The sequence below is a fragment of the Polaribacter sp. Z014 genome (assembly GCF_023555435.1).
In the GTDB taxonomy this organism is placed as follows: domain Bacteria; phylum Bacteroidota; class Bacteroidia; order Flavobacteriales; family Flavobacteriaceae; genus Polaribacter.
In genome coordinates this window covers 57,672-173,014 of record NZ_JALCZP010000002.1, presented here as the reverse complement: position 1 = coordinate 173,014, position 115,343 = coordinate 57,672, and the positions used below count along the sequence as shown (strand labels likewise).

Sequence of the window (115,343 nt, the reverse complement as noted above, 5' to 3'; positions counted from 1 at the left end):
AGGTTCCATATTGAGGAATATAAATAGACTCATTCATTTTTAAACGAACGTTTCTATAAATTCCGGCTCCTGAATACCAACGTGCGGCTAAATCTTCTGGAGCTAATTGTACAGCAATAACGTTTTCTTCTCCAAATTTAATATGATTACTTAAATCTAATTCAAAACCGATATAACCATAAGGCCTTTCCCCTACATATTCTCCATTTAACCAAACTTTTGCATTATTCATAGCACCATCAAATTCTATTGAAATTTGTTTGTGGCTAAATTTAGAATCTACCGTAAAATATTTTCTATACCAAGCAATTCCGTGCACAGGTAAACCACCTGTTCTTGCATTGTATTTATTACTAAAAGGTCCTTCAATAGCCCAATCATGTGGCAAGTTTAATGACCTCCAATCAGCATCATTAAAATCGATTCTATTTGCTGTATCTGGCGCTTCTTTTTTAAATAACCAATCTTTATTAAAATTTAAGTCTGGGATTGAATTTGTTACTTTTTTTGAACACGATGTCATCAAAAGAAAGAATAACAAGGAGATTACATTATTTATGTTTAAAAATTTCATTAAGTAAAGTTTAAATACAATGATTATAAAAAACAAAAGTATTCATACCTATCTAATTCTGTTTGTAAAAACAAACAGAATACTACCACATATGATTAATTTATAATCTAATTCTTAAAAATTTAAAACTATGAAACAAACCCTAACTCACAAAACCTACTTAACTGACTTACAGTTAATTAATTTCAAAACAAACTAAACAATAAGTACAGATAATCGTTTAGTATGTTTATTTTCTAATACTTAACACTTTTCAATAATAATAAACTCGGAAGAACTTACTAAGTTTTTAACATGGAAAAAAGTATTATATATAATTTTACTTAATTATTTTTTAGTGAATTATTTATTTAATTTTTCAACATTTAAAAGTACAGAACTAACTCTCCCTCCTACATCTGGAAAAGTGATTTCAACGTCATTAGCCCCTTCCTTTAAAATTTTAATATCAACAGGAATTGCGATTACTCCAAAGAATTGTTTTCTAGGTTTTTGATCATATCCCGCCCAATTAGTTGGAACTTCTACAATCTTTCCATTAATTAAAACCTTAGGTTGCTTACTTAAAATATGATCTCTTGCAATTCCCATATGTAGTGCAGCTCTACCTTTTTTACCTGCAATTACATGCTGAATAGTAAAATGAAGGGATTGGTTTGCAACTATTTTTTGTAAATATGTTGTTGAATAATAGTTGTTTTCTGTAATTGTATTTGAAAACTCATAATCTACTACATCACATTCAATAATTACAGTTTCACCAACCTTTAATTCTAAATTATTAAGTTGGGTATAATTTGTAAAAAACAACAACTTTGGAACTCCCTCCTCGTTTACATATAATCTTCTTAAAGTGGTGTTTTTTATAAAATTTTTACTCTTGTTTAAAAAATCTAAATTTATTTTTTGAATTTCATCTGCTAAACTATTGATTGCTATAAACACTTTTCCTTTTTTAGCAAATGCATTTACCTGAATATCAGGATTATTAGAAGCAATATCAATACGTTTTCCTTCAACATCTTTCCACAATTGATAAAATTTAATTAAATGCGTGTACTTATAATTTCCATTTGCCAATTTTCTTGAAATTACCCAAGGATATGGGTGTTGCTCTGGGTTTCTAGCATCTTTATAAAACCAACTTCCTTTTCCTGTTATAAAAGGTACAGCTTTTAAAACTCTGTCAGGCTTGTCCATTAACCCCATCATAATATTATTATAAGATATTAAACAGATACCATTTAATTTGGGAGAGTACGGTTTCCCTTGCAATCCTTTTGCTGTATACCCGTATTCAGAAATTAAATGTGGCTTTACAACCCCCCATTTTATATAGCTATATGCTTCAATTAATTGTAAAATTGCTTCAGAATTACTTCCTGATCTATAACTAAAATCTCCTTCAACATTTCTTCCATCATATAAATGTGTAGCAAAAAAATCCATACTTTCACCTGCCATATCCATAAAAACTTTCATTCGCGTATTCCAATGCCAAAAATCTTTTAATTCCATTTCAGGCCAAGCTGCACTATAACCACCTACTTTTATATTAGGTATTTCAGCATGAATTTTGTCTGCTACTACTTTGTGAAATTTAGACATTTCAACTATCACAGCTTCTGTTTCGTCCCAAGATTTCACATAATCTTTAGAGTGAACAAAAGGTTCATTCATGATTTCATAATAATTAGGCATCATAGGGTATGCTTTTTTAAAAAACATAGCATTATAAGCCGCAACCTTTTCATAATCTTTATCTAACTGAAAGGCTTCTTTAGGATGATCTGTAATTATAAGGTCGTGTGTACTAAACTCTTTAAACAAGGGAGCTTTTTTATATCTTGAAACACTATTTTTAGCTTGCGCTTTTACGTCCGATATTTTTGGCTCTACAGTTTTATCTTTTCTAAATGGTTTTGGACCTCCAAAAGTTCTTCCAAATTCAATTCCTAGTTGATTAAAAAGATAGTCACTATCCTCAGCTAAATCACCATCTGTATAAGAACTGTGCATAGAAAAATATTTTTCTCTACTCAACTCACTATTATCCCCAATATATTTTTGAGTAGTAAAATCTATAGTCACCTTATTTTGAGCAAAACAAATAATGGAGGTTAAAAAACTTAGTACTAATATTAATTGTTTTTTCATCTTTAAAATTTCACGAATTTATAGTAATTATTTTCGCTTGTTATTGCAAAATAAGCTCCTTTTGTTAAACTTGATATTTTGATAGAATTAGTATTTAAAGCTTCTAACAAAACTTGTCCATTCCTATCAATTATTTTTATAAACTTATATGCTATTTTCCCTGTTAAAGTTAAATTTTCAGACTCTTTATTTACTACTAACTGAATACTTTTAGCGTTGATTTCTTTTATCGTAAGTTTTTTTGCTGGCTTTTTTATGTGAATTCCACTTATCTCTTTGCTTTTAGTTTTTTTAGAATTAAATTCATCTCTAGTTCCAAAAGTCAACATAAATCTATAATCAATACCTTCTTCCATAAGAGAGGTAGTTTTAATTTCAACTTTTTGACTTCCACTACCCGGTTGGATAGCCACCTTTTTAGAAGAAGCTTGCCAATTATTACCATTCCAGATAGAAACTTGAATTAAATTTTCTGTGCCAATGCTATAATCAATATCAAAATTAAATGTATCTGAATTATCTAAACTATATGGTGTTAAAGGAGAAAAAGAAACATTATCTGATACACGTACAACTTTAGTAACAAACTCTATATTATTAATTACACTTGCAGCTTTTGTAGTTTTCCAATCACCATTTTTTTCTCTTAAAGAAAGTAATAGTCTGTAACCTACGCCTGCTTTAGGATGATTTATCGGAGAGAACTTTACAGAGATAACACCTTGCCCCTTTTTTACATTTATTTTCTTATTTACAAAATAACTGAACTCTTTATTAGTTAATTCAAAGTTGATATCTCTATCTTTATTGGCAATATAACCTACCATAAATGAGTACACTTTTTTACTTTGAATTTTAACAGGTATGGACTTTACAAACATCACTTTTTCTACATCCTGTGCATTTACACTAACGGTTATTAAAAGAATGTAAATCAATATAAATATCTTTGTAATTAAATTTTCAATTTTCATTTTATTACTTTTTTATTAAATATATTCTCATTAATTTTTTCAATTAATTTAGACAGATTAGATGGTGCTCAAGTTCTTTTAAATTCTCATTATTTTTTGATAAAGAATATTAAAGCAAAAATCTTTTTATAAAAAAACCACAAATTAAATTTGTGGTTTTACCTTTATAATTTAGTATAAATACCCGATAAATTTATAGGATCATCCATTTCAGTTTGAAGTTTAATTAAATCTTTAAACATTTTTTTTACTTTATCTTTATATTTAGCATTGGTTGCTAAATCATTCATTTCTTCTGGATCATTCTTTAAATCGAATAACAACACTTTTTCAATTTCAGGATAAACAATTAGTTTAAACCCATCTTTTCTAATCATTCGTTGCAGATTTAAATAGGCTCCATAAATAGCTTTATAATTGCTTTTTTCTGATTGCCCTTTTGCGATATCTAAAAAGCTATTAAATTCTACATATTCTGGTTTTTCAACACCTGCAAGGTCTAAGGCAGTTGCCATAATATCTTGTAAATATACATCTGCATCTGATCTTTTATCTTTTGGAATATCTGGCCCAATAATTACCAATGGTGGACGAATACTGTGATCAAATAAATTTTGTTTTCCTAATAATCCATGACGCCCCATTGCCAAACCATGATCAGCTGTATAAAAAATATAAGTATTATCCATTTTTCCTGACTTTTTTAATGCTTCAATTATTTTACCAATTTGAGCATCAACATGAGAAATACTAGCATAATATTCTTTAGTATGAACTTTTATAGCATATTCAGTTCTAGGAAATGGAGCTAAAGCTTCATCTCTTAAATCATCTCCGTCCCCAATATCATGTCTAAAAGGATATTCTGGTAAAAAACTTTTTGGTACCGAAATATTTTCTAAAGAATACATATCTTGATATTCTTGAGGAGCTTGCCTTGGATCATGAGGTGCATTGAATGCTAAATACATGAAAAATGGATTTTCTTTTGTTTTAGCTTCATCAATAAAGGTAATAGCATCGTCTTTTAAAACTTCGCTCCAATGTTTTCCTCCTTTCCAAAATCCTCCTTTAGAAGTATCAGTTGGAGACCAAGTAGTATCATTTTTATTTTGAGGTCTGTTATAACCATTAGGCATTATATCAGCAGAATTTGCTCCTTTAATTTTTGATATTGAATCAAACTTAGCAAGCATTTTAAAGTAACCCCAAGCATCTCCAGGCATTCCTGGACGAATATGTACTGTCTTTTGGAATAATTTATAAGCAGGAGCATCAACGTGCCACTTTCCAGTCATATAAGTATCATAACCTTTAGATTCCATTAATTTAGCCCAAGATTTCTTATAAGTTATAGTATCTTTTTTAACCCAATTTTGTCTAAACTTATTTGCTCTCCAAACAAAACGACCTGTATTTAACATTGCCCGAGATGCTGCACAAACTGCACCACTCCAAGACCCCATATTGTAAGCATGTGTAAATGTGGTTCCTTCTTTTACCATCTTATCCATAGTAGGTGTACTAATTTCTAAATTCCCTAAGGCATGAATTGATGAGTATGTCTGATCATCAGTAAAAATAAAAACAATATTTGGCTTTGCTTTCTTAACCACTACTTTCTTTTCTTTATTACAACTTGCAACAATTAAAAAAATCAATAAAAAATACATTTTTAATTTCATGTTTCTTTTTTTTAAATAAATAATGCTTGTTTTAAAAATTTAAACAAGCATTATAAATAACATTAATTCAAGTTTAAACTTAATCTATGTTGCAAAATTTGTAAATATTTAAAGAGACAACTACTTCAAATGTTTTTTAAACTGCTACAAATGATTAAATATAGCTAATACAAACATTCTACCCTTTACACGTTAATGGTTTGTTCTGTTACACTCTTTTTATTACATCTTCATTTTCTGCCCCCCCTTGTCTTATGTATTTACTTGGAATTACCCCAAACTGTTTTTTAAAACATTTAGAGAAATAAGATGCAGTATTAAAACCTGTCATGTACATAACTTCTTTTACTGACAAGTCACTTTTTTCTAATAATTGAACAGCCCGTTTTAAACGAATGTTTCTAATAAATTCACTTGAAGTTAAACCTGTCAATTCTTTAATTTTTAAATATAAATTAGTTCTACTTAAAGACATTTCTTGCACTAATAATTCTACACTAAAATCAGAGTTCATCATGTGTTTTTCAACAATTTCAAAAGCTTTATTTAAAAATGTTTCATCGGCAGATGTAACAGTAATTTCTTTTGGTTGTAAGGTTATTTCTCTATTAAATCGTTTTCTTAACTGTGCTCTTTGTTTTAAAATATTTTTTAACTTAAGTTCTAAAAGCTTCATGTCAAAAGGTTTTCTCATATAAGAATCGGCACCAATCTTCAGTCCTTCAACTTCCCATTCTTGAGATATTTTTGCGGTTAACATTATTACAGGAATATGACTTGTTTCTTGAGATGTTTTTAATTTATCACAAAACTCTATTCCATCCATAACAGGCATCATTAAATCTGTAATTATAATATTAGGAATAATTTTTAGCGCTAATTCTAGTCCTACTTCTCCATTTTTAGCTTCGTATATATAATAACTTTCCCCTAATCCCTTTTTTATAAACGACCTAATATCAGTATTATCATCTACCACTAACAATACGGGTAATTTTGAGCGCGATTTTGAAAATCCTTGGTCAACCATATCATCCATAACTTCAATAGCATGCGTACTCGCTTCTAATTGGCTTACGTATGAATCCGATTCAGAAGTATTCAAAAAACTAACCTCTTCAATATTTTTAAAAAACTCTTTATTTTTTGGCAACCATACATAAAATGAAGTTCCTAAAGAAGAGCTGCTTATCACATCAATACTTCCCTGATGCAACTCAACAAGGTTTTTAGTAAAAGAAAGCCCAATTCCTGTACTTTTCATTTTCAGCTTACTATTCCCTACTTCTGTATAAAACCTTTCAAAAATATGCTTAATTCTATGTTCTGGAATACCAGGACCTGAATCTTTAACTTTGATTATAATATACTCCGACTGATTTGATTTCCCTTCAATTCCTTCAGGACACTCAAAATGTTTTCCATCAAATACATTTAAACAAACCTCCCCGTTTTCAGGAGTAAATTTAAAAGCATTTGATAATAAATTATTTATAATTTTTTCTAATGCATCAGCATCAAACCAAGTAATAATTGACTCATTTGAATCTTTCAATTTAAAATTAATACTTTTCTTAAGACTAAGAAACTGAAATGGTTCACCAATTACTTTTAAGAATTCTACAATATCTCTTTCACCTAAAACCAGTTTCATTTTACCTTTATCCATTTTTCTAAAATCTAATAACTGATTTACCAACCTTAATAAATAATTGGTATTTTTAGTCATTAGTTGGTATTGTTCACCTACTTCTTTTCTAGAAAGATTAACTCCTTTTTTTTGTAGATATTCTAACGGTCCTTTAATAAGAGTTAATGGAGTTCTAAATTCATGAGAAATATTAGTAAAAAATTCTAATTTTAAACGGTGAATTTCTTCATATTTCTCTTTTTCTAAATGCTCTAGTTCTAAATCATGTTTTTTAGTAGTACTAATAACCGTAAACCTTCTAAAAGCAATTAGTATTAAAATAATTAATAAAACATAAATTCCTTTTACGAAATCTGTTCTCCAAAAAGGGGGAATTACATTTATTTTTAATTCTAATGGTGATTCATCCCAAACACCATCATTATTTGAGGCTTTCACTTTTAAATTATAAGAACCTGGCTCTAAATTAGTATAGGTTGCATTTCTATTATTAGATGAAGTATATAGCCAATCATTATTAAAACCTTCTAATTTATAGGCATATTCATTTTTTCTTGAGGCCGCATAGTGTAAAGCTGCAAATTCAAAAGAAAAACTATTTTCACTATACTTTAATTCTATTTTATCAATAGCGTTTATAGATTTATTTAGGATTACTCTCCCATTAATTTTTTCGCCTATTTGGATAGGTTTGTTAAAAATTGAAAAATTTGTAAATACAGTTTCTGCATTATAACTATTTTTCTTTATATCATTCGGAAAAAAAGCTGTAAAACCATTTACCCCCCCAAATAGTAATTGCCCATTACTTCTTTTTAAACTGGTTAACTCACTAAATTCATTATTCTGTAAACCATCATAAACATCATAATTCTTAAAGACTTCTTCTGAGGGGGTAAACCTTGAAAGGCCTTTATTTGTAGACAGCCATAAATTACCATTATCATCTTCAAGTATGCTTTTAATAACATTATTTGGCAATCCATCCTTAACATCATATGATTTAAACCTTATGGATTTTAGGTCTTTTGAAAAAACAACTTTATTTAATCCTCCTCCAAAAGTTCCAATCCAAATATCACCAGATTTACTTTCAAAAATGGTTAAAATATAATTATGACTAATTGTTGTTGTATCCGATAAGGAGTTTTTAAAAATTTCAAATTTTGGATTTTTTACATTTATTTGATCCGGAGATAATCTACAGAGTCCATTACCTGTAGCAAACCAAATATTCCCTTTAGAGTCTTGAAAAATATAGCGTATAATATTATTTGAAATACTTGACGCTACGTTTTTATTTTCAGACAATATATCTTTTTTATAATCATTTGTATCCTCATCTGGCAGCCATCGATAAACTCCTCCATTATAGGTACCAATCCAAATATTTTTATATGAATCTTGTAAAATAGAAAACACACTTTCCGTAATTCCTTTAAATGGTTTTATTTGAGCACTGGTTATATTCTTTGGGTTTGAAATGTCTATAGAAAACAAACTAGGGGTATTTTCGCCTCCAACAAAAAGTTTTTTTGAGTTTTTATATACTACTTCTTTAATTACAAAAGGATTATTAATCTCTGGTAAATGTTTAAATTTATTAAAGCGATTATCTATATCTTTTTTTGGTAACATATTCAGCCCTCCGCCAGCAGAACCCATCCACAAAAAACCATTACTATCTTCATACATAGATCGTAAATTATTATTACCTAAACTAGCAGGGTTTAATGTTTTTTTAATATGTAAAAACTGTTTTCTTTGTGGATCTAATTTATTAATACCACCTCCATTTACACCAACCCATACAATCCCGGTATGATCAATAAATAATGATTTTATTTTATTTTTACTTAAACTTTTACTAGGATTTTCGGGATCATATTTATAGGTACTAATTAATGTTGGAATTAAATCATTAGATACATTGCTAAAATCTAATAACCCATCGTTTGTTCCTGCCCAAATATGAGCTTTATTTATAGCTAAAACTAAAACTTCCTTCTTATCTATTAATTCTACTTTATTGTTTCCATTTTTAGAAATTAATCTATACAACCCATTACTAGAACCAATTATTAAATTTCCATAACTATCTTCTGCAATACTTCTGACAGGTGAATTTGGCAAATTTAATTGACTATTTACTAATTGAAAGTAAATATCACCATTTTGATCACGAGAAAGTACTGATAACCCTTTTAAACCACCAACCCAAAACTGGCCTCTACTATCTTCAAAAAAAGTAAAGGTGTTATTCTCTCCTTTGGCGTTAATAATTCCATTTTGATATAAATTAAAATGTTCAAATTTTAAAGAATCAATAGGTTTATTTAAATCTACTAAGTTAATTCCCGCAATAGTCCCCACCCATAAACGATTCTTTTTATCTTTATATAATGTGGTAATATGATTACTACTAATACTTTTTTCATCTTTTTCATTATGTTTAAAATGAGTAAATTTTTCGGTAGTTTTATCAAAAAAATTTAATCCTCCTCCTGTTGTTCCAATCCATAAATTATGTTTTTCATCACCTACAATATCCCAAATTAAATTACTACTTATACTTTTTGGATTTGCAGGATTAGGTCTATATACAGTAAAATTATAGCCATCATATCTATTTAATCCATCATGAGTACCAAACCACATAAATCCATCTTTATCTTGATAAATACAATTCACATCGCTTTGAGACAAACCATTTTCTGTTGTTAAATGATCAAACCCTATAGAGTTTTGAGCACCACAACTGGTTACAAAAGTGATTCCTATTAAAAGAAAATTTAAAAATAATTTGGGAAAATAATTCAATAAATAGTTACGCATATTTACAAACTTAAAAATTAAACTTTATTTTTATTTGATGAATCTCTAATTATTCATTCGGCATTAAAGATCGTTCTATTTAAGGAGGTTTCTTTCGTAGAATTACGGATTCTATTAAAAAAATAATTCCACTGCTTTTTTACCAATTTGTTCATTATATTGGTTAACTATAGATATTGTAGGGATGTGAAAAGATGTAAATTTAATAAAGTAAAAAACTATAATACCATTCACTTCCTTATGGAAGCAACCAATCTTTCGCCTTCAAGAATATAAGGTAATCAATGACTGCTAAAATATTAGAAATAAATTAGAACAAAGGAAATTTCAAGAAATAATTCTTCAATAAACTACAGACAGGAGTTTAGCGAAGAATCATTTTTTGAAACAGATTAATTAACTATTTTTTAAATTAGTGAACAATAGGTAAAATGGATAGCAAAACTTAAGAATTAGGTTCTATACATAAATGGAATTATTTAAAGTTAATAATTCCATTTAAGCGTTATAAAGGTACCTGAAACATGTAAGAGATAGAATTATCAATAAATTCTTAAATATATAAACCATATTAAATAATATTTCTACAGCCTAATGTCTACTACTGAATAATTAAGTCAATTCTAAACAACCGCTTTTATTGACAATAAATATATTATTTATTATAATTGAAAGACCTTTTCAAGTTCAATCCATTTTTCGCCATCTTTTGCCCATGGTAACTCTTGTTGATAATCCCACATTAAGTTTTCCCATTCTTGTACTTTAGGATTATTAGCATCCATTTCTGCCTTTTTAACAGGATCAAAAGTTTCATCAACTTCCATGATCATAAACATTCTGTTACCTGTTAAATAGATTTGCATATCTACAATACCAGCATCTTTAATACTTTTTGTAATTTCTGGCCATGCATTTCCTGCTGCATGATATGCCTTATATTCAGCAATTAATTTAGAATCGTCTTTTAAATCGCAAGAATAACAATATCTTTTTACACTCATTTTTTTTTAATTAAGCTTGTTTATTATACTTTGAATATACCAATCTTCCATAAACGCCAATAACAACAAAACAAACAAGTGTTATTAAAAATGAAAAACGCATTTCAGTTAGTCCTAAGTAGGAAACATCTTCATATCCAGAACCACCTAAATCTAGTAATCTTCCTTGAAGAGGTGTTAATAAAGCCCCACCTACAATTGCCATTACTAAAAAGGCCGCTCCAAATTTAGTATCTTGACCTTGGCCTTCTAAAGCAATCCCATAAATAGTAGGGAACATGATAGACATAAATACAGAAGTTGCAATTAGAGAATAAATACCGGATGTTCCTGGTAAGATAATTGCACCAACAGTAGTAACCGAAGCTCCAATAGCAAAATACATTAATAATTTACCAGAATCAATATCTTTCATTAATGCAGTACCAATCATTCTTCCTAATAAAAAGACTATATAACCAGCTAATCCAAACCAAACGGCAGATTTACTGTCTATTCCTAAAGTTTCTGCATATTGGTATACATAAGTCCAACACATAATTTGTGCTCCAACATAAAAAATTTGAGCAATTACACCAAAAGAAAATTTAGGTTGTTTCCATAATCTTTTAACAGAATCAAAAAAGTTAACAGTAACTTCTTGGTCTTTGTTTTCTGGCATCTTTAATATAGAAATCATAATAAAAAAAGCCAAAACAACAAATCCTAAAATTACATAAGGGTTACGTATTACTTCTAAATCAGAAGTTTTAATAACTGTTTTAGCAGATTCTGATAATGTATCAAAAATAGGAGTACCGTCTGCAGTAGTATCATCAGATTTTAATGCATTTAAAACAAAATTCTGAGCAATAAGTAATCCTCCAATAGATCCCATTGGATTAAACATTTGAGCAAAATTTAAACGTCTTGTAGCTGTTTCCTCTGCTCCCATTGATAAAATATATGGGTTTGAAGTAGTTTCTAAAAAAGCCAATCCAAAAGTTAAAATATAATATGAAGCTAAAAAGAATGCATAACTTTCATATTGCGCAGCAGGAAAAAATAATAGAGCACCTATAGAGTATAGTGCTAAACCTACCAAAATACCTTTTTTATATGAAAATCTATTGACAAATAAAGCAGCAGGAATAGCCATACAACCATATCCACCATAAAAAGCAAGTTGCACATAAGAAGCTTCAACATTAGAAAGCTCTAATACTTTTTGAAAAGCTCTAACCATTGGGTTTGTTATATCATTTGCAAATCCCCATAAAGCGAAAAGCGAAGTAATCAAAATAAATGGTACTATAACCGACTTGGCTACTACAGGTATATTTTTGTTATCCATAATAATGTAATAAAGTGTTTAGTTGTTAATTTATAGGTGCAAATTAAAAAAGACAATACAAACTCTAGGTCCATATTGTCTTATATTGTATAACAAATGTTCTATTCTGATAATAAAGATCGATCTAAGTTTACATAACCTCCATCAACAGCTATAAACTGACCTGTTGTATGTGATGATTTTTCTGAGATTGTAAACAAACATTGATCTGCAATTTCTGCGGGAGTTGTCATTCTATTTTCTAATGGAATTTTCTTTACAATAGATTTTAGTTTTTCTTCTCCGTTTTCTAAAGTTTTAATCCAAGCCTCATAAGCAGGCGTCCAACTTTCTGCTATAATAATTGCATTAGAACGAATTCTATACTTGATTAAATCTACAGCCCATTCTCTTGTTAAACCTAAAACTCCTCCTTTAGAAGCAGCATAACCAGAAGTTCCTCCCTGACCTGTTAATCCTACTTTAGAACCAATGTTTAAAATATTTCCTTTGGATGCTTTTAAAAATGGCAAAGCATGTTTTACTACTAAAAAGTAACTCACCATGTTCAATTTTAAAGACCACATAAAATCTTCGTAAGAAGCGTCTAAACCAACACCATCATTAACACCAACATTATTAATTACAGCATCAATTTTACCATATTTTTCTGTAATTGTTTTAATAGCGCTTTCTATCTGATCTGGGTTTGTTACATCCGTTTTACAAAAAATAGCATCAATTCCTTTTGCTTGTAATTCTTCTGCATATCCAAAACCTCTATCATTTCTATCTATAATGGCTGGTATTGCTCCTTCTGCAGCTAAATGTTGTAAAATTGTTTCTCCAATACTTCCTTTAATTCCTGCTGCTCCCGTGATAACAACAACTTTTCCTTTTAATCCTAAATCCATTTTGTGTTATTTTATGTTGTAAAAATCAATAGCATTTTCTCCCATAATAGCTTTTTGTTCAGCTTCAGAAAATTTGCTTATATAATTTGTTACTATATTTTTTACTTCTGTATAATTACCTGCCACCAAACAAACTGGCCAATCTGAACCAAACATGATTCTTTCAGTTCCGAAAGCATTAAATACCACCTCTAAATAAGGGTTTAATTGTGCCTCTGTCCATGTGTTGTAATCTGCCTCGGTAATCATTCCTGATACTTTGCACAGCACATTTTTATACGTTGCAATCTCTTTCATTTGTGAAGCCCATCCATCAAAAAAACCATCTTTTATATATGGTTTTGCAATATGATCTATCACAAATTTCTGATTTGGAAAACGTTGTACAAATTCTAAAACAGCTCCTAATTGATGTGGAAACACCAAAATATCGTACGTAAAATTGTATTTTTCTAAGGCTGCAATTCCTCTTAAAAAATTAGGTCTTAATAAAAAATTATGATCCGCTTCTCCTTGAACAACATGTCTAAAACCTTTTACAATAGTATTTTTACTGTATTTTTCTAGAACTTCTTCTATATTTTCTGCACGTAAATCTACCCAACCAACAATCCCTTTTATAAAGCTGTTTTCTGCTGCCAAGTCGATTAAAAAATCGGTTTCTTCTAATGTTTGATCTGCTTGAACAGCAACACAACCATCAATCCCGTTTTCTTTGTATACTTTAGATAAATCTGAAGGTAAAAAATCTCTTCGGATAACAGACATTTCATCGTCTATCCAACTGTGTTTTTCAGCTTCATATTTCCAAAAATGTTGATGTGAATCTATTGTCATACTGCTTAAAACTATTTTACAAAAGCATCTAAAGTTGCTTTCATTCCGTTAGTAATAATGCTTTCTAAATTCTTTGTTACAATCGCTTCTAAACCGTCAAACTGAGTTAAATCTGTTCCCCAGAAATCTGTATTTGCTAAAGTTGCTTTTACAATAGCTGCAGGATTTCCTGTTGCCCATTGTGTTGCAAAGAAATCTAAAGCAGATTGATCATCTTTTACTTCGTACGTTTCAGATCCTCTTTCTCCTTTATAAAAAGCAATTAATGCCGCTAAAGAGAATAATAAATGTTCTGGATTTTTATTTTTTCTTTTGATGTATTCTAAAACTGAAGGCAATACTCTTGTCTTATATTTAGAAGTTGAGTTTAAAGAAATACTCATTAAAGCATGCTCTAAATAAGGGTTTCTAAAACGGTCTAAAACATCGTTAGAAAATTGATCTAATTCTTCTTTTGATAAATCTAACGTCGGACAAATTTCTTCAAAAATAGCATCCTTTAAAAATTTACCAACCACTTTATCTTCTAAAGATTCGCGTACTTTATCTATTCCGTATAAATATCCAACAGGCACTAAACTGGTATGTGCACCGTTTAAGATTCTTACTTTACGTGTTCTGTATGGTTCTTGGTTATCTGTAAAAACAACATTTAATCCACATATTTCTGCAGGAATTTCTTCTTTTACAGCTGCTGGTGCTTCAATTACCCACAAGTGGAATTGCTCTCCTTCTACAACCAAATTATCTTTGTACCCTAATTCTGCAGTAATTGCATCCATTTTATCTCTAGGATATCCTGGTACAATTCTATCAACTAACGTATTACAGAAAATATTATCTTCATTTATCCACTCAACAAACTCAGCGCCTAAAGCCCAATCATCTGCATATTGTAAAATTATTTTTTTAAGATTTACTCCATTGTCATTAATCAATTCACAAGGAATTAAAATCAATCCTTTGTCTGATGCACCTCCAAAAGTTTGGAATCTCTTGTATAATAAGGCTGTTAATTTCCCTGGAAAACTACTTTGTGGAGCATCGTCTAATTTATCATCTGCATTATACGCAATACCAGCTTCTGTGGTATTTGAAATCATGAATCTTAAATCAGGATTTTCTGCAACTGCTAAATAATCTGCAGGATTTTCATACGGATTGATTCCTCTTTGAATACAATCGATAATTTGATGTTCACTAATTGCTTTTCCGTTTTTAATTCCGTTTAAATATAACGTGTACAATCCATCTTGATCGTTTAACATTTTAATTAAACCTTGATTAATTGGCTGAATCGCAACAACACCAGCATCAAAATTAGCTTGTTTATTCATTTCATGAATCATCCAGTTTGCAAAGGCTCTTAAAAAATTACCTTCTCCAAATTGTATTATTCGTTCTGTATAAGTATTTGCTTTTACGGTACTTCTGCTTAAATTATTCATTTGGTAATTGTGATTTTGCTAAGTAACCAACAAGGTTCTTGTGCTGAATTTATTTCAGTATATAACCTTGTTGGTCTAAATTTTTGTTTTTTTATGTTTTTTGCCAATGGCTAAAGGCCAATAGCAAAAAGCCATTTTATAATGAAACGCCTCTTTTCCAAGGAATAAAATCGTTATTTCCGTGTAAAACTGCTTTCGATGGTGTAATTCCACTTGCAACTCTAATAATATGATCTAGAATTTTTTCACCCATAGACTCAATAGAGTCTTCTCCGGTAATTACAGTTCCTGCGTTAATATCAATAATATCATTCATACGTTCGTATAAATTGGTATTACTAGACATTTTTAAAACCGGTGCAACTGGGTTTCCGGTTGGAGTTCCCAATCCTGTGGTAAAAACAACCACATTACAACCAGAACCAACTAAACCAGTAGTAGATTCTACGTCGTTTCCTGGTGTACATAATAAGTTTAAACCAGGTTTTGTAACTTGTTCTGTATAATCTAATACTTCTACAACTGGCGAGGTCCCTCCTTTTTTAGCGGCTCCTGCAGATTTCATTGCATCGGTAATTAAACCATCTTTAATGTTTCCTGGTGATGGATTATTTTCAAAACCAGATCCAACAGCGACAGCAGATGCTGAATACGCTCTCATTAAATCATAGAATTTTTTAGAATCCTTTTCCGTATTACATCTTGTAATCATTTCTTGCTCAACTCCATTCAATTCTGGAAATTCTGATAACACAGGACTTCCGCCCAATGCAACCAATAAATCAGAAGCATATCCTAAAGCAGGATTTGCAGAGATGCCTGAAAATCCGTCTGAACCACCACATTCTAAACCTAAAACAAGTTTGCTTAATGGAGCTGGTTTACGGACTAATTTATTCGCATCAACCAAACCTAAAAAAGTATGTTTAACCGCTTCTTCTATTAAATGTCTTTCACTAGCACTTTGTTGTTGTTCTAGATAATGAACAGGTTTTGTATTGTTTGGTGCAATTGCATCAATAGCATCTTGTAACATGCTAATTTGTGCATTTTGGCAACCCAAACTAAAAATAGTAGCACCTGCAACATTAGGGTTGGTAATATAACCGGCTAATAATTTACATAAAGTTTCAGAATCTTGACGAATTCCGCCACAACCACCATCGTGTTTTAAAAACTTAATTCCATCTACATTCGGAAACAATCTATTTTTAGACAATTCTTCTTTTGTAGTAATGATAGGTGTATTAAAAATTTCGTCATTAGAAGCTCCTGCTTTATATTGTTTGATTAAAGCATCTGTATCTACAGCAAAATCCTTCTTGGTTTCATACCCTAATTTCTCAGTAAGCGCACCTTCTAGTACATCAACATTTCTGTTTTCACAAAAAGTTAAAGGAATTACCAACCAATAATTAGCTGTTCCTACTTTTCCGTCTTCTCTATGAAATCCGTTAAAAGTTCTGTCCTTAAAGTTTGATGCATCTGGAGCAGTCCAAGTAAATTTTTCTTTTGCATCATTATATTCTGCTGATGCATGCTTTACATTCTCTATGGTAATGGCGCAGCCTTCTAAAATAGGTTTCATTGCTTTACCAATTAACACACCATACATATAAATTTCATCGTCAACATTAAAATCGTTTAATGCATATTTATGTTTCTGTTTGATGTTTTCTTTTAAAACAACTTTTTTTCCAGCAACATCTGTTACCATTCCTTTTTCTAAAGGAGTTATGGCAACTATAATATTATCCTTAGGATCTATTTGTACGTAATTCTTAGACATTTATTTTTCTGAATTAAAACTTACTGTTGCTTTTATAACTCCTGTTTTTGGATCTAACCAACTATCAAAATTCTGAATCATTTCTGTAAAAGGAACAGAATGCGTAATAAATGAATCCGTAGGAAATTGATCTAACACATTAATAACATGTTCAAAATCTTCTGTAGTTGCATTTCTACTGCACATTAAAGTCATTTCTTTTGCATGTATCTTTGGATGCGTATACGTTAATTCTCCTTTAGACAATCCTACCAAAACAAAACGTCCACCGTGAGACATATAATCCGGACATGCTTCTATAGCGTATTTATTTCCTGAAGCATCAAAAACTGCAGTACATAAATCTCCGTTTGTAATTTTAGAAATTTCTTCAACAGCATTTTCTCCTGCTTTTACAATATAATCTACACCAATTTTTTCTTTAGCATATTGCAAACGTTCTTCATTCATGTCTATAGCAATTACTTTTGCACCTGCTATTTGAGCTAATTTCATAATTCCAATTCCAATTGGTCCTGCTCCTACTACGGCAACAATTTCTCCTTTTTGAATGGCTGCTCTTCTAACTGCATGTGCACCAATTGCCAAAGGTTCTACAATAGCCATTTCATTATCTGAAAGGTGATTAGCTTTTATTAAAATATTGGCAGGAACCGTAATTTGCTCTTGCATTCCTCCATCTCCATGAACACCTAATACAGAAATATTGGTACAACAATTTGTTTTACCATTTCTACAGGCAATACAAGTTCCACAACTTATATAAGGCATTACAACTACTTTGTCTCCAGCTTTAATTCCGCTTTCATTTTCACCTATTTCTAAAACCACAGACGCCAATTCGTGTCCTAAAATTCTTGGATATGTAAAAAATGCTTGGTTACCTGCATATGCATGTAAATCCGTACCACAAATTCCTACTTTGTTAATCTGTAATAATGCTTCTCCTTCTTTTCTTATTGGAGCTTCTTTTTCTTTTAAAAGGAATTCTCCTGGCTTTTCACAAACGATGTATTTCATATCTATCAATAATTTTATTGTTCAATCGATTGAACAGTTCGTTAAAAAAAAAGTTTTATAACTTTCTTTCCTTTCATATCGATATATTTTTTAATTAAAACTATATTTGTTCAATCGATTGAACAAACTTATACATTTTTTTTGGATAAAAAAAAGAAAATAACATTAAAAGATATAGCTGAGGCATTAAATTTAACGCCATCCGGGGTTTCCAAAGCGCTAAATAATCATCCTAGAATTAGCGACGCCACTAAAAAAGCGGTAAAAGAAAAAGCGAGGGAACTAAACTACCAACCTAATTTATTAGCTAGTGCCTTACGAAAAGGCCGGAGTAATTTAATTGGAGTAATTATTCCAAGAGCTAAAAGTAACTTCTTCTCTTCTGTTGTAGAAAAACTAGAAGATGTTTTAAATAAAGAAGGGTACAATATAATAATGACTCAATCTAACGAATCTTTTGAAAAAGAATGCCGAAATATTGATGCTTTAATCGATACGCAAGTTTGCGGCATAATAGCTTCTATGGCTAGTGATACTGTAGATTTGACCTATTATAACAAAATAATTTCTACAGGAATCCCTTTAGTGATGTTTGATAGAAGTGATGAAAAATTAGAAGCCGATTATATTGGTATTGATGATTATCAAAGTAGTTTTAAAGTGATTGATCACCTTTATAAACAAGGTTGCCGCCGTATTGCACATATAGGTGGATATAAACACACGCGGATTTATAACCAACGATTAGAGGGGTATTTAGACGCCTTAAAAAAATACAATCTACCCATAGAAAATAATTTAATAATTGAAAGTACTTTAAAAATTGAAGATGGACGACAAGCTATGACTCAATTTCTAAAATTAGATAAAAAACCAGACGCAGTATATGCGGCAGGTGATTTTGCTGCTCTAGGAGCATTACAAGTATTAAAAGAAAATAACATCGCTATTCCACAAGATATTGCCTTAGTTGGCTTTAGTAATGAATTGTTTACATCTTTAGTTACGCCAACAATTTCTAGTATAGAACAGCACAGTAATACAATTGGACAACTTGCAGCTGAAATTTTATTAGACAAATTAAAAAATCCTAATAAAACAACAGAACCATCTAAAACGGTATTGGATATTGACTTGATTATTAGAGAAACTTCAAAAAAATAAAACTACAGACATTACTAATTTACAAGAACAACTTATTTTCTCTCAATAATTTAGAATAAAAAAAGAGTACACCTTAAAAAGGTGTACTCTTACAAAACAAATCAAATCAAATTTACTAATTATCTTTATAAACTAAGTTCTAAAACAAATGCATAGTCACAAGGTTTTTTCTTAGGCATTACTGCCTCTAAACCATTGTTATTTTGCGACCATTTTATCTTAGCATCTGTACCTAACATTTTTACAGATTTCACTTTATCACCATTCGTAATAGATTTTATAAGTACTTTTCCATTCTTTGGCCAAGCCATTAAAATTGCATAGACCTTTCCATCCTTTTGAGTAAAACGAATATCTTGACCAGTAAAAGCCTTGTTTTTCCCTTCTGAATGATGTCCTTTTTTAACTTCTGTAGGTCCTTCTCCAAAAGTTCTCCAATATTTGGTATCGTATATAGCGTCACCATTCATATCTAACCAAGCACCCATTTCTAATAAAATATCTTTTTGGTCATCCGGAATTGTTCCATCTGATTTTGGACCAACATTTAGAAGTAAATTTCCATTTTTAGAAACTATATCAATTAAATCATCTATCAAAGAATTTGTTGTTTTTGACTTCCAATTCGTTACATAAGACCAAGAATTTGTACCAATAGAAGTATCTGTTTGCCAAGGCAATTTTCTTATTCCTGGTAATTTACCTCTTTCTAAATCGTAAATTACAGTACCAGCAGGAAAAGCTTCTTCGTAAAAGTTTTTATCTTGTAAAACTACTTCTTTACCCCATTCTATTCCTTTATTATAGTAGTATGCCGCTAATTTTGGACGGTATTCTCTAAAATCTGGAGTATCTAACATAAAATCGAACCAAAGAATATCTGGTTGATAATTATCTATTAAATCTTTCGTTCTTTTCCACCACATTTCTTTAAATTCTGCAGAAACCGGTTCTCTTAAATTTTTTCCTTTTGGAGAGTATAAATCTGCATACGCAGGATCTGTAGTATCAAATTTATCTTTTTTATTATAGAAAGACCAGTTAAAAGCATAATGAGAAGAAGCTCCCATAATCATTCCTTTAGCACGACCTGCTTTCATCAATTCTCCTAAAACATCTCTTTTAGGCCCCATATTAACAGAATTCCAACGAGTGGTATTCGATTTATACATAGCAAAACCATCATGATGGTCTGCCACAGGAACCACATATTTAGCACCCGCTTTTTTAAATAAATCTATCCATTCTTCAGCATTAAATTTTTCGGCTTTAAACATTGGAATAAAGTCTTTATATCCAAATTTTTTCTGATCTCCAAAGTTCTTTTGATGATGTAAAAACTCTTTTGTAGGGCCATCTTTCTGATGTTTTAACTGCGCTGTAAACTGAGCTGAATCCATATACATATTTCTAGGATACCATTCAGAACCAAAAGCAGGAACAGAATAAGCTCCCCAATGAATAAAAATACCAAACTTTTTATTATTAAACCACGCTGGGTCTTTATAATGTTTTTTTATGGATTCCCAATTTGGCTCGAAAACTTTTACGCTTTCTTGTTTTTTTTCAACTACTTTTTTCTCTTCTTTCTTACAAGAAACAAGAGCCAAAATAGATAGTAAAATTAAAGTTGATACTCTTTTTTTCATCTGACTTTTTGTTGGTTATAAATAATTTTTAATTCTAATACAAATTAGGTGTATTTTTAATTAATTCCTTTGACCAAATGTTTTAATTTGTATAACAAATAGTTAAATGTTTATTTTTTTTGGTTATGTTAAAATAAATCTTACTTCTTAACATAAAACAAGCCTAATAGTTATACAACTATTAGACTTGTTTTAATATCATAAATATTTATTCTAAGTTATTTTTTCCTTAAGGCTTCTATTTCTTATAAGTTATTCCTTTTTATTTTAGGAACATCCTTATAATTAACAACATTCTTAAAATGCTAATCATACTCTTTTACGCCAGAGTATAAAAAATAAAACTTTAAGAAACCAAAGCGACTGTCCTCCATAAAACACTAATAATCATTAATGATTTGTCACTATGCTTATCTATTATTTTTAATGATTTTAATCATTCCAATGTGCATCAATCACTTTTTGAATGTGTGGAAATTTCTCTCCATCTTCTTCATTCAACTCTTTACGTTTTGCAATTAATTGCTCTTTTAAATTGGCAATAATTTCTTTGTTAGCAGGATCTGAATACGTATTATTCATCTCTTTAGGATCTTTTGTTAAATCATAAAATTCCCAAGCAGCTGGCGTATGCATCGTAAAACGATTTCCCCAACTTTTTTTATTCCATACGGCTCCTGGCTTGTCTGTATCTACCCAATATCTTCCATAGAAAAATATTAATTTGTATTGTTTTGTTCTAATACCAAAATGAGCAGGATTTGCATGTGCATGTGCCATGTGCATCCAATATCTGTAGTACGTAGATTGTTGCCAACCTTCTGGTTCTTGCCCTGTTTCTAAAATATGTTTAAAACTATGACCTTGCATTTTTTCTGGTGGAGTACCGCCTGCCATTTCAATTAAAGTAGGTGCAAAATCTGTGTTGTTGATAATTGCATCTGTTCTCATACCTGCTTTTATTTTCTCTGGATATCTAACAAAAAACGGCATTCTAAAAGACTCTTCATACATCCATCTTTTATCAATATAATCATGTTCCCCCAACATAAAACCCTGGTCTCCAGTATACACTATAATTGTATTATCATACAAACCTTCTTCTTTTAAGTATTCTATTAAACGAGCAACATTATCATCCACTCCTTTTACACATCTTAAATATCTTTTTATGTATTCTTGATACGTAGCACTTGTATAAGCATCTCCTGTTAGCTTATCAGCTTGATGAATATCAAAATCTGGGTTGTTATGTTTAGTATATTGTTTACTCCAAATTCTCATCCCCATATTTCTAATTGTATTTCTTTTAGAAACAGAAGAACCAATTACATGAATTAAAGAATCGTTTTTACCTCTTGTAGCAATAGAACCATTATTACCATTATCATACAGACTTGCTGGTTCAGGAATAAAAGTATCTGCTAAATAATCTTTATACCTAGGTGCATATTCAAAATCATCATGAGGTGCTTTGTATTGATGAAACAAAATAAATGGTTTGGTTTTATCTCTTTTGTTTTTTAACCAGTCTAAACTAATATTTGTAACAATATCAGAACTGTAACCTTTATATTGTTTACCTTCATACGCAGGATCCTTTTCTTCAGCAAAATGCATTCCTGTTTCGGTTAAATATGGATCGAAATAAGAACCTTGTTGACCGTGTTTTGTAAACACATTGTAATAATCAAAATTTGGTTCATCTTTTAAATGATATTTACCAATCATTGCTGTTTGGTACCCTAACTTTTTCATCTCTATTGGTAAATATTGATGGTCTTTAGGCAATGCTCCCTCCAAGTCTAAAACTCCATTTGCTTGACTGTGTTGTCCAGATAAAATGGCTGCTCTACTAGGTGTACAAATAGAATTGTTTACAAAACAGTTGTCGAAAATAATACCTTCATTCGCTATTTTATCTAAAGTTGGTGTAGGGTTTAATTTTGATAAGCGACTATTATAAATACCAAAAGCTTGCGATGTATGATCATCTGCCATGATATAAATAATATTCGGTCTTTGTTTTTCCGCTTCCGGTTGTTGACTTTTTACATTTTTACATGAAAAAAAACTTAAAACCAAAACGGCATAGGTTATTTTATTAAAGGACATATTATGATTTATTTATTTATTTCAAATTCTTTTTTAACTTTTATTCACGAAACTTAAAACCGCTATTAAAAGCATTAACAAAGTAATCGTTTTTAAAACGAATACAACCAAACATATGATTTAATCTGTAAAACAAATGTTCTAATATTTACTACCTAGTGCATAAACATTACGCTGTTTAAGATTCGTTATATAAAAAAATATCATTTTCAAACTCCAATAAAGATTGAATTTTAAAAATGATATTTAAATAGATGGTTCTAAAATGATATTATGCTGTTAATCTTTCTTATTTTTTTTAGAAGATTTTTTATTTTTATTCTTTCCAGATTTTGCTGCTTTCTTAGCTAATTTTTGAGCTGCTTTTCTAGCTATATCCTTAGCTATTTTCTTTTTATGAGCTTCAGAAAGTGGTCCATTTTGTGCTTCATCAAACTTGTTAAATCTTGGTAAAATTTCATTTAAATAATCGCGTTCTTTCACTAATTCTTTGTCAGCTTTTTCCCAGTCATTAATTTCAGGAAAACTGATTAAATCTGATGGATATTCTCTTACATCATACCATTTATCCATACCATCTTTTAAAACATTTGTTCCTCTTATTAATTGCATATTGTCTTTGTAACCATACACCCAGTCTCTATGCGTTTTCTTTTCTGTTGTTAAAAAAGGCATCATACTTACTCCATTAATTTCATAATCTTCCGGAATTTTAACACCGGCTATTTCTGCAATTGTTGGTAATATATCCGATAAATTCATTAAAACATCTTGTTCTCCTTTTTTGGTAAAATCAAATCCAGGACCGTACACCATAAATGGAACGTGTGTTCCTTTTTGAGAATCTGGACTGTTTTTACCGTATTTACTAGAGCCATTATCTGCACAAAAGATTATTAAAGTATTGTCATCAATATTTAACTCTTTTAACTTTTCTAAATACAAAGACATTTGATAATCTAAATAGTTTACATGTGAATGAATTCCACTTGCTGATAACGAATTATGCGTATCGTAGACTCCTTTTTCTCCTGTAATATTAGGCTCTTCTCTTGTGTATTTTCCGTCTTTATAGGTGATTTTTGGAGTTTCTATCCATTTATATTCATGTTGCTTTGGATTTAAATAATTCATAGAAGCATGACCTAAATGCGTAGTGTGATACACAAAAAAGGGTTTATCCTCTTTTACTTTCCTTTCCATAAAGTCGAAAATAAAATCTAACTCAACATCTGGTCCATAAGTATTTACTCCGTATTCTTTTTTAGATTCTTTGGTATTTGGCCACCATTCAAATTGTTGTTTAGAAGAAGGGTGATTCATTAACATTACACCTGGTTTCCAGTACCAACTAGAAGATGGATAATATGAAAAGTCTAATGGTTTTCCTGTATCTAGATTTATCAATTCCTTTTTACCATTTTCTTTCTTCTGTTCTAGCCTAAAGTTTGAATATGGATTTTCTCCAATTTCTGTAATTGCCGCTTCGCCTGGAGTAAACACCCCTTCATCAAAACCAAAATTTTGTAAATTTTTGTTTCTCATTTGAGTTTTACCAGACCACATGGTAGCATACCCTCCTTTTTTAGCAATTATACCAATAGTTAACGGAGAACTTGCAAATAAAGGATAGGCTCCTAAGTTTCCATCTTCATCTGTATATTGGCCTATTGTACTATTTCCCCACCATTTGTGTAAATGCGGATATCTACCCGTCATTAACATGGCTCTACTCGGAGAACAAACCACAGAAGCCCAAGCTGTTTTTACGTACATTCCTTCTTTTGCTAATTTATCTAAAACTGGCGTTTTTGCTCTTATTTTAGGGTCTTGAGAATCTTTATTTCCCTTTACAGAACTCCACGTGTCAGACTTATAAATAGGAAACTCTCGTGCGCTAATATCATCTGCTAATACTAATATAATATTAGGCTTCTTCGTTTTCTGAGCTAATACTGATAAAGTAGCTAGAAAAAATAATAAGGTTATTTTCTTCATGATTTTAATTTTATCTTCGGAAACGTTTCCGAGGGGTTTAAACTTAAAAAAATCTGCAATATTAATTACAGATTCTTTTTGATGATTTTATATATTTATTCGTTTTTATGTTTCTTTTTTCCTTTATTTTTTTTGCCTTTGTTCTTCGCTTTATTTTTTGCTTTTAACGCTTTTATCTGTGCTATTTTTTGTGCTTCCTGTTTTTCAACTTGTAGCTTTTACTTCTCTGTTAACGGTCCGTGTCTAGCAGTTTTAAATGTGTTGAATTGTGGTAATACTTTTTCTAACGCTGCTTTTTCATTCTTTAAATCCTTAGAAACAGCACTCCAATCTTTAATCACAGGATAGGAAATTAAATCTGATGGTGTACTACTTACATCATACCATTTATCAAATCCGTCCTTTAACACGTTTTTACTTCTAATAATTTGTTGTCCGTCTTTGTAACCATAAATCCATTCTCTATGTTCTTTTTTATTCGTTGTTAAAAAAGGTAGCAAACTAACTCCGTTAATTTCATAATCTTCAGGAATCGTAACACCTCCAATTTCAGCAATTGTAGGCAACACATCTGCTAAGTTAACCAACACATCTTGTTCTCCTTTTTTGGTTAAATTTAAACCCGGAGCATAAACTATAAATGGAACATGTGTTCCTTTTTGAGACTCGGCACTATTTTTACCATAACCACTTGTTCCGTTATCGGCACAAAAAATAACAATGGTATTTTTATCAATTTTCAAGTCTTTTAACTTCTGTAAATACAAAGACATTTGATAATCTAAGTAATTGATATGATTGTGAATTCCCGGTTCTGTTACCGTATTATGTGTATTGTAAACACCTTTATCTCCGGTTACATTTGGCTGAGTTCTTACATATTTACCGTTTTTCCATTCAATTTTTGGAGTTCCAGGCCATTTAGTTTTTGTTTTTGGGTGATAAAAATCAAATCCATCGTGACCTAAATGCGTGGTATGGTACACAAAAAACGGCTTCTTTTCTTTGGTTTTACGTTCCATAAAATCAAAAATAAACTCTAATTCTACATCTGGACCATACGTGTTTAAACCGTATTCTTTTTTAGATTCTTTAGTGTTTGGCCACCATTCAAATTCTTTTTTAGATGTTGGATAGTTCATTAACATTACGTGAGGTTTCCAATACCAACCAGATTGTGCATAGGTTGTAGATTCTTCTCCTGTATCATTATTGATTATCTTTTTCTTTCCATCTATTTTTTTCAATTCAATTTTAAAATCTGTGTAAGGATTTTCTCCTTCCATACTAGATTCTCCTGGAGTAAATACCCCTTCATCAAATCCATATTTGTCTAAATTAGGATTACGCATTTGCGTTTTCCCTGCCCAAATAGAAGTATAACCTCCTTTTTTGGCAATTACACCAATATTTAAGGGAGAACTTTCGTAAAAAGGATAAGTTCCTACTTTTCCGTTTTCATCACTATATTTTCCTGTGGTTTTATTCCCCCACCATTTGTGCAAATGTGCATAACGACCTGTCATCATCATTGCTCTACTTGGAGAACAAACGACAGCGGCCCAAGCAGTTTTTATGTATAAACCTTCTTCTGCAATTCTATCTAAAACAGGTGTGTTTGCTCTGTATTTTACATCTTGCGTGTCTCCTCCAGTCGGTGGACTCCATGTATCTGATTTGTAAATAGGCATTTCTCTTGCACTAATATCGTCAGCCAAAATAACAATAATGTTTGGCTTTTGTTTCTGTTGTGCAGCTGCTAATAAAGTAGCCGTAAAAAACAAACTTGTTACAATATTTTTCATTTCTAATGTTTTAAATTCTTTTTATTTTTATCACCAGAAATAGCCTTGTCTATAAAAGCTTGTCTTATTGCTTCTTCTCTGTCGCAATTAAATAAATGTGCATCTTCCCATAAAGGAGCAATATTGTCTTTAGACCAGATTTCATATTTAGCTTTCAATCTGTTTACAACATCTGGAAATTGACTTGCCAAATTATTATTTTCCAATTCGTCTTTTTCCATATCAAACAGAAAAATATCTTTTTTGTAATAAGAATAAATCAATTTATAATTTTTATCCCTAACAGCATATCCTTCGCCACCAGCATAACGCCAATACAAAGTTCTTTCTTTTAAAGACTTGTTCTTTTTTGTTAAAATTGGTAGTAAATCTACTCCGTCTAATTCTTTAGTTGCTGGTTTTTCAATTCCTGCTGCGGCTAAAATTGTAGGAAAAATATCCAAGGCAATAATTGGTTTGTCATACACTCTATTCCCTTTTATTTTTTTAGGCCAAGAGATTACAAACGGTTCACGAATTCCACCTTCAAACATCATTCCTTTATGTCCACGATAAGGAGCACTACTTGCTCCGTGAGAATGACCACCATTGTCACTATAGAAAAATATCAATGTGTTTTCGTATTCACCTGTTTCTTTTAATTTATCGATAACTTTACCAATACCAGCATCCATACCCACAACCATAGCAGCATAAGCAGCTCTATCTCCAAACTCTATATGTTTTACTTGATCTGTATATTCTTTGGTAGCCTGAATTGGAGCATGAGGTGCATTGTACGCCAAATACATAAAAAAAGGTTTCTCATTTTTAGAATATCCATCTATATATTTTACAGCCTCGTTAGAAAAATCGTCCGTTAAATAGGTCAATTCGTTTTCCGGAACTAGTTTTCCATCTCTCATTACGCCTAATTCTCTATTAGTAGGTTTTGTTTTTCCCCAGTAATTTAAACCACCTCCGCTAAATCCAAACCAATCGTCAAAACCTCTTTGGTTGGGTAAAAATTTCTTTGCATTTCCTAAATGCCATTTTCCGATAGCACAAGTTTCATAATTGTTTTTTTGAAGCAATTCTGAAATCATCAACTCATTAACAGGCAAACCAATTACGGTATCTTCTCCTTGTTTAGTGTTTTCAGGATTGTTTTCGTGTCCAAATCTTTGTTGATATCTTCCCGACATTAAACCCGCTCTACTCGGACTACAATATGGGTGTGACGAATAACCTTGACTAAAAATAACTCCCTCGTTAGCCAATTTATCTAAGTTTTTAGTTGGAATGTCTTTTCCTCCGTTAAAACCAACATCTCCCCAACCTTGATCATCGGAAAGTATGATTAAAATATTAGGTCGTTTGTCTTTTTGAGCAAAAACTGCGCTCGTGAAAATTGTAAAAAATAGTATTGATGTTATCGCTTTAAATTTCATATCTAATTATTTTTTTGGAATTATTTTATTTGGAATATCAATTCTTTTATCATCAGCTCCTTTAGCAAAATTGCTTATATTAAAGTCATTTCCTTTTGTCCAATCGCATTCTACTCTACCATCACCCAAAACAATATTCCCTAATTTTTTACGAAACCAATCTGCCAATGCAACATACTCTTTATCGTTGGCAACATTATTTCTTTCTTTGCTATCCACTCGTAAATCATACAAAGCCATTTGCACTTCTTCTCTAGGCGCATCTATTCCCCATTTGATATTTACATTTGGCGGATATTTTTTACTCGCTTTACCTCTATGAGGTCTGGTTTGCATAGAAAAAGTAAAATCTTTTGTTTTGATATAGGCTCTTGGCCCAACAACATGATTTATTTCACCAATAATATAATCTCGTTTTAATTTTTTATCACTTAAAACAGCTCCCATATCATAACCATCTAAAAAGTCGAATTTCTTTTCTGATAAATCTGCTCCACCTGCAGCAAGTATTGTAGGCATGATGTCTACATATTCTGTAAAACCATCATATACTTTGCCTGCCGGAAATGTTTTTTTATCAGAAGCAACCACAATTGCAGTTGTATGTGTTGATAAATCCCAAGGAGAAAACTTTCCTTCTACACCTTGTTCTCCTAATTGCCATCCATGGTCTCCGCAGACATAGACAATTACATATTCTTGTTTATGTTTTTTACTATATGCTTTAAATTCTTCAACCGCTTTTCCAATTAAATCATCGCCATAAGCACAAAACGCATAATAATCTCTAATGGCTTGTTGCTTTTCTTCGTATTTTAAACCGTCAATTTTGGTTTTCTTATAGTAGTCTTGTAATTGCTTCGGAAGTTTTTTTAGTTCCTTTTTATCGAATTCAGGAATTTCATACACCTTATCCTTAAAACGATCTCTAAATTCTTTTGGAGGCATTACTGGCGTATGCGGAAAATGGAAACTTAAATTTGCAAAAACTGGTTTACTAGAATCAACTCCTTGAAAATTTCTACCATTTAAAATTTTATAGCCTTTATTTTCATTCTTTAAATAACTTAAAAATTCGGTAAGGATATTACCGTCTAGCGTTTTACCTGCTGGCATAGAATTTACTCCACCAATAATCAAATCTGATGTACTTCTAGTATACGCATATAAAAGGTCTAATTCTTTTTCTACCTCAGCCTTTACTTTTTTCTCAGCATCAGAAATGCTTTCATTTCTAGAAAACGATTTATGTGTTCCATCAGGATAATAAAAATTGACTCTAGAATCTACTTTTTGTCCTTTTCCGTTAACTTTTCCCCAAACAGAAGTATTATCCCAATCTGTATTTCCTGTACGTCTTAAATCTTGTCCGTAATCTACATATTGTTGATAATAGCCCATTTCTTCCTTAGGCTTTTTAGACTTGTATCCTTTTAATCGAACACCTGTTTTACCAAACAAAGCTGTTTGATATCCTTGATCTACCATCGCATCTGGTAATAATTGAGAAAAGAAATCTGGATTGTTATGAAAATACTCAAAACCATAAACTCCTGATCTAAAAGAATATTTACCCATAATTATTCCTGCTCTAGATGGCGCACAACCAGGAGATTGACAATGCATATTTGGATAAACTACTCCTTCTTTAGCCAACTTATCTAAACTTGGCGATTCTACATACCCAAGTGGACTTTCTTTTGTACCAGTCGTTATTTCATTAAAATATGCATTCGAATCTTTTCGTTGGTCATCCGTCATAATCCAAAGAACATTTGGTTTCTTCTTTTGAGCATTTAAATTAAACACAAAAAGGAACAATACTAAAGCTTGTACTAATTTTCTCATAATTTTAATGTTTTTATAGTCATAAATTAGACAATGTAATTTAATAAAAGGTTTAAGCAGACAACGAAGAAACAACCACATAAATGATCCGAAAAGGATAACAAATGAACTTTATTAGTTAAAAATCACTCTTTCCCAGTCTTTTAGTATTTCTTCATTAGTAGCATCTTTAGGCAAACCCTTTTTCTTTAAACCTTTCACCAAAAAGGCATTCGTTAAAGGAATCGCACTATTTTAGTATTTAAAACCCTCATATTGTTACGATTAAAATGACTTTTTTCTAGTTAAAGAACTTAATTACCTCCCTTCTGGATTTTTACCAATGCTTCCCATTCCTTGTTTAAAATAAACTTCTGGATTGTGCCAAACACCTGTTTTCTTTAACAATGGTTCGTGGTAATCTAAACTTAAATCGCAATCAAAACGTGCCATAATTGAATATCCTTTTTTATTCTTGCCACGCTTTATAAACTTCTTTCAATTGATAATAAGCTTTCTTTTTATTTCGTCGCTCATCAACAATACCCCATTCTCTAAAACCTGATTCTGGAGTTCCTTTATAATTACTTCTATAATCGTTATAACTCCAAATTGACAATCCTGTTACGTAAGGTAAATCTTTAAGTCCTTTTATATATCCCACAAGTTCATCACTTAATTTGGCTTCTGGAGCAGGCCCAATTTGACCTTTTCCAATTTCTGAAATAAAAATAGGCTTCCCTGGAAATTTCTCATGTGTAGTTTGTGCATGCTCAACAGCATCACCATAACTATTTATGGATATAAAATCTATCTTATCAAATGGTTCGTTTTCAAGAGTACCTCCTCTGTATGCACTTAAAGATGCATATGTTTTTAATCTTGAAGTATCTAATTCGTCAATATAATCTAACATTGAATTGACATAACCATATTGTCCTTCTGATAAAACCTTTTCTTTCCAAGATGAATTTGTGTCGTGTAATTCGTTACCAACACTCCACCCTACAATACTTGGGTGATTATAATCTCTTTCAATCATTTCTTTTAACCATTGTTTTGTTTGTGGGTTATTAGGATAAGATTGTGGATCATTATCTCCCCAAACAGGAATTTCTTCAACCAATAAAAATCCAATACTATCACAAAACTTCAAGATGTTTTTTGAAAGCGGTGCATGCATCAATCTTGAAAAATTACAACCTAAAGATTTTATATCCAACAAATCACTTTTAACTAAATGGTCTGGCTCTGTATTTCCATAATCCGGATGATCGTGAACTCTATTTACACCATTCATTCTAACAGCTTTATTGTTTAAATAAAATTGCTCCCCACGAACTTCAAATTTGCGAACGCCAAATTTATCCTTAGCCAAATCAACCTCATTTCCAGCTATCTTTAGAGTGCTATTTAATTGATATAAATTAGGTGAATTAAAACCCCAAAGTTTTACTTTAGAAAGTTCCTTTTGAAATTTAACTTCGGAAATAGTTGCAGAATTTCCTTTTACACTAATAGCTAAAGAATCAGCATATATACCATCAATGCTAGCATATATCTTTGTTAAAATATCCTTTTTGCTATTATTTTCTAATTTATACTTAATGGTAAAATCTACTTTTTTTGTTTCAAAGTTTGGCACAGAAGTTATATGTTGATAAACAATTCTTACCTCTTCATTTGCATATAAAGTTACATCTCTACTAATTCCTCCCCAAGCCCACCAAGCACCTCGTTTATAGGTATTGTCTGCCATTACAACAATAGAATTGGATTTATTAAAATCTATTTTATCTGTAATATTAAAATCAAACGGAGTATAACCGCCAACATGCACTCCTAACAAATTGCCGTTTAACCAAACTTTAGCTGTTTCATAAACTGCATTAAATTTTAAGCGTATTTGCTTTCCGTTCCAATTTTTAGGTATTTCAAATTGCTTTTGGTAATATCCTTTACCTACATATTCTGAATAACGCTTACGAGTATCCCAATTCCCAGGAACCTTAATCGTATCCCACTGAATACTCTGTTCTTTAAACACATCACTTTCATTCACCTCGCTTGAAGCTAAGAACTGCCATGTTCCATTCAATGAAATCTTAGTTTCAGTATTTTTTTCTTGTGAATTTTGACAAGATGAAAGGATAAAAAATAGGATTAAAAGATAATAAAGCGTTTTCATATTATTTACGTTCTTCTTTTGTTACTTTTATAGGAATTTGTACGTTAAATGAGTGTAGAACTCCATTTTCATCTTTTATATCAGACGCACACACCAATGCTATAGGTTTACCGTTTTCAATATAAATCTGAGGTCGTTCTAGATGATCTACTTTTTGAACTGTTCCATCTTCCCATTTTATTTGTAATGTTGAAACCAGTGCGTTTTTAGACAAAGTCCAATCAAAACCATCTACTGATTCAAACAATACTAAAGCCTGACCAGCATCTGTAAATGCACCATGCATATCTTTTAAAATTGCTCTAAATTTTCCATCTTGATACCAAATAAAAGGGTCTTCTGCAGGAAAATCATACCCTTTTGCTAAAAACACAGGTTTATTATATTTCACAAACGGCCCCGTAGGACTTTTAGAGGTTGCAACACAATGCACAACAGGTCCTCCAAACTTTCCTGGTTTCTTTTTACCCACCGCTTTATAAACCATTAGGTAAGTGCCATCTGGTTTTTGAGTTATTGATGGATTACTTGTCATTAAGGCATCTAAAGCATTGTCATCATTAGTTACATCTATAATAGGTGTATCTAGTCTTTCCCATGGTCCACTTGGATTATCTGCAACGGCAACACCAATACGTTGACCATTTCTATGAGATACATTTAGCTTTATTTTTCCAGGTTCTCCTGTAACTACGCCATCTCCTGTATTCCCCATATAATACAGATAATATTTATTGTCATATTTGTGTATCGTGGGATTGTGCGTACACAAACCATCCCAGAACTCAGCACCTCTAATTGGTAATGCTACGTCTTTAAATTTGAAAGTCCCAAAAAGGCTTTCAGAAACAGAGTGCGCTATTTCGGAATGTGTTACCCAAGCCCAACCCAATTCTTTTTTCCATCGAGAATAATACATATGATACAATCCATCATCACCTTTAACAATAGAGCCTCCCCAAATACTCATGGTATCGCTCACAAATTTTGATTTTAAAGCAACTTCTCCCAATTCAATTTTAAAATCTGTAGATTCTTTTTGCCCCTTACAAGAAATTGTAAAATTTAGTAAACCACCAATAATTAACGTAAAAACGAAATGCTTCATAACTATTTATTATTCTTTAAAATTCTTTCTTTTTGCTTTCTAGATAATCCTTTTGAAAAATAAATTTCCGGTCTAAAATTATTTCTAGTATGTTTCATTTCTTTATCATTGATATCTCTACTCAAATCACAATCAAATCTTGCTAAAATTGAATGCGCAGTCTTTGAACTTCCACTAGCATTGATAAAATGACTTAATCCCCAAGTAATACCTCTACCATCTTTAGTATCTGTAAAAGCATCCGGAACATAAGAACCAGGTGCATATGGAAACAGCTCACTTACTGCAGCAATTTTAAAATTTACCCAATCTTCTGCATATTGAATCGTACTATGTTCATTTCCATCTTTAATTACAAAAGCTGCAACACCTTCCTTAAAGGGAAATAAAGCAACTTCATGTCCTGAATTTAAAACAGGGTTTAAAGGATGTTTTTTAAAAGGTCCCATAGGATTATCGGCAATAGCCAAGCCTCCTGCTACCCAAACATTTCCTGGTCTATTAAAAGCAGATTTGTAATAAATATATACTTTTCCATCATGAATTAATGGATAAGGATCGTGAATTGCATATTGATCCCATTCTCCTTCTGCCCCATTTTCAATTACAGCTCCTTTTACGGCAGTCCAAGGGCCGTTTGGACTATCTGAATAAGACATTGCAACCGGACAATGATCTCCACTTTTACCACTAGCTTCCATAAACCCTTGGTAATACAAATAATATTTACCTTTCCATTTTAAAATATCGGTAGTTGAAACTGAACGCCAACCAACTTCTGGTTTTGGAGGACGAGGAATCGCAACTCCTTTTTCTTCCCAAGTAAATCCGTCTTCACTTGTTGCATACCAAATTTCACACAAATCCCAATCTGTTGAGGGAATGGTTTCTGTACTTTCATCTGCTCTTTTTGAACCAATGGGAGGAACTATTGTATTTCTATATGTATACTAAACATAATATTTTCCATTTTCATAAATAATCTTTGAAGGGTCACGACGCGAAATCGTTCCATTGTGTCCGTTATAATTAAACCCTTTTAATTGTGTGTACTTAAACTGTGAATACAGTTCATTCTCTGCAGGATGAATACCTTCATAATTTTCAAAACTACGTTTCATAGCCTCGCTCATTTCCCTTTTTCCAGTTTCTTCGGAAACGGTGTATGGAAACGCAACTGTTGCAGTATTTTTTTTCTGACCACACACACTTATTACTACTAGTAAAAATGATGTAAATAAAACATGCTTAACATATTTTCTCATATTACTTCTTTATGTGGTAATAGTTTTTTTTATCTAAAAGACGAACTTCCCAATCTTTTAAAATTTCTTCATAACTAGCATCTGGACTTAACCCTGGTTTATTCTTTTTTAAAGAATTTTTATAATATTTTTTAGAACCTTCTTTAGCTCTGTTGATGGTAGCTGCATCCTCTGAAATCATGTTTTTTTCCCAAACAACCATGTTCGTTTTTAGGTTGTTAAATAATTCGTCTTTAATTTTTTGATATTTTTTAGTATCCGCCAAATTATTAAATTCCATCGGGTCTTTCTTTAAATCGTACAATTCAATGACAGGCTTGGTAATTCTCATAAATAAATTATAAGGATATTCTAACTTGCCTTGTCTGTCTAAAACTTGGTACAATGCAAAAGCAGGATATTCTAACTTTTTATAACTTGTTAATTGCATCCAAGGTCTATCTGGAGTTCTGTTCCATATTAATTTGAATTTACCATCAGTAATACTTCTCATGTTTTCTACAGCATCACCAGCTCTTTGTCTAAATCCATATACATATTTTCTTTTTACGGCATTTTTACCAACAATAACTTTTCCGTGCATGTATTCAGGCACTTCAATTCCTGCCATATCTAAAGACGATACCGTAACATCAATTAAACTTGCTAAATTTTTATTTACAGCATTGGCTTTTACCGATTTAGGGTAACGTACAATAATTGGTACTTTTAAACCACCTTCATATAAAAATTGCTTATCTCTTAAATGAGGTCTACCATTGTCTCCAAAAAAGAAAACAACAGTATTTTCTAATTCTCCTTCTGCTCTAAGTCTGTCCATAAATTGTCCAACTTGGTCATCAGCATGTTGTACACTTGCTAAATAAGCAGCCCAATCTGCACGCAGTATCGGATAATCAGGATAACATTCTGGTAAAGTAACTTTACTTGGGTCTACAATATTTTGGCTATTATCAACAAACTTTCTGTGTGGGTCCCTAATCTGAATTTGGGCAAAGAACGGCTGTCCTTTTTTACGACCAGACCAATCAAAACCATCATATTTAACTTTGGTTTTAAAGTTGTAATCTTCCTTTCCTCTTTTCTTTAAATTGTACTCAGAGCTACCATTAGTAACATAGTAACCTGCTTTTTTAAATATTTCTGTAACAGGAACAATTCCGTCAGGTAATTCAGTCATGTTAAGAGTTCTATGATCGTGAGAATTTACGGTTGGAGCATAAACCCCTGTAATCATAGACGAACGACTGATGGAACAAATAGGTGCGTTTGCATAAGAATTGATAAACATTGTTCCTTCTTCTGCCAAACGATCTATATGAGGTGTTTTTACATCCTTGTTTCCGTAGCATCCTAATTCTATACCTAAATCATCAGAATTAATCCAAACGATATTCGGTTTTTTTTGAGCGAAAACAATAGAAGTTAGCGCACAAAAAAGCAGTGTAGATATTTTATTTTTTAGCATTTTCTTTAGTTATTTTTAATGGGATTTGAATATTAAAAGAATTTCTCACTTTATTTACAATTGTATCTGCAGCACACGTTAAAGCTATCGCTTCTCCGTTTTCAACAATTACCTGAGGACGTTCTAGATGTTTAAATTGTTGTACTCTACCGTTTTCCCAAGTAACGATTCTTTCTGAAATTTCATGATATTTTGACGGTTTCCAATCCAATCCATCTTTAGAATCGTATTGTACCAAAGAAAACATTCTTAGCTCTTTACCATTCGCTTGCTTTTCATGTTTAATTCGTTTTACAATCGCTCTGTATTTTCCGTCTTGGTACCAGATATATGGATCTTCTGCAGGAAAACGTTCTCCCTTAATTTCAAAAGCCAATTTTTTTTGTTTTACAAAAGGTCCTGTTGGACTTTCTGCAATTGCAACCATGTGCACAACTGGACCACCATTTGGCATTGGGAATTTTTTACCCACAGCTTTATAAATCAATAATACTTTACCATCCGTCATTTGACAAACAGAAGGATTAGAGGTCATTAAAGCATCCGATGCATCATCATTATTATAAGTGATATCCAATACTGGTTTATCAAACCTTTTCCAAGGTCCGTTTGGACTATCTGCAACTGCAACACCAACACGTTGATTGTTACGATGCATCCAATTAATTTTAGCTTTTCCAGGAACACTTACAATTTTTTTATCACCAAAATTCCCCATATAATAGATGTAATATTTTCCATTCATTTTATGAACCGTTGGATTATGAGTAGCAGAACCATCCCAAAAACCTTCTCCTCGTTCTTTTAATGCTACATCTACATGTTTGTATGGCCCTAATGGATCTTTTGAAACGGCATGTGCAACTTCAGAATAATTAACCCACTCCCAACCGATATTTTTTGGCCAACGAGAATAAAACATATGATATAAATTATCTTCTCCTTTTACTACTGAACCTCCCCAAATACTTATTTCATCTCCTCCACTAAAAACTGATTTTTGAGCTACTTTTCCAAATTCAATTTTTAAATCTACTTCTTTTTGGGTTGTCTCTTTTTCTATCGTTTTTTTAGGTTTCTCTCCGCAAGAAACGAAGACTAATAATGCGATTGCTAACGTTGTTAAATATTTCATTCTGCTATTATTTAAATTATATATTATGATTATATACTTGGAACTTTGTATTTTTTACGAAGTTTTATTAATTCTTTTTTTAATTCTGATATTGCTTTTTTATATGTTGAATTAGAATATTCATTTTTCATTTCTGAAGGATCTTTCTTCAAATCGTAAAATTCATATTCATTAATTTCATAAAAATAAATCAATTTATATCTTTTTGTTACAACTCCCTGATGTTTTTGAATATCGTGTCCTCCAGGATAATCGAAATATTGATAGAACAAGCTTTTTCTCCAGTTTTTAGCTTTCTTATTTTTCAGAATAGGCAACAAACTCTCTCCTTGCATTTCCGAAGGAATTTCTACGCCTGCAAAATCTAAAATAGTTGGTGCATAATCAATATTCTGAACTAATTGCTTACTCACTATTCCCTTTTTTCTAATTGAAGGGCAATAGGCAATTAACGGTGTTCTAAAGGCTTCTTCGTACATCATACGCTTGTCATACCAACCGTGTTCACCTAAATACAACCCTTGATCGGACGCGTAAATAATTAAGGTATTACTCTCTAAACCAGAAGATTTAACGTAATCCATTAATCGACCCACATTATCATCTACAGATTTTACACACGCTAAATAATTTTTTAGTATTCGTTGATATTTCCAACGAATTAATTCCTTTCCTTTCAAATTAGCTTTTATAAAAGCTTCATTTCTAGGATTAAACACCTTATCAAAACTTGCTTTTTCCTCTTTACTTAATCTTCCGTAAGCTCTTTTCCATAAGGCGCCTCCTAAATCTTCATACCTGTTTGGTTTTCCTTTCATTTCAGTCCAAAGCTGACAATACCAACCCATTGGCATTTCTTCAATAGTCATATCCGTGTCTTTTGTTCCTAAACCATTTGAACTATGCGTATCAAATAAATTTTTTGGTTCTGGAATATCAATAGCATCAAAAGTGTGTAAATATTTTACCGGTGGCAACCAATTTGCATGTGGTGCTTTATGACCAACAATCATCATAAAAGGTTTTTCTTTTTTACGTTGATTATCTAACCAATTAATTGCTTTATCAGTAATTACATCTGTAACGTAACCTTTACTTCTAGTGATTCCTTCTTCCGTTTTAAAATCTGAATTGTAATAATCTCCTTGTCCAATTAACACATCCCAATTTGAAAAACCAACGGGTTTATTTTTTAAATGCCATTTTCCAAAATAAGAAGTTTCATAGCCGTTTTTTTGTAGAATATTAGCAATGGTTGGCTGACTTCCATCAAACTTTTCTTTCAATGTTGTAATTCCATTTAAATGACTGTGCTTACCCGTTAACATGGTTGCTCTTGACGGTGCACAAATAGAATTCCCAACATAACTTCTATCAAAACGAACTCCCTCATTTGCCAATTTATCAATGTTCGGAGTTGGAGCAATTTTAGCAAACCGATCATTATAAGCACTGATTGCTTGATACGCATGATCATCCGTAATAATTAGAATGATGTTTTTGTTTGAATTGTTTTGGCCAATACTTTTAAAAGCAGACAAACAAAACAGAACTAGCACACTATATTTTAATATATTTATTTTCATTTTACTTTATTTTTCAAGAAGATATAACAAGCATTAAAATCAATGATACTATATAGAGAGCTTGTTTCATTTTTTCAATTCTTTAATTTTTTACAGTTTCAATTTCAGAAAAATCCTTTTGAACTTCTCCTCCACCATTTTTTAGGCCATTTTCCCAATCCCAATCGGTATTTTCTAAACTTTTATGACGATAATATCTAAAGAAATCAAAATCTACAGATAAATCATTTATGGTATGCTTGTTTATTCCTTTTTCAACTTTCTCTAACACATAGCCTGCAACTATATTTCCTAAATACCAAAAGGCAGGGTTCCTTGCATTTTTCCCAATAGTGTTAATGGTATATTTACTTTCTGGATTTGTTTCATCTTCATCAACAAACTTCACTACCCTTTTGCCCATATGAACCCATTCATCATTTTTCCATTGCCAAAGTTTTATATACTCCGGAGTATATTCCAAACCTATAGTTTGCCAAATTGGATCGTAGGTTTGAAAAGGGCCTTTGGTCATAATTGCTTTTTCTGCACCTTTTCCTTTAGTAATCACTTTTCTTTTAACACCTTTACTATCTCTAAATCTTGCTGGTGCATCACTACTCCAACCATTTGGTCCATTTTCCCATTCCATAAGGTCTATTTCTGTCCAAAAAGCACTATTTTTTATCGAAGATCGTTTCTTTTCATTTGTATAATTCCCAATAGCAGACCACACTGAAGGATGCCAAACAGAACCTTTTTCTTTAACATCATCTGTATCAAATCCTCTAAACCTAAATTTAACGGTATAAAAACCGTAAAAACCAGCAGCTTGACTTACTAAACCTGCCGTTTTTGGAGAACCATTTTCTGCTGTGGCTTTAATAGAAACGTACTTAGTGGTTTTACCATTCTTTTTTTCTTTTTCCATTATCACTAAAGAAGCATCATTTTCGTGACCTTGAATAGATGCCCCTCCTGTATTACGTCTACCCCATTTTTCTGAGTCTAATATTTTATCATTGAACTCATCTGAAACACTATTATCTCTATAAATTTCATATTGATCACCTGTATTCTCTGGCAATTGTACTGGAGTTTGAGCCAACACTATATTAGAAATTAACAGAGATATAAAAAATACTATTAGTTTAGAATTCAACATTTTTAAGTTTTATTAGTTTTCTAAAATTTCTATTTGCCTAATTATTTGTGCCCTTGTAATAGGGTATTCTTTTTTGTTATAAATGGTTTGATATACATCCTCAAAAACGGACAAGTATGAAGCTTTTTCTGATATTATTTTTTCTTGTTTTTTGATTCCATCTTCAACAGTAGTTAAAATTCCTTCCTGATTAGGTAATTCAACACCATATAATGGGCTATCGGGTAATATTCCAGATTGCAAATGCATTTCCTGAGTATCGCAACGATCTTTAACATAAGAACCTTTTGTACCGTGTAATACAAACGATTTTTGTGCATCAGCTGCTAACAAACTCATGATTGCAAAAACCTGTAAACCATTTACATACTCTAAATGCACATGTGCATAATCATCAATTTGAGTATTGGGTCTATTACCTTTCTTTACTTTTGACCATTTAATGGGTAAACCAAATAATGCGATTGCAGCATCAATTACATGTGGACCTAAATTATATAACAATCCATTTCCCGGAGTATTAGATTCCTTAACTCTATTGTTTGAAATATTATAATTATAGCGATCATAACGGAAATGAACTTCTACTAAATTTCCTAACTTACCAGATTCAATTACCTGTTTTACTGATAAAAAATCGCTATCGTATCTTCTATTTTGAAAAGGCATTATCATACAATTATGTTTTTCTGATTCTGCATAAAGTTTCTTTGCTTCTGCTGAAGTAACTGTAAATGGTTTTTCTACTAAGATGTGTTTTTTAGCTTGAATCGCTTTTAAGGCAAATTCAAAATGAGTTGGACTTGGTGTATTTATTACAAGTAACTCTATTTCTGAATCGTTTAAAATTTCATCAACCGAATCAAAACTTTTTATATTAGGGTAAATTGATTGTGCTTTTTTTGTCTTTCGCTCAACAACACCAACTAACTCAAACCCGGAATGAATATTTAAAAACGGAGCATGAAATAAACTCCCAGACATACCAAAGGACAAAATTCCCGTTTTTATTGCTCTACCCATAATTAAAACTTATTATTTCTTAAATGTTTAACATTAACTTTTTAAGTTTTCTGCTTTTACAATGTTAGACCAATTCCCTAACTGTCCATTATTTTCTCTTTGAATTTGAAAATAAATAGCTTGTTCATTTTCAATATCAATAGTCATCATTCCTCTTACATTTGTTCTAAACTCTTTATTCAAATTCTCTTTTGAAGTTCCAAATTTCACATTGTAGAATTCATCTCCAAATTCGCTTGTGTACCCAATAACAACTTTGTTATCTCTTACAAATGATTTCCAAATTTTTGGCGCTAACAACTTCCCATTTGGTTTCACTTTTATAGAATTAGGTAAAGTGCTTTCTCCTTTTCCATTTATAGCAATTACAATAAAATTGTATTCCTTATTATTCGTTAAACCTTCTATTTCAATTGCATTAGAAATTGTTTTAAATGAATCTACCGTTTCACCAGCATCATTTTTATAACGGACAACATATTCTTTAGCTCCTGTTACTTTTTTAAACAAAATTCTTACGGATGAATCTCCTTGAATTGCATTTGTAATTTCTGGAGATGTTGGCGTAGAAAACGATACAACTTTTTCATATCGAACATATCCTATTGGATTTACCAAACGAATTCGTAAATCCAATAATTCCTTTGGAAATTGCTCCCAAGTAATTTCTCCTTTCCAAATTTTATCAGCAGGATTTATACTTGGTAATTTTTGAGAATTTTCTTGAATTATAACTCCGTCAGTATTTCTAAATTCCCATTCTAATTTATAACCGTTTAAACTATAACTTGGATAATCATCAAGTCCTCTAATTGGAATGATTACTTCAGCTTTCTTTTTAGAAAGATCTAAACCTTTAACCTGAATATCTTTTACTGGACTAAACTCTTTTGCTACTCGATCAAACATTCTTCTTTTTTGTCTCCAAACGTTTATCAATCCCCAAACTCTATTTTCCTCTTGAGATGTTCCTGCATAACCACTTCTATAATCGTTAAATGTCCACAATGAACCACCGATTACAAATTCATTTTTACCTCGCCAGTTTTCATTCCAATCAGAAAATATTTGTTGATCTCCATCTAATGATGTAGTTGGATAAGGATCAAATCCGTATTCTGAAATAAAAATTGGTTTCTTTGGCCATTCACTTCTTAGTTTGTCTATAATATCTTGAGGTTTTCCTTGAAATCGATACATATTATGCATAATAATATCAACCTCAGTATTAGGATCATTTTCTCTATTTGCTGTTTTTCTCCAACCTGAATTACTCACACAAGTAACCAACCTATTTGGATCTATTTCACGAACAAAATCCATTGTTAGCTTTGCATAATCATAATGATCAGAAAGTTCGTTACCAACGCTCCAACCAATAATACTTGGATGATTCCAATCGCGTTCTACCATTCCTTTTATCCAATGTTTAGCTAACGGATAATGAGGAGGTGTAAATTCTGGATTGGTTAAATCACGTACATTTACTTCTTCAAAAATTAAGATTCCTTTTTTATCGCATAGCTCAATTAATTTTTCATTTTGAGTTCCGTGCATAATTCGCATAAAATTAGCTCCCGCTTCTTTCATTAAATCAACATCTTTTTCTAATAACTCTAAAGGTTCCGATGACCCCCAAAATCGGTGTTCACTTACACGGTTAAACCCACCTAAACGAACAGGTTCTCCGTTTAGTAACAGTTTAGAATCTGTAATTTCAACTTTTCTAATTCCAAAATCATTGGTTTTAGTATCGATTACACTATTATTTTCTGAAATGGTCGTTTCTAAACGATACAATTCAGGATGGTCGAAATGCCATAACTCAACATCTTTAGCTTCTAAAACTCCTTTTAAAATAACTTCTGATGTTTTATGTGCTGGTACTTTAACTAATTTATTTAAAGCAATTAATTTTCCGTTTTTATATATTTCAGAATTAATTTCAACGCTCTTAATTTCATCTGAATTATTTTCAACCTTCACCTTTAATTTTAACGCGGCTGTTCCTTTCTTTAAATCTGGAGTTGCGTGTATGTATTGGTTGTTAATTCTAACTTCGTTATTTTTTACTAAATGAACATTTCTAATAATCCCACCCCAATTCCAAGTGGCACCCACCATAAAATTGTTATTAACTTCTACCGCTAAAACGTTAGAGTCTCCATAGTTTAGATGTTCAGCAACTTCAAACTCAAAAGGTGTAAAACCACCTTGATGTTCACCAATAAATTCTCCGTTTAAATATACTTTTGCTAAATGATAAACGCCATCGAATTTTAATCTGTATTTTTTACTTGAATTTTCATTCCAACCTTCAGGAAGTTTAAACTCCTTTCTATACCACGCTAAACCATTGTAATTTGAATATGAATTTATCATGCCCCAATGACCAGGAACTTTTAAATCATTCCATTGAGAATCGTTATAATTTGGTAAATAAACTTGACTTGGTTGCTGTTTTGCTTTCAAATAATTCTCTTCAGCAATTGGTCTAAACATAACAACATCTGCGGCAACTTCTTTTGCTGTTATTGCAGTAACTTCAATATAATTATCTTCAGAAGCATTCATTTTAAATATCCCTAAACTCATCCATTGACCACAATTACTTCGTTGATTAAAGTAATTTAAAGTCTTTCCTTCTGAATGATTAACGTTTACTTGAGCAGTTATATGCATTCCAAAAGGAAACTTTACTATAGCCTCATAATAACCCGTTTTTTCCAGAGATGGTCTATAACGCACATAATTATCTGCTGCTTCATTATTTTTGAATCTGTGCGCTATATAATCCTTTCCATAAAAAACAGAACCTCTGTCTCCTTCTCTTTTTACAGACCATTTCCCTTTTATCTCAACCCTTTCTTTATCATCATTATCAATGATAATATCCGTTGGTTGTTCGTAAATATTTAAAGGATTAGACCCCATACCATAAATGGTATTGAATTTCCAGTCACCACTTAATAATAAGTTGTTTTCTTCTGAATTATTTTCAGAATGTTGTGGTGTTTGTGAACAAGAAACTTGCGCTAAACACATTAATATAACCAAATATTTAAGAGTACTTTTCATTTATTTTTTAACCTTTACTATATTGGACCAATTACTTTTCTCACCTTTTATTTCTCTTTGAATTTGAAAATAAATTGTTTTATCGTTTTCAAGATTAATAGTCATAATCCCTCTAGCGTTTGAAGTACTGTTTTTATTCAAATTACCCTTTGACACACCATATCTAATTGTATAAGAAACATCTTCAAATGTTCCAGAATAACCAACAATTAATTTGTTATCAGCAATAAAACTATCCCAAATTATAGGTGCTAAAATTTTTCCTTCAGCTTTTACTTTTACAATATCTGATGCTTTGCTATCTCCTTTTCCATTTCGAGCAATTAACTGTATTTTAATGTCTTTTTTAATAGGTAAACTATCCAAATCGATATAATTTGCAATTGTTTTGTAACTCTCTTTTTCTGCGCCATTAATAGCATATTTTAAATAGTATTCAAAAGCATCTCTTTTCTTCGTAAAATGCACTCTAATTTTCCCATTAGCCGTTTTTACTTCATCAATAATTGCTTTTGAAGGCACTTCAAAATAAATTTTCTTTTCACCTCTTGAATATCCATTTGTAGCTAGTAATGAAACCGTAAGCTCAAACGGTGATTCACTTAATTTATCCCAAGAAATATTTCCACTCCATTTCCCATAACTAGGTTTTAAAACGGGTAAATTCATTTTTTCGATAAATAAATCTTCTCCTTCTTTATTTTTGAAAACATACTGTAACGTATAATCTCTCATTGTAAAACTTGGAAAATCATCTGCTTCTCTGACATTAAAAGAAATAGTTGCGCTTTGTTTATTTAAATTCAAGTTTTCAATATTCAATCCTGTAATTGGGCTATTCTCTTTTTGGTGTGTATAAAAAGCTCTTCTTTTTGTTCTCCAAGCGTTTACCATTCCCCAAGCTCTATTTTCATCAGCCAAGGTACTTGAATAACCACTTTTATAATCATTATAAGTCCATATGGATGCTCCGGTAGTATAGGGACGTTGTTTTCTCATATTATCATACCAAGCCCCAAGTTTTGTAATATCGTTATCTAAACTCGCATCTTTAAATCGTTCTACTCCAAATTCCGAAAAGAACATTGCTTTGTTTGGCCAACGTTTATGTAAAGTATCCATAACGTTTCCAGGAGTTTTCTGATAGATATTTTGAAAAATCATATCTCCATATTCTAGCGGATTGTTAGCAGGTGTTTCTCCTTTGCGATATCCTCTATTACTAACGTGCAACGCTAAACGATTTGGATCCAATTTCTTCGTGTAATTATACATCATTTTCACATAGTCAAAATGATCTGAAAGTTCATTACCAACACTCCAACCAACAACACTAGCGTGATTTGCATCTCTTTCAATCATTTCTTTCATCCATTGCTTTGGCTTGGCAAAATTATCTTCATAAATTTCAGGCATTTTTAAGCTTCTTACATTCACCTCTTCAAAGATTAAAATTCCCTTTTCATCACATCTATCCAATAACTTTTTGTTTTGGGTACCGTGCATAATTCGGGTAAAATTAGCTCCTGCCGTTTTCATTAAATCGACATCTAAATTAATGAGTTCTTGTGGTTCTGATGATCCCCAATATCTATGATCACTTACTCTATTGAAACCTACCAAACGAACTGGTTCTCCGTTTAATAACATTTGAGTTGCAGTTGCTTCAAATTTCCGTATTCCAAAGCGATCTATTTTTGTATCTAAAACTTTTCCGTTTTCTGCTATTGAAGTTTTTAAGTTATATAATTCAGGTGAATCAAAATGCCATAATTTCACATCATTAGCACTTAATTGTCCTTTCAATTCAAATTCTTTAATACTATTTGGTTCAACAGTAATATTAGCAACCGTGTTATTTAAAGGTTTCCCTTTTTTAACTACTGCAGCTACTTTTAAAACTCTTTTTTCTGCTGAATTATTTTCTACTCGCACCTTAATTTCATAACTCGCAGTACCCGTTTTTAAATTAGGTTCTGCGTGTATATATTGGTATTTTACACGTACATCTTTATTTTTCACTAAATGCACATCTCTAATAATTCCACCCCAATTCCAAGTTGCACCAACCAAATAATTATTATCAGCTTCAACAACCAAAATATTTTTATCTGAAAAATTTACTTTATCGGTAATATCAAATTCAAAAGGTGTAAAACCTCCTTGGTGGCGCCCTACATACTCTCCATTAAAAAATACTCTAGCGACGTGATACACACCTTCAAACTGAATTCTAATTCTTTCATCGCTCGCTTTTTTCCAAGTTTTAGGTAATTTAACCTCGGTACGATACCAAGCTTTTCCTGAGTAATTACTATACTTATTAATCATTCCAAAGTGACCAGGAACTTTTAAATTATCCCAATTTGAATCGTCATAATCTATTTTAACTAAGGCTTTTTTTTCTTTCTCTGATTTAAGATACTCATTGGCATCTACAGGTCGAAGCATAATAGCATCTACATCATATTTTCCTTGACGATTGGAATGAAATTTTATAGCATGTCCTTTTTGAATATCAATTTTAAATATTCCTAAACTAACCCATACACTCGGTCTTGTTTTTAGAATAAAATCTTTCGTATATGAACCATCCGCGTGGGTTACTTCTACCAAAGCGGACATTTGAGTTCCCACTGGGTAATAGATAAAATGTTCATAATAGCCAGATTGAGGAACTTTAGTAGTAAACTTCACAAAAGCTGGATCATTGTCTTTTTTGAAATCATAACTTAAATAATTTGCTCCCCAAGGCTTGGTTTCTCTATCGGTACCTTTATATGTTTTTATTTTCCATTTTCCCTGAGTTTCTACTAATGCCGTCTGACTATTATCAATTACAATATCTGTTTTTTTCGGCTGAACATTTAAATAATTAGAACCATCACCCAAAAAAGTATTGAACTTCCACTCTCCATTTAATGAAAAGCTATCTATCTCTGAATTATTCTCAGAAACAGTTTGAGTTTTACAACTCACTAATAAAAGTGCAAAAATTAACGAAAAAAGATATTTCATAATTAACTACATATTACTTCAAATATTGATGCAGGAACATTCTCTGACGGATGCTCAACTTCAATAATAATTCCTTTTGTTTTTACTTTTGAATCAAATTTCCAAGTATTTATGGTTTGATAATTCCCTGCTTTTTCAGCTAAAATGTTTCCATTTAAATCTTTAATCACATAATTACGAAGACAAAAAGGAGCAACATCTTCTGGATGTCCCATTAAGGTAGATTCTAACGGATGATCGTAATCTGGATCTAAAAACAATCTAATTTCTGAAAGCTCTTTTTCTGATTCCCATTCAATTTTTAAGGTTGGTTTTTTATCATTCAACTCTGCAACCCAAGCATTTACTACGTTGTTTGGTCGAACAAATCCATTCCCTATATTTTCTGCATTAAAAACGTCAATTGAAGGTGAAATTTGCATTGCAATATTTTTTCCTTCTGGTCTACGATGAGGCGTCCAAAATTCAAACGTATCTACACCAATATTTTCTGGAGGTGTTTGTTTTCCGTTATTAGAAACTGCTTTATTTACACCGTTAAAAACTGATAAAACACCTGTATATCTGTTGTTACTTGTTTTTAAACTTACTTTTTCATTTGATAAAAAAGTAACAAAACCATATTGATTCTCTGAAACTGTTTTAGAAAACTGAACATCAATATATTGTTCTCCTTTATCTAAATTGAAAGTCTGCGTTTCCAAAATAACTTCCGGACAATAATTATCTCTTTTTTCTGATGTTCTTAATTCAACAGTAATCGTTGTGCTTTCATCAGCCTTAACCAAAACTTTAAAATTATATTTTTCATTAGCATTTAAAGGTAATAATTGTGCTGCTGAAATCCCTAAAGGAAACCAATCTCCATTGAAAGGAATTTCTGAAAGAGATAAACTTGAAGACGCTTTAATAGTTGCCTCATTAATAACGTTTGTTGTTTTCTGAATTGGAACATTCGGGATACTTTGTCCTATTTTATTCAATTCGTTTTGAAGTGTTTTAATCACTCCATTTTCTAAAATTTCTGCAGGTTTTAAATTCTTTTCTTTACAAATAGAAGCTGCCATTCCCACCGCTTGCGCACAAAAACCAGTAGTTGCCATAACTCTTGTAGAACCAAAAGCCACGTGCGTTGCACTAATAATTCTACCTGCTAAAAATAAATTATCAATATCCTTACTCACAAAAGAACGATACGGAATATCGTAAACACCTTTAGAATGCCACTGGGTACACCCAGAAAGCTCACTATAAACACCTTCTGCAGGATGCAAATCTATTGCCCAACCACCAAATGCAATCGCATCATCAAATTTGCGTTGCTCAATTACATCTTGTTGTTTCATCATATATAAACCTTCAAAGCGTCTGCTTTCTCGTTTACCAGGAACGGTTCCAACCCATTCTAAAGTCATATTATCTACATCTTCAAACGTACCAGAATTTTTGATATAATCCCAAACTCCATAAATCACTTTCCAAAGTTCATATTTAATTTCTTCTGTATCGTGAATAGTATCTCCTTCTCCTCCATATTCAAACCACCAAAAACGACATCCTTTATCATCTTTACCAATGGCTTTATATCTCGGAATTGCGGTAATATCTTTTAATGCAAATTCTGGTGCTATATATTTTACAGGTTTATCTGTGTTTTTACTGTAGAAATACATCGAATGCCCTAATAATTCACCATAAGAGGTGTCTGGAGCGAATAATTCTCCAAATTCTTCTTTTGTTTCTGCTCCCATTCTAAAAGCTGCACCTGCTTTAAATGCAACAATTCCATCTCCAGAAGCATCACAAAACAAAGGAGCTTTTACTACATATTCAGTTGAGTTTTGCGGGTTGAAAGCCTTTACAGATTCAATTTTAGTATCATTAACTTTAGTTACATCATACACACTTGTATTTAAAAGCAATGTTATATTTTTCTCATTCAATACTTTTTCTAATAAAATAGTATCAAAAATAACCGCGTTCCCTTCTTTATTTCTATATAAATTTTCAACCAAAATCTCATCCATTACACCTCCTTCACGAGCCCAACGATTGTTGTTTCCCATGTGAGATGTAGCTCCCAAAATCCATAAACGTACTTCCGAAGAAGCGTTTCCTCCCAAAACAGGACGATCTTGAATAAGAATTGTTTTTGTTCCTTTTCTGGCTGCAGTAATTGCAGCACAAACACCGGCGGTTCCTCCTCCAATTATAACAAAATCAGAACTAATATTTACCGTTTTGTTATTTCTTACTTCTGAATTAAATCCTTTAACTAACATGTACTAATCTTATTTTTTATTTATAATTTGAGTTTACTCTTGAGATTTTTTTATAATAAACAATCCCAATAGTAAAACAGCTATTCCCATACCGCCTACTAAAAGTGCTCCGGTCTCCGCAATAAAGGACAATATTAAAATTAGAAACCCGGTAGCAGCTACACCAATTCCAATAACTTTTGTTCCTTTTTTATTGCTATCAGAAGAGTCTTCTTCAGGTGCTTCTTGTTTCAATTTTAAAGTCCCCAAATACTTGGTATACTGTACGTTTTCTGCTTTTCTTGAGTTTAGATAAATTTCTATAACTGCTAGCAATACAATTGGTATTCCCATACCAACTCCCATTTCCATAGCTCTGTCTAATTTTATATCTAAAAGACTTGGCGATAAAAATTTAAAAAAGGCATTGATAGCTAATGAAATAAAAGTAACCGCTAAGACACTTTTTCCAGTCTGATTTTTTGAAAACAATGCCCATAATGGAGGCAAAAACATAGCGCCACCTGTTAAGGCTGCCAAACTCATAACTACCTCTACAATACCTCCTAAATAAGGAACTACCAAAGCAATTAATATGGTTAAAATACCTAAAGCGATGGTTGCTGTTTTTCCAACACGAACTAATTGTTTATCGGTAGAATTAGGACGTAATGGTTTATAAATATCATTGGCAAGTACACCTGCAGAAATATTTAAAGTGGTGTTTACCGAACTTGACGTTGCAAAAATCATTCCTCCCAACATTAAACCTAGCATACCAACCGGTAGTACTTCTTTACACATTAGTAAATAAGCTCCTTCATCTGCAAGTGCACCTAAATCTGGGTTTAATACTTTATAAATCATCGGTGGAACCATCCAAATAAGTGGACTAATTAAATACAAACCACCAAATAACCAACCTACTTTTTTAGCATCTTTAGGAGTAGCAACACTTGTGTATCTTTGGATATATGCCCAATTTCCGGCTATAAAGAATAAATTATACAATCCGAAAGCAACCATAAATCCCCAAGAATATTCCGTATTTGTGAATTCAAAAAAACGTTCTGGAGCTTGTAATACAAACTCATTAATTCCTCCTATTTTATCAAAAGAAAGTGGCACAACTATTAAAACAGCTGCAGTTAATACAATAAATTGCAATACATCTGTTACAATAACGGCCCACAAACCTCCAACTGCTGTATAAATTAGAATCAATACACCTAAAATAATAATGCTCGTCGCAATAGGAAATCCGGTAGAAACTTCTACAATTTTAGCAACCGGATATAAAAAGGCTCCCGTTGTAAAAATAGAAATGAATAAAAATAAATAAGTATAAGTTTTTTGGGTTGATTTACCAAGTCGATCAGTAATAAACTCCGCAGCTGTAATCGCTTTAGTTTTTTGCCATTTTGGCGCAATAAAAAACCCGATAATTAAACCTGCTATACACATAGTCCATTGTATGGTTACGGCAACCCAACCACTACTATAAGCTACAGAACCCCAAACAACAAATGTTCCTGCGGAAAAGAAACTCATAAATAACGACAATCCACTCATCCACCAAGGCAATGCTCCACCTGCAGCAAAATAAGATTTCATATTCTTCCCTGCTTTAGAAAAGCTCATTCCACATATAAAAACCAATAATGTGAACACTATAATTACGGCAATATCAATTGTACCCATTGTATTTTATTTATTTACACTGCAATTAAGTCTAAATTTAAGTTTTTTACACTGATTTTATAAAAATCATTACCGGAAACGATACCGAAAACGTTATTTATTCACGGAAACGTTTCCGGTATTTGCGAGAGTTTCAGAATTTTAGTACTATTGACACATGAAACATATCACTATAAAAGATGTCGCAAAGAAACTAAATGTATCAGTTTCTACTGTTTCCAGAGCATTTAATGATAAGTATGACATTAGAACCGAAACAAAAGAGTTGATTTTAAAAACGGCTAAAGAAATGGGCTATCGTCCAAATCCTATCGCTAGAAAATTAATACAACAACGTTCTTTAAATATCGGAATTATAGTACCTGAATTTGTAAATAGTTTCTTTCCACAGGTAATCATTGGCGCTCAAGAAATCTTATTAGCAAAAGGTTATCAGGTGTTAATTATGCAATCGAATGAATCATCAGAAACCGAAATAAAAAACGTTGAAACCATGTTGGATAATATGGTAGACGGCTTAATTGTTTCTCTAACCTGCGAAAATGAAAACATAGAAAAATATAAGGAACTAATCGCTTCAAATATGCCAATTGTTTTCTTTAATCGTGTGGTTGATGATTTACCGGCGTCTAAAGTTGTTTTTGACGATTATAAATGGGCATTTTTTGCAACCGAACACCTGTTGGTTCAAGGCCATAAAGATATCGTGCATCTAGCTGGTCCTAAAAATTTAACTTTATCAAAAAACAGAGCTCAAGGATTTGATGCTGCTCATAGAAAACATAAAGTTCCGTTAGGTAGAAAAATTTCTTGCGGATTTTCTATGGAAGAAGGAGCTAGAGTTGCGTTAGAATTAATAGAAAAAAAGGAAGTGCCAACAGCTATTTTTGCAGCAAGTGATCCCAGTGCTATTGGTGCCATGAAAGTTTTTAAAGATCACGGATATAACATTCCTAAAGATATAGCATTTGTAGGTTTTACAGAATCTCGTTTGGCAGAACATATTGCCCCTCCATTAACCTCTGTCAGTCAACCTACAAATGACATCGGGCAAACTGCCGCTAAACTTTTACTAGAACAAATAGAAACAAAAGGTTTATTTGTTCCTCAAACTATTGTCTTAAACGGGAGACTTAATGTAAGAGAATCTTCCATTAAAATTTAATCAAAATTAAAAAACTATTCAATAGTTTTTTCTGCTTTATTTACTTACTAATTTAACTACTTTTTCTAAAACTCCATTTTAGGTTACATTAATGTAGCAGTATTCTATATGCTGTCTCCAATATGTATTATCTCTAAATTCCTTTGCTTTATCAAAAACCTTTTTTAGAGGAGGAACAACTTAATAATTAGGCTAGTTTAAATCCTATAGCCGAAAATCATTGTGGAGAACCTCTAACAGTATACTTAGATATAAAAGAACCAGAAAAACACATTATTAACTATCTTATTTTCAGTACATTAAAAATAAAAAAATAATCTTTTTTTTTAGACTGACAATTTGTTCCTTTTAAAAGAACATTTGTAACCTCTTAAAAGGTTTTTTTTATTGAAATTTGAAAAATCTTTCGAAAGAAAAATCAAACAAATTATTAATTTTAAAACAAAAAAAATGATGAAAAAATTACTATTACTTACTCTTATTTTAACTGCAAGTTTATCTTTTGCGCAAACTCATACGGTATCAATTACCCATACAGCTGCCGATGAATTAGTGGTATCTGAAAACGGTTTTCTTTTAAACAAATCTGCCACTGGTGAATTAACACAAGTTGAATTAACAATTACTTCGGTTCTTGATTTTACAGGAGTAACAGAACCTGCTGAGTTCAAACAAATGTATATGCCTATGAAAACAGCAGCAGACAATAAACATGTATTTAAACCAGCAGCAAATCTACAAGAGGGAAATGTTGATACAGACACTACAGTTGGAGAAGTTAGAACTAGAACATGGGTTATTTCTAATGTCATAATAAATCCTGCTGCCACTGCTGTACCACCTGTTGTAGGTGATGTACTAAAATACTTTACTTCAGGTGGTATAGCCGGAACTGTACATAACCCTAAGACTGAAATAACAATAGTAGAATCATTTACAGCTCCTTTACCTGCAGATTACATAAAAATTGAATCTGTTAACACTACAATTCCATCGGTTGAAAGAGGAGCTGATTTTAATGTTTCTTTTGTATATGATTCAAGTGTAGCAATTGATGGTTTAACTGTACAATTATGGATAATTCAATCTGGGGATGAAACTAATAATATTGATTATGATAGTAAAATTATAGCTTCTTCTGCAGAAATAAAAACTTTATCTGCTCAAAGACATGCATCACTAACAGCTACCATTACGTTTCCAACGGATATATCTGTTACATCTGCCGCAAAGGATGATAAAAAAGAAACTGTATTCAACATTGTTCCTACTGCTAGTTTACCGTCTGCTGCACCTAAACACTATTACCAATTTAGATTTATTTTAAACACGGACAATGGACAAGTTTTAGAGAATGGAACATCTTTTAAAAAGAATTTTAACCCAATAGATATTCAAGCAATTGAAGAAGCTACTGCCGGTGTAAAAGATTATGAAGCTAAAAAAATAGCTGTATTTCCAAACCCGACAACAGATTTTATTTCAATAGAAAATGCTACTAATGAAATTAAATCGGTAACTATTTTTAACGTTATGGGTAAACAAGTTAAAACATTCAACAAACACAGTAATTTGGATGTTTCAAATCTTGCAAAAGGTATTTATTTACTAAAAACAAATACTGGAAGATTATCTAAATTTATAAAAGAGTAATAAACTCTTATAGTTTAAATTAAAAGGCTTGCATTTAGTTGCAAGCCTTTTTTTGTGTATTATTATTTTTATAATAAATATCTATTAGTATACGCTATCGAAAATCTCTTAAACTATTTTAAACTTGATTTCTATCTCTATAAAAGAGTACCTCTTAAATTCTATTCTAACATATAAATGAATGCTTAATTGTCTTTAAATACAGATAAAATTCAACGATTTATTTAGATAGTTCATTTTAATATTATGATGAATAAAATATTGCATCTTGGGTGCTTTTATTATTCTTTAAAAATTACAATAGCTATATCTTAATATTTATAAGAGTAAACCTGAATGAAATTAGTGATTAGAAACTATATTATACGCTACCTATTTTATATTTTAAGGTAGAATAAAAGGAAAACAAAAATCCCATAAACGTAACTGTTTATGGGATTATCTAAACTAATATTGTTAATATAAATAGCTGTTTTCTATAAGTTAATTAGAACTCTTACTTAATTTTTCATTCTCCTTTTTAATTCTTTTTACTTGTTGTCCGCTTAAACCATGTTTAAAATAAAATTCTGGTTTTCTATAATATTGTGATTTTTTCATATTTGGATCATCAACATCTAAACTTAAATCACAATCGAATCGTGCTAAAATAGAATGGTTTGTAGACCAACCATTAACGGCTGTAAAATGAGAAATTCCCCAAGTAATTCCTCTTCCATCTTTTGTATCTGTAAAGGCATCTGGAATAAAAGGACCACCTGCTATTGGCATTAATTCAGTTATGGAAGCGATGTTAAAATTAATTCCATCTTTCGCATATTGTACCGTAAAATGTTCGTTCCCGTCTTTAATAACAAGCGCTGCAATTCCTTCTTTAAAAGGAAACATCGTTGTTTCATGACCTGAATTTATAACCGGGTTTTGAGGGTATTTTGTAAAAGGTCCTAAAGGATCATCGGCAGTTGCCAATCCTTGTAACCTTGTTAAATCTCCTTTTTTACCAGAATCTGATTTATAGTACAAATAAATTTTACCGTTATGAACTAAAGGATAAGGATCGTGAATAGAAAATTGATCCCATTGGTCTTTTCCTCCATTCGGAATTACCTCTTTATTGAACGCTGTCCAAGGTCCATCTGGAGAATCTGAATAAGAAACAGCAACAGGACAATCATCTCCTCTTTTACCACTAGCTTCGTTAAAACCTTGATAATACAAATAGTATTTTCCTTTCCATTTTAAAATATCAGAGGTAGCCACCGAACGCCAACCTACATTTGGTTTTTCTGGTCTAGGAACCGCAACTCCTTGTTCTTCCCATGTAAAACCATCTTTACTGGTTGCATACCAAATATCACATAAATCCCAATCGGCAGAAGGAATTGTTTCACTACTTAAATCAGCTCCTTTTGGAGGTGTTTTTGTATGTCTATACGTATACCAAACATAATATTTTCCATTTTCAAAAATTACTTTAGATGGATCTCTACGCGTAATTGTTCCATCATGATTGCTATAATCTAAGCCTTTTAACGGTGTATATTTAAATTGAGAATATAACTCATTATATTTTGGTTGAACCCCCATATAAGCATCATAATTACGCTCCATTGCTGTGCTTAACTTAATATCTGGCTTTGTATGAGGCATCAAAAAAGGAAACCCTTTTTCTTCTAACGCTGGTTTTTCTACTGTCTTTTTACTATTGCAAGACATTAGTAAGACTAAAAATGATATGGCTACATACTTCATTATTTATACAGGTTTTAATTTATTTTATGATCAATTATTTAAATATTCAAAACTTACTTTCTCTCCTAATATTTCAATTTCAAAACTACCATTTTCTGTCACTCTTTTTAAATTTGAATTAACAAAAGATAAATCGCTCTTTGTTAACTCAAACGCTACCACTTTCATCGCTCCTTTTTTCAAAAAAACCTTCTTAAATTTTTTAAGTTTCTTCATTGCCGGAATAACTGACGCTACCTTATCTCTTACAAATAAGTCAATTGCAAGCTCTCCATCAAAATCACCTTCATTCATTACTTCAATGGTTACTTTTAATTTTTCATCACCTTTTAAAGCCTTTGTACTTAATTTTAAGTTTGAAGATTTAAAATTGGTATAACTTAATCCATAACCAAATTCCCACTGTGGGTTAAAAGTTTCTTTATTTCTAATTGGCGCATCATAAGTTAATAAACTACCAGTATGTTTCGGATAACTAAATGGTAACACTCCATTAGGATTGTAATCTCCGAATAAAACATCTGCAATTGCATTTGCCCCTTGACTTGATGGTCTATAAGCCAATAAAACAGCATCTATTCCCGAAACAATCTCGCTAATAATCCTTGGCCTTCCTTCAGTAAGCACTAAAACAATTGGTTTATTCGTTTCAATAGCCACTTTTGCCAATTCTATTTGATCTCTAGATAATGTTAAATCATCTATATTTCCAGGCGTTTCTGCATAACTATTTTCTCCCAAACACAAAACTATAAAATCTACATTCTTTGCTTTCTGTCTTAGCAGTTTTAATTCTTTCTTTGTAACTTTTTCAAATTTACTGGAAGAAATGCATGATACATTCGATGCCCCTATTTTATTCTGAATAGCCTCTTTTATTGTTAAAGTAGATTCAGGAAATAAAGCCTCTTTATCTCCTTGCCAAGAATAAGACCAACTGCCATGTAAAGATGCTAAAGAATTTGAAGCAGGACCAGAAATTAAAACCTTGCTATTCTTTTTTAAGGGTAAAACGGCCTTGTTTTGTAAACTATCATTTTTCAAAAGCGTCATACTTTCTCTAGCAGCTTGCAAAGCAATCTCTTTGTATTCTTTCTTTCCAAAATTCTTAATTGCTTCTTTTTCTGGATACGGATTGTCAAAAAGACCTAAATCCATTTTTACTTTTAAGATTCTTCTCACTGCATCATCAATTCTTTCCATGGAGACTTCTCCTTGATTTACCAATGCAATCAAATCGTCGTAAAACGTCATATTCATTGGAACCATACTCATATCAATCCCAGCATTTACAGCCATTTTAACGGCTTCTTTATTGTCTTTTGCTACATGATGCTCTTCATACAAATACAAAATATCCTCCCAATCTGTAACCACTAATCCTTTAAAACCCCATTTGTTTTTTAATAAATCTGTAATTAATTCTTTGTTGATATGAACTGGAATCCCGTTTAATGAACCAGAATTAATCATAACGGTAGAAGCACCCGATGCTACTGCTTTCTTAAATGAAGGCATAAAAACCTCTTCTAATTGTTGTTCGGTAATATAAGCAGGTGTTCTATCCTTACCAGATTGAGGTACACTGTAACCAATAAAATGTTTCATACATGAAGAAACATTATTAATTGATTTTAAATCATCTCCTTCGTAACCTTTGATTGCTCCAGAACCAAATTCTGTTACCAACAATACATCCTCTCCAAAAGTTTCTTCAAACCGAGACCAAAGAGGTTGTCTTCCAACTCCTAAAACAGGGTCAAAATTCCAACGAATTCCACTTGCACGTACTTCTTTAGCTGTTATTTCAGCAGTTTTCTTTACCAATTCTAGATTCCGTGTTGCAGCCAATCCTATATTATGAGGAAATAAAACAGCATCTTTGGTATACGTAGCTCCATGAATTGCATCGATACCATACAACATTGGAATTTTCATTCTACTTGCCAAACAATTGTCCTGAATCTCTGATATCAATTCATGCCATTCAGAAATAGACAAAGGACTCCCAGGTGTATTTAAAACAGAACCAATAGGGGTTGTTTGCGTATATTTAATTAATAAATCTTTGTTTAATTCCCCCTTTTTATAAAACTTTTTTAAAGTAAGTTGGGTCATTTGTCCCACCTTCTCTTCTAAAGTCATTTTTTTTATAAGTACTTCTATTTTGTCATTTTTAGAAGTCTTATTTTCTTTGTCTGATTGACATGAAGCAAGAATTACCAAGAAAACTATTACAACTACTTTTTTTTTAAACATTCACTATAATATAAAAACCTGATTTATAAATACTTCAAGTTAATTCTGTTTTTTATATTCTGATTACTTTTAATAGAAATCCCAAAAATGGAATTCCCTTCCAGGTACATTCTCAACTTTTACATCTCCTAACTCCTGCCCTTTTGCTTTCATTTCTGTTCTCATCTGGGTTAGAATATCGTTGTATTCTGGTTGAAAAGATAAATCTGTAGTTTCCCAAATATCTTTTTTAATATTAAATAATTGTGTCACTTTAGAACCCGCGGTAAATTCACCTTTTTTCTTATGATACGCTTTCGCTCTTACATATTCAATTAACTTATAATCACCTTTTCTATAGGCTCTTTGAAATTGTTTATATGCGTGATATGTTGAATTTCTTACTTGTGTAGTTTTATTTTTAATTACAGGTAATAGACTTTTTCCATCAATAGATGTTGGTTTTTCTATGCCTGCAATATCACAAACTGTTGGAAAAATATCATGAATATAACTTAAAGCATCAATTCTTCTTCCTTTATCCTTAATCAAATTTCCTGAAATGATAAATGGTACATGAATTCCATCTTCATCATATAAATTTTGTTTACCTATTAAACCATGATTTCCTACAGCCAATCCACTATCACCGGCTAACAAAATAATAGTATTTTCATAAGCACCACTTTCTTTTAAAGTCTGAATAACTTTGCCTATTTGCGCATCTAAATGTGTAATTATCGCATAATATGCTGCCAATTGTTTACGAGCAACTTCTGGAGTTCTTGGCCAAGGAGCAAGTGCTTCATCTCTTAAAGTCATATCTCCATTATCAAAAGGATGTTGTGCCATATAAGAAGGTGGCAATTGAATATCCTTTGGATCGTACATATCTAAATATTTTTTAGGAGCTTGCCTTGGATCATGCGGAGCATGAAAAGCTAAATACATAAAAAACGGATCTCCTTTTGCATTCTTTTTTATATACTCTGAGGCACATTCTGCAAAAACTTCTGAAGTATGAGGAGCCAATTCTTCAGTACCAATAGGGCCACTTTTATCCTGTTTAGTTAAAGGTCTTCTAAATCTTTTTCCATTTTTATCAAACTGCAATAAATAAGCTTCCTTTCTTGTATAGTTACTTTTCTTATCAAAATCCCAAAAAGGCATTCTATAATGATCTGTTAAATATGCACTTCGACCCATAATTTTATCACCTGAATCAAAAGAACGATTTAATGATTCATTATCCTGATGCCATTTACCAACAATATGTGTTTTATAACCCGCTTTTTTAAAAGCTTCTCCCATTGTGGTATCTGTTGTAGGAACGTTTCTTCCTAAGCCATCTAAATTAAACAATTGTTTTCCTGTTTGCAACATAGCTCTACTTGGCATACAAGTTGCGCCGGAAAAAGAGCCCATTAAAAAGGTATTTGTAAACACAACTCCGTCTGCAGCAAGCTTGTCTATATTGGGCGTTTTTACTGGCATTCCGCCTAAAGCGTGTATGCCAGAGTATCTATGGTCATCGGTATAAATTACCAATACATTTGGCTTTGTATTCTTTTTGTTTTGCGCAATTAAATTAAACGTGCAAGCCAAAATCATTATTCCTGTTAGAATATTCTTCATGGAGTTATTTTTTTACAAATTGCTTTTTAGACAGTTTTTTTCTGTTTGAATATGCGTTTATAACATCTCCATTTTTTACATCATCAAAAACAATAGTTGGTCTTTCGTCTTTCGAAATTGTATTGACATGAAAATTATTTACTGTGAGTCCATCTATATGTCTAGCATAAATACCACTCGCAGGTAAAGTACCAACTTTACTAAATTCTGGCCACCAATTGCCCAATGTTTCTAAAGTATATTCTTTAATTGTCTTTTTTGAATCTTCTTTGGTTCCACCTCCAGAAACGGTCATCTGTATATTATTAAGCTGAATATCTTGAATATCATGATTAGGCATACCTGTTAAAAAGAACGCAGAGTTTTTATCCAATTCGCTATTATCAACAATAATATCACTAAAAATAAAACCATGCATTGCTTTCATAGGAAACATTTCTTCTGGCATATCAACTCCGGCTCTTTGTTGGCAAAAGGTCATAAAAATGGGTCTTGGCACATTTTTCATGACCAAATTAGAGAAGGTCATATTTTTCATTTCTCCACCTTCATTCATTTGAATTTTTAAGCCCGAATCTAGAATATCAAAAAAAGTACAATTAGAAACTGTAACCGACTCAAAATCTCCTCTAGAAGCCAATCCTATTCTCATTCCACCCCATTTTGTGGTAAAAACACAATTTGTAACGGTTATATTTTTACAAGGATAAGCTGCGTTTGAAGCCTGTAAACAAATAGAATCATCACTATTATCAAAAGAAGAATTACTAACTCTTACGTTTGTACATCCATCAAAATCTAATCCGTCTCCATTTCTATTTACTGTACTAATAATTTTAATACCATCAACAACAATTTCATTACAATATAACCAGGCCGAAGTCCAAGCCGCAGGATCTTTTAATGTAATATTGTTAACTCGGATATCATTACACTTGTAAAAACGTAATAACATGGGTCTACCTCCACTTTTTTTAGTAAATATTTTTGGAGAACCATTTCCATCGATTGTACCATAACCTTCAATAGCAAATGATTTTGCATTGCGAGCAAAAATCATACATCTATTCATATGAGGTTCATTTTTGTAGGTATTATAATGTGTATCGGTTGTATAGTCTGCATAATCTGGACTCCCCAATAAAGTTGCGCCATTTTCTATATGCAACGTCACAAAATCTTTTAAATAAATAGTTCCTACTACCACCGTTTTACCAGCAGGAATAATTACTTTTCCTCCTCCGTTTTTTGTACAAGCATCAATGGCAGCTTGCACCGCTTTTGTGTCTTTAGTGATACCATCTGCTTTTGCTCCAAATTTTATAACATTAAAATCTGTAGCAAAAACAGCGGTTTGAATACTTAACAATACTAATAAAAAGATATTTTTCATTATAATTCTAATTAATGACCACCTGTTGGATCGCTATCATTAGTATATCTATACACTTTTGGTTTTCCTGTACCACGAGCATTTAAAATTTCTTTCTTCCAAACTTTTCTCAAGGCATCTAACTTAGCATTGTACTCTCCATTCTTTACTAAATTGTGTAACTCTGCAGGATCCTTTTTTAAATTGTATAATTCTTCATAAACAGGTTTTTCACCTTGCCAAGAAGCATCAGATAAATCTCTATAAAAAGCAATATCTGGATCATGAACTGCATACAACATTTTGTTTACCGGTATCCCTAATTCCTTTGCTACTTTTATTTTTTTAGTGGCAGAAAAATTTTTATTTCTATAATAACGAATGTATTTCCACTCTTTATCTTGTACGGCTTCACATACAGGGTTTCCAAATTGTGTAGACCATAAGTTTTCTGTATACACATAGTCTCTAACCTCCTTAGCTGATTTATCTACTAATAAATTTGAAATATCTTTTCCTTGCATTTCCGACGGAATTGCTATACTTCCCATAGTAAGCATTGTTGGTGCTAGATCAATAGATTGCACTAGAGCATCACTTTTTCTACCTCTATTTTTTCTTTTGAAAGAAGGATCCATAATAATCATTGGCACATGCGTAGTTTTTTCATAACACAATGCTTTTCCTCCTAAACCTTGTTCTCCCATAAACAAACCATGATCTGAAGTAAAAATGATAATGGTATTCTTATCTAAATTTAATGCTTTTAACTTGGCACGTAAATTACCAACCAATCGATCAATACCTGTCATTGCTTGTAATTGTCTTGTATATCGCTCTCTAAATCCTTCTGGAGTATCGGAATAATTATATCCTGCCTGACGATCTTCTGCTCTTAATAAATCTGCAGGAAGCTTTGGCGTTTTAATGTCTTTTTTAGCGATATAGTTATCTGGTAGAGGAAGTTTGATATCACGATATAAAGATTTGTAAATCTCATCATCATCTTTCTTCTGTTTCATAGTACTTGTACTTGCACCATGTGGTAAATTAAAGTTTATAGACAATAAAAAAGGCTTGTCTTGTGGTCTTGTTTCTAAAAATTTTATAGCTCCTTTTAATTTTCTTGCATTTGGATCTAAAAAATCATCTACACCTTCATTTATAATTTCTGGTTGTGTAAAGGCAATAGCATCATTAAATATTTTATGCCGATCCTTTGGATAAAAACCTAAGTGTCCGTGAGCCGCATACCAGTAATCAAAACTTTTTTCCATTACGCCACTTTCATAACCACCTTTACCAACTGGAGCATGGTTTTTACCAACCCAACCGGTATAATAACCTGCTTTACGCATTACCATTGGATACGATTTTTCCCAAGCCTCGTCAGAAACAGAAGTTCCTGAATTAAAGTTTACACCATGTTTTCTTTCATACTGACCTAATAAAATACAAATTCTACTAGGTGTACAAATTGCACTTGTAATGTGTGCATTTGTAAACATAACGCCTTCATCGGCTAGTTTATCTATGTTTGGTGTTTGTACAAATTCATTTCCTGTACAACCCATTAAACCATAAGATTGATCATCCGTTAAAACAAAAACAATGTTTGGTTTTTGTTGTGCAAAAATACTCGTTGCAATATTTGCAAAGAAAACGAGTATTAATACTTTCTTTAAAAATAATTTATTCATGATATTTATTTGTTTTAATAAATTTTAGTTTAAACTCTCTATGCTTTTTTCTTTTCTTTCATAAACTTCTTGGATGCATATCTACCCAACCTAGTGCAATATTTATTGAACCAATTCTAAGTATTTTTTTTTCAAGAAAAAGTATTTTTATTATCCCAATTAACAATTTTGTTATCATACATAGCATCTAAAGCCATTTGTACACAAACAGCTGTTTTTGCACCTGTATATAAATCTGATTTTGGTTGTGTATTATTTAAAATACTATCTCTAAAATCTAGTAAAGCTTGTTTACTTGGGTTTTTATGACCTACTTCTATAGGTTCCCCTTTATAAGAATAACCAGCTTGTGGTGTAGCTCCAGAAACTCCATCTACATCTTCTTTTTCTACTTTCTTTGTTTTTTTACCTGATAAGAGCCAAGCTTTATCTGTACCAATTACAATGCTTCCTTTATCTCCTAAAACTTTAATTTGATAACCACCAGAATTTGTATTAGGTGTTGTTATTGAAGAAAATTTAGCTTTTGCACCATTAGCATAATTAAACATTAAATGCACATTATCAAAGGTTTCTCTACCGTCTTTCCAATAATCTATTCCACCAAACCCCATAACTTGTTTTGGTTGACTATCTAAAACCCAATTTACAAAATCTATTTGATGAGAACATAATTCTGCGACTAAACCTCCAGAATATTCACGATACATTCTCCAATTAATTGCCTTTTCTAAACTTGGTTTTGGCACTGTTCTTCTCCAATCTCCTTTTCGATACCACTGACAATCAAAAGAATTGATTTTACCAATCTTACCTTCTTGTATCAACTTTACTATATGAGTATATAATCTTGAGCTATGATATTGATGACCCGTCTGAAATATGGTTTTAGATTTTTTAACTTTGCCAACTAAGTCATAAATTCCTTGATAGCTTTTAGCCAAAGTTTTTTCACAATACACATGTTTTTTAGCATCTACAGCATCCATTGCTATTTGCGAATGTGTACTAAAAGGTGTTGAAATAATTACGGCATCAACCGCGGTGTCATTTAGTAAATCTTTATAATCAGTAAAACCTTTTGCTTTGCCTTCTGTTCTTGCAATTCCTTTTTTTAAATGTGATGGTAATACATCACAACAAGCGTAAACATTTACCCCTTCTATTTCATTTAAAAAAGGAATTAAACCAGAACCACGAGAACCAGTACCAATAACACCAATGTTTATTTTTCTGTCTTTTATCAATGTACAACCTACATTTGCGAACATTGATGTTCCCGTTACTAAAGCGGCTGAAGCTGCAGTCCCTTTAATTAAAAAATTTCTTCTATTCATTTTTTATGAATTAAAAATCTACTTTAATTTATTTTGTATTTACAGTAATTTCATTCGACTTTAAATGTCTAGATTTTGCAGTTAACGTTATTTTTCCAAACTTTTTAGATGATTTTAAAATAGCTAAACACATACCACTAAATGCTTTTCTGTGGGGTACTTGAAAAGATTCTAAACTAATCTGATTTCCATTGTCTACTGCAATTAATTCTCCTGCTCCTTTTACTGAGAAGTTTACTAAGTTATCAGCATTCGGACATAAATTTCCGTTTTTATCTTCAATTCTAACCGTTACATATGCTAAATCAGAACCATCTGCTTGTATTTCTTTTCTATCTACAGACAATTTAACTTGGTAAGGTTTACCAGCTGTATTAATTTGTTCTTCTAAAACTTGTTTTCCGTCTTTATAACCAACTACTCTAATATTACCTGCTTCATAAGGCACATTCCAAGATAATCTATATTTAGATTTAAAAGAATCTCCTTCAAACCTAGTAAACTTTACAATTATTTCGGTTAAATCTTTTCCTTTTACTCTTTTACCCATAGACTTTCCATTCACAAAAAGTTCTGCAGCATCTAAGTTTGTATAACAATACACAGGTATATTTTTACCTTCCATTCCTTTCCAGTTCCAATGAGGCAATAAGTGAATCATAGGTTTTGTAGTCCAATGACTTTGATATAAAAAGAATCTATCTTTTGGAAAACCAGCTAAATCTACCGCACCAAAATAAGATGAATGTGATGGCCAATCGCCATTCCAATGTCCGTTGGTTGAATTGTCTTTTCCTCCATAAGGTGTTGGCTCGCCTAAATAATCAAAACCTGTCCACATAAACTCACCCATAACATTAGGGTTTTGTTCTTGGTAATGAAACTCAATATCTGGTGGATACGCCCATGGTGGGCCAATAATATCATAACTAGTTACATGTAAAGATTCATGCGTTTTATATTTCTCCATCGGTAAATGATATACACCTCTACTACTTGTAATACTAGAAGTTTCTGAACCATACAAAGGTAATTGCGGATATGTTTCGTGTAAATACCCATATTTAGTCGGCTTGTAATTTACACCTGCAATATCAGATTGTGCGGCAAAATTAAATTTATAAGGAGCTTCAAAATTATTCATCCCTACTGTTGTAGGACGCGTTGGGTCTATTTCTTTACAATATTCATGTAACATTTTTGCTACTTTCCAACCGTTCTTTTTATCGTGTTGCTCATGGATTTCGTTTCCTGTACTCCACATAATTATAGATGGATGATTACGATCTCTTTTTACCATGTCTTTAATATCACGTTCTGCCCATTCTTCAAAGAAAACATTGTAACCATTTTCTACTTTTTCTTCTTTCCAAGTATCAAAAGCCTCATCTAAAACCATTAAACCTAATTCATCACATAATTCTAAAAACTCTCTTGATGGTGGATTATGACTTGTACGGATAGCATTAACACCCATATCTTTCATAATTTGTAATTTACGCTCATCTGCTCTTCTATACACTGCAGAACCTAAAGAACCATTATCATGATGTAAACAAACACCATTAAATCTTACTTTCTTCCCGTTTAAAAAGAAACCTTCTGTTGTATAAGAAATAGATCTAAACCCAAAAGTAGAATTGTACGTATCTATTACTTTTCCGTTTTGAGAAACGGTAGTTACTGCTTTGTATAAATGTGGATTTTCGGTATCCCAAATTTTAGGATTGTTCACATTTACCCAAGTTCCAGAAACTTCTTTTGAATTTGCTTTTACAACAATTTCATCATCAATTGAAGCTGCTAATTTTCCATCAGGAGAAAAATATTCTTGTTTTACTTGAACTTTAGCATCTTTATTACTTGTATTTTCAACAGTTGTTTCATTTTGAACAACACCTAATTTTTTAGAAACTGTTGGAGTTGTAATATAAGCCCCCCATTGTTCAACGTGAACTGGATTGTCAATTTTCAACCAAACTGAACGGTATAAACCTGCTCCAGGATACCAACGAGAAGATAAATCTTGCGGACGTAAACGAACTGCAACTACATTATCTGACCCATCAAACTTCAAATATTTACTTATATCAAATTCAAATCCAATGTATCCATAAGGTCTGTTTCCAACAAATTTTCCATTTACCCAAACATGAGCATCATACATTGCTCCTTCAAATTCCATCTTTACAACTTTTCCTTCCGCAGAAGCATCCATCTTGAAATTTTTACGATACCACCCTGTTCCTGTAACCGGTAATCCACCGGTACGTGCATTGTGTTTAAAATCAAACGGACCTTCAATTGCCCAATCATGTGGCAAATCTAACTTTCTCCAATCAGCATCCTTAAAATCTGGTTTTTCGGCACCTTCTGCCACATCATTGTAAAAACGCCAAGAATCATTAAAATTTAGATCTTGTGCATTCAGTTTTTGAAGAGCAAATAGCATCAAAAAAACACCTGTAACTATTGTGAATTTATTTTTCATTTATATTAAAATTGGTTAAATATATTTCGAGTACAAGTAACAAAAAAAGAACATCCTATTATATTTCATATGTACCAATACACATAACAAATGTTCTTTTGTGAAGTATAATATTTAGCTAAGTGTTTGTTTATTAAAAGAAACAGTAAAGTTTAATGCAATCCGGTTATAATTTTACTATCTCTCGTATGGTTATAACTATTAAATAATTTCTGAATTTTCTTTTGATACTTTTTATTATTGATAAAATTAAAACGCTCATCTTCTGTTTCATTTGTATTCAAATCAAACAAAGCAATTGGTGTTCTTTTAGCATTGGTTTTATCCTTTTTATCAATTTGAATAATTAGCTTCCAACCATCTTCTATAATGATAACTTCTTTACCCGTTCCACCTTGAATCATGATATGATTACGTTGGTGTTTTTTCTCTTTATTTTGAAGAATTGGTAATAAATTGTAAGAATCTAACGCTTCTGTATTTGCCATTTTGTAATTACCCGCAGCAGCAATAGTTGCTAAAATATCGGACCCTAAAAGAGGTGCTTCAGAAACTTGATTTGGCTTAATTTGATTAGGCCAAACTGCAATAAATGGCACTCTATGTCCACCTTCATAAGGATCGTTTTTAGCACCTCTATAAATATCACTTGGTTCATGTCTTGCATTCCAAGTTTCTCCATCTACATGCAATCCTCCATTATCCGAAGTAAAAATAATTAATGTATTATCATAAACACCTTGTTTTTTTAACGCAGCAACCATCATACCTACTTGCACGTCTAATTCCTTAATCATGTCTATGTGTTTAGAAGGTGTTGTACCTGCAATTTTAACACCATTTAACTCTGCTGCGGCCATATGTGGTGTATGTACTGCTTGCGAGCAATAATACATAAAGAAAGGATTCTCTTTTTTAGCATTATCAGAAATATATTTTACTGCTTTATTTGCTAAAATAGAACCAATATCGCTAGGCATCCAATTAGAGTCGCCTAAACCTGATTTTTTGTCCATTACAGCCCCTATAGACTCCATGTAAACTTTATCTATAAGCGCAATTTTCGAATTATTTTTTAACGGCAACCACTTGTCATTTTCATAAATAGAATAAGGTTCATTCTGAATTCCTGAAGGCAACGTTACACTGTAATCGAATCCTGATTGATTTGGACCAAAATCTTTAATTTTAGTGATATCAACATTTAAACTCAACTTTTTACCTGCAGCTCTAAAAACTTCGTTTGCATCACTTTTAGTTGCAAAATCGGTTCCTAAATGCCATTTACCGAAAAAAGCAGTCTTATAATTTGCTTTCTGCATAACACGCCCTAAAGTTAATTGCTCTTTAGAAATTGATGACTTGGCATAACCAGACCAAACTCCCCAAGGATTTGGACTTCTATAATTGTTATTACCGGTCATTATAGAATACCTAGAAGTTGCACACAAGGCAGCAGGTGCATGTGCTTGGGTAAAATACATTCCTTCACTTGCCAAAGTATCAATATTAGGCGTTTCTAAAACTATTTTCCCTTTATGTAATTTTCTGAAATGAGAAATATCTCCAACACCAACATCGTCTGCTAAGACAACAATAATATTTGGTTTTTTGGTGATTTGTGCTTCTGATGAAAATGCTATCCCCATTAAAATAGCACTAAATACAACTAATTTAAACTTCATTTTATCTACTTTTTTTTAATATAGTAAAACTAAAGATTCGTTCTTATTCTTAATGACGCTGTTCTTATAAATACCATAACAAATGGTCTAAAACAACTAAGTATTTAGACCATTTGTACCTTTTCTTCAAAATTTATTTACTTTATGCAGAAGCTTAATTATCTGATAATATAATTCCTTTTACATCAGGTTTGTAATTCACAAAAGATTTCCAAGGACCAGATAACCAAATTAGCACCTTTTTGCCTTCGTTAGAAACCACCATAGGTCTGATATTTCTATATTCAGAATTTGCAGTAATTGCTTCCCATTTTATGGTTGATATATCATCATTAACATCAATTTTTGCTGTATAAATTTCATGAATATTATTGATATATTCTCCAGTTGATGGATTTACATCCGTAGAAATATAAACTCTTGTAGGATCTTCTGGATCAAAAGCCATTAAACCTGTATAACTACTTTCCATTGTGTACAAACATTTACCTGCATACGCTATTTCTTTATCAATCCATTTTGTACCGTTCCATAATGCAATTCTAAATCGATGATCTTCATTATTCAAATACAAGGTATATCCTATATGAGGATTATTATTAGCATCTTTTCCCATAGCACAAGTCCACGCACTATTTGGCACACTTTCAAACCCTTTCGGTTTTACTTTAGTTTCACTACCTACATATATTTTTTCTGCTTCTGGTGTTCTTAATGGCTCTTCGTTGGCTACTTTTATTTTTGTACCATCTACATTGTAAAAAGTTCCGTCTCTAAACTCTGCATAATACAAACTATTACCATACGCTCTTGGATGCCCATCTGTAAATGAAATTCCAACGGTATTTTTATCTTTTTGAATGTAACGCGCATAAGGTCTTTGTCTTCCTGCAACATCATCCGCTATAAAATGCGTTCTATTCCCCCACGTTTTCCCTTGATCTTTAGAAGTGATATAACTAGGGTTAAATGATGGTCCATCTCTAAAGAAATTATACAAGGTTTTCTCATTTTCTAGATAATGCAAATTCATATATGTAACGCCACCTCTACCTTCATACTCATGTGTAAATGTTTGTTTTTCTCCCCATTCTAAATAATTTTCTGGTGATGAAATACTGTAATAATGTTTATTTTCGCTGGCATGTTTTGCCCAAACTGACAAAATACTTCCATCTGGTCTTGCATAAAAAGCAGGAGTATCATGATCATCAACCTGAAAATTCTTGTCTAAAACAATGGTTCCTTTATCTTCTTTTTTATCTAAATCATACACACTTACTTTTACATCTCCACTTTGGCCACTAACACTACCAATCACTAATTTGCCGTTATTGATAATCGCTCGTGGATCTTGATACCAGCACCAACCACCATCTTTCATAAAAGTGATTGTTTTTTCTTCGGATGCTATTTTAGGTGTTTTATCTTCAATGTTTTTCGCATATTTATACACCTCTGCTCCTGCAGCTAAAAAGGCCCCAACACCATAAACTTCTGTATACTCTTTAAAACTATTTCCTGGAGCAGCTCCAATTGGTTGAATATAACCTACCAAACCATCATCTGTTACACATTCTGATAACGCTTCCCAACCTTTTAACATGGTTGCCGTGTATTCTTCAGCATTTAAATAACCATTATTAATTCCCCAAGCTAAACCAAATACAAAAAATGCAGAACCGCTAATTTCTTTAGTTGGATATGCTTTTTCTCCACCTAACAAACCAGAAGACCAAGTACCATCTTTTCTTTGTGTCTTTTTTAATGTTTGTGCCATTTGTTGAAAAATATCTACATAGAATTGTTTTCCTTCCCAATTTTTAGGGAAATCTGGAATCATAATAGACAAACCACCAAATACCCAACCATTTCCTCTAGACCAAAATAGTTTTTCACCATTTTTCTCCTTTTTAGAAATAAAACTTTTATCTCTAAAAAACAATTGTTCTTCTGCATCCCACAACAAATCATAGGTTTTATGATATTGTTGATCCATATATTCTAAATACTTATTGTTTCCTGTTGCTTCCGTTAACTTTGTCCAAACAGGTGGCGCCATAAACAAGGCATCACACCAGTTCCATTGCAACTCATCTTTTTTATCACTTGCTAAAATTGCATCAAATTGTTTTTTTAAAGGTCGTATAACCTTTCTATACCCAAACAACTCGCCCATATTCAAATAGTTCTGCCCCACGGCATGATCATCAGCATGAAACATTCTTTTATAAAGTTTCCAATTATTTTTTACACCAATATTGTATAACCATTTTGAATATTTTGGGTCACCAGTAATTTCAGACCACTCAAACATACCGGCATATAAAGCAGCACATGTCCAATCTAAATCGTGATGCTTTTCTCTATTATGCCATTTTTTTCTTTCTTTTTCAACAGGAAGCGCTCGGTACTTTCCCATATCTTCAAACGTAGCAATTTGCCAATCTGCCACTTTTTTTGAAATAGCTTTCACTTCTTTACTCGAAGGTGTATTTATTTCACTTTCACAACTCATTATCCCTAATACAAGAAGAAAAGTGGCTACAGTATACATTATTTTGAATTTCATAATTTCTAGAATTTAGTTTTACCAATACTATTCTTTACTAAAAATGGCTTAACCCTAAAGTTAAGCCATTTTACTTTTTATTATTATCTACTATAATTTAGGTTCCCAACCTTTTTCATAGTCTCTTTTCCACATCTTTTTCGCTTTTTTATTTCCTTTCACCCTTCCTGTCTTAGGATCCACATCTAAACTTTCTCCTAACGCTTGGGCAATATTCCCTAAATGACATAATTGAGTAGAAATGGCACCATCTGCAATAGGAGCATTTAATTTTTCTCCTTTGATAATTCCATTAGCAAAATTCTTCATATGATTTACAGTTAAACCATCAAACCCTCTTGTATCTGAAGTATCGTTAGAAGTACCCAAACTGTTTTCTCTTAATGTTTTGATTTTCTTACCACTTAAATCGTACAATTCATATTTGCTGCGATCTAAAATTATAGAACCTTCTGTTCCAAAAATTGTAGCACTTCTTCCTCCAGAAGGTTTTAAGGCATTACAACTTCTACCATCCCAAGTAATCATTTTACCACCTTCAAATTCAAAACTTGCCATTTGTGTATCATAATACTCCCAATCATCACCTTTATAATGCAATCTACCACCTGCAGAAACAACTCTTGTTGGATAATCTACTCCTAAAGCCCATCTACAAATATCAATTTCATGTGTTCCGTTATTATGAATTTCTCCTGTTCCCCAAGCTTTAAACCAATGCCAGTTATAAGGATGTACATTATCTCTATATGCTTCTCTTGGTGCTGGTCCTTGCCATAAATCCCAATCTAAGAAAGAAGGAACAGCTATTTCTTTACCTACACCAATTGATTTACGTGCATTTCTATAATTTGCTTTTCCTGCATAAGCATTACCTATTAAACCATTTTTAATATCTTCCATTGCCAATGCTGAAGTTACAGAAGAGCGCTGCTGATTCCCCATTTGACAAACTTTATTGTATTTTTTTTGTGCAGCAATCAATAACTCATTTTCATGTGGATTATGGCTACAAGGTTTTTCTACATATACATGTTTCCCTGCTTGCATTGCCATAATTGCCATTGGTGCATGCCAATGTTCTGGAGTTGCAATTGCTACAGCATCAACCTCTTTATTCTCTAATAAAACTCTAAAATCGGACTCTTTCAGAGGCGTATTACCATTCGTTTTTGTTACGTATCCTTGAAACTTATCTAATCTTGTTTTATCTACATCACAAATGTGCGTTACTTTACTATTACCACTTAAACCAATTGCTTGTGCTAAACTATGTGCTCTACCACCGCAACCTAAAATTGCAATATTTACAATATCATTAGCACCCAATATATTTCCGTACATTTTTGAACTACTTAATAAAGTAATACCTGCAACTCCCATTGCCGTATTTTTTATAAAATTTCTACGTGTTGTCATTTTATATATATTTTTTTGAAATTAATTTAATTCTTTAATTTTGATGTTCTTGTAATAAACTTGATCACCATGATCTTGTAAAAGAATAAGGCCTTCTTTAGCTTCACCAAAATTTGGCCAATCCTTATATTTACTATATGCTACTAATGCTTTCCACATTTGTGTTTCTCTATTGTACTCAACTACTTTACAACCATTTAAAAAATGCTGTACTAAACCATCTTTCACTACAATACGTGCTCTGTTCCAATTACCACCATTTACATATTTTTTGGTGTACAAAGACGGAATATACTCTTGTGCATTCGCTGTTATTAGATCATATAAAGAACCTATAGTTCTGTTACCATTTGTTCCTTTTTTTGCATCAGGATGCTTTTTATCATCCAAAATCTGAAACTCACAACCTATTGCAGAACCTTTTCCTTTATTTAAATTGGTATCTACAAAATACTTAATTCCACTATTTGCTCCAGGCGTATATTCAAAATCTAATTCTAAAATAAAATTCTTATAAGGCTTGGTTGTAACAATATCTCCTCCGTTTTCAGACTCTGCACCTCCAGAAGCTTTTACAGACAAAATACCGTCTTTAATTTCCCAACCTTTTGCAGGAAACTTATCTTGTTTAGCTCCTCGCCATCCTTTGGTTGTTTTACCATCCCAAAGTAGTTTCCAATCGTTAGCTTTTTCTTCTTTAGTAAGTTCATTTTTCAAATAACTAGCTAATGGTGCAGTAGTTTTAAATTTATAATTGTCAGAAATTTCAGTTATTTTAATATTCTTCCATCTCGTTTTCTTCCCTATTTTATTACCTCCAGCAGCATGAACTTGTAATGCTACAAATCCTTTTTCAACATTCTCTTCGATTAAATTGGCAATATTTACACCATTTACCCAAGTAGCAATTCTATGACCACTTGCAACAACCTTTACCGTATTCCAACCTTTTACATCCCACGCAGTTTTAACTTCTGGATTATATTCTGTAGTATATCTCCAACCATTTCTACTTTGGTCAAAAATACCTCCACTCCATCCTCTAGGAGAAGTTTCCGCTTCTACCTGTAAGCCATAAACTGAGTTATTTCCTTTAGAAGGATCAAAATGACTTCTTATTTGTACACCTCCATTTAAGGTTGCATCAATTTTAATATCATATTCTAAAATAAAATTGGTGTATTCTTTTTCTGTGGATAAATATGTGCTAGGAGATCCTTTTGTTGATGTTCCAACAATGGTATTATCTTCAACTTCATACTTCGCAAACCCATTTAAAGCTTTCCAGCCGTTTAGGTTTTTACCATTAAATAAATCTATTTTTTTTTGTGCAGTTACAGTTAGTGTAAGTGCAAAAAACACTAATAAGCTTAAAATACTTTTTTTCATTATTCGTTTACCTTTATTTTAATTATTTATAATTTAACTTAGACAAGTAAGCCTTTTCTTTTGTTTATAAAGCGTTACCTTACCTCTCAAATATAGAAAAACAAAAACCATTTTTATAGTTTTAACCTCTTTTAATGGTTGTTTTAATGGTTAAAACAACTTCTAATAAAGCATATTTGTTATTGTTTATGTTTTTAACTACTTTACAACTCTAATAATTAGAAATGATTTCAACAGAAGAAAAACTTCAGGTATTAAAAACATTATTAAATAGTAAGGCATTTTCAAAATCGACTACAAGTAATATTCTACTGAAGTATCTAATAGAGTCTTCCATTGAAAAAAAAGACTTAAATGCCACTGACATTGGCTTCGAACTTTTTGGCTCAAAATACGTGCCTGAAAAAAGTGAAGCTACTGTACGAGTGAACGTTTATCATTTACGTAGTAAACTTAAAAAGTATTTTAGTGAAGATGGTATAAATGATCCGATTTCCATTAAAATTAAAACAGGACAATATGGCGTTTCTTTTTATAGAAAGGAAAAACCGAAACCTAAATATTCAATTAAACAAAAAGCACTCGTAGCTATAACATCTTTAACATTATTAATTATAGGAAGTTATTTTTTTATCAAATTAAGCTATAAAGATCCTGTTTGGAACGACTTTTTTAAAAACGATAAAGAAACGACACTCTATTTGTATGATATTTTTGGCTATTACGGCCCAACTCTATTTAATAAAATGGGATGGCACAGAGATTATGAAATAAACACGCCCGAAGATTTTTATAACGAGGTAGAAAAGCATCCAGATTTAATGAAAAATTATTCTCCAGGACGTAATATTTATGTGAATTTTTTAAGCGCCTTATCTGTAAATGATTTGTCTAAACATTTTTTTAAATATAAAAAGGAGTTTAATATTCATAAATTTCACGATCTATCGCTATTACAACTAAAGGAACAAAACTCTATATATTTAGGTCCACTGAGAGGAGACAATGCTTTTGTAGATTTTTTAAATTTAAAATCGAAACACATAAAAATGGTGAAACTAAAACCTAATGGCACTAGTAAAAATGTTGAAAATTTTGATGGACAAAACACAGCATACAACGAAGATAGAAGCATTGAATATAAAGATATTGAAAAAGGAATTGATACTATTATAACATTGCAATCTAATGGAAGTAGGTACGAACATGTTTTAGTTGCCAAACTAAAAGGAGACAACAATACTACTAACCTATTTTTCTTCTCAAATCATGGTTTTGGAGGAACTGCTGCCATTGACTTTTTCACAAACACTGATTCTATTACAAACTTTAACAACAAATATTTAAAGAATAATGATGAATTTATTTCACTTTTTCATGTTAATGGAAAAGAACGTACAAGCATGAGCATAAAACAAGTTTTATTTGATAACAATAAATAAAACTTGAATTGCATTTCTTTTTTGGATTATAAAAATAATCAAATAAATACGGATGATAATTTTAATCCTTTATTTTTTAATGATTTTTCCAGATTTCATTTTAGAACCATCTTCAGTATTACGTATCACATAGATGTACATGCCTTTTGCTAAATGAGAGATATTAAATTCGGTTTTATTTTTAAAAGTATGTATTAATCTACCATTCATTGAATAAATTAAAAGAGTATTTTCACCTTCAATTCCGTTTATAAATAATTCATCAGAAACTGGGTTTGGATACACTTTTATCTTCTCTTTCCTATTAATTTTACCTAAACTTAAAGTATTCGGATTAGAATCGATTGCTCTATACCAACCACTTCCTCGTGTAGATGCATAGTAATAGCCAACTTTCGTATAATTAATGGCAATATCATTTATTCTATCGGCTTGTCCGTTTCCTATATTTATCTTCACCCAAGTATCTCCCCCATCTTTTGATAAAAAAGTACCCGAATTTTTAAAACCTACTTTTGAATTTGGTAAAGTTGATAATAAAATAGTTTTTGAATCGTACTTTGCGACTTCTACACGATTTGTCCAAGGATAATCGAACTTTTTAGTCCAAGTTTGCATGTTATCATCACTTACCCATAATCCACCAACATCTGAGTTTTCGTTCTTAAAACCGGCAGTAATATATGCCTTTCCATCTACATCAAAATGAATATCATTAATACCAGAACTTCCTGAAATAGCATTTGTAGAGGCTACTTTTGCCCAATTCAACCCTTTGTCAATCGACTTATACAATCCGCCTCCGCTATCAATTACAGCTGCATACAAAATAGAAGAATTAGTAGGATCCATTTTTAACCTTGCAACATCTAAAGAACTAGGTAAACCATTATTTACTTGATTCCAAGTGGCTCCTCCGTCTGTAGATTTATGCACTCCCCAAGCGGTAACACTATCTCCAACCCATTCTAATTTTAAAGTAGAACGTGGCACACAGAAATACATGTTATTAGGATTGTCTTTGTCTATAATAAAACTTAATTGATGTACAGATTGATCTCCGCCACCTAATTCTGGCCAAGGTGAAGGCACTGGCGTTCCAATACTTGCCCATGTTTTACCACTATCGGTAGATTTTATTACTTGTCCCTTTTTTTCCTGTCTAAAAAACGTTGCAAACCAAATGGTTGGATCCGTTGGATGCACCACAAAAGAACTCACAGAATGTTCACCTCCCGTTAAGTCTAAAACTTCAGCTCCTTGCGCTCCTGGTCTAATTGCTTCTCCTTCATCATTGGTAATCCATAAACTATTTTCTCCTGAAGCACAAAAAACCTTATCAGGTATAAGCTCTGATTGATAAAACCCATGCCCAGGAACATTGCTATTTCCTGCACCAACCCAACTGTTTGGGCTTGCTGCTGCTTCATCATCAATATCTAACCAAGTTGCTCCTTTATCATAAGAAACCAAACCAATTTTTGCCATTTGAGTGTACAATACCGAACCATCTGAATTAAACTTAATGAAATTACATCCTTTACGATCATAATTATCTCTATTTACCCAATCGTTCTTATATTTCATGGTAATATTTGTTCCCATTGGATTATTTCTTTCAGAAACCCAATATGCATCATCATTACCGTTATTCCAGTTTTTACCATTTCGTAAGGTTACAAACCAATTTGAACCACCGTTAGTTGTTCGCCAAATTTGCCCTGGTCTAAAATTGTTTTCTGATGCATTAGAATAATTGTTTACCAAATACACATTATTTACATCATTAGGATCTACCGTAACCATGTAAAAACGTGACGTTATATTGGTTGGTAAAACAGGGTAAGCCGTTTTTGCAGCATCTATAGAAGAAAATCCAAAATAGTGGGTAATAGATTGATAATAATCTTTAACAAAATTTGCATCACCAGAAAAAGGATTTAAATCTATTGCTAAATTACCATTCATACTTATCCAAGTTTCTCCTCTATCGGTACTTTTAAAAACACCGCCTTTATCGTTTTCTACTGTATTTCCATTAGCCTTCCACGTAATATTACTTAGGGCAAAAATGGTAATTTGATTGGTAGTTTTATCATGATGTATGTCCATAGAACGAATCATATCATGATCTATTCCGTTAGATTTTAGCACCCAAGTTACACCTCCATCTGTACTTTTATAAAATCCATAATTTGTACCTGCATACACAATGTTAGAGTCTATTGGATCTACCAAAATAGTTTCAAACTCTGCATTTGAATCTATCCCTGAATTAGATAAAGCCCAAGTAACTCCTTTATCTGTCGTTTTCCATAGTTGTCCGTTTGCATTTTCATCTACATGTGTTCCTTTTGGGTTTGATAACGGATATAAAGTCCTTCCATAATCACGCATTTTACCTGCACCTAAAAACCAAATATTATCATCTTTAGAATCTACAGAAACACATGATAAAAAATTATTTTTGGTTGCATTTGTAGTAATAAGTTGCCATTTTTTTCCTTTATCAGAAGAAATATATAACTCTCCTTTTCTTTTTCCTGTTGAAAATCCAAAATTTTCGTTCTGTCTAGAAAAATCTAATGAAAACATTTCTATAGGCCCTCTTTCACTAGAAGAATATGAACCAGCATCTTCATTCATAATGGTTTCATACGTAAATCCTTTATCCGTTGAACGGTAGGAATTCCCCATATTCGGACTCGTGTAATGTGTATTAGGATCTGTAGGGTGCACATAAAAACAAGTGTTATTCCCACTCATTCCCGGACCAAATTGCGTCCAAGTAATAGATGGATCAGACGGAATATCTTTAGTTTTTATATCTGCGAAGAAACCCGTTTCCGGCACTAATTTTTCAATAGAAAAATCATCAAAATAAAATGATCCAAAATCTCCAGTTGTATTTGGTCTTATAGAAAATAAAACATAGCCTCCAGTATCATCTTTTCCTGCAGTAAATTCTGTAGTATATTTAGTCCAAGTTGTACTATTTAATGTGAAATTGAAATGCTCGAATTTAGTTCCATCACTTTGAAACACTTTTACATTAGGTTCATTACTAGTACTAATATCAATTGCTTTATAATAAAATGAAATGCGATAAGTTACCCCATTTTCCCAATTTATATTTTTAGGTGTCCATAGATTTCCTTTTTGGTTGTTTGCAGAAAAATCCATATGAAAACCATTTGCACCTGTACGTTTAGCAGCTGTAGTAATTTCAAAAGCATCCATTCCTGTACCGCTAGTATTTGCAGCCCAATCAGTAGCTAAACTGTTTTCGAAACCACTGTTAAAAATTACTTGTGCTTGCGTAATTTCTAAAAACGAGAAAAAACAAATGAAGATAATAATCCTAAAAAATTGTGTCATTTTACTAATTTATTACCTGCAAAAAAAACATTTTATGCAGCATATTTCTAATTAGTAAAAATAAATTCTAAACATTAGGTATACAATTGAAATTGATATAATAAACACAACATATGGTCTAAATAGCTATTTCTATCAAACTTTGTTTTTCTTTTTCACTTAAACCGAAACCAAGCCTATTTATTAAATCTAAAAAGGAATAAAAACGCTTATCTCATATTTATAAGAATAAAGAAGTTAAATAGTTATTTCAGCTTTTCCTTTAATAATAAATTCAGCTTTTGAACAACCTCTGGATTACTTTCTGCAATGTTATTCATTTCTAAAGGATCTTTAAGATGATTGTACAATTCGAAACTTCCTTTTTTGTGCGCTATCAACCTATAGGTATCTGTTCTAAGTGTTTGTGCTTTCCCATTATAGGCAACTGCTAAATGGCCTGCTTTTTTATTATTTTTTAACAATCTTTTTAAGGAAGTTCCTTTTGCAAAAGCAGGAATTTCAACATCTACTAAATCACATAAGGTTGGAAAAATATCTACAGTTTCTACAATAGCATTTGTACTTTTTCCTTTCTTTTTTAAAGTAGGATAAGATATGATTAAAGGCGAATGCAATCCTTGTTCAAATAAATTGTGCTTTCCCCAAATAGCATGTTCTCCTAAATTCCAACCATGATCTCCCCATAAAACGATAACGGTATTTTTATCGGCTCCCGTTTCTTTTAATTTTTGAAGAATTCTGCCAACTTGTTCATCCGCATAACTTACACATGCAGCATAATGTTTTCTAACTTCTAACGCAAATTCTTTATCTTCATTCGGGTTTTTACCCCAACGATTGTATTTCATAAACTCGCCAGATGAATGCCAAGTTGTAATCCCTTTTGGTTTATCTGTATTTTTTAATTCTGGTAATTTTACACCGTCATATAAATCATAATACTTTTTTGGTGCTCCAAATGGTAAGTGGGGTTTAATAATACCTACAGCCAAGAAAAATGGTTTTTTATTTGATGTTAAATCATCTAATTGATTCAACGCTTCGTTGGTAATATGACCATCAGGATATATTGTGTCTGGACCTTCAACAGTTTGAAAAACATCCATATTACCAGATTTAGTTCTAATTTCGCCATTTGCTAAACCATGCATACCTCCTCTAGGATGCTGCCATTCTGCAACTGGCATGAGGTGTTTATCCCAGGCATTTGGCATTTCTATAACATGATCATCATTCCAATCTGCTCCACCTCTACCTCCAGGATGATGAGATACTTTACCAACAGAAACTGTTGTATAACCGTTTTTCTTAAACCATTCTGGCATACTCGGCATTACACTTTTTGGATTATTTTCTAACTTCTTTGCACGTAGAAATAGTGCATTATTCTGCGGTGGACCATAAATACCCGTTAACAAAGTATAACGAGACGGACCACAACTTGGTGCATTTACATAATGATTTTGAAAAGCTCTTCCTTCTTTTGCTAGTTGATCTATATTAGGAGATTTCACATAAGAAGCGCCAAATGAGGCCAATTCCGGACGTAAATCATCAATACAAATTAGTAAAATATTAGGTTTCTTTTTTTGTCCATGGATGGAATAAGTAGACATCACAAAAAATATCCCCAGGGTAAAAATATTGCGCAGACTAATCATACTATAATTTATATTTTAAAATGAAACGAATCTGATAAAATTACAAAAAATTTAATTTAAATATCCTCTACTCAATTCTTTCTTTAATAGTAATTCCATTTCTTTTACAACATCAGGGAATTTTGAATATAAATTATCACGCTGTTCTATATCTTTGTCCAAATCAAACAATAACCCTTTGGTAGTAAAATCTTTATAACCTCTTAATTCTTTATAATAATCCGGCATTTTAGAAACGTCTCCGGTAGTATAATTTATAAACAACCATTTACCTTTTCTTACCGCAAACCTTTTTCTTTGTGTGTTATGTATTGTGGATGTTCTTGTTGATTTCTCTTCTGAATCTCCTAAAATAATAGGCAAAAAACTTTGACTATCCATGGCTGCTTTTTCTGGTATAGTGGTTTTTGTGATATCTAAAATAGTAGACATAATATCTACTTGTGATATTAATTTGTCTGAAACAACTCCAGCTTCCACGTTATTTGGCCACTTAATTATAAACGGAATATGATGTCCGCCTTCCCATAAATCTCTTTTCAAACCTCTAAAATCGCCCATGCTGTAATGATCAAATTTCTTTGCTCTTTCAAAAGCAAATTGTTCTGGACCATTATCTGAACTAAAAATAACGATGGTATTTTCTTCAAACCCCTTGTCTTTTAATGCTTTTAAAACTTGACCAGCAATCCAATCTGTTTGAAACATATAATCACCATAAGCTCCTGCTTCTGATTTTCCATCAAATTCATCATTCGGAATAATTGGTGCGTGTGGAGATGGCAATGCTAAGTATAGAAAAAATGGTTTCTCTTTTTTCTGATTATGAATCCAAGAAACTGTTTTTTTAGTTAACGTTGGTAATACTTGATAAGGATCCCAACCAGCTACTTTGGGTCCTGGTCTAGAATCCCAATCTATTTCTTTTGCTTCTCTTGCAAACAGATTAAACTCAAAAAAATCATTGGGAGCCTCCACAAACTTATCATTTTCTACCCAAGCATAAGGCGGAAAATTAATGGTTCCATCACCAAAATAATAATCAAAACCTCTATCTAAAGGTCCGCCAGTTAATGGTGCTTTCCAATCTATATCTTTAACTAAATACGTTTTATGAGTTTTACCCCAATACGTGCGCTCTCCAGACGGTTCTTTATTGATAAAATTCCAATTCCAACCTAAATGCCACTTCCCTATTGCTGCGGTTTCATATCCTGCTGTTTTTAATAATTGCGGAAGTGTTACATCGCTATCTTTAAACATTGGACCTCCAAAAGAATTGACAATATTATGGGTTCTTCTCCAGTGATATTGCCCCGTTAGCAATGCAAATCTACTTGGAGAACAAATTCCAGAAGAACTATGCGCATCTGTAAATCGCATGCCTTCGGAAGCTAATTTATCTAAATTTGGCGTAGGAATTTTAGAATTCGGATTCTGACAATTTAAATCGCCATACCCCATATCATCCGCATATATAATTACAATATTTGGCTTGGTATTTTTTTTAGCATTTGTACAACTTGCAAAAAGCATAGTTAGTACAAAACAGTAAGTTGCTAGTTTCATAAACTTAATAATTAAACTTTTAATAATCATTTCCTTTTTTACTATTATTTACCGATACAAACCAAGCAGCTAATTCTTTTTCCATTTTTGCAGCGAGTTCTGGCATCGATTTAATTAAATTATTCTTTTCTGATCTGTCATTTAACAAATCATACAACTCATAGGTTACGCCTAAATCTTCAGAAACCAATTTGTATTGATTTGTAACCCAAGAAATGCGCTTTTTATATGCAAATCCCATTGGTTTTTTACGCTTCTTTTTTGATTTTTTAATGAAAGGCATAATATCTATACCATCTAAAGGTCTGTTATATGGATACTCAATATCTAATATCTTAATTATTGTAGGCAAATAATCACTTGTAGAAGCAGGAAAATCAACACGTTTATTCCCTTTTAATTTTCCTTCCCAAACAACAAAAGCAGGTGTGCGTAAACCCCCTTCATACAAACTTCTTTTACGCGCTCTAAACTCTCCAGAACTCCCGGGAGTATCCTCTTCTGGACCATTATCACTACAAAACCAAATCATTGTATTGTCTGTAATTCCTAATTTTTCTAATTCACTCCACAAGGCTCCTACCTGATCATCTAAAGCAGTGATACAACCATAATAAAGCTTTTCTTTATTTGTGAAACCAGCATATTTAGCTTTATAATAATCACTTGTAACCACTGGTAAATGCGGTGTATGTGTCCAAATGGTTGTAAAAAAAGGTTTCTTATTGGTAACTGATTTATGAATAAATGGAATTACCTTATCAACTATAAGTTTAGTATCATCTCCCGATAAATTTTCTTTTGATTTCTGCTCATCACCAACCCAGTACGAAGTTTTATAACTTTCTGACTTCTCTCCTTTTTTAACGGCAGACCAACCATAAATTAATGATTCTCCTTCTTTAAATTCAGTTGGTTTTATCAATGGATCATACGTTGGTACTTTTGACTCTGTACTAAAAAATTCATCATAACCGTGCATTGTAGGAATACTAAAATGTTTAAAATGCTTCGCTTTCCCTCCACGATTTGCATCTAATTCACTTTTTGTTAAAGTTCCTAAATGCCACTTACCAAAATGCCCCGTGGCATATCCTTCTTTTTTCACTAATTCTGCAATCGTTATTTCTTCTTTTTTTAAATGTCCAGAATTAGCAACCGGAATTCCAATTCTTAGTGCATTTCTACCTGTCATAACACTTGCTCTTGTTGGAGAACATACTGCGGATGCTGAATAAAAACGATCAAAAATGACTCCTTTTGAAGCTAAATTATCCAAATTTGGAGTTTTAATGGTTTTATTCCCATTAAAACCTGCATCAAACCAACCTTGATCATCCGTCATAATCATAATAATATTCGGACGTTCTTGTGCTTTTAAGGTATGCAGAGAAACTACCGCAAACAGCAATAATAGTACCTGTTTTGTTAAATTTTGAATAGTATTCATCGTCTTATTTTTTATTTTTTTCAACTTTCTTCTTTTTGTTTTTCTTTCTTAAAGCAATACTGTGGGTTTCCTTATAATTTACACGAGTACTATTCATCTCATTGGCATAGTTGCCTGTTTTACCTCTTAGTTCTGCTAATAACTCACTCCCTTCAAGCTTCTCAATTAAATTATTCATCTCTTTAGGATCATCCTTTAAATTAAATAATTGTTCATAACCCGGTTTTTTATTTTTAAAGTCCAAATCGGTTTCTTTATATCCCCAAAAACCTCCACGATACATGCGTATGTATTTCCAATCTCCTTTTCTAATTCCCTCACAAAACGGATTGTCTCTTCCTGTAAAAAAACTTTCTAAAAATAATTCTTGTCGCCAATCTTTCTGTGTACCGCTTATCAATGGCGCTAAACTAGTTCCTTGCATAACATCAGGAGATTTAATACCCGCATAATCTAAAATTGTTGAAGTAATGTCTAAACTAGAAACCAATTCCTTAATATCTTGCCCTCTTTTATTTTCTGGCAAACGAGGATCGTAAATAAAACAAGGGATTTTAGAAGCCAAATCATACAACAACGCTTTTCCTCCCATTCCGTATTCTCCCATTAACAAACCATGATCGCTTGCAAAAATGATCACTGTATTTTTATCCAATCCTTTTTCCTTCAAAGATTTTACCATATCTCCAATAACTTTATCCATTCCAGAAATTTGTTGGTAATAACGGATGTAATGCTCATTGCAAGAAACAGTATTGTAATCGTAAATATAAGTTTGAGTAGCACGACCCTTTTGCTGATCTAGCATAAATTCTGGTATAAATTGATACGGATCTTTTGCCGTTTCTTCTGGAATTTTTACAACGTTATTTCTATACAAAGTGTCATAAAATTCCGTTCCTTTTAACTTTTCGTAGTTATTTGCAGGTTCTAAACAAATTTCTGCCAACTCACTTTCTGGATGCATAGACATTATTTGACTTCCGTGAGGCACCGAAAAACTAACAGACAAACAAAACGGTTTATCATCTGGTGTTTTCTGTAAAAAGTCTTCAATGCTTTCTCCCATAATAGGCGTAATTATATCTTCTTTCGAATCAGCATAAATAGCACAGTTTTCTAAACCTTTTGGCCAAAATTTAGACCAACCATCGTGTGCTTTCCAATAATCAAATTTTTCTGAAGCTTTGCCTTTAAACGTATAATACTCAACTCCAAATTTCCCAATAAAACCAGTATAATATCCGTTTTTACGCAATAATTCTGGATAACTTTCTTCCCATTGATTTTCAGTTAAAGAATATACTGAAGTAAAACCAATACCATTTACACGTTCATAAGTTCCTGTAAATAATGATGCTCTGCTAGATGCACAAATGGGCTCTGCAACATACGTATTAGAAAAACGGATTCCATTGTTAATCAACTTATCTACATTCGGTGATTTTACAACTGGATGCCCCATTGCTCCAAAGGTATTATCTCGTTGATCATCCGATAACAAAAAAATGATATTTGGCTTTGAAGGTTTCTCTTGTTTTTTTTCTACGGTAGCACAAGCCATAATTAAAAATAAAATTCCAAAAGCAAGTACATGATTCATTTTATAATTCATAGTTACATGATTTAAATACTAACATAAAGTAGTACACAAATATTCAACTATTTCACATAAAAAACCAATATTATAACATAGCTTAAACATAGCAATATCTATTTTAATCCCATTTTACGCTTAGCATTCTTAAATATTTAGTACTTTTAAAATCAGATTATCAGTATTTTACAGATTAAACAGTATTTTAATGACTAACAGACACTTAAAAATAATCTTACATTTTGTAATTTTACTAATTACATTTGTTACCTATTCTAATCAACGTTTAGATAATGGTTTTGACGAAGTCAAACTTTTAAATTCACTTTCAATTTTTGAAGAAAAAAAAGACACGCTTCAATTGATAGAGACACGTTTTAAATTAATCCAATTTTATTCTAAAAAAGGGAACTATAGTAAAAGTTACGATGAAATATGGAAGTTATTTCCCTTAGTGGAATCGCCTAAATATCTATCTCAAAAAATTGGAACACTCAGTAAATTAATATCACTTTACATGGTTTTTGAGCAACATAAAAAAGCCAAAGAAAGTTATTTACAAGCCGTTGAAATTATAGAAAACAAAAACGTAAATGAAGATGATAAAGAGCTCTTATTAGGAAGAATATACAACCTTGGTGCTTGGATTGAAATAAAATCTACCTTCGATTTTGAAAAAGCAGAACAATTTGCTTTAAAAAGTATTGAAAAATTTAAAAAAAGTGGCATTAATGAGGCCGCTTTACATTATTCTGAAATTCAACTAGCGCACATCTACATAAAAAAGAAAGAGCTTAACAAAGCAAAAAAAATATTATTTAAATTAAAGAACTTCTATCCGCTTCCTTTAAAAAAGCAACACACCCTTTTATTTCAACGATTAGGACAATATTACGAGCTTAAAAAAGATAGAGATTCTACTATTTACTTTTATAGTAAAAGTTTAGCAGCTATAGATAAATTTGAGAATCAACCGGATAAAAAACTACAAATACTAAAGAAACTTTCAGAAAATTACGAACTTATAGGTAATAATAAAATTGCTTATAAATACTTATTGCAAGCATCTAAACTGAATGATCAGTTATTTAGCAGTAACAAATCTCAAAACAAAGAATTGTTTGAAATTAAAAACAAATACGAACTTCAACTTACAAAAAATAACGAGCTTTTAAAAACGCAACAAATTAAAATTCTACAAGGAGAAAAAGAGTTTTGGAGATTAAAATTATTCTCTTTACTAATTATCTTAACCAGTTTATTTGCATTTGGAATCTATTATTTTAAACGAAAAAATAAATTAAAACTTTTTAATCAACGTATTGTAAATGAAAAGCAACAACTTGAATTACAAAATCAAGCTGAAATCTTAGAGCTAAAAAACAAGGAATTATTAGCTTCTGCAATGCAATTATTAGAGCGAGACTCTTTGCAAGAGGATATAAAAAAACAGTTAAGCAAGTTACATGTAAAGGGCGATAATATCGCTATTATAAAGGAGGTTGAAAATTCTTTGAACATCAGTACAAAAGGCAAATGGAAAGAATTCCAATCGCATTTCACCAAAATTAACGACAGTTTTTACGCATCATTAAAAACAAATTACCCGCTTTTAACTCCAACAGATTTAAAAATGTGCGCTTTTATTAAATTAGGATTTTCTAGTAAAGATATGGCGCAAATAATGGGAATTAGCGTTGAAGGAATCAATACTTCTCGCAGTAGATTACGTAAGAAAATGAACCTACCACGAAAAGTTATTTTATCTGAATTTTTACAACATCTCTCTTAAAAACAATCCAAAAAGAAGCGTTAAAATTATTGTTATTCTATTTCTAAAAGCTTCACTTTTTTCGATTTTTCTACCAAATCTTCATACATTTTTTTATACATATCTAATCGTTTCTTTTGATATGCACCAGCTTGTAAATAAATATTACTTATGTTTTCACTATTCCAATCGTTCCAAAGTTTTGCCAATTCTTTTCTTAGTTTTGGTGATTTAGAAATGATATCATAATCTTCATAAGGGTCTACAGCCATATTAAACAATTCTGGTACTGCAGTTTTTTTATTTCGCTGTAGAAATTTAGCATCCATAGTTCTCACTCCCCAAGCTTTACCATCTTGCATTCTCCAAAACAAAGCTTCATGCGGAGAACCTTTTTTATCCCCTTTTAAATATGGAATTAAATTTTTTCCTTCCAACGATTTTCCTGAGGTATCTCCGTTACCAAGAGCAACCGCCGTGGCAGCAATATCTAAGGCCGAAACCAAACCATCAAACTTTTTAACTTTAAAATTTCCATTCGGATAATGCACTATAAAAGGCACATGACAACCACCTTCATACATACTTCCTTTTCCTTCTTTAAACTTACCATTACTAGCAAATGTTTCTCCCATTTTTCTTGGACCTCCATTATCAGATAAAAAGAAAATTAAAGTATTGTCTAACTTACCAGATTTTTTTAAAGCCTCTATAACAATCCCAATTCCTTGATCTAATTCGTCTACCATAGCCGCGTAAGTTCTACGTTTTTTATCTTTTATAAAACTATATTTCTCAATCGTTTCTTTTGGCGCTTCTAAAGGTAAATGCGGTGCATTATATGCCAAATACAAACAAAATGGTTTATCGCTTTTACTCACAAATTTTGCTGCATCTTTACTTAATGCAGTTGTTAAATACTCATTAAATTCTCCTGCTTGGTCATTTCTTGTTAAAGGCCAATAACTACCTTCATTAGCACTATAATGTGGTGTATTATTTTTAGGGTTGATTAACGGCATATGCGTTTTTACGTTCTTTGGAAAATAAGAATGTCCTCCCGATAAAAATCCGTAGAAATAATCGAAACCACGATTATTTGGATGAAAAGTATCTGAACCTCCCAAATGCCATTTACCTATAACTCCGGTTTCATAACCTGTTTTTTGCAAACGATTTGCAAAAGTTTGCTCGGTTAACGGCAAACCATTATACATGTCATAAGGTGAATTTGTAAGGTTGATTTCCAAACCAAAACGCGCTTGATATCTTCCGGTAATTAAACCTGCTCTTGATGGCCCACAATAGGGATGCGTAACATAACCGTTTTTCATAATAACCCCATTATCTGCTAGTTTATCTAAATTAGGTGTTTGAATGTCTTTAGATCCTGTAAAACCAAGATCTCCATAACCTAAATCATCAGCTAATATTACCAATATATTTGGTTTTTTATTTTGTGAATAACCTGTTTGAATTGCAAATGATGTCAGCAAACTCAAGATAATAAAATGGAGTTTTTTCATAATGGTAATTATACTTAATTATTTAATTATTAATGGTTTCTTACTCGCAGCTTCTTTTCTAAGACGGTCGTTTAATTTCTTATACATTTTCAATCGTTCTTTTTGATAAGAACTAGCTGGTAAATAAATATTTTCAATATTGTCCTTATTCCAAGTATTCCATTTTTTAGCAAGTTTTTTTCTTAGCTCAGGTGAAATGGCAATGATATTATTTCTCTCATAAGGATCTTTTAACATGTTAAACAATTGCCCTTCTTCTTCGTTTCTGCTTTCAAATAAATATTTAGATTTTTCTGTACGAACAGCCCAAGATTTATTTCCGTTAGTTCGCCAGAATAGAGCTTCATGAGGAGAACCCTTTTTCTTTCCTTGCAAAAAAGGAAGTAAATTTTTACCATCAAACCCTTTCCCTGAAGTATCTCCATTACCAACAGCAACTGCAGTGGCAGCGATATCCAATGAAGAAACTAGGCCTTCAAACTCACCCGTTTTCAATTTTCCGTTTGGCCAATGTAAAATAAAAGGAACATGATGTCCGCCTTCATACATACTTCCTTTTCCTCCTAAAAAAGGTTCATTACTCGCATATGTATATCCTTTTTTCGCAGGAACTCCTCCATTATCAGAAAGAAAAAAGATCATTGTATTTTCAAATTTCCCTGATGCTTTTAAAGAAGCAATTACCCTTCCGATTCCTTGATCTAATTCATCGATCATTGCAGCATAAGTTCTTCTTTTAAGGTCTTTAATATTCTTATATTTATCTATCGTTTTTTTAGGAGCTTCAATTGGAGAATGTGGTGCATTGTAAGCCAAATACAAACAAAAAGGTTTTTCACTTTCTGCCACAAATTTGGCGGCATCTTTACTCAAAGCCGTAGTTAAATATTCCGAATAAGTTGCGGGTTGGTTATTTCTAGTCAATGGTTCAGCAGTACCTTCATTAGCAGTATAACTAGGTTTTCCTGTCTTTTTTGAAACCAATGGTTGAAATGTTTTCAACTCATGTGGCCAATATCGATGTCCTCCTGACAAGAATCCGTAGAAATAATCAAAACCTCTACTGTTAGGTTGAAATGGTTCTGCCCCACCTAAATGCCATTTCCCAATAATTCCGGTTTTATATCCCGATTTTTTAAGTCTACTTGCAAAAGTTTTTTCTGATAATGGCAAACCACTATGCATATCAAATTTAGAATTGGTTAAATTAATCTCCAATCCAAATCGTGCTTGGTATCTACCAGTAATTAATCCTGCTCGAGAAGGACCACAAAACGGATGTGTAACATACCCGTTTTTAAAAACCACTCCTTTATTTGCTAGTTTATCTAAATTAGGCGTTTTAATTTCTTTAGAACCCGTAAAACCCAAATCTCCATACCCCAAATCATCTGCAAGAATTACTAAAATATTTGGTTTTTCTTGAGCTACAAGTATATTAACTGAAGTAAAAAAAGTTAAAAAAAGAATTCTATATATATGTTTCATAAATCTAGTTTTTTATTTTATTGATAGTTTAGAATTTTCTTTCGCTATTCTTTTTTGTTGTTTTTTACTTAAACTACGTTTAAAATAATCTTCAGGTGTATATTTTACTCTTGGCTCTTTCATTTCATGATCATCTAAATCTTGACTTAAATCACAGTCAAATCTTGCCAACATTGAGTGAAATTGTCCTTTTTTACCCAAACCTATAAAATGCGCCAATCCCCAAGTAATACCTCTACCATCTTTTGTATCTGTAAATGCATCTGGCACATAAGGTGCCGCTGCATACGGCATCATTTCTGTAATTGAAGCAATCTCAAAGTTTACACCGTCTTTTGCAAATTGCACTGTATTATGTTCATTTCCATCTTTATAAACCATCGCTGCAATTCCGTCTTTAAAAGGAAACAAAGATGTTTCGTGTCCAGATGAAATAACAGGATTTAATGGATGTTTGGTAAAAGGACCTAAAGGATTATCTGCAGTTGCCAAACCTTGCATTCTTATCCAATTTGGTTTTACACCAAAATCTGATTTGTAATATAAATAAATTTTACCATTATAAACTAGCGGATACGGATCGTGAATAGAATATTCATCCCACTCACCTTTTGCCCCATTCGGAATTACAATTTTATTATAAGCTGTCCAAGGTCCATTTGGAGAATCTGCATAAGAAACTGCCACCGGACAATCATCACCTCTTTTTCCGCTTGCTTCCATAAAACCTTGGTAATACAAGTAGTATTTTCCTTTCCATTTTAAAATATCTGTTGTAGTAACCGCTCTCCAACCAACTATCGGTTTTTCTGGTCTTTTTATAGCAACACCTTGTTCTTCCCAATTGAAACCATCTTTACTGGTTGCATACCAAATTTCGGCTAAATCCCAATCTGATGAAGGAATTTTATCTGTCGATTTTTCTGCTCCCCGAGGCGGAGTTGGCGTATTTCTGTACGTATACCATACATAATACTTTCCATTGTGCTTTATTACTTTAGAAGGATCTCTTCTGCTAATTGTACCATCATGATTATGATAATCAAAACCTTTTAATGGTGTATATTTAAATTGCGAAAACAATTCATTAGCTTGAGGTTTAGGAGCAGGATATGCATCGTATAATCTATTTAATGCAGCACTCATTTTTCTATTTGGTTTTTCCATAGGTAGTACATTCGGAAAACCAGATTGCTGTTCTGAAGCCTTTTCGACAACTACTTTTTCTGAAGTTTTATCAGCACAAGACAATAGAATTGAGACTGTTAAACAAACCATTAAAATGTTATACGTGTTTTTCATTGCTAATTTAATTTACTAATTTCCATGAACGTACCCAATCGTAAGAAGTAGTTCTATCTTTTTCTGATAAACCAACCATTCCTCCATTTGCAGGAACCGGATTCCAGTCATATGTTTCTACGACCATCCTTAAATGCATTTGGATATTAAAATCTGCTGGAGGCGTAACTTTTTTCACCAACTTTCCATCTAAATAGAATAATATTTCATCTTTATTTTTCCACCAAACACCATAAACGTGAAAATCATCATATACTTTTCCTTGCATAAGACCTCCTCCTTTGCTGGTTCCTTTTATATAATCACATCCTTCAGGAATATTTCTACTATGTGTATTTGAGTTCATTGCTTGATCAAAATTTTTCATCCATTGTGCATCATTTACAATTTGACCAACACATTCTTGAATATCTAATTCTGTGGTTCTTTTATCACAACCCGTAACACCTTTGTTTTCATTTATCAACCAAAATGTTGATGACATAAAACTCTTGTTAGCTTTCATTCTACTTTCATAATAGCCATAAGTCATTCCATTTCTTGATCCTACATAACCACCTCCATGTGTAAATTCTTTCCCGTTTTTGGTTATGGATTTAGGCAATTTAGTTGTTGTAATTTGAAGTTTACCATCTGTAACTTTAACATTTTCTGCCATAAATAATCCTGGTGCTCGTCCAATCCACCCTTGACCCGATATTTGCCATTTTTTCTGATTTACTTTTTTTCCATTAAAATCATCAGACATATTTTTAACTAATTTCCATTTTGATCCTTCTGGCTTTGGATCTTCATCTTTGTTAAAAAAAGGAGAATTTTGCGCATACAAAGTGTTCATTGCAAGCAAGATTAATACAGTTGTTATTCTTTTAAATGTTGTCATATTCAATATATATTTTATTCATTATACTTTCCGTAAAAATAAGATTTGATTAAAAAACAACTTAAACAAATCACTTTCTTTACATAAGATATGTGCTATTCTAACTTATTCTTAGATAATTATTTCGAAGTTTAGAAGAAACCTTAGAATTGTATATTAATTTAAAAACTATTTTTCTGCTTACTCTATTTCCCAAATTTTAAAATTATCAAACATAATATTTCCACCAGTTACTGTTGGTCCAAATTTATTTAATGTTGGATGTGCAATTCCTTCAGATTTAATTGTGGCTATTTTACCATTTATTTCACATTGTAAAACAGCATTCTTTTTGGTTATAACTGCGTGATAAAATTTACCTTCTTCAAACTTCATTTTTACGGTAGCCTTTTTAGATGCTAACATTTTTTTGAATTCAGCTTTCTTTTTTGGATCTCCTTTTATTTCATTTCTCAGCTTCAAATTCATACTTCCGGTTTTATCATCTTGTACAGTAAAACCCATTTTAGAAAAGGAAACTCTAGAAATATGACCTGCATGAACGGATTTACAGTTGCTGTCATCCATCACTATATTGAATCTTTTTCCTCCTTCAAACTTAAAATCAAATTCTATCAGCACATCTGCATACTTAAAATGTGCTCTGGTAACAGAACCATGACCAGCATCTTTTATTTCTTTCGCAACCAATACACCTTTTTCAATTGAAAATCCTGATAGGAATTTTTCTTTTACTTCCCACTTATCTCCAATTTCAGTTCTTTCAAAATCATCAGAAAACAGTAAAATTCCTTTTTTAACTTTTAACGATTCGTCTGTTTTATTTTGAGCTGCAGTCAACTGAAAACAAAAAATAATTACTAAAATACTACCATATATTTTTCTCATCTGGTTTACTTAATCATTAACTTTTCTACTTTCTTTTCTCCATTTGTAGCTCTATAGGTTACCATATAAATCCCTAAAGAAAAACCTTTTAAATCTATAGTATTTGTCTCTTTTTCATTTACTTTAAAAACCTTTATTGTTTTACCAGATAAAGTTGAGATTCTAATCGTTCCATTCAAATTATGAAACGTAATGCGATCTTTTACTGGGTTAGGATAAAATAACTGTATCGCTAGTTTTTCATTTTTTTGAACGCTTAATGTTTTTTCCACAACAATTGGTTTTTTGAAACGAACTGCTGGTAAATCAAAATATACATCTTTAATATCAACATTACTTTGCACTACGTTTTGTCCTGCTTTAATTAATACATCTCCTGTACCTTCGTCATTTCCTCCAAAAGATATTTTCTTAGTATTTTCATCACCACCAATAAAATTATTCAACAAAACTGTACCATCTTTCTTTGTTCCAATCTGTAGATTTTCGCCTTCATTTACAGATATATAACTAGACACTTTTGTAGATTCATTAAATACATTACCAGCAATATAAATGTTTCTTGCTCCATACGCATGCACATCTCGTTTGCAATCCTTATCTAAATGACCTGTTTTTGCACAAGAAGTACTTGCTCTTCTTTCATTACTACCAAACACATTGTAAGTCCAAGATGAGTAAGTATTACTTGGTTGTTGTTGTGTAACTCTTTTATGACCTTCTGTTCCGTTTATATGAATATAGGTATACTTTTGTGAAACCGTATTTGGCATCGAAAATGTATTGTTATAAATTTCCATATTATGTGTAAACTGTTCCATATGAATTGGCTGACATCCACCACCGGCGTCATCTGTCATTCCTAAAAAAGTATTGTTTTGAATAATTACATCCTTTGTTTGCACCATTGCAATATGAAATTGCTTACTTTTTTCGAAGGTACAGTTTTGAATAATCGTTCCGTTTAAACTGGTACTTTCTGTATATCTTCTTCCAGTTCCATCACCACTATTTTCTCTATCATTTCCATTATCTGATGAAATAGCCGTTTCATAACCTTCTTTAAAAACACAGCCATCAATCAAAACTTTATCAACACTTACAATAACATTTCCTCCTCTATTATTTGTATTTCGATTAAAGATTTGAAGTGCAAAAAGTTCTATGTTCGAAAAAATACAATTTTTTAAAACCAACCCATGCGTAGGATACGCACCTATAGAATTTACTCCATTCCATTTAGAATTTGTAAACTCAACATTTTCAAATTGATGTCCTCTACTTTTATTAAATCTAAAAATTGAATTTCCCCACGTTTTTTGATTTTTACCACCATCTAATGTTAAATTACTTATCTTATAATTGTTCCCTTTTGCATCAATCAAAGAATTTTTAACGGCTGTTTGTTTTATGATTGTTTTACTCATTCCACTACCTTCTAAAACTAAATCGTTATTTGTTAACGTTATGGTTTTTGAAAATTCATATAGGCCTTCTGGAAGTATAATTTTTTTAGTAACCCCATCATTTCCCCAAGTAATAATTTGATCGATATTATTAGGATTTGCAGTTTCTGTTTGCGCAAAAACAAACGCATTTAACAATAGGAAACCTATAGTAAAGTTATTTTTTAACTTTTTAAAATTGAACATGGTTATTTTACTTTTAATTATTTTTAATGTGTACGAATTAAAATCGCATCGGCTTTATTATACCAAGGATTCATAAAATTGCCTTTTTTAAATTGAAATACCTCACTATATTCTCCCGTTAGCGTATTAAACCATTGGTACGTGCCTGTTTTTGAAAAAAATGGCGATAAGTAAAAAATGGACGCTTGATAATTATACTTTGGCAAGTACATTAAAAACACGCCTTTGTTATTTGTAAGTGTGTAACCGCTATTATTACTTTTTAAGTCTGGTGTAAACTCATTAAAAGGATACTTTTTAAAGAAATTTACAAAGTTTTTATAGTACTCATATTTTGGTTTTACAAAACCTTTAGGCTGATTTTCAATATCGTGAATCATGACATACCAAGAAGTTCCTTGCCAATAATACGTGCTATACGTACCCGAAAAGTTAATCATGTAATTTCTCCTCAAACTAATTTCTGGATCTACATAATCTCCTGGAAAAACTTCAAATTCTGATTTTGTATAGCCTCCATGCTCAATATTAAAAATTGGTTTATTCGGAAATGCTTTTTTAACACCAAGCATGTCGTGATAAATAGTTGCACTCCAGTTTTGTGCCGAAATGATATCTACTTTATCAGGATGTTTAATACAAAAATCATATTCGTGCACCGTTTTTAAACGCTTATAAGCATCTAATTTTTTAATGCGCTCTAAACGTTCTAAAATATAGGCTGTAGAGCACCGTTTTCTATCATATGCTTCTTTAGCAACATCCCAAACTACATTCGGAAAAGCTTGGTAACGCTTTATAATATAATCAAAAAACATGTTATCTGCTTCTGTCTCTGCGTCTGGCCAGTTTACTAATTTGTTCCATACATAAATCATTAAATGAAGAGAAATATTACGTTCTTTCATCATGGCAATCGTTCTATCCATTTGCTGAAAATAGGCAACGTTTAAAAGCCTGAAATCAGGCATTTTATTAGTTCCTAAAAAAGGAAAAATAGACAAATCATTACTGTAATCGTATTCTGGATAATCATCTAATTTAGGGTCACGTTTCCATTTAGCTCCAAAAGAATATACAGTTGTTACTATCTGATTTAAATTGTTTTTTTGTAAATCATCTAACAAGGACGCTGTTTTTGGTGCTGCTTTTTTATTTTCAAAATCTAACGCAAACAACCAATCGCACTCATAAGCCATTTGCATATATGGAGTACCATCTTCATAATAAAAATATTGTGGATTTTCTGGCTTTACAATAATGCCGCCATGTTCAGAATTATTTTTAGTAGGAATTACACTAAAAGAACCTTTTTTATTGCGTAAACTTTTTAATGCAGATTGTGTTACAAATTGCCATTTTCCTATTTTAGAGGTAGAAAAACGAACAATCCATTCATTACCTCCATTATAAAAACCAGGAACAGTTATTTGTTCTCCACTTTCACTTTTAAATGTAGCTTCAAAATTTTTAATAAAAGGATTACGAACATTAGGAGTTGCTTTAAATAGAAAGTCGTGTACTTGCCATTGTTCTATCGTAATTTTTTTAGCATAATCTGATTTATCAATATTTGAAAACGAATTAAATGAAACTAATAAAAATAAAATAACCGATACTTTTTTCATTTTATTCAATGTATTTAAATTATAGAATACTTCCTTATTGAGATGAAGTAAATATATTTATTACACAGAAACAGAAGCTACACAAATAGTCATGTTTATATATGAAATGTTCTTTTTCAATAACATAAAGACTTAAATGCAGGCAATAAGAACCATTACAAATATATTATTCATAAAAGTGTTTATCATTGACTAAGAAATTAAAAACAATAAACCACCGTTTTAGCGGTGGTTTAGATATCATAAAAAAGAAAAATCTTACTCTAAATCTAGTTTAAACACATTGGCTAAACTATTCATTTTCACATCCGGAATTGTTAAAAAGAAAGAAGCTGTAGTTAGCTCAAACTTAGTTTCTGCATTGGTTCCCATATGTGTAATTTTTGTAATTTTTCCTGGTGGAATATTTCTGTGGTATCCTCCAAAAGATCTCATTTCAATTCGTTCTCCTGGTTTTGGCACTCCTAAAAAGAAAATATACATCGACTTTTTATCTTTAGCTACCGTAAAACGAATATCATTGGCCGTATAATTTACAGATGATGACTGTCCTGCATTGTGTCCTTTTCCTGTTTTTGCATTTCCAAATCCAAAAATATTATGTGCTCTTGTTCCATACACCGCTTCACCATGCACTTTCATCCAATCTCCAATTTCTTTCAATACATCTCTTTGTTCTTGATTGATAACTCCATCCGCCCGTGGCGAAACATTTAACAATACCACACCGTTTTTACTCCAAACATCTATCATATTACGCACCACCAAATCTGCAGTTTTGTACGGCTCTCCTTCTACGTACATCCACCTACTTTTCCCTAGCGTAATATCGGTCATCCAAGGTGTTGGCCAAGAATCTCTACGTCCTCCTTGTTCATAATCCAACACACTATATTCTGATGGTAAATCTTGTTGTTTATGCGCTAGCATTACTTCTTTATGTTGCTTAATTCCGTTGTTAAAATGATGCGCTGCCATTTCATTTCTTTTTTCTTCCGGAATTAAATTCAACCAGGAATCATACCATAAAATATCCGGACTGTATTTATCCACCACTTCATTTACTTGATCTAACCAATATTGATTGAATTCTTCTATGGTTTCAAAATTCCCAAATAATTTACGCAATTTTGGATCTGTAGTTGCTGTTGGTAAATATGGTTGATATACATAATGACTGTCGTACGCATCTCCCCATAATTCAGGTTTATCCCTATTACGCTGTCCATTTCGAGCATGATGAAACGTAGCAATGGTTCTTAAACCTTGTTTCTTTAGCGATTTAAATATATCACCCAAAATATCTCTTTTAGGTCCCATATCTGCTGCATTCCAAGGATTCACTTCACTATCCCACATGGCAAATCCATCATGATGTTGTGCTACAGGACCTGCAAATTTAGCTCCTGTATTTTTAAATAATTTAGCCCAATCATCTGGATCAAAATGTTCTGCTTTAAACATCGGAATAAAATCTTCATATCCAAATTCATAAATACTTCCGTAAGTTTTCTCATGATGTTTACGAATTCCTCCTTTAGCCTTGTACATATTATGTGGATACCAAGCACTACCAAAAGCCGGAACACTATAAGGTCCCCAATGAAAGTACATTCCTAATTTTGCATCTGCAAACCATTCTGGAGCAGCTCCATGTTGTTTTAATGACTCAAAAGTAGGCTCGTAATGTTTTATAACAGTACTTTCTTTTTTAATACTTTCTTTTGTAGAAGTGCAACTTACCACTACAATTGCTCCGATTAATAGAAAGTATTTTAATTTAATTCGTTTCATTTCCTTTAAGTTTATTCGTTTCTTTAATAATTCTCTTTTTTTGATCTCCACTTAATTTATGCGTATAATGAAATTCCGGACCGTAATTATAATGATGTCCTTTCATTTTTTGATCATCTATATCTTGACTTAAATCGCAATCAAAACGTGTAAGAATGGTATGATTCCAATTTCCATCAGCATTTATAAAATGTGAAATCCCCCAAGTAATTCCTCGTCCATTTTTAGTATCCGTAAATGCATCCGGTACAAATGGTCCGCCTGCAACTGGCATCAATTCTGTAATGGAAGCTATTTCGAAATTTACCCAATCTTTTGCATACTGAATAGTATTATGCTCCATACCATCGCGTTGCACAATGGCTGCAACTCCTTCTTTAAAGGGAAACAAGGTTGTTTCATGCCCCGAATTAATCACCGGATTTAAAGGATGTTTTACAAAAGGACCTAAAGGATTTTCTGCAATTGCCAAACCTTGCATTCTTATTTTTGAAGGTTTAAATTCTTTTCTTTTATCAAAATCGCCTTTGTAGTACAAGTATATTTTACCCTCGTGTACTAAAGGATACGGATCGTGAATTGAAAATTGATCCCAAGAACCTTCTGGCCCATTCGGAATTACAATTTTATTAGAATGTGTCCAAGGTCCATCTGGAGAATCTGCATATGCCACGGAAACTGGGCAAAAATCACCTCTTAAACCACTAGCTTCCATAAATGCTTGGTAATATAAATAATACTTTCCTTTAAATTTTAAAATATCTGTTGTAGTTACCGAGCGCCAACCTGCTTGGGGTTTTGGAGGACGAGGAACTGCAATTCCTTCTTCTTTCCAAGTAAAACCATCTTTAGAAGTAGCGTACCAAATATCAGACAAATCCCAATCTGCAGAAGGAATCACATCTGTAGCTTCTTTAGCACTAGCCATTCCAACAGGTCTTACAGGTGATTTTCTTCCCGTATACCAAACATAATATTTTCCTTTTTCAAAAATTACTTTTGATGGATCTCGCCTTGTAATTGTTCCATCTCCGCCGTTATAATCAAACCCTTTTAACTTCGTATATTTAAACTGTGTGTACAATTCATTTTGCTCTGGACGAATTTTATCATAAGCATCATAATTACGAGTTACCGCAGCACTTAAAGGTCTATCAGGTTTTTCCGCAGGAATAAAAAAAGGAAATTCTTCTTTTGAAGCTTCTTTCACTGTTTTATTTTCTGTTTCACACCCTACTAATACTAAAATGGACGCAAAAATTAAGAGACCTCTTTTTATCATTTTCTTCAATATTTTAAAATTCGAATGTTAAATCTATCTTTATTGGTTCATCTACATTACCAAAATAATTTTTAGGGCTTCCTTGTGGACCCGATGCAGAAGCTGGCATAAACTTGGTGCCCATTGCTGGTATGTTTTTTACAAAAGAAATATCACCTTTTGGAAAATTAGTCACTATCGCTCCTTTTTTAGGATCTGCAGGTTGATCTGGAGTTAACATTCTTAAAAAAGTTAAATCAGAATGACAATAAACTGTAAATCCATTGTCTTGTTTCCCTTTTAACTTTACCCAATTTAAGCTCGAAAAGAATCCTTTAAACTCAGGATATACAAACCCAGATTCTCCGGTAACTGTATTATTATAATCATTTTCCCAAACTCTAAACTGAGTTCCTTTCATACGATTACGCCAAACACGGTAAGGACCATCACCAAGCCATTTCATCCCTTTTACTTCTTCTTCAGGGAATGAAAATGTGATTCCCATATAACCTTCTACAATTTTCTGACTCCTGAGTTCAACCTTTAAATCAAGTAAACCATTAGGGTAAATTGTCCATTTGAAAAAATCCAACGTCATTTCATCATTCTCTTTCCAATCATAATATTTTTTTCTTTCCTTGAACAATCCTGTTATTTCAACTTTATCATCAGATGCATTTACTTTCACTTTTTCTAAAGCTGATTTGTTCCCTAAAAGAATTGGTCCATCTTTTATCGGAATTAATTTTCCGTTTTTCTTTACTTCCTTCAACAATCCATTTTCAGCAGAAAATTTAAACTCATTTTCACCTGCACTTACCGTAATAAAAGTATCAGTTTTAATGGTTTTAATACTACCTTTTACATTGAAGTTAAGTTTGTCTGCATTAATTTTCTTTGGGGTTTTAACAGGATACGTCCATGTAAATATTTCCATGCCATGAATATCTGAGGCAGTTAAAAACAAAGCATCTGCAGATTTCCAATTCTTAGGTTTATCAACTTTAAATTTCCCTTTTGCTACTGGCGATAATTCCGGTAATTCAACCTTACTTTCTGATACAATATTAAAATCTGTAGTACCTCCTGGTCCATTAAAACGAACCCATTTTGCTGTCATTGAACATTCATTCAAATTTGTAAAATGATAGCGATTTTCTACATTAAAAACTCCGGAAAAATCATCTCTTATATAACGGTCCTCAATAAAAATTGGCGACCATATTTCTTTTATCGTAAAATAACTTCCTTCTTTTTCTCCATAAGGACCAACAATACCATCTGCTGCATGGTTATTATCCAAATCGATAATACCACCTTTGTCGGTACGTACTACACCTTCATCTGCAAAGTCCCATAAAAAACCTCCCGCTGCTAAAGGCATATTCCACATTTGCTTCCAATAATCATCCAAACCTGCACCATGACCTCCATCATATAAACCATGTAAAAACTCTGTTGGAAAATAAATTTTGTCTTTTACAGGTGAATCAAAAGCGAATTTATAATAGTCTGGATAATGCATGGTATTCATCTTTTTAAAGGAATTCCAAGGATGAATTACTTCACGATTTTGAACATCCCATTTAGAAAATTCTTTATCCAATTCAAGGTTCCAACCCGATTCATTTCCGTTTGCCCAAATTAAAATGGATGAATGATTTACATCACGCACAATCATTTCTTTCACTAACTTTTTTCCAACCTTGGTGTCTAAGTAAGGATTATGCCAAGTACATAATTCATCAATCACAAACAAACCTAAAGAATCACACGCTTCTAAAAAGTGAACATCTGGCGGATAATGAGACATGCGAACCGCATTCATATTCATATCCTTCATCATTTTAATATGCTCAATACTTAATTCCTTAGAAGTTGTTCTTCCAGAATTTGGATAAAAACTATGACGATTTACACCTTTAAACTTAATTTTTTGTCCGTTCACATAAATACCGTCACTTTCACGAATTTCTACTGTTCGGAAACCAATTCGTTTTGAAATGGTATGAATAGTTTTTCCTTTTTTATCAAGCAGATTCATTTTCAGCGCATACAAATTCGGTTTTTCGGCATTCCATGTTTTTACGTTAGCAGCCTTTCCTTTTAAAATCCATTTCCCCTCTTTCTTTTCGGTTGTAAAACCTGAAAGTTCTTGAACTATATCTCCGTTTAAATCCAACAAATTCATTTGAACCGTTTTTGCTTCCTTCGGATTAAAAAACAATTCTGCTGTAATATTTCCGTTTGCTTGCGCATCTATGGCCACATTATTTATGTGTTCTTTTGGCAATACTTCAAGGTAAACAGGACGATAAATCCCTCCAAAAATCCAGAAATCTGAATGTCGTTCTGCATAATTTACAGATTCATTTGCAGACATTTTATTCACTTTTACTTCTAATAAATTTTCAGTTCCGTATTTCAACAATTTAGAAATTCCGTATTTAAACTCATAGAACGCTCCTTGGTGAATTTCGCCTGCCAACTTTCCGTTAATTTTAACTTCGCAATCTGTCATTACTCCTTCAAATACAATTTTAACCTCTTTTTGTTTCCAATTTTTAGGAACAGAAAATGTATGCTTGTACAAACCGTATTCATCATTATATTTTTTCGGAATCTTAAAATCACGTCCGTAATTATAATTTCCAAAACCTTGTAATTCCCAACAAGAAGGAACGCCAATTTTAGTCCATTTTTTACTGTTCATTCCATCAGAACAATAAAAGTCCCAAGCAACAGTATCGTCTTTACCAGTTCCTGATAAATAATGTATTTCCGTTTGATTTTTTTCAGAATTAACTTGTGCTTTTACGTTTTCCGAAAACACTAATAATAAAAATAGTATTGTCGTAAAAATGAATTTATTCTTCATATTGATATCTTCTTGTTATAATTAAATATTTTTTTTGAAACCAACTATCCTCGAGGCAGAACCATAGAGGTATTTAGCTGGTTTCATTTTGATTTTAGAATTAAAAACCAAAAAATCTGTATTTTAGATTCCCGCCTTCGCGGGAATGACAGCTTCAACGGAAACCTCGAGGCATAGCCTAGAGGAATTCTTTTTCGATTAAAACTGAAACGTTAAATCGATACTTATTGGTTCATCATCATTCCCAAAATAATGTTCAGGATTTCCATGAGGCCCCATACTTTCTGGTTTTTGAAACTTGGTTCCAATTCCTGGAATATTTTTCACAAAAGAAATATCACCTTTTGGAAACTTTGGAGACACGCGTCCTTTTGAATCTTCCTTTGGTTTTTGTGGAGTTAACATTCGTAAATATGTGTGTGGCGAATGACAAAAAACAGTAAAACCATTGTCATTATTTCCTTTTAATTTTGTCCAATAAACACTTGAGAAAAACCCTTTAAATTCTGGATATACAAAACCAGATTCTCCCGTAACCGTGTTGTTATAATCATTTTCCCAAACCTGAAATCTGGTTCCTTTCATTCTATTTCTCCAAACTCTGTAAGGTCCATCTCCTAACCATTTCATACCTGCAACTTCTTTTTCTGGAAATGAAAATGTAATTCCTCTAAAATCTTTTAAGTTTCTAAAACCTTTAAATTCTACTTTTAAATCTAACAAACCGTTTGAATGCACAGTCCATTTTATAATATCAGAACGTTTTTCTTTAATGGTAGACCAAGAAGGAGACCTGCTTTTTTCTTCAAAAACAACGGTAATTTCTACCGAATTTTCTAAAGATTTTACGCTAACATTTTCAATTTTATCATGCTGACTTAAAATAATAGGGCCATTATGTAACGGAATTATCTTATTCCCTTTTTTAACTTGCTCTAACAAACCGGTTCTATCAGAAAACAAATAAGTCATTTCATTTGCCACAACATGTATTTGATTATTCTTCGTTTCTAAATTCAGACTTCCTTTATCTGAATACTCAATTTTTGGCAGGTTTACTTGTTTTGGAGTTTTCACAGGATACGTCCAAGTAAAAATTTCTTTTCCTTGAGGGTTTACCGCTGTTAAATGCAAAGCATCGGCCGTTTTCCAATTTTTAGGTGTATCAACATAAAATTTATCCTTAACTCCCGGAGATAAACTTGGCAATAGAACGTTACTTTCTGAAATAACTGAAGGATTTACATTTCCATTAGGACCATCAAACTTCACCCATTTTGCGGTCATTTTACAAGCATCCAAATTTGTATAATGGAATCTGTTTTCTACACGAAATATCCCATTAAAATCGTCCTTAATAAATCGTTCTTCTATAAAAATTGGAGACCAAATTTCTTTTATCGTAAAATAACTCGCCTCTTTCTCGTCATAAGGACCAACAATACCATCTGCTGCTTTGTTTCCTTGTAAATCTATTTCGTTATTTCTATCGGTTCTTTCGATGCCTTCATCAGCAAAATCCCATAAAAAACCACCTGCAGATTGTGGTAAACTCCACATTTTCTCCCAATAATCTTCTAATCCTGCACCATGACCACCATCATACAAACCGTGTAAAAACTCTGTAGGAAATAAAATTTTCTCTTTGGAATACGAGTCATTTATCAAAGAATGATAATGACTATAATGAATGGTATTTGTTTTTTTGTAGATACTCCAAGGATGAATTACTTCTCTATTCTGAATATCCCATTTAGCATAATCGCCATCTACTTCCGGGTTCCAACCTTGTTCATTTCCGTTTGCCCATAATAAAATGGAAGGATGATTTACATCTCTCACAACCGTTTCTTTTACAATTTTACGCGCCACCTTGGTGTCTAACATTGGGTTGTGCCACGTACAAATTTCATCAATCACAAAAAGTCCAATTGAATCACAAGCCTCTAAAAAATGAACATCTGGTGGATAATGAGACATACGAACCGCATTCATATTCATATCCTTCATCATTTGCACATGTTTAATACTCAATGCTTTTGATGTTGTTCTACCAGAACTTGGGTGAAAAGAATGACGATTCACGCCTTTAAATTTAATGCGTTCTCCATTTACATAAATTCCATCTCCTTCTAAAATTGCTACGGTTCTAAAACCAATTTGTTGAGTTACTTTATGAAGAACTTCCTGCTTATTATTTAACAAATTAACTTGTAATTTATACAGATTTGGTTGCTCTGGATTCCATGTAAGAATATTTGAAGCCTTTACTTTTACCGTCCACTTTAATTTTTCTTTTTGAAGACTTTTTACAGCCAAATCTTGAATTTTATTTCCTTCTATATCCAAAAGTGATAGACTTACAGCTTGTGCTTTTTTAGCATCTAAAAATAAATCTGCAATAATTTCTCCGTCTGCTTTTGCATCAATTGCCAAACGTTTTATATTTTCCTTTGGCGCAACTGTTAAATAAACAGGTCTGTAAATCCCTCCAAAAATCCAGAAATCGGCATTACGCTCTGCATGATTTACAGACTCGTTAGCAGAAACTTTATTTACTTTTACTTCTAATAAATTAACTTTTCCATATTTTAAAAGTTTAGAAATGTTGTATTTAAATTCATAAAAAGAACCTTGATGAATTTCTCCTGCCAATTTCCCATTAATTTTCACTTCAGCATCCGTCATTACACCTTCAAAAACAATGGTTATATCTTTGTTTTTCCAATCTTTAGAAACCTCAAAAGTGTGTTTGTACAAACCGACTTCTTTGGCTCTGTTTTTATCATCATCAGAACCGTAATTATAAGCGCCAAATCCTTTTTGTTCCCAGCAAGATGGCACGCCTATTTTTGTCCATTTTCCGCTATTTCTTCCTTCTGAACAGAAAAAATCCCACTCCACTAAATTGTCACTTCCAGTTCCAGACAAATATTTAATTTCTGTTTTAACCCCATTATCTGTAGAAATTTGATGCTGAGATACAACCAATTGCGTTGTAAAAAAAACAACTACAAGCAAATACCTTTTTAATTTTTTCATATATTTTTTAATCAAATTTGAAATAATTTTTTGCGTTGTAATAACAAATGTCTTTTACCATATTACTTAACAACTCTTTATCGTAAGGAATCAAACCGTTTTCAATATCATTCCCCAATAAATTACATAGAATTCTTCTAAAATAATCATGACGAGAATAGGAAACAAAACTTCTAGAATCTGTTAACATGCCTACAAAACGACTTAATAATCCTAAATTAGATAAGGCATTTAGTTGATTTTCCATACCCGTTTTTTGATCTAAAAACCACCAACCAGAACCAAATTGAATCTTACCCGGAATAGTTCCATCCTGAAAATTACCAATCATAGTAGCCACAACTTCATTTTGAGAAGGATTCAAATTGTAAATAATTGTTTTAGTCAATTTATCTTCTGCGTCTAAATTATTTAAAAATTTAGACATAGCAGCTGTACTATTAGCATCATGAATAGAATCAAAACCTGTATCAGGCCCTAATTTAGACAATAATCTACTATTATTATTCCTTATGGCACCGTAATGAAATTGTTGCGTCCAACCTTTTTTATGATCCATAATTCCGAATTCATACAACATAGCAGATTTAAACTTTACTATTTCATCAGAATTTAATTCGATACCAGATCTAGCTTTAAAGAAAATAGTTCTAATATCAGCCATCACATAATCTTCAGCATAAAAAACCTCAATTCCATGATCGGATAAACGACAACCAATTTCATTAAAAAAATCATGACGTATATTTAAAGCCTTTATCAAATCTTCAAAAGAGTTTATGTAAACCCCCGAAACACCAGATAATTTCACCATATAATCATTAAAGGCCTCACCATTTTCGATAGCCATTGCATTGTCTGGTCTCCAAGTTGGTAAAACTTTAATTTCGCAATCGCTTTTTGCAATTTGTATATGATGTTCTAAAGAATCTATTGGATCATCTGTAGTACAAACTACTTCTACATTCATCGTTCTCATTAAACCCTGTGGTTTAAACGCTGGTGTTTTCAATTTTTCATTTGCTAAATCCCAAACCTCTTTTGCGGTATCTTTATTTAACAAACCTTCAAAACCAAAATACATTTTCAACTCCATATGTGTCCAATGATACAAAGGGTTTCTCAATGTATTCGGAACCGTTTCTGCCCATTTTTCAAACTTTTCCCAATCGGTAGCATCACCAGTGCAATATTTTTCTGAAACGCCATTTGTTCTCATAGCTCTCCATTTATAATGATCGCCATCTAACCACAAATGTGTTAAGTTTCTAAAATTTTTATTTTCTGATATTACCTTCGGATCTAAATGACAGTGATAATCTATAATCCGCATTTTTTCTGCACTTTCATGGAACAAAATTTTAGCTACGTTGGTTTCTAAAATAAAGTCTTGATTTAAAAATGGTTTCATTTATGTTTTTTAATTTTTATTCTTCTACTAATACAAGTTTTAAAAAAACTTACTCAAAGCTAAGTATATCAATTCATTTTCATAACTTTAACGCTGCTTTAACGGTAGCTATAACGGTTAAAGTTCACAACAATTAGATTAAACCTATTTTACATGAGTTTAAAAATAACATTATTATCAAACGAGCAAAAACAAGAAATTGTTTCTAAAATAAAAAAGAGCAATACCCTAAAAAATGCTCCTACTAGCAGTGCTTTACTTCAATATTTGCATGATGCTACTTTAAACAATACTACTTTAAAAGAAGGTGTTATTGATATTGATTTTTTTGGAAATAAAGAAGTTACGGATAAAAACAATCCTCGTGTTCGAGTAAATGTATATAATTTAAGAAAAAAACTTATTACCTATTACGAAACTGAGGGGAAAGAAGATCTTTGGAGATTACACATTAAAAAAGGGCAATACAAGGTTAGTTTTACTAAAACGGAAACACCACCAAAAAGAGTTAGGAAAATCAATTGGAAAGTTACTATTCCGTATGTTATATTAATTGGTGTAATTGCTTTTTTTATGATCAGTAATACTACATCAAAACCTCCAAAACTGTGGGAAGAATTTTTTAAAAGCGATTCACAAACAAATTTATTTATTGGAGATCATTTTGGTATTACAGGAAAAACAATTACCAAAGGTTACGGTTGGACCCGTGATTTCGATATCAACACAAATGAAGAGTTTCATGCTTTTATTGATAAAAACCCAGAATTAAAAAAATTAATCAAACCTTCTAAATACAGTTACAGCACACGCATGGGCGCTTTAGCTACTCAGAAAATTCAAAGTTTTTTTCAGCAACATGATCATAATTTTGACATCAGGTTCTCTACACAAACTTCTATTCCAGAAATTAAAGAAAAGAATGTAATCTACGTAGGACCAACAAAAAACAAAAATCAATTTTTACCTTTTTTTAATGAAGGAAATCCGTTCTGTAATATTTCTAACGACTTTATAACGATTAAAAATCACCCTAAAATAAAAGACCAAACTATTGATTTAAAATCTAAAACAGAATCCGAAGAATATGCCATTGTTTCTAAATACAAAAGCTTAGGAAATAAAGAGCATTTTGTATTCTTTTCACAACATGATATTGGCGTAAGTGCAACTGTTGCTTATTTTACAAATATTGATAGCATTACAAAATTTGAAAACACCTATTTAAAAGAGCAACATCACTTTACAGCTATTTTTAAAGTAAAAGGGGTTAACAGAACCGACACTAATATTCAACTTTTAGACGTTATTCCTTTTTAAAAATAAGAATTCTGTAACAAAAAAATCTCTAAGAATTGTCTTAGAGATTTTTTTAATTTTATAGAATGAAGGTAAATAAATAATTTGAAACTTATTAATTTCAAATTCATCACCTGAATTAATGTTTTTAGATTAGTCTATAGTTTGAAAACTTCCCCACCAATCATTTTTAGGGTCAAAATCTGGTGATAAATAAGACATTCTTTGTTTCTCTAGACTTTCTAACCTTTTAGTTGCTGTTTTTTGTAAATATGCTGCCTCTAAAGCCGCATTATACGTCGGATCTTTCTCTGGATAATTTGCGCCTACTTCTTTCAAGTAATTAAAAAGCTCTGTTTTTAATGCCGATGCTATTTCTTGATTTTCTTTTGAAATTTCATGTATTTCAGCTTCATCATTTTTTAAATTGAATAACTCTCCTCTACCATCTTCATAATAATGAATAAATTTCCAATCACCTTTTCTAATTACTGATGAAGGCTCTCCTCCTTGATTTCCATAATGTGGATAATGCCAAATTAACGGACGCTCTTTGATAGTTCCTCCTGTTAACAGCGGTAATAAACTAACGCCATCTAAATGCTCTTTTGGTTTTAACTTTAATCCAACCAAATCTAACAATGTAGGATAAAAATCTGTACCAGTAACTGGTGTATTATTCTCTTTAATTCTCTTTTTTATCCAAGGAACTTTTATAAAATATGGTTCCTTAATTCCTCCTTCATATTGATATCCTTTACCTCCTCTTAATGGCAAATTAGAGGTTGAGTTAGAGTCTCCTGCAGAAACGCCTCCGTTATCAGAAGTAAAAACAACAATGGTGTTTTCTGCTAAACCTAAATCTTCTAATCCTTTTAAAACTTCTCCAACTGCATCATCCATAGATTCTACTAAACCAGCATAAATAGGATTGTCTTGCGTTTCTCTCATTGGCAAAAATTTCTTCATTTTAAAAGAAGTCTCAGCAATGCCATTTTTCTCAGCTTTCTTACGATATTTTGCCCATTTATCTTTTGTTGTTTGAATTTTTCCGTGTACTGCATAGAACGACAAGTAAGCAAAGAATCTGTTGTCTTTATTCTCTTTCATAAAGTTTACCGTTTCTTTTGCCAAACGCATACTTAGGTTCTCACCATCTTTTCCATCCTTTAAGTTATCATTTTTATATGGAGAAAAATAACCTCCACGAGGTCCTCCAGCATCCCAACCACCTTTATTAACATCAAAACCATGATCTTCTGGCCACGATCCTTTTTCTCCTAAATGCCATTTACCTGCAAAAAACGTTGCATATCCGGCAGCTTTTAAGGCTTCTGGTAACGTAACATCTTTATGAGACAAGCTATGTTTATACTTGGCTGGCATTAATTTTGAAAACCTTTTTTTCTCTCTCCATTTTTCTCCTTCACGTGCACCAATCCAATCTGTAATTCCGTGACGTGCAGGAAATTTACCATTCATAATACTTGCTCTAGATGGACTACAAACTTGGCATGCAGCATAACCATTGTTAAAAACGGTTCCCTCTTTTGCGATACGATCAATATTTGGCGTTTCATAAAAACTATCGTTTCTATAACTTAAATCATTATAACCATAATCATCTGCTAAAATAAATAGGATATTTTTCTTTGCTGGTTCTTTAGATTTTTCATCAACTTTCTGCTTGGTATTACAAGACATTAGCAGTACAATTGCTGCGGATAAAAGGATTGTTACTTTTTTCATTTTTTTTTATTTATCAACATTATTATATTCAATAGGAATTGCAATATTCCCATTTACATTATTATCATAAACCGCCACATATATCATAATTGGCTGCCCTTTTTCATTCGTTAAAACAAAAGGTCGTTCAACTCGTTTTGGTTTCCAAATTGTTCCGTCGGAAAGAACAAACTCTTTCTTCATAAAAACACTTCGTTCATCTTGTTGCCAATCAAAACCATTTTCTGAAGAAAATAATGCTAAGTCCTTTTTTCCCATTACATGGCAAACCATATAATGCTTGTTCAGAATTTGGTCAAACCAAATACACGCATCTTCTGTTTGAGCTTCTGCATACACTGGTTTCTTTTTAAAATTAAAAGGACCTTCTGCCTTATCTGAACTACCTACTAACTGAATTCTAAAAGGTTTTTCGTGTTTTAAATCATCACCTTTCATAATCATTAAATACTTATTGTCTTTATAAATTACTGCAGGATTCACGGCTATTTTTTTAAACTTTACATTGTCGGGTTCAACTACAATGTTTTTTGATCTTACAAAAGGTCCCGCTGGATTACCTGCCACAGCAACACCTATACGTTGGCTATCTCTAATGGCACTTCTGTTGTTATTAAACCAATCTTCATCAGGATATTCAATTTTATCTTTTTCAAGTAACGCCTTAATATCATTGGCTATATAATACAAACAAATTTTTCCTTCGGCAATAGTAGCATACGGATTGTGAGAATTATTTACATCCCATCCATTCGTTTTTCTATCTTGTAAAACAACATTTACAAATTTAAATGGGCCTGCTGGATTGTCTGAAACCCCGTGCGCAATTTCACAATTGGTCATCCAGCCTTTGTGCTCATATTTCTTGTTCCAACGAGAATAATAAGCGTGGTATTTCCCTTCCCATTTTACAACACTTAACCCCCAAACATAGTTATCTGGCTCTACCAAAACTTGTTTTATAGTCTCGCTATTTTGAAAATTGGCTACTGTCTCTGGCGATAGCGGCGTAAAACTTATATTTTTATAATCTTTTATTACCTCAACCTTTTGTTTATTCTGCTCGTTAGTCTTACAAGATAATAATGCAAAAAAGCTAATAGCAACTAGTATATATTTTCTAATCATAAATTTGTATATTTTATTCAATTTTAATTTAAAACATCTTGATCAATTAATCTTCATTTTCCATATAAATAAGTTCTTTCTGATATTCGCTTTCGAAAGAAGGTTGATACTTATATTGAATACCGGGAGTTTTAGAATTCCTGTTTTTATACTCTAAGTTAAAAAATTTCAGATCTTTAACGTGCAAAAGATAATTTTCTAACACGTCTTTTATACGATATGTTAATGCCGTTTCATCCCAACGATACCAATCTTTGAATTTACCTGATCCATTTTGCTCTATTCTCTTCTCGATTTCAACAGCTTTTTTTGCATGCTCTAAAGCTGCATAGGCTGCTAATTGACTTTTATGATACTCTTTATTTAAATAGTATTTTAATGATTTTGAAAAATCTGCAGCCATCCCAGTTAAGTTGAACATTTTTTCTGTAGGAAGTGCCATATCTATAGTATAAAAATTTAACCTACTCCCTTTTAATTCTCCTTTAGCTTCTAAAGTATGTTGCACCGAAACGGCCCATTTATCTTCAGCTAAATTATATATTTCTGAATACGCATCCAAGGCAAAATCCATTTTCGAATTAAAATCTTTCAACTTTAAAAATGCTTTTTTCCCTTTACCAGGAAACTCTTTCTTAAAAAAACTAGGATCCATTTCTTTTTGATACGCCATATTTAATAAGCGTTCTACATAAAAGAAGTACCATTCATCTCCTGGCTTTCGTTCTGGATCTCCCAAATCAAATTGATTTGTAAAAAAGTCTTTATAACTCTGTACAACTGCCTGTGAACTGGTATTGAATTTATCTTTAGCATACCAATCGAAATAATAATTACCATTAGGTTGATTTTTATACGAATCAAAATCATTCATATAATTCACCATTTGCTGCACTCCAAATATTTTCTCTTTAAAATTACCAACGTTTAACACAATCATATCGGTTAAACCATGCGTAATTGCCTTGTCCATTTCTCTATGTAAAACATCTGGATGAATGGTGTTTATACGCAAATGTGTTCTACGATTGTGATATGATACATGTTGATAAACGCCTTTACCTAATTTTGTGTTCTCTGCAGATTTCCATGTGCCTTCCGGAAATGTTCCGTAACCTTGATCTGAAAACAATATCATGGTATTTTTTGGATAATTAATTAGTCCATCACGATACATTCCGCCCAGTTCTCCCCATAAATAACCACACACTAAAGGATCTTCTTCACCTCTAATTTCTTTGATAAGGTTGTACTGCGTTTCAATAACTTCGTTTACAATTTTTGCTTTCTCAGCCGCAGAACTTTTACGAGACATACTGGGGTCATCGTCCCAAAAAGCACGATCTAATAATCCTCTAAAATTTAACGTCCAAATGACATTTTTTCCTTTTTGTCTTTCAATAGCATCTCTCCAAAACTTCACAAAATATTCTTTATGTGTAGACCAAGAATACGGAATATTCTTTGGCCAATATAATGGCACACTTCCTACAGGTTCTGCATGATGTTGTGCAATATACAAGCCCATGTCTGATGCTAATTTAAGATGCACTTCATCTGCTAAAACCAGTGTAGAAGGAATTACACCTGTCATTTTAAGTCTTAACATGGTTTCGTAAAATTTCTCCATGAATTCAAGATTGAAACCATATTCAAGTTTTTCCATCTGAAAACCAACAATTAAATCTTCATCATTCACAAAAAACACCCGATGTTTATACGTATACTTTTTTGATGAAATTTTTCCAGTTTTAATTTTGATAGAACTCACCATTTCGGGTACAATATCTGTAAAATAGATAAATGGATCTATGCCTAAATAATCTTCTGAAAAAGCATAAATAGCGTGAATTAAACCCAATTCATCCGTTCCATTAAAAATGATTTTTTTATCAGAAATTTCAATTTTATAACTATCAAAATCTTTACTATTCTTATCAATATTCAACTCAATATGTATAACTTCTTTTGATGATTTTGTCGTTCCAAATTTTACATTGAAATCTTTTTTAAGCGCTTTTACAGCATACATAACCGCTTTGGAATTGCTATTATCTGTAATGGCAATATTGTTATATATTTCTATGTTCTTTGCGCTAAGTACGGTTACTGAAAAGAAAAAGAATAGTAATCCAAACGTTTTCCTTAATTTTAAATCCATTTTATATTTCATATTAATCTGCTTTCAATTTAGAATACCCAATAATTAATTCTCCTTTTTTAGTTTTCCCTAATAATTTACCTACAAAATTCTTATTAGTAATGCCGTTTCCATCACCAGAAAATATTACAATAAGGTCTTTTCCTTTCTTTTTTGTTTTAAAGATTTTACATCCTTTACCAAAATCTACTTCTTCAGTTGCACCATATCGCAAAGAGTTTAAATCAATATCATTCTGAGCATCAAATCCTTCTTCAGAAATAATTCTAATTTTTATGCTTTTAGTATCTTTATTTATCTTCTTTTTATTCAGCATTTTAATCCGCTTATGCAAAACTAACGGCATAATTATATTTTTTGAATTATGATTATCTTTTGCTAAATCATCAGCTTTAGGAACATCAATAACAGCCAAAGATAAATGTGTAGCTCTACCAAATTCATCTTGTAAAACATGAGGTCTTTCTAACTTATACCAATGTGTTTGCGTACCATCTTCGTACGAAGTATCATGTGGCGTATACGCTGTTCCAAGGTTAAATTTCCAATGAATTCCATCTGGTGAACGTAAATAAATTGCTCTATAATCCCAAAAAGCGTTGATCATCATATGAAACTGTACATCATCTTTCCAAAGTACTGGATCTTCATAACCCGATTTGCGGTATTTTTCAGGAATTATTGGATTGTGTCGAATCTCTTTTGAAACAATTTGATAAGGTCCTAAAGGATTTTCCCCATCACTTAAAATCATACTTCCCGCTTTGGAAACAAATAAAAAACGACCATCATTTAACTGCACACCCGATAAATTTCTTGAATACACATAATTTCTTGCTTCTGAAACATCTGAATTAGCAAGGTTTACTTCCATAGTTCCTAACCTTTTCCAAGGTCCAGCCATCGTTTTTGAAGTGAATAAAGTAGCTTCCCAATCTATTAAGGAATATAGCATATAAGTACCATCATTTAATAAAATAACATCAGGATTATGCCCCAAACCATTGTGGAAATCATACACTAAATCTCTCTTCACTTTATAAGGACCTGTTGGTTTATCAGAAACAGCATACGCAACGGTTGAAGACGGCCATTCCCAATGTCCTTTAGTTGCATTTGCAGGCCAACGTGTTACATTCATATGGTATTTTCCATCTTTATCCTTCACTGGTCTTCCTCCCCAATAACTCCATTCTGGATTTTCAATTCCGTTATTTGGATCACGCGGAATTACTCCGTCAGCTCCCCAAACATCCGTTCTTAATTTATAGGTAATTGGCATCGGTAAAATTAAATCGCTAAAAGAAGTTCCAAAAACAGCCTTTACTTTCGCTTTTACAGGTATTGAAGCGATGCTTTTATTCCCGCTAAAATCATATGCAAAAATAAAATAAGTATTTTCTATATCTTTAATTGGCGTAAAATCTACAAACTTATCACCTTTAATATTGTACGCAATTTGTCGTAAATTATTTCCTTCTGAATCTCCTCTATAAACCGCATAACTCTCCACATCTTCATCAATGCTTTTTTTCCAATTAAGTTGAATTTCAGTTTCAAAAACAGTCGCCTTTAAATTTGTTGGAGAAGCCGGAGCCACTTTATCCATTTTGGTGATGGTTGCCACGGGCGATTTTGAAGATTCTTTAACACCAACTCTTGTTACCAAATAATAATATTCTTTACCGTTTATTAAACTTGAATCGGTATAATTAAACCCCTTCATATTGCTTGCTAATTTCTGATAAGCATTACCTATAATCTCGCCTCTATAAACATTGTATAAAACACTTTCAGTGGATTTACTATCAGACCATTTTAAATTAATTCCTTCGGAAACCACTTTCGCAGACAATGCTTCTGGCCCATTAGTTTCTGGAGCCTGAACGCTAATATTCACATAATTAATAAAAACCTTTACTCCTTCGTTAGAAAATAAAGTAGCTCTTACAAAAGGCATTCCGTTTACTGCGTCTTCTTTAGTAATGATATAAGTTCCTTTAAACTCTTGCACTTTTAAATCACCTCCTTTAATTGTTATATTTTCAGCCAAAATTCTTTCTTTATCACCAAAAACAAGACTTATTGTAATCTTTGCACCGCAGTCATATTCAGAATCTGTTCCAAAACCCCAATTTAAAACATCACCTGTAACAGGTTTATTATATGCTGAAATATTGTCTAACACCCTAGATTCTATAATTCCTTTTGAAACAGAACTATAAATCCTTCCTTGAAACAATGCCATTTGGCTATCTCCTGTGTGTTTATTTTGACCGTGACTGCAAGTCCACATTGGTGATTGTAAACCTTTCCTCCAAGAATGCGCTTTTACTAATTCAAAATTCCCATCGTTTACATTTTTATGAGGAGAATTATCTCCTAACAATGTAATTTGTGCAAACAAATTACTTTGAAAAAGAAACACTATAAAAAAAAGAATTAGTATTTTTTTAATACTGGAGTAAAAAGGTTTTTGGCGCTTCATTTTAATTGAATTATTTAATAGTTTTTAACATTTCATAATGCTTTTTATCCCATGCTATTGGGGTTTTCATATCTTTAAACCATTTCGCAAATTCAGCTTTAAAAGTGCTTACAATTTTCGGGTGATTGGCTATTAAATCTTTTGATTCTGTGGGATCAGCATCAAGATCGTATAACATTGGCGCTCCCTCTCCCATCATTTGAACCAATTTCCATTTCCCACTTCTTACCGCCCAAGAAGGTGGTGCATTGTCTTTTTTATACGGAAAATCACTTTTAGGTCTTGCATCTCCTCCAGGAACATGAGAGCCTGCCCAAAAT

Annotated in this window: 71 protein-coding genes (2 of these 71 cut by a window edge); 6 read left to right on the top strand and 65 right to left on the bottom strand. The window is 31.8% G+C overall.

Going from position 1 to position 115,343, the window contains the following annotated elements; genetic code table 11:
- The 12 genes from MPF19_RS04120 to MPF19_RS04065 all read right to left on the bottom strand — a co-directional run.
- Positions 1-523, bottom strand: partial view of a glycoside hydrolase family 2 TIM barrel-domain containing protein gene (locus MPF19_RS04120; protein ID WP_249986904.1) — the 5' portion only. Its footprint begins 1,907 nt before the window's first position; 523 of the gene's 2,430 nt are visible here — the first part of the coding sequence; the start codon lies at positions 521-523; its stop codon lies off the left edge, out of view.
- Between the two features lie 393 nt (positions 524-916).
- The gene (locus MPF19_RS04115) at positions 917-2,731 is read right to left on the bottom strand and encodes a beta-agarase (RefSeq protein ID WP_249986903.1); all 1,815 of its coding nucleotides are present in this window, start codon (positions 2,729-2,731) and stop codon (positions 917-919) included.
- Between the two features lie 2 nt (positions 2,732-2,733).
- Positions 2,734-3,705: a hypothetical protein gene (locus tag MPF19_RS04110; RefSeq protein WP_249986902.1), complete on the bottom strand. Its 972-nt coding sequence runs from the start codon at positions 3,703-3,705 to the stop codon at positions 2,734-2,736.
- A gap of 164 nt (positions 3,706-3,869) precedes the next feature.
- A complete protein-coding gene (locus MPF19_RS04105) occupies positions 3,870-5,390 on the bottom strand; it encodes a sulfatase family protein (protein WP_249986901.1) in 1,521 nt (506 codons plus the stop codon).
- 208 nt (positions 5,391-5,598) lie between these two features.
- The gene (locus MPF19_RS04100; RefSeq protein ID WP_249986900.1) at positions 5,599-9,876 is read right to left on the bottom strand and encodes a two-component regulator propeller domain-containing protein; all 4,278 of its coding nucleotides are present in this window, start codon (positions 9,874-9,876) and stop codon (positions 5,599-5,601) included.
- Between the two features lie 662 nt (positions 9,877-10,538).
- A complete protein-coding gene (locus MPF19_RS04095) occupies positions 10,539-10,880 on the bottom strand; it encodes an L-rhamnose mutarotase (protein WP_203393055.1) in 342 nt (113 codons plus the stop codon).
- 10 nt (positions 10,881-10,890) lie between these two features.
- The gene (gene fucP, locus MPF19_RS04090) at positions 10,891-12,213 is read right to left on the bottom strand and encodes an L-fucose:H+ symporter permease (protein WP_249986899.1); all 1,323 of its coding nucleotides are present in this window, start codon (positions 12,211-12,213) and stop codon (positions 10,891-10,893) included.
- A 101-nt stretch (positions 12,214-12,314) separates the two neighbouring features.
- Positions 12,315-13,106 carry an SDR family oxidoreductase gene (locus MPF19_RS04085; protein WP_249986898.1) on the bottom strand — a complete coding sequence of 264 codons (792 nt, stop codon included), beginning with the start codon at positions 13,104-13,106 and terminating at the stop codon, positions 12,315-12,317.
- Between the two features lie 6 nt (positions 13,107-13,112).
- Positions 13,113-13,943: an amidohydrolase family protein gene (locus tag MPF19_RS04080; RefSeq protein WP_249986897.1), complete on the bottom strand. Its 831-nt coding sequence runs from the start codon at positions 13,941-13,943 to the stop codon at positions 13,113-13,115.
- Positions 13,944-13,954: 11 nt separating this feature from the next.
- A complete protein-coding gene (locus MPF19_RS04075; protein WP_249986896.1) occupies positions 13,955-15,391 on the bottom strand; it encodes a tagaturonate reductase in 1,437 nt (478 codons plus the stop codon).
- A 136-nt stretch (positions 15,392-15,527) separates the two neighbouring features.
- Positions 15,528-17,180, bottom strand: a complete 1,653-nt coding sequence (locus MPF19_RS04070) for a UxaA family hydrolase (RefSeq protein ID WP_203393060.1) — start codon at positions 17,178-17,180, stop codon at positions 15,528-15,530.
- A complete protein-coding gene (locus MPF19_RS04065; protein WP_249986895.1) occupies positions 17,181-18,200 on the bottom strand; it encodes a zinc-binding alcohol dehydrogenase family protein in 1,020 nt (339 codons plus the stop codon). It lies immediately after the preceding gene.
- 141 nt (positions 18,201-18,341) lie between these two features.
- Here MPF19_RS04065 and MPF19_RS04060 point away from each other — a divergent pair, with 141 nt between their 5' ends.
- Entirely contained in the window at positions 18,342-19,364 is a 1,023-nt protein-coding gene (locus MPF19_RS04060; protein WP_249986894.1) for a LacI family DNA-binding transcriptional regulator, read from the top strand.
- 125 nt (positions 19,365-19,489) lie between these two features.
- Here the strand turns inward: MPF19_RS04060 and MPF19_RS04055 are convergent, their stop codons facing one another.
- The 20 genes from MPF19_RS04055 to MPF19_RS03970 all read right to left on the bottom strand — a co-directional run bounded on the left by MPF19_RS04055 (position 19,490) and on the right by MPF19_RS03970 (position 51,163).
- Entirely contained in the window at positions 19,490-21,013 is a 1,524-nt protein-coding gene (locus MPF19_RS04055; RefSeq protein ID WP_249986893.1) for an alpha-L-fucosidase, read from the bottom strand.
- Between the two features lie 432 nt (positions 21,014-21,445).
- Complete coding sequence (locus tag MPF19_RS04050) at positions 21,446-23,128, bottom strand: sulfatase family protein (RefSeq protein WP_249986892.1); 1,683 nt, start codon at positions 23,126-23,128, stop codon at positions 21,446-21,448.
- A 279-nt stretch (positions 23,129-23,407) separates the two neighbouring features.
- Positions 23,408-25,126: a sulfatase-like hydrolase/transferase gene (locus tag MPF19_RS04045; RefSeq protein ID WP_249986891.1), complete on the bottom strand. Its 1,719-nt coding sequence runs from the start codon at positions 25,124-25,126 to the stop codon at positions 23,408-23,410.
- A gap of 218 nt (positions 25,127-25,344) precedes the next feature.
- On the bottom strand, positions 25,345-26,931 hold the full coding sequence (locus MPF19_RS04040) for a sulfatase-like hydrolase/transferase (RefSeq protein WP_249986890.1): 1,587 nt from the start codon (positions 26,929-26,931) through the stop codon (positions 25,345-25,347).
- 2 nt (positions 26,932-26,933) lie between these two features.
- On the bottom strand, positions 26,934-28,361 hold the full coding sequence (locus MPF19_RS04035; protein ID WP_249986889.1) for a sulfatase family protein: 1,428 nt from the start codon (positions 28,359-28,361) through the stop codon (positions 26,934-26,936).
- 6 nt (positions 28,362-28,367) lie between these two features.
- Positions 28,368-30,209: a sulfatase-like hydrolase/transferase gene (locus MPF19_RS04030; protein WP_249986888.1), complete on the bottom strand. Its 1,842-nt coding sequence runs from the start codon at positions 30,207-30,209 to the stop codon at positions 28,368-28,370.
- A gap of 297 nt (positions 30,210-30,506) precedes the next feature.
- Entirely contained in the window at positions 30,507-30,641 is a 135-nt protein-coding gene (locus tag MPF19_RS19315) for a hypothetical protein (protein ID WP_284041377.1), read from the bottom strand.
- A 16-nt stretch (positions 30,642-30,657) separates the two neighbouring features.
- Positions 30,658-32,376 (bottom strand): glycoside hydrolase family 2 protein, encoded by a 1,719-nt coding sequence (locus MPF19_RS04025; RefSeq protein ID WP_249986887.1) that lies wholly within the window; start codon positions 32,374-32,376, stop codon positions 30,658-30,660.
- A 1-nt stretch (position 32,377) separates the two neighbouring features.
- Positions 32,378-33,484, bottom strand: a complete 1,107-nt coding sequence (locus MPF19_RS04020) for a glycoside hydrolase family protein (RefSeq protein WP_249986886.1) — start codon at positions 33,482-33,484, stop codon at positions 32,378-32,380.
- Between the two features lie 2 nt (positions 33,485-33,486).
- Positions 33,487-34,347 (bottom strand): glycoside hydrolase family protein, encoded by an 861-nt coding sequence (locus MPF19_RS04015; protein ID WP_349666060.1) that lies wholly within the window; start codon positions 34,345-34,347, stop codon positions 33,487-33,489.
- 87 nt (positions 34,348-34,434) lie between these two features.
- The gene (locus MPF19_RS19410) at positions 34,435-34,692 is read right to left on the bottom strand and encodes a hypothetical protein (RefSeq protein WP_349666059.1); all 258 of its coding nucleotides are present in this window, start codon (positions 34,690-34,692) and stop codon (positions 34,435-34,437) included.
- 58 nt (positions 34,693-34,750) lie between these two features.
- Positions 34,751-36,217 carry a sulfatase family protein gene (locus MPF19_RS04010; protein WP_249986885.1) on the bottom strand — a complete coding sequence of 489 codons (1,467 nt, stop codon included), beginning with the start codon at positions 36,215-36,217 and terminating at the stop codon, positions 34,751-34,753.
- Positions 36,204-37,352, bottom strand: coding sequence for a glycoside hydrolase family protein (locus tag MPF19_RS04005; protein ID WP_249986884.1), 1,149 nt, complete (start codon positions 37,350-37,352; stop codon positions 36,204-36,206). Before MPF19_RS04005 ends, MPF19_RS04010 begins: the two co-directional genes overlap by 14 nt.
- 29 nt (positions 37,353-37,381) lie before the next feature.
- Positions 37,382-38,938, bottom strand: coding sequence for a sulfatase family protein (locus MPF19_RS04000; RefSeq protein ID WP_249986883.1), 1,557 nt, complete (start codon positions 38,936-38,938; stop codon positions 37,382-37,384).
- Between the two features lie 82 nt (positions 38,939-39,020).
- Entirely contained in the window at positions 39,021-40,082 is a 1,062-nt protein-coding gene (locus MPF19_RS03995; RefSeq protein ID WP_249986882.1) for a hypothetical protein, read from the bottom strand.
- Between the two features lie 12 nt (positions 40,083-40,094).
- Positions 40,095-41,105 (bottom strand): Gfo/Idh/MocA family oxidoreductase, encoded by a 1,011-nt coding sequence (locus MPF19_RS03990; RefSeq protein WP_249986881.1) that lies wholly within the window; start codon positions 41,103-41,105, stop codon positions 40,095-40,097.
- 33 nt (positions 41,106-41,138) lie between these two features.
- Entirely contained in the window at positions 41,139-44,183 is a 3,045-nt protein-coding gene (locus MPF19_RS03985) for a glycoside hydrolase family 2 TIM barrel-domain containing protein (protein WP_249986880.1), read from the bottom strand.
- Positions 44,184-47,201, bottom strand: coding sequence for a glycoside hydrolase family 2 TIM barrel-domain containing protein (locus tag MPF19_RS03980; protein ID WP_249986879.1), 3,018 nt, complete (start codon positions 47,199-47,201; stop codon positions 44,184-44,186).
- Positions 47,202-47,203: 2 nt separating this feature from the next.
- A complete protein-coding gene (locus MPF19_RS03975) occupies positions 47,204-49,483 on the bottom strand; it encodes an FAD-dependent oxidoreductase (protein ID WP_249986878.1) in 2,280 nt (759 codons plus the stop codon).
- A gap of 33 nt (positions 49,484-49,516) precedes the next feature.
- The gene (locus tag MPF19_RS03970) at positions 49,517-51,163 is read right to left on the bottom strand and encodes a sodium:solute symporter family protein (RefSeq protein ID WP_249986877.1); all 1,647 of its coding nucleotides are present in this window, start codon (positions 51,161-51,163) and stop codon (positions 49,517-49,519) included.
- A gap of 157 nt (positions 51,164-51,320) precedes the next feature.
- On the opposite strand from MPF19_RS03970, the gene MPF19_RS03965 reads away from it, so the two are divergent.
- On the top strand, positions 51,321-52,328 hold the full coding sequence (locus tag MPF19_RS03965) for a LacI family DNA-binding transcriptional regulator (RefSeq protein WP_249986876.1): 1,008 nt from the start codon (positions 51,321-51,323) through the stop codon (positions 52,326-52,328).
- A 450-nt stretch (positions 52,329-52,778) separates the two neighbouring features.
- The gene (locus tag MPF19_RS03960; protein WP_249986875.1) at positions 52,779-53,981 is read left to right on the top strand and encodes a T9SS type A sorting domain-containing protein; all 1,203 of its coding nucleotides are present in this window, start codon (positions 52,779-52,781) and stop codon (positions 53,979-53,981) included.
- A 483-nt stretch (positions 53,982-54,464) separates the two neighbouring features.
- Here MPF19_RS03960 and MPF19_RS03955 read toward each other — a convergent pair whose 3' ends face one another.
- The 11 genes from MPF19_RS03955 to MPF19_RS03905 all read right to left on the bottom strand — a co-directional run bounded on the left by MPF19_RS03955 (position 54,465) and on the right by MPF19_RS03905 (position 73,571).
- The gene (locus tag MPF19_RS03955; protein ID WP_249986874.1) at positions 54,465-55,733 is read right to left on the bottom strand and encodes a glycoside hydrolase family 117 protein; all 1,269 of its coding nucleotides are present in this window, start codon (positions 55,731-55,733) and stop codon (positions 54,465-54,467) included.
- Between the two features lie 30 nt (positions 55,734-55,763).
- Positions 55,764-57,992, bottom strand: a complete 2,229-nt coding sequence (locus MPF19_RS03950) for a glycoside hydrolase family 3 N-terminal domain-containing protein (protein WP_249986873.1) — start codon at positions 57,990-57,992, stop codon at positions 55,764-55,766.
- A gap of 69 nt (positions 57,993-58,061) precedes the next feature.
- A complete protein-coding gene (locus MPF19_RS03945; RefSeq protein WP_203393085.1) occupies positions 58,062-59,606 on the bottom strand; it encodes a sulfatase family protein in 1,545 nt (514 codons plus the stop codon).
- A 4-nt stretch (positions 59,607-59,610) separates the two neighbouring features.
- Positions 59,611-60,999 (bottom strand): glycoside hydrolase family 28 protein, encoded by a 1,389-nt coding sequence (locus MPF19_RS03940; RefSeq protein WP_249986872.1) that lies wholly within the window; start codon positions 60,997-60,999, stop codon positions 59,611-59,613.
- 11 nt (positions 61,000-61,010) lie between these two features.
- A complete protein-coding gene (locus tag MPF19_RS03935) occupies positions 61,011-62,678 on the bottom strand; it encodes a sulfatase-like hydrolase/transferase (RefSeq protein WP_249986871.1) in 1,668 nt (555 codons plus the stop codon).
- Positions 62,679-62,809: 131 nt separating this feature from the next.
- Positions 62,810-64,015 carry a Gfo/Idh/MocA family protein gene (locus MPF19_RS03930; protein ID WP_249986870.1) on the bottom strand — a complete coding sequence of 402 codons (1,206 nt, stop codon included), beginning with the start codon at positions 64,013-64,015 and terminating at the stop codon, positions 62,810-62,812.
- Between the two features lie 28 nt (positions 64,016-64,043).
- Positions 64,044-66,506: a beta-galactosidase GalB gene (gene galB / locus MPF19_RS03925; protein ID WP_249986869.1), complete on the bottom strand. Its 2,463-nt coding sequence runs from the start codon at positions 66,504-66,506 to the stop codon at positions 64,044-64,046.
- A gap of 152 nt (positions 66,507-66,658) precedes the next feature.
- A complete protein-coding gene (locus MPF19_RS03920; RefSeq protein ID WP_249986868.1) occupies positions 66,659-68,191 on the bottom strand; it encodes a sulfatase family protein in 1,533 nt (510 codons plus the stop codon).
- A 154-nt stretch (positions 68,192-68,345) separates the two neighbouring features.
- Complete coding sequence (locus tag MPF19_RS03915) at positions 68,346-70,763, bottom strand: glycoside hydrolase family 88 protein (RefSeq protein WP_249986867.1); 2,418 nt, start codon at positions 70,761-70,763, stop codon at positions 68,346-68,348.
- A 90-nt stretch (positions 70,764-70,853) separates the two neighbouring features.
- Positions 70,854-72,182 (bottom strand): Gfo/Idh/MocA family protein, encoded by a 1,329-nt coding sequence (locus MPF19_RS03910; RefSeq protein ID WP_249986866.1) that lies wholly within the window; start codon positions 72,180-72,182, stop codon positions 70,854-70,856.
- Positions 72,183-72,203: 21 nt separating this feature from the next.
- Positions 72,204-73,571 (bottom strand): 3-keto-disaccharide hydrolase, encoded by a 1,368-nt coding sequence (locus tag MPF19_RS03905; RefSeq protein WP_249986865.1) that lies wholly within the window; start codon positions 73,569-73,571, stop codon positions 72,204-72,206.
- 224 nt (positions 73,572-73,795) lie between these two features.
- On the opposite strand from MPF19_RS03905, the gene MPF19_RS03900 reads away from it, so the two are divergent.
- Positions 73,796-75,013: a hypothetical protein gene (locus tag MPF19_RS03900; protein WP_249986864.1), complete on the top strand. Its 1,218-nt coding sequence runs from the start codon at positions 73,796-73,798 to the stop codon at positions 75,011-75,013.
- A gap of 69 nt (positions 75,014-75,082) precedes the next feature.
- On the opposite strand, the gene MPF19_RS03895 is transcribed toward MPF19_RS03900, so the two are convergent.
- The 5 genes from MPF19_RS03895 to MPF19_RS03875 all read right to left on the bottom strand — a co-directional run bounded on the left by MPF19_RS03895 (position 75,083) and on the right by MPF19_RS03875 (position 84,689).
- Entirely contained in the window at positions 75,083-78,391 is a 3,309-nt protein-coding gene (locus tag MPF19_RS03895; RefSeq protein WP_249986863.1) for a T9SS type A sorting domain-containing protein, read from the bottom strand.
- A gap of 245 nt (positions 78,392-78,636) precedes the next feature.
- Complete coding sequence (locus tag MPF19_RS03890; protein WP_249986862.1) at positions 78,637-80,055, bottom strand: sulfatase; 1,419 nt, start codon at positions 80,053-80,055, stop codon at positions 78,637-78,639.
- A 51-nt stretch (positions 80,056-80,106) separates the two neighbouring features.
- Complete coding sequence (locus MPF19_RS03885) at positions 80,107-81,624, bottom strand: sulfatase family protein (RefSeq protein WP_249986861.1); 1,518 nt, start codon at positions 81,622-81,624, stop codon at positions 80,107-80,109.
- A gap of 19 nt (positions 81,625-81,643) precedes the next feature.
- Positions 81,644-83,074, bottom strand: a complete 1,431-nt coding sequence (locus MPF19_RS03880) for a sulfatase family protein (RefSeq protein ID WP_249986860.1) — start codon at positions 83,072-83,074, stop codon at positions 81,644-81,646.
- A gap of 4 nt (positions 83,075-83,078) precedes the next feature.
- Positions 83,079-84,689, bottom strand: a complete 1,611-nt coding sequence (locus MPF19_RS03875) for a sulfatase-like hydrolase/transferase (protein WP_249986859.1) — start codon at positions 84,687-84,689, stop codon at positions 83,079-83,081.
- Positions 84,690-84,879: 190 nt separating this feature from the next.
- On the opposite strand from MPF19_RS03875, the gene MPF19_RS03870 reads away from it, so the two are divergent.
- A complete protein-coding gene (locus tag MPF19_RS03870) occupies positions 84,880-86,463 on the top strand; it encodes a helix-turn-helix transcriptional regulator (RefSeq protein ID WP_249986858.1) in 1,584 nt (527 codons plus the stop codon).
- A 32-nt stretch (positions 86,464-86,495) separates the two neighbouring features.
- On the opposite strand, the gene MPF19_RS03865 is transcribed toward MPF19_RS03870, so the two are convergent.
- From MPF19_RS03865 to uxaC, 12 genes are all read right to left on the bottom strand, one after another.
- Positions 86,496-87,968, bottom strand: coding sequence for a sulfatase family protein (locus MPF19_RS03865; protein ID WP_249986857.1), 1,473 nt, complete (start codon positions 87,966-87,968; stop codon positions 86,496-86,498).
- Between the two features lie 18 nt (positions 87,969-87,986).
- Positions 87,987-89,456, bottom strand: coding sequence for a sulfatase family protein (locus MPF19_RS03860; protein ID WP_249986856.1), 1,470 nt, complete (start codon positions 89,454-89,456; stop codon positions 87,987-87,989).
- Between the two features lie 12 nt (positions 89,457-89,468).
- Positions 89,469-90,758 carry a glycoside hydrolase family 117 protein gene (locus MPF19_RS03855; protein WP_249986855.1) on the bottom strand — a complete coding sequence of 430 codons (1,290 nt, stop codon included), beginning with the start codon at positions 90,756-90,758 and terminating at the stop codon, positions 89,469-89,471.
- 7 nt (positions 90,759-90,765) lie between these two features.
- The gene (locus MPF19_RS03850) at positions 90,766-91,641 is read right to left on the bottom strand and encodes a family 16 glycosylhydrolase (RefSeq protein WP_249986854.1); all 876 of its coding nucleotides are present in this window, start codon (positions 91,639-91,641) and stop codon (positions 90,766-90,768) included.
- A 180-nt stretch (positions 91,642-91,821) separates the two neighbouring features.
- On the bottom strand, positions 91,822-92,529 hold the full coding sequence (locus MPF19_RS03845) for a hypothetical protein (protein ID WP_249986853.1): 708 nt from the start codon (positions 92,527-92,529) through the stop codon (positions 91,822-91,824).
- 5 nt (positions 92,530-92,534) lie between these two features.
- A complete protein-coding gene (locus MPF19_RS03840) occupies positions 92,535-94,181 on the bottom strand; it encodes a T9SS type A sorting domain-containing protein (RefSeq protein WP_249986852.1) in 1,647 nt (548 codons plus the stop codon).
- A gap of 23 nt (positions 94,182-94,204) precedes the next feature.
- Positions 94,205-95,809 (bottom strand): DUF5060 domain-containing protein, encoded by a 1,605-nt coding sequence (locus tag MPF19_RS03835; RefSeq protein ID WP_249986851.1) that lies wholly within the window; start codon positions 95,807-95,809, stop codon positions 94,205-94,207.
- 258 nt (positions 95,810-96,067) lie between these two features.
- Entirely contained in the window at positions 96,068-97,603 is a 1,536-nt protein-coding gene (locus MPF19_RS03830; RefSeq protein WP_249986850.1) for an alpha-L-fucosidase, read from the bottom strand.
- Positions 97,590-98,885, bottom strand: coding sequence for a glycoside hydrolase family 117 protein (locus MPF19_RS03825; protein WP_249986849.1), 1,296 nt, complete (start codon positions 98,883-98,885; stop codon positions 97,590-97,592). The genes MPF19_RS03830 and MPF19_RS03825 overlap by 14 nt, the downstream gene beginning before the upstream one ends.
- A gap of 13 nt (positions 98,886-98,898) precedes the next feature.
- Entirely contained in the window at positions 98,899-101,745 is a 2,847-nt protein-coding gene (locus tag MPF19_RS03820) for a glycoside hydrolase family 2 protein (protein ID WP_249986848.1), read from the bottom strand.
- Positions 101,746-101,943: 198 nt separating this feature from the next.
- On the bottom strand, positions 101,944-104,787 hold the full coding sequence (locus MPF19_RS03815) for a glycoside hydrolase family 2 protein (protein WP_249986847.1): 2,844 nt from the start codon (positions 104,785-104,787) through the stop codon (positions 101,944-101,946).
- Between the two features lie 7 nt (positions 104,788-104,794).
- Entirely contained in the window at positions 104,795-106,198 is a 1,404-nt protein-coding gene (uxaC, locus tag MPF19_RS03810) for a glucuronate isomerase (protein WP_249986846.1), read from the bottom strand.
- Between the two features lie 153 nt (positions 106,199-106,351).
- Here uxaC and MPF19_RS03805 point away from each other — a divergent pair, with 153 nt between their 5' ends.
- Positions 106,352-107,518, top strand: coding sequence for a hypothetical protein (locus MPF19_RS03805; RefSeq protein ID WP_249986845.1), 1,167 nt, complete (start codon positions 106,352-106,354; stop codon positions 107,516-107,518).
- 132 nt (positions 107,519-107,650) lie between these two features.
- Here the strand turns inward: MPF19_RS03805 and MPF19_RS03800 are convergent, their stop codons facing one another.
- The 5 genes from MPF19_RS03800 to MPF19_RS03780 all read right to left on the bottom strand — a co-directional run.
- Positions 107,651-109,246 carry a sulfatase gene (locus MPF19_RS03800; protein ID WP_249986844.1) on the bottom strand — a complete coding sequence of 532 codons (1,596 nt, stop codon included), beginning with the start codon at positions 109,244-109,246 and terminating at the stop codon, positions 107,651-107,653.
- Between the two features lie 6 nt (positions 109,247-109,252).
- Positions 109,253-110,374, bottom strand: coding sequence for a glycoside hydrolase family protein (locus tag MPF19_RS03795; protein WP_249986843.1), 1,122 nt, complete (start codon positions 110,372-110,374; stop codon positions 109,253-109,255).
- Between the two features lie 46 nt (positions 110,375-110,420).
- Positions 110,421-112,547: a glycosyl hydrolase 115 family protein gene (locus MPF19_RS03790; RefSeq protein WP_249986842.1), complete on the bottom strand. Its 2,127-nt coding sequence runs from the start codon at positions 112,545-112,547 to the stop codon at positions 110,421-110,423.
- A 1-nt stretch (position 112,548) separates the two neighbouring features.
- Positions 112,549-114,942 carry a hypothetical protein gene (locus MPF19_RS03785; protein WP_249986841.1) on the bottom strand — a complete coding sequence of 798 codons (2,394 nt, stop codon included), beginning with the start codon at positions 114,940-114,942 and terminating at the stop codon, positions 112,549-112,551.
- Positions 114,943-115,033: 91 nt separating this feature from the next.
- A protein-coding gene (locus tag MPF19_RS03780) for a sulfatase family protein (protein ID WP_249986840.1) crosses the window boundary here: on the bottom strand, positions 115,034-115,343 show its 3' portion. Its footprint extends 1,082 nt past the window's final position; only the last 310 of its 1,392 coding nucleotides appear in the window; the start codon falls outside the window, past its right edge; it ends in the stop codon at positions 115,034-115,036.

What these genes read in the sequence shown, in the direction of transcription:
- MPF19_RS03800 (WP_249986844.1), bottom strand. Translation starts at nt 109,246, where the DNA reads ATGAAAAAAGTAACAATCCTTTTATCCGCAGCAATTGTACTGCTAATG.
- MPF19_RS03795 (WP_249986843.1), bottom strand. Translation starts at nt 110,374, where the DNA reads ATGATTAGAAAATATATACTAGTTGCTATTAGCTTTTTTGCATTATTA.
- MPF19_RS03945 (WP_203393085.1), bottom strand. Translation starts at nt 59,606, where the DNA reads ATGAAGAATATTCTAACAGGAATAATGATTTTGGCTTGCACGTTTAAT.
- MPF19_RS04045 (WP_249986891.1), bottom strand. Translation starts at nt 25,126, where the DNA reads ATGAAGAAAATAACCTTATTATTTTTTCTAGCTACTTTATCAGTATTA.
- galB (WP_249986869.1), bottom strand. Translation starts at nt 66,506, where the DNA reads ATGAAAAATAAATTCACAATAGTTACAGGTGTTTTTTTGATGCTATTT.
- MPF19_RS04040 (WP_249986890.1), bottom strand. Translation starts at nt 26,931, where the DNA reads ATGAAAAATATTGTAACAAGTTTGTTTTTTACGGCTACTTTATTAGCA.
- MPF19_RS03990 (WP_249986881.1), bottom strand. Translation starts at nt 41,105, where the DNA reads ATGGGTAGAGCAATAAAAACGGGAATTTTGTCCTTTGGTATGTCTGGG.
- fucP (WP_249986899.1), bottom strand. Translation starts at nt 12,213, where the DNA reads ATGGATAACAAAAATATACCTGTAGTAGCCAAGTCGGTTATAGTACCA.
- MPF19_RS03970 (WP_249986877.1), bottom strand. Translation starts at nt 51,163, where the DNA reads ATGGGTACAATTGATATTGCCGTAATTATAGTGTTCACATTATTGGTT.
- MPF19_RS03930 (WP_249986870.1), bottom strand. Translation starts at nt 64,015, where the DNA reads ATGAATAGAAGAAATTTTTTAATTAAAGGGACTGCAGCTTCAGCCGCT.
- MPF19_RS04070 (WP_203393060.1), bottom strand. Translation starts at nt 17,180, where the DNA reads ATGTCTAAGAATTACGTACAAATAGATCCTAAGGATAATATTATAGTT.
- MPF19_RS04065 (WP_249986895.1), bottom strand. Translation starts at nt 18,200, where the DNA reads ATGAAATACATCGTTTGTGAAAAGCCAGGAGAATTCCTTTTAAAAGAA.
- MPF19_RS03805 (WP_249986845.1), top strand. Translation starts at nt 106,352, where the DNA reads ATGAGTTTAAAAATAACATTATTATCAAACGAGCAAAAACAAGAAATT.
- MPF19_RS03840 (WP_249986852.1), bottom strand. Translation starts at nt 94,181, where the DNA reads ATGTTCAATTTTAAAAAGTTAAAAAATAACTTTACTATAGGTTTCCTA.
- MPF19_RS04020 (WP_249986886.1), bottom strand. Translation starts at nt 33,484, where the DNA reads ATGAAGCATTTCGTTTTTACGTTAATTATTGGTGGTTTACTAAATTTT.
- MPF19_RS03920 (WP_249986868.1), bottom strand. Translation starts at nt 68,191, where the DNA reads ATGAAGTTTAAATTAGTTGTATTTAGTGCTATTTTAATGGGGATAGCA.
- MPF19_RS03965 (WP_249986876.1), top strand. Translation starts at nt 51,321, where the DNA reads ATGAAACATATCACTATAAAAGATGTCGCAAAGAAACTAAATGTATCA.
- MPF19_RS04085 (WP_249986898.1), bottom strand. Translation starts at nt 13,106, where the DNA reads ATGGATTTAGGATTAAAAGGAAAAGTTGTTGTTATCACGGGAGCAGCA.
- MPF19_RS03895 (WP_249986863.1), bottom strand. Translation starts at nt 78,391, where the DNA reads ATGACACAATTTTTTAGGATTATTATCTTCATTTGTTTTTTCTCGTTT.
- MPF19_RS03995 (WP_249986882.1), bottom strand. Translation starts at nt 40,082, where the DNA reads ATGTTGAATTCTAAACTAATAGTATTTTTTATATCTCTGTTAATTTCT.
- uxaC (WP_249986846.1), bottom strand. Translation starts at nt 106,198, where the DNA reads ATGAAACCATTTTTAAATCAAGACTTTATTTTAGAAACCAACGTAGCT.
- MPF19_RS03900 (WP_249986864.1), top strand. Translation starts at nt 73,796, where the DNA reads ATGATTTCAACAGAAGAAAAACTTCAGGTATTAAAAACATTATTAAAT.
- MPF19_RS04115 (WP_249986903.1), bottom strand. Translation starts at nt 2,731, where the DNA reads ATGAAAAAACAATTAATATTAGTACTAAGTTTTTTAACCTCCATTATT.
- MPF19_RS03870 (WP_249986858.1), top strand. Translation starts at nt 84,880, where the DNA reads ATGACTAACAGACACTTAAAAATAATCTTACATTTTGTAATTTTACTA.
- MPF19_RS03860 (WP_249986856.1), bottom strand. Translation starts at nt 89,456, where the DNA reads ATGAAACATATATATAGAATTCTTTTTTTAACTTTTTTTACTTCAGTT.
- MPF19_RS03865 (WP_249986857.1), bottom strand. Translation starts at nt 87,968, where the DNA reads ATGAAAAAACTCCATTTTATTATCTTGAGTTTGCTGACATCATTTGCA.
- MPF19_RS03950 (WP_249986873.1), bottom strand. Translation starts at nt 57,992, where the DNA reads ATGTTTAAAAAAAAAGTAGTTGTAATAGTTTTCTTGGTAATTCTTGCT.
- MPF19_RS19315 (WP_284041377.1), bottom strand. Translation starts at nt 30,641, where the DNA reads ATGGCACGTTTTGATTGCGATTTAAGTTTAGATTACCACGAACCATTG.
- MPF19_RS03855 (WP_249986855.1), bottom strand. Translation starts at nt 90,758, where the DNA reads ATGAAAAACACGTATAACATTTTAATGGTTTGTTTAACAGTCTCAATT.
- MPF19_RS03975 (WP_249986878.1), bottom strand. Translation starts at nt 49,483, where the DNA reads ATGTTAGTTAAAGGATTTAATTCAGAAGTAAGAAATAACAAAACGGTA.
- MPF19_RS03910 (WP_249986866.1), bottom strand. Translation starts at nt 72,182, where the DNA reads ATGACAACACGTAGAAATTTTATAAAAAATACGGCAATGGGAGTTGCA.
- MPF19_RS03955 (WP_249986874.1), bottom strand. Translation starts at nt 55,733, where the DNA reads ATGAAGTATGTAGCCATATCATTTTTAGTCTTACTAATGTCTTGCAAT.
- MPF19_RS04010 (WP_249986885.1), bottom strand. Translation starts at nt 36,217, where the DNA reads ATGCTAAAAAATAAAATATCTACACTGCTTTTTTGTGCGCTAACTTCT.
- MPF19_RS03985 (WP_249986880.1), bottom strand. Translation starts at nt 44,183, where the DNA reads ATGAAAAGTACTCTTAAATATTTGGTTATATTAATGTGTTTAGCGCAA.
- MPF19_RS03835 (WP_249986851.1), bottom strand. Translation starts at nt 95,809, where the DNA reads ATGAAAAAAGTATCGGTTATTTTATTTTTATTAGTTTCATTTAATTCG.
- MPF19_RS03890 (WP_249986862.1), bottom strand. Translation starts at nt 80,055, where the DNA reads ATGATTAGTCTGCGCAATATTTTTACCCTGGGGATATTTTTTGTGATG.
- MPF19_RS03960 (WP_249986875.1), top strand. Translation starts at nt 52,779, where the DNA reads ATGATGAAAAAATTACTATTACTTACTCTTATTTTAACTGCAAGTTTA.
- MPF19_RS04000 (WP_249986883.1), bottom strand. Translation starts at nt 38,938, where the DNA reads ATGAAAATAAATATATTAAAATATAGTGTGCTAGTTCTGTTTTGTTTG.
- MPF19_RS03790 (WP_249986842.1), bottom strand. Translation starts at nt 112,547, where the DNA reads ATGAAATATAAAATGGATTTAAAATTAAGGAAAACGTTTGGATTACTA.
- MPF19_RS04110 (WP_249986902.1), bottom strand. Translation starts at nt 3,705, where the DNA reads ATGAAAATTGAAAATTTAATTACAAAGATATTTATATTGATTTACATT.
- MPF19_RS03940 (WP_249986872.1), bottom strand. Translation starts at nt 60,999, where the DNA reads ATGAAAAATATCTTTTTATTAGTATTGTTAAGTATTCAAACCGCTGTT.
- MPF19_RS04080 (WP_249986897.1), bottom strand. Translation starts at nt 13,943, where the DNA reads ATGACAATAGATTCACATCAACATTTTTGGAAATATGAAGCTGAAAAA.
- MPF19_RS04035 (WP_249986889.1), bottom strand. Translation starts at nt 28,361, where the DNA reads ATGAAATTTAAAGCGATAACATCAATACTATTTTTTACAATTTTCACG.
- MPF19_RS03850 (WP_249986854.1), bottom strand. Translation starts at nt 91,641, where the DNA reads ATGACAACATTTAAAAGAATAACAACTGTATTAATCTTGCTTGCAATG.
- MPF19_RS03980 (WP_249986879.1), bottom strand. Translation starts at nt 47,201, where the DNA reads ATGAAATATCTTTTTTCGTTAATTTTTGCACTTTTATTAGTGAGTTGT.
- MPF19_RS04050 (WP_249986892.1), bottom strand. Translation starts at nt 23,128, where the DNA reads ATGTCCTTTAATAAAATAACCTATGCCGTTTTGGTTTTAAGTTTTTTT.
- MPF19_RS03905 (WP_249986865.1), bottom strand. Translation starts at nt 73,571, where the DNA reads ATGAAAAAAAGTATTTTAAGCTTATTAGTGTTTTTTGCACTTACACTA.
- MPF19_RS03935 (WP_249986871.1), bottom strand. Translation starts at nt 62,678, where the DNA reads ATGAATAAATTATTTTTAAAGAAAGTATTAATACTCGTTTTCTTTGCA.
- MPF19_RS03820 (WP_249986848.1), bottom strand. Translation starts at nt 101,745, where the DNA reads ATGAAGAATAAATTCATTTTTACGACAATACTATTTTTATTATTAGTG.
- MPF19_RS04105 (WP_249986901.1), bottom strand. Translation starts at nt 5,390, where the DNA reads ATGAAATTAAAAATGTATTTTTTATTGATTTTTTTAATTGTTGCAAGT.
- MPF19_RS03825 (WP_249986849.1), bottom strand. Translation starts at nt 98,885, where the DNA reads ATGATAAAAAGAGGTCTCTTAATTTTTGCGTCCATTTTAGTATTAGTA.
- MPF19_RS04025 (WP_249986887.1), bottom strand. Translation starts at nt 32,376, where the DNA reads ATGAAAACGCTTTATTATCTTTTAATCCTATTTTTTATCCTTTCATCT.
- MPF19_RS04055 (WP_249986893.1), bottom strand. Translation starts at nt 21,013, where the DNA reads ATGAAAAAAAGAGTATCAACTTTAATTTTACTATCTATTTTGGCTCTT.
- MPF19_RS04030 (WP_249986888.1), bottom strand. Translation starts at nt 30,209, where the DNA reads ATGAGAAAATTAGTACAAGCTTTAGTATTGTTCCTTTTTGTGTTTAAT.
- MPF19_RS04075 (WP_249986896.1), bottom strand. Translation starts at nt 15,391, where the DNA reads ATGAATAATTTAAGCAGAAGTACCGTAAAAGCAAATACTTATACAGAA.
- MPF19_RS04095 (WP_203393055.1), bottom strand. Translation starts at nt 10,880, where the DNA reads ATGAGTGTAAAAAGATATTGTTATTCTTGCGATTTAAAAGACGATTCT.
- MPF19_RS03885 (WP_249986861.1), bottom strand. Translation starts at nt 81,624, where the DNA reads ATGAAACTAGCAACTTACTGTTTTGTACTAACTATGCTTTTTGCAAGT.
- MPF19_RS03880 (WP_249986860.1), bottom strand. Translation starts at nt 83,074, where the DNA reads ATGAATACTATTCAAAATTTAACAAAACAGGTACTATTATTGCTGTTT.
- MPF19_RS03830 (WP_249986850.1), bottom strand. Translation starts at nt 97,603, where the DNA reads ATGAAACGAATTAAATTAAAATACTTTCTATTAATCGGAGCAATTGTA.
- MPF19_RS03815 (WP_249986847.1), bottom strand. Translation starts at nt 104,787, where the DNA reads ATGAAAAAATTAAAAAGGTATTTGCTTGTAGTTGTTTTTTTTACAACG.
- MPF19_RS03915 (WP_249986867.1), bottom strand. Translation starts at nt 70,763, where the DNA reads ATGAAATTCAAAATAATGTATACTGTAGCCACTTTTCTTCTTGTATTA.
- MPF19_RS04005 (WP_249986884.1), bottom strand. Translation starts at nt 37,352, where the DNA reads ATGAAATATTTAACAACGTTAGCAATCGCATTATTAGTCTTCGTTTCT.
- MPF19_RS03875 (WP_249986859.1), bottom strand. Translation starts at nt 84,689, where the DNA reads ATGAATTATAAAATGAATCATGTACTTGCTTTTGGAATTTTATTTTTA.
- MPF19_RS04100 (WP_249986900.1), bottom strand. Translation starts at nt 9,876, where the DNA reads ATGCGTAACTATTTATTGAATTATTTTCCCAAATTATTTTTAAATTTT.
- MPF19_RS03845 (WP_249986853.1), bottom strand. Translation starts at nt 92,529, where the DNA reads ATGAGAAAAATATATGGTAGTATTTTAGTAATTATTTTTTGTTTTCAG.